Raw genomic sequence first — 86,324 nt, forward strand, 5'->3', positions numbered from 1 at the left:
GTCGCCCCCTCCTACTCGATTTTATGAATACGCGAAATATGATAAAGGAAAATAAAAAAATGAAAATGCTTTCAAAAAGAAATTTTCTGAATAAAGGGTTGCATCGTGCCGTAATTCGTATTATAGTAACAACAATCGTTACGTAATTCGACTGTAATTTTTAATTTACAACCGCTATAAGGTTAAAAAATGGATAAGTAAGACGAATAAAGGAGTGGTTATATGGAGGAGAAATTCCGGCGTTCCCTGTACCCGGAGCTTGACGATACAGATTATGGGATCATCCGCGCTCTGCAAGAAAATGCTCGCCTGCCTTTTACCCAAATCGCCAAAGATCTCGGGGTGACCGAAAAAACGATTCGCATGCGCGTGCAGCAGCTGCAAGACGAAGGAACGTTGAGTCTGGTTGGCATCGTCAATCCAGTCAAGGCAGGCCTGCATGTTCAGGCGATCATTCAAGTAGCGGTCGAAGCGGAAAAGCTCGACGAAGTCGTCGCCGCGCTGAACGAGATGGTGGAAATTCGCCTGATCGTATTGACCTCCGGTGACTATCAGCTGTTCACGCAGGTCTTGGTAAGAAGCTACGAAGAATTGTCGGAATTTTTGATGAAAAAGCTGTACAAAGTCCCGGGAATTTTGCGGACAAACGTCATCAATGAGCTGAAAATTTTGAAATCCAAGTACAACTTCGTCCGCTAAAACAAAGCGGGAACCTTGGAAGGGGGAATGCCATCGGACGAATGAGCCGCTGGGATTGTCTTGAAAAAGTCGTCATGTTTATCACAGAAAAAAAGAGAGAAGGGGTCATCTTATGTTTTCGACCAAAATGAGCAAAGCGATGCTCGGTGCCGTGCTGGGGACGGTTTTATTGGTAACAGGCTGTGGAGGAGGAAGCGGAGCAGGAACGGCTGATAGCGGAAAAACAGCAACAGCACCTGCTGCTGGCAAAAAAGTAATCAATATCGGGCTGAAGGCAGATCCGCCATCGATGGACCCGAGCATCTCCACATCGCTTTATGATCGCCAAGTATACGCGAGTCTTTACGACAAGCTGTTCGATATCGATGCGCAAGGCAAGATTGTGCCGATGCTGGCTGAATCGTACGAAGTCACGCCGGATGGCAAGACTTATACACTCAAGCTCAAGCAAGGCGTGAAGTTCCACGACGGTACGGATTTTGATGCGGATGCCGTCAAATTCAACTTCGATCGCAACATCAGCGGAGAAAAATCCCGCCGCAAAGGGGAGCTGAAATTCGTTGAATCCGTGTCGGTTGTCGATAAAAGCACGGTGAAAATTCAATTGAAAGAGCCGTTTGCTCCGTTCCTCTCCGTGTTGACTGACCGTTCTGGCATCATCGTCTCGCCGAAAGCAGTCAAGGAGCATGGCGAACAATATCTCAACCATCCAGTCGGAACCGGGCCGTTCACTTTTGTTGAACAGGTAAAAGGCGACCACGTGACGCTGAAGAAAAACGAGAACTACTGGAACGGCGCGGTAAAAGTCGACGAAGTGAACTACAAAGTGTTCACGAACGGCACAGCCAAGGTGCAAAACTTGCGCTCCGGCACGCTGGACATCATCGATGATACGCCTGTGAAAGAAATCCCTGTCGTGAAAGGCGATACGAATCTGCAACTGATCGCCGAGTCGGGAATGGGCTTCCAAGGAATTTACTTGAACAACTCCCGCCCGCCGTTTGACAACAAGTTTTTGCGTCAGGCTGTAGACCGCGCCATTGAGCGGGAAGCGGTCGTGAAGGTACTGTACAACGGCTATGCGGCGCCTGCGCGTACAGCGTTTACCAAAGGAAATCTCGCTTACAACGAACAGTTGAACACACCAACAGCGCCAAATGCGGATGAAATCAAGGACTTGCTGGCAAAAGGCGGCAAGCCAGGCGGATTTGACTTCAAACTGTATATCGCGACTTCTCCGGAAAACGAGCAGCTGGGAGCTGTGCTGCAAAGCATGCTGAAGCAGTACAACATCAACATGACACTGGAGAAGCTGGAGTACGGACAGCTGATTGAAACAGGCGACAAAGGCGAATTTGACGCTTTGCAACTGGGCTGGTCCGGTCGTCAGGACCCTGACCAAAACTTGCATGACTTCGTCGTAACCGGCACTTCCAACAACAACGGCCGCATTTCCATTCCGAAGCTGGACGAGCTGGTTGTAGCGGCACGCGGGGAAATGGACGAAGCGAAGCGCAAAGCCTTGTACGATGAAGCAGCGAAACTGTTGCAGGATGAAGCGGGGTACGTGTACTTGTACCACCAATACGTATTGATTGGCATGAACAAAAAAGTAACGGGCTTCAACTATGTACCGGATGGCTTGATCCGTACCGCGACTTTGGACAAGCAATAAGGCAAGCGAAACACTATAAAGGCAAGAGCAAGGAGGAATTGTCATGATGTTCGTGGTCAGGCGTCTGCTGCTGACAATCCCGATTCTCCTGCTGGTGTCCATTATGACTTTTTCTTTGATCCACATGATCCCGGGCGATCCTGCCCGGGTCATTTTAGGACAGGAAGCGACACCGGAAGCCTATCAGGCACTGCGAACAGAGCTGGGTTTGGACCAGCCGATCGTAGTGCAATATTTTTCCTGGCTGGGAAAAGTGTTGCAGGGCGATTTGGGAATCTCGATTACGGACCGGGTGCCGGTCTCTGAACTAATAATGCAAAGGCTACCCGCAACAGTGGAGCTGACGATCGGAACGTTTCTCGTCGCCATCCTGATTGCGTTTCCGGCCGGGATTCTGGCGGCTGTGCGCCGCGGTACGTGGGTTGATTACACGAGCACCTTTACAGCGCTGGGCGGAATGAGCATCCCGAGCTTTTGGCTGGCAATGATGATGATTATCTTTTTTGCGGTCAACAACCAGTGGCTGCCTGCCTCCGGCTATGTTCCGTTTCTGGAAAATCCGACGCAAAATTTGCTGGCGATGATTCTCCCCTGTTTGGCGACAGGGCTGAGGGAGTCTGCGGTCCTGATGCGGATGCTGCGCTCTTCCTTGCTCGATGTGGTCAGCATGGACTTCATTCGGACGGCAAAAGCAAAAGGCTTGAATGAAGCACGGACGATTTTGGGCCATGCGCTGCGCAACGCCATGGTGCCAGTGGTCACGACTTCCGGATTGATGATCGCGGGTCTTTTGGGCGGATTGGTCATTACCGAGTCGATCTTTTCCATTCCCGGCTTCGGCCGTCTGATCGTCGAATCCGTGTTCAAGCGGGACTATGTGACGGTACAGGGAGCGATTCTCGTCTCTGCGGTGCTGGTAGTCATGGTCAACCTGGCTGTCGATATGTTGTACGCGGTGATCGATCCGCGCATCAAAGCTGGGAAAGGAGCGGGTGAGTGATGAAAACCGCACGCAAATTCCTCCGAAATGGTCTTGGCGTCATCGGAGCAGTCATTATTCTTGTGCTCATTCTGGTAGCCATCTTCGCACCACAGATCGCTCCGTTTGACCCGAATGCACAAGATTACAACAAAGTGATGATGCAGCCGGACGGTGAGCATTTGTTTGGGACAGACGACCTCGGTCGGGATATTTTCTCCCGCGTCGTCTACGGTGCGCGAATTTCCATCCAGGCTGCGCTGATATCTGTTGGAATTGCCATGCTGATTGGCGTGCCGATCGGTTTGCTGTCAGGATATTACCGAGGCTTTTGGGATGAGTGGGTAGTCATGCGGAGCGTCGATGCGATGCAGGCTTTTCCGTTTTTGATTTTGGCGCTCGCGATCTCGGCGGTGCTTGGTTCCGGTTTTGGCAACGCCATGCTTGCGATCGGCATCGGCTTTGCGCCTGCCTTCATCCGGATTACCCGAGGTCAGGTTCTGTCTTTGCGCAACATGGAATATATTCAAGCGGCGCGTTCGGTCGGGGTAAAAGATGCGCGCATCATTTTCCGCCATATCCTGCCCAATGCGCTCAACCCGATTGTGATTCAGGCGACGCTCGCCATGGCATCAGGCATTATCGCCGAGGCTTCGCTTTCCTATCTGGGATTGGGTGTGCAGCCGCCGACGCCGTCGTGGGGCAGCATGCTGAACCAGGCGCAAACGTTGATGTCTGTCGCACCGTACGCGACGTTTTATCCGGGCATCGCGATCTTTTTAGTCGTGCTGGGCTTCAACTTGCTGGGAGATGGATTGCAGCAGGTGCTGGACCCGCGCTCACGTAAATAATCAAAAGCCCTACGCAGGGAAAAGGAGTGGAGCAGATGACGACCATCTTGGAAGTCGAACAACTGAGAACCCGGTTTCGCACGGACAGCGGTGTCGTCAGTGTAGTTGACGGCGTCGACTTCTCCATCCGTGCTGGTGAAACACTCGGTGTCGTAGGCGAATCAGGCTGTGGCAAGAGCGTAACCAGCCTGTCGATCATGCGGCTTTTGCCACCCAACGGAAATACGAGCGGAACGATTCGCTTTCACGGAAAAGACGTGCTGGGGCTGTCGGAAAAAGAAATGCAGGCTGTGCGCGGCAACGAGATTGCGATGATTTTTCAGGAGCCGATGACTTCGCTCAATCCGCTGCATACGGTAGGCAGACAAATTGAGGAAGCCGTCATGCTGCATCGACAAGTGACAAAAGCGCAGGCAAAAGAGCGGGCAATCGCCATGCTCAAGGCAGTCGGCATGCCTCGCGCAGAAGAGATATACGGAGAATTTCCGCATCAGCTCTCGGGCGGAATGCGGCAGCGGGTCATGATCGCGATGGCGATGTCCTGCGATCCGAAGCTGATCATTGCCGACGAACCGACGACGGCGCTAGATGTGACGATTCAGGCGCAAATTCTCGACTTGATGCGTGACCTGAAAGAAAAAACGGGAACCTCGATCATGCTGATCACGCACGATCTGGGCGTAGTAGCCGAGATGTGCGACCGTGTCATCGTCATGTACGCTGGGCAGGTCGTCGAGGAAACAGATGTGGATACTTTGTTTGAAAGCCCGAAGCATCCGTATACGATTGGCCTGATGAACTCCATACCGGAGCTGGACGAGGAACGCGAATATTTGGAAACCATCCCAGGGGCAGTTCCTTTGCCGCATCAGATGCCGACTGGCTGCCGTTTTGCGCCGCGCTGCTCCAGGGCAATGCCGATCTGCAACGAAAAGCCGCCGGAACTGTTGCAACTGAACGGGACAAAATGCCGTTGCTGGCTGTATGCAGAGGAGGGAGAGCAACAATGACGACACCTCTATTGGAAGTAAAAGGACTTCAGCAGCATTTTCCGATCAAGGGCGGCTTTTTGAAACGAACGGTCGGACACGTCAAGGCAGTGGATGGCATCGACTTGACTGTCTACCCCGGAGAGACGCTCGGGATTGTAGGCGAGTCGGGCTGCGGAAAATCGACGACGGGTCGAACGATCTTGCGCCTTTTGGAGCCGACGGCAGGGGAAGTCTGGTTTGACGGGAAAGATTTAGCGAAGCTGCCCAAAGAAGAAATGCGCCTGATGCGCAAAGATTTGCAAATGATCTTCCAGGACCCGTACGCTTCGCTGAACCCGCGCATGACGATCAAGCAGATTTTGCTGGAATCGCTCATGGTGCACAACATCGGGACGAAGCCGGAACGGGAAAAGATCATTGAAGACATCATTCAAATCGTCGGCTTGCGAAAAGAGCATCTGAACCGTCACCCGCACGACTTTTCCGGGGGGCAACGGCAACGGATCGGGATTGCCCGCGCGCTCGTGGTCAAGCCAAAGCTGATTATCGCGGATGAGCCTGTTTCTGCCCTGGATGTATCGATTCAGTCGCAGGTGCTGAACTTGCTGAAGGATTTAAAAAAGGAATTTAATTTGACGTTGATGTTCATCTCGCATGACTTGTCGGTAGTCAAACATTTGTGCGACCGGATTGCGGTGATGTATTTGGGGCGTGTGGTGGAAATCGCCGACAAGCGGACGCTGTTCGAGAATCCGAGCCACCCGTACACACGGGCGCTGCTCTCGGCTGTTCCGGTGGCGAAGCCGCGGCAAAAGCGCGAACGGATTTTGTTGACGGGGGATTTGCCAAGCCCGGCGAATCCGCCAAGCGGCTGCACGTTTCACCCGCGCTGCCCGTATGCAACAGACATTTGCCGCTCGCAAACGCCCAGTCTGTCAGACATCGGCGGGGGCCAACTGGTATCCTGTCATCTGGTGCAATCGGGAGAGGTGCTCCGCTAAGGCAAGGGATGGAGGTACGAACATGGTTTACTGGCATTTGTTTCTCGCCTTTTTCCGCATCGGGATATTTGGTTTCGGGGGAGGACCGACGATGGTTCCCCTGTTTTATACCGAGTGCGTGAAAAAGTATAAATGGGTATCGGATGAAGATTTCTCGGACAATTTGGCGCTCGCCAACGCGCTGCCCGGGCCGATTGCCACCAAGCTGGCGGCTTTCATCGGCTATCGGGTAAAAGGCTGGATGGGCGCACTGGTGGCAAATATCGCCGTGGTCATGCCGATCGTGCTCGTCATGATTGGACTTTTGCAGGTGATCTATCAATGGAAGGACGCGCCTGGCGTCTACGGCATGATTCAGGCGATCGGCCCGGTGATTGCCGTCATGACAGGCGTGCTGACGTGGGAGTTTCTCGCAAAAGGCTGGAAGGGAGCAGCGAGCAAAACAGGCGTGAGCATCTCGCTCGGTCTGTCGCTTGTAGCGCTGCTTTTCCTTGACTGGCATCCGGGCATTGTCGTGGGCATTGCGCTGCTTGTCTCGTTCGCATACTCGACCTGGTCTGTCCGCAAGCGCAAGAAGCAGGACGGCAAGGAGGGAGCGGCATGATTTATCTGCAACTGTTTTGGGCTTTTTTTATCTCTAACATATTGGGGTACGGCGGAGGGCCGCCGAGCATCCCGCTCATTCAAAACGAGGTCGTCGATCATTACCACTGGATGTCCATAAAGGAGTTCGGGGAAGTGCTGGCGGTAGGCAATGCGCTGCCAAGTCCAATCGCGACCAAGCTGGCAGGCTACATCGGCTATCAGGTGGCAGGTGTGCCGGGAGCGACTGTCGCTCTGCTCGCTACGGTTGCGCCTACTGCCATCGCGATGATTTTGCTGCTTCAATTCATTAACTTGTTCCGCAACGCACCGCAGGTGAAAGCGATGACGCAATCGGTTCGCCCTGTCGTGACTGTTTTGCTGGGAACGATGACGTATCAGTTTTTGCTGGGGGCAGTCGAAGGGATCGGCTGGATACAGACGGGCATTTTGACCGTTGCGTCTTATCTGCTGCTGGAAACGTGGAAGGTGCATCCTGCTTTTGTCATGGTAGCAGCGATGGTGTATGGGTACATCTTTATCGGCTAACGAGCAAGCAACGATAACTACATCAAGGAGGCATAAACCATGGTTAACTACGATGCAATGGAATACCCGTACGCTTCAAAACGTGTGACCACCTTTGCGAGAAACGGTATGGTCGCAACCTCGCAACCGCTGGCGGCACAGGCAGGTCTTGATATTTTGAAAAAGGGCGGCAATGCGGTAGATGCGGCGATTGCGACGGCGGCATGCCTGACTGTCGTGGAGCCGACGTCCAACGGGATCGGCGGCGATGCGTTCGCGCTGGTCTGGATCAAGGATGAGCTGCACGGTCTGAATGCGAGCGGGCCAGCTCCGCAAGCGATTTCGATCGATGCGCTGAAGGCAAAAGGTCTGGAAGAAATGCCGACATACGGCTGGACGCCAGTGACTGTGCCAGGTGCTCCGGCAGCCTGGGCAGCCCTGTCCAAGCGCTTCGGCAAGCTGCCGTTGACGGAAGTGTTGCAGCCTGCCATCGATTACGCGGAGAATGGCTACCCGCTTTCGCCAACGCTCGCTCATTACTGGAACGCAGCGTACAAAAAGTTTTCGCAGTTGTGCAAAGGCGAAGAATTTGCGCACTGGTTCTCCACTTTTGCGCCAGAGGGCAAGGTGCCAAAAGCGGGCGACATCTGGAAATCGCCAGGGCATGCCGCTACTTTGCGCGAGATCGCGGAGACAAACGGGGAGAGCTTCTATCGCGGCGCGCTTGCCGACAAAATCGACGCCTTTTCCCGCGAGTGCGGCGGCTATTTGCGCAAAGAAGACCTGGCGGCATTCGAGCCGGAATGGGTACAGCCAGTAGGCGTCAATTACCGCGGTTACGACGTGTGGGAAATCCCGCCGAACGGTCAGGGAATGATCGGGCTGATGGCGCTGAACATTTTGAAAGGCTATGATTTTGCCGCAAAAGACACAACAGAGACGTATCACAAGCAGATCGAAGCGATGAAGCTGGCGTTTGCGGATGGGTTGAAATACATCACAGAGGAAAGCAAAATGAAGGTCGCAGTCAAAGACTTGCTGTCCGAGGAGTACGCAGAGGAGCGCCGCGCGCTGATCGGCGACGAGGCGTTGACGCCAGAGCCGGGGCAGCCGAAGTCGAGCGGAACGGTTTATTTGGCAACAGCCGATGGCGAAGGCAACATGGTGTCGTTCATCCAGAGCAACTACATGGGCTTCGGCTCGGGAGTCGTCGTGCCAGGAACCGGGATCGCCATGCAAAATCGCGGGCACAACTTTTCGCTCGATCCAGGCCACGACAATTGCCTGGAGCCGGGCAAGCGGACGTTCCACACGATTATTCCGGGCTTTTTGACCAAAGACGGAAAAGCAGTCGGTCCGTTCGGTGTAATGGGTGGCTTCATGCAGCCTCAAGGTCATGTGCAGGTAGTCATGAACACGATCGATTTCCACCTCAATCCGCAAGCGGCGCTGGATGCCCCGCGCTGGCAGTGGATGGAGGGCAAAACGGTGGAGCTGGAGCGGCACTTCCCGGAGCACCTGGCGCAAGCATTGGAGCGCAAAGGGCACACGATCAAGTGGGCGCAGCTCGGCAACTACTTTGGCCGCGGCCAAATTATTTGGCGGGATGAACACGGCGTGCTGAGCGGCGGGACGGACATGCGCGCAGACAGCAGCATTGCCGCGTGGTAGGGGAGTACAAAAATTGGCGAATGAATAATGCCGGAGCTTAGCTTCGGCATTTTGTTTTTTACTGGGGTGGATAGGTTCCGCAAGTTTTTTTCATGCTTCAAAGGTTTTAGCTTTCTCTGTGCTTATCAGTTTTACCGCTGTAACCACTCTGCTTTACTTTTTCATCTATTCGATAGTAGTATTTCGTTTCTCTTTCATCCGAAAAAATGACCTGGGCGCTGTAATCTCCGAATTTTCTGGAGTACGTGACATCAATGCTCGCAATGTCAGCAATGTTGTAGTTTTTCTCACTCAATAAATATTCTCGTACATTGCTTTGTATATCTGATTTCGTTTGTGGATAGCCGCCTATGATCCATTCAAAGTTGTAAGAAACAGCAACTGTCAAGAATATGAGCATGCAGATGACAAGCGTTTTTCTCACAGCGATCCCTCCTAATTTTTCCATACCCGCAGCGCTGATATTACCATAAAATTACAACCTTTTGAAGCAGTGCTTCTCTGGCTGAGCTTTTTAAGCTTTTTTTACGTAGATCTAAAGCTCCCTCGAGCAAATCCTAGCTGCTTCTCGCAAGGCATAGGAGATAGCTTCGATAGAATAAACACTTGCCCTTGCTTACCGTCAGCTAATATTGCCCTAACTGCCATTGCACATTTAAGGAAGATTAACGTGATCCAATATGAGAGAATGAATGGCTACATTCAGACAATTAAAAACAGAATTAGAGGGATATGCAAAATGGATTAACGAAATAAGAAGTTCCTCGCCATTTGGGCCTAATTGGAATCACTTACATCCGCTAACCACTGGATAGGCTTCATCCCTGAAGGAATTATCTTTGTCTCTACGAATGCCTCAAGGGTTAGCTGACTCTATTGTCTTCGAAAAAGACATCTATTAGGGGATGAAGCCTATTCATAAACTGGTTGATTGAGTTTACAGAAAAATCTCGACAGACTTAGGTCTTTAGTTGAGATCAATCAATTTTTTCGACAAGATCAACATCAGGTCCATTACCCAAATCATAAGGTTTCGCGACCTCAAGTGTGATATCTGGTAATCCAGCTACTGGAATGGTAACAACATCGGTCTCGAGTTCAACATCTGCACCGAAATAGTAGGCATCCCAAACAATTTTTGAGCAATATGTTGTGTCGTCATAGTCAAGGAGATCTGAAAATCCATACTCAACGTCACTATAATTTTTCACATACCACTCGGCCCACTTTGCTGCCCCTTTCCCTTTGGAGGATAAATCATGCCTGTATACCTTTACCCAACTTGAACCGCTAGTGTGGTCGTCGATAAAGTCATCAATGTCATTTTTCTCTGGATTGTAGCCATCGCCTCTTATCTCAACCAGGTTTTGTGTGTCGATAACGATAGCTGCATGACCAGTGAGACCCCAACTAGAAGTATCGTTTGTAACAAGAATATCACCGGGTTTAATTTTAGTGTTTGTTCCGGGATAGTATACACCAGGGTCTTCGGCTTTCGGTTCTGCTGCATGCCCTACAAGAGGAGTACCAAACACTAGAGTTGCAGTTAAAAGAGATAATGCTACTTTTTTCATTTCAATCGCTCTCCCTAAATTTATGAGTGTTTTTAATTTTTATTTGCACATTATAGCTACGATCACCAAAGGTAATCAAAGGAGGATTTTAATACAATCCTCAAGAGTAACCTTCAATTACAGTCTGACTTTAAACTTTTGTAAATTCATGAAAAATGAAGTCAATGGCATGAATAGGAGGTTGCTTCATGACAAACAGAAAATAATATTGCCACGATTGGAGCATTCCTATTGGACAAGGCATCGCTTAGAGCCTCCATCAATGGGACACTGACAGATCCAAAAATACTGGATAGTTGTTACCATGGTCTGATGTCCCTGCCGTTGACTTGTTACAATTGTTCAACCCCCAGATAGCTAACAAGCTGGTAGTAGCTATTTGACGCTAATATAATTGTTTTTATTTTTGAAGTTCACTCCTTTTTTGAAAAAAATAATACTAAACGGTTAGTATTTGTTATACAATATAGCATGGGTACAAAAATAAGTAAACAAAATTTTCCAATTAAAGGGATGATATGTAAAATGAACAAACACACGCAGAAAAGCAATGAATCTTATCAAAAGATCATGAATGCAGCTGTTAAAGTTTTTGCTCAACATGGTTATGACAAAGCTTCAATCGACTTATTGGCAAAGGAGGCTGGATATACAAAAGGAACCTTTTACTTACACTTTAAAAGTAAAGAGGACTTCTTTTTAGAGTTTATGGATCACAAGTTGTCCATTTACAAACAGCATTTTCTCCCTTTGCTAAATTCCAATGAGCCGTTTGAAAGCGTAGTCAGTCAAGGTGTACACATCTTTTATCAATTAAGTAATCAAGATAATTGGATTCAAATCTTTTTTGAGTTTTGTTCCATTGCTGTCAGAAATGAAAGCGTCAGAGAGAGGATGTCTGCATATTACCAAGAATGGTTCCAGCTAATATGCCTGGTTTTAGAAAAGGGAAAACAAACGAAGCAACTCCCGGAAAACCTGGATTCGAAAATAGCTGCCAGCGCAATAGTTGCCGTGCTTGACGGCTACAATCTTCAAAATAGTTTTGTTGCCGATTGCAGATCAGTTGAACAAGTAGAAAGATTGATTAAACAAATTCTGGGGCTTTTCTGATAGGAGGGAGGGAACCCATGGAGACGTTGCCTTCTTGGGTCTGGGGTTTCTATTATGTATTCATTTTGATAGCGCTAGTCAGTAGTATTGTGTATCTCATTCGGAAACAGCGCAAGCTTCTTTCCATACTGACCATATTGTCCTCCATAATTGGACCGATTGTATTCTTTTTACAGTCCTTGCTGCGTGCTTCCGGGACGGAAATAGATAACTTGTGGCATAGCCTTGGTCAAGGGGAGATATGGGCTTTGTTTGTCCTCCTGGCGTTTATGGAAATGCTAGTGTGGTATGTAACGCTTATTAAAGATTTTTTTGGGAGAAGGGGGAAAAGGAACAGTCTCAAAACGTAAGAGGAGCAGTATTCCCTTTTATAAAAAGTCTTTTCCTGCAAAATGAAAGAGGCAAAAAAGGCACTTGGCAGCATCGCAAATTCGGCTATCGTTAGTTTGTGACAACTTACCGATAGCCGAATTTGAAAAGATGCTGAAAGTACCTTAACAATCACTAGCTTTAAATCGCTTATTCGGACTCAGAATGGTCAGCGTTTGCTGCGCCTCTAGGCTCGACCAACATGACATGGGCTTCCTTTTCGGCGAACGGCTTTTGCGCGGCTCCCCCCGGGACAATAAACATCTCGCCCTTGGAAATTTTCACCTGACCATCGCGAAAAGCAATGAACATCTCTCCTTCGAGCACGATAAATACTTTATCGACACCATGATGCTCATGCCATTCAAAATCTCCGTCAATTTTAATCAGCTTGAATTGAACGTCATGTATTTCCCCCACGACTTTCGGAGACCAAAGCTCGTTGATTGCAGATAGCTGCTCATTCAGATTAATAACCTCGTAATTCATAGGAATCCCTCCTTTTTTTGCCTGCACGGTACCTTACCCTTACCGTTCAAAGAGCGGGATAGCATCTATTGTCACTCGCATGTTGCACAAGAGTGATTTCGCTCGGATTTTTCGCGTTTTTTAGACCTTGCTATTTACGCAAGGCATCTGTGATATTTTGCAAAGCGTATTGGATAGCTAATGGGCCGCCAGTAATAGCGGAAGTATCCATTAAATGCACATTGCCTTTCTTCACGGCATTCAGATTGTTCCATACCTTGCTTTGTTGCAAGTCATTCATCAATGCTTCCTTTTTGGTAATGTCGCCGATCAGGAAAATATGGTCTGCTTGAACAGTTGAAATTCCTTCAAACGCAGTAAACTCATTGTTCGTACCTGTAAATTTATGATCTGGTGTAAGCCCCAGTCCCTTTTCTTTATCGAACGCGAGTTTATAGACTGGATTTCCTTCCCCTAGTACATTGAACGTTTTTCCATCCCAAGACAAAATGAGAGCCACTGACTCGCCTGCCATCGGCTTTAAGGCTTCGCGCCCGGTTGTAATGTCGTTCATCATCTTGTCGATGACTTTTTCCGCTTCGTCGTCTTTGCCGATAATCTTGGCTACTGTACGAATCCCGTATTGCCAATCATTGTAGATGTCCTTGGTGTTCAACGTAATGACTGGCGCCACTTTTTCCAGGGAATCATACATTTTTTCATGTTGTTCTGTTGCCAAAATAATATCAGGCCCAATGGAAAGAATTTTCTCGATACTAGGGGATACTTTATCTCCCAGCTCTTCGGCTGAATCCAGCTTTCCTTTTAAATAAGCTAAAGAAGCGAGAAACTCTTTTTCCGTAGAACCAGCAGGTGGCTCGCCTAATGCCACTAATATTTCCGGATAAAAGTACCATAGTGCGGCCAATTTCTCCGGTTTTTTCTCGATCACAATTTCTTTGCCTAACGAATCTTTAAATGTTCTTGGCCAAGCAGGTGTATCTGTCTTAGCTGTGGATGTAGATGTACTTTCCGGAGCGGAGCTTTTATTTTCGGCAGGTGCTTGATTGCAGCCTGCTAGTATGCCTGCTAGTAATAGAGTGGAAATTAACAGGCTTTTTATTTTTGGCATGGGCGATTCCTCCGACATGATGTTTTCTTTGGCTTGCCATTAGTATAGTAAAGCCATTTTTCGGAGAGAATGGATGCCTGTTGAAATCAGCATGGATTATTGATGAACTGCTCGCGATATTCAGTGGGGGAAATGCCTAATTGTTTTTTGAACACTCGACTAAAATAAAAAGGATCGGCAATGCCAACCGTTTGTGCAATTTGCTGTACGGGCAATTCACTTGTTACTAGCATTTCTTGCGCCATGTTGATGCGGTACTTCAATAAATATTCTGCCGGTCCCATGCCTGCATATCTTCTGAATACGTAAGAAAGCCGATTGCGATTGACGTTATGTTGTTCTGCAAGCGATGCTATCGTAAGGCTTTGATAGTAGTGTTCATGAATATATTGAGCTACCCGTTCGAATAATGCGTGTGGTTCATAGCTGTTTTGCCGATTCGCAACACATAGCAACGCTTCATTCAGTACATCTCGAAACAGCATCTCGGTCTGAAACATGGAAATGCCGCCACGCTGATTGTACACATGCCAAAGACGCATGATTAATTCGATCAGACGGGGGGATTGTCCCGTTGCTAATTCAAAATGCTGATGCGAAAAGCTGGACGCTTCCAGTTCTGCGTCACATATCCGATATTGGACGAGAATATATTCCCAGTTGGTTTTGCCAAACATTTTTTGCGCCAGACTCATTTTTGCACCGCCATGCACCACTTTTCCTGGCGAAAGAATATAAGGCGTACCATTAAACTGGAATTGCACCTTCCCTGTAAGGGGAAACACGAATCCAGGATAAGAATCTGTATAGTCAGCGTGAGGCACACCGGGATCTCTGGCATATCGATATACTCCTTCCACTTGAAAAGGAATGTGCGCAAAATGCTTTGCTAACTGATCAACGTCGATTTTCACATTGTATGCCTCATTTCCATCGTAGTTTGCCGGCTCTCGTCTATTTCCACATTATTGATAATGAATATCAGTGTCAATCTATTTGCACAACAAAAGTGCCGCTCCCGGCTCATGTTCAAACAGCCGGGTGGCGGCATCGGGTCAGTTTTTCGTAAGATAGGGGGCGAAAGAAGCGAGAAACTCTTCCTAGTCAGGCATGGAGGACAGAAGGGAGTGGACGATGGACGAGATTTGTGGATCTCTGTCAGAAAAAGAGTCAGTCCGTGTCCCGGGGGTCAAATAGAACAGCAACACATTTTTGGCTTCAAAGATTTGCGGCATGACAAGGTTCAATGCTTGGATTTGTTCATGAAAGTCTTCCAGACCTTTTTTGGCGTCTTCTTCGGATGCAAAGACGTATAGAAAGAGAGAGTTTCGATTCAGCGTGTACTTGTCCGGCGACACACCATTCAACACAAAATAGTCGCCATCTACCGTTTTGGTCAGCGGCATGTGCGCAGCTTCGAAGGTTTGGGTAACGGCTTCCGTGGTGAGCAAGCTATCTTTTTTTTCAGCACAAGCTGCAAGGATTAGTAAGACGATTAGTAATAGAAGTTTTTTTCTTAACATTAAAACACCTCCGATTTTTAGTCAGTCTTTAACCATGAAAAATAAGAAAATGTATCAAATATGTTAACAGAAAATTTTTTTAAAATAATTACATTTATTGTTATTTTTGTATTATAATTCAAGTTGATTAAAAGATCAAAAAGAGGTGTTAGATAATGAAAAGAAATCTTGCAAGTTTAGGCTTTCTAACATTGGTATTATTGGTGAGTCCGGTCCAGAATGCGCTAGCTGATTACTGGAAGGGAGGAAAAACATGGGATGGCGTGACCATTTATGAGTTCGACTCTTCAGTATATGATTACAATTATGATTATGAGGACGTATATAATAGTGCGATAAGTAATTGGGAAGGCATTTCATCGGCAGTTAGTTTCACTGAAGGAGAGCACAGATATGCTGATAAATATTATGTTGGAAATAGTAATGTTCAAGGTCTGTTAGGAAGAATGGATCCATATAGCGCTGTAGGACTGACGAGCCTTGATAAAAATTGGAACTATACTAAGGTTCACATATTTCATAATAATATGGACTCAGAAGGCATGACTAAGGCACAAAGAATCTCTAATACAACACACGAAATTGGACATAGTCTCAAGCTAGCTCATCCTACTCGAAATGAAACTTCTGTAATGAATCAAGGTATTCAAAAAATCGGTCCAACTTCCTATGACAAGTCCGAATTACGTAGCAAGTGGGGAAAGTAATTGTAAGTGTATAAAAAGGAGATGAATAAGATGAGTGTTAGGAATGATATTGCAAATTTTATTAAATACCCAAAAGAGACTATGTGGTTAGTTGTCCTAGTGATCATAGTGCTTACTGGTTTTGGTTCATTTTCAAAAGGAAAAGAAACAGTGGAAACCATTTCATTGGAGGCACACTACATTACATATAACAGTGCTGAAGAGCTAGATAAAGCCGATCTAATTCTCATAGGTACTCCAATTGCTGACTTTTCAGAACGTGAGCATCAAACTAGTTACTACTTTGACGGTAGCTTAGAGGATTTTTATACTAATACAGAGATACAAGTAGAAAAAATAATTAAGTCACCAAATGATTTTGAGTTGGATAATTCTGATACTTTCTCAGTAATTGAGCCTGTAGGTCTTGTAGAGATGGATGGAGCAAAGAAAGTTACTATTGATGGATATAGGGAAATGAAGAAGGGAGAAAAATATATCATGTTTTTGAATAAAAACGCATATGGAAAGTATAGTATAATAAATAATGATCTTGGGAAATTTAATTTGGATGAAAATTCAATTGAAATAAATAAATTCGCAAAAAAATCAACTGAATTAACATTAGAAGACGAAGTGAAAATTAAATATAGAGATTTTATTGAATGAAGAGAAGGTGAAAGATTTGAGGGAGACAGGGACAAGCTACCAAACAGTGGCTTGTCCCTATTTTTTCATCATAAACAGATTGTTTTGTCCTTCTTTCCATGTTCAGATTTTGTTCAGATCGCAGGAGTAGAATGGAAGATATTGAATAATAGGGGTTTCCCTATTTAGCTTGAGGGAAATAACCTGTTTTTTTGAATGGCTGATACTACAGGCGCACCATAGGCCGAGACTGGAGAAGTCATGTCAATGAGCAGCATCATGATAGTGGATGATACCGCTTTTACGAGAGCCATGCTTCGCAACATACTGGAGTCCCTGGGGCTGGAAGTGACGGTGGAGGCTGATTCGGGCGAGGATGCCGTCCATAAATACGGGCTGTACAGGCCAGAGCTTGTCTTTATGGACATTTCCATGCCCGGTATGAATGGGATTCGCGCCTCTCACAAAATCATGGATATGGACAAAGATGCGAAGATCATTATATGCTCAGCTGTCGTGCGGCGCGATACCGTCATCAAGGCGATTCAGGCTGGTGCGCGCGATTTTATCGCCAAACCGCTTCAGCTTGACCGTGTGGAATGGGCTGTTCGCAATGCATTGGGCTAAAGATTTCATGTATGAAGACGAGCTTGACGACACCATTTTTCGTTTGGATGAGACGAATAATCATGGTGTTTTTGATTTGGAAAAGAGGGTGGGCTGAAATGAAAGGGACCAGGGCGACAGGAAGGCATGCGGGCAGCAAAGTATTTCGTCATGAGCTGAAGTATTATCTTCACTGGAGCGACTACGAGACGATCAGAACAAAGCTGCGGCTGATTGCGTATCTAGACCCGCACTCGATTGACGAAACAGGCTATCAGATTCGCAGCCTGTATTTTGACGATATTCAGGACATGGCTCTGGAAGATAAAAAGAACGCCGCATCCAGCGGCAGAAAGTATCGAATCCGCATCTACAACAACAGTGACGCTGCAATCAAAATGGAGCGAAAGAGCAAGATTGGCGGGTACATTTGCAAGGAAGCGGTTGCGATTGCGCGGGACGAATATGCGAGCATCATGACGGGACAAACCGATTTTCTCAAGGAGACGGAGAGCAGCTTGCTCCGCGATTTTTATGTGGAGAGTCGGCATCCCCTTTTTGCCCCAAGGATTGTTACCGACTACATCCGGGAAGCGTATGGGATGGAAACAGGCAATGTGCGAGTGACCTTCGACAAGCAGCTGATGACCACTGTTGATTTCGATGATCTGTTCAACGACCAGCTCGCGATGGTGAGCGTCATTCCACAGCCGATGCTGATTATGGAAGTCAAGTTCGATCATTTCCTTCCTTTTAACATCCAATATTTGCTGCAAAATTTGAGCAACCAGCGGACGCTGATCTCCAAATACGCTGTATGCAGAGAAAAAACTAAAAATTTAAACAATTCACAGTACGAGCGTGGAATGCAGTCTTTTTCGCAGATGTCAAAGCCCTTCCTGACAAATGGGCCGGGAAGGGCTTTCGAGTAGCGCTTTGTGCGTGGCCTTACGCATACGGCTTTGCTTTCCACGCTTGAAACCAGTTCGAAATATCCTCATTCACAGCGGAATCAAGCTCTTGCTCCCAGCGCGTAGCGAGCAATTCATACTGCTCTTCGACCGATGCGGGATCATTCATGGCGTCGTAGAGCTGCATCAGGGAGAAATAGCAGTCCTCGTCCAAAGGATGCAAAAGCTGAATGCGCTCGTTTACTTGAATCGCTTCAGCAAGCATGCCTTTTTCCTGATAGAAGTGGTTCATTTTTTTCGCGAGCTGGAGCCATAATCGGCGCAGACGCTCCCGCTCGTACTCGGCCCACAAATAGTCGTACTCGCCAAAGTAATCGCCGCTGTACCTGGCAAGCGTCTGCTCGTAATCGGCGATGTTGTCGCGAGAAGGCGGAGCCAGCTGCGCCAGGCGCTTCTCCCATTCATCTACGTCAATCAACGAGGACTCCACTGTCAGCTTGTAGCCCGTTTCGAGGTTGCCTTTGTTGATCGTAACCGTTTTGATGCCGGATCGCTTCAACGTTTGGCGGATCAAATAGATCGCTGTGTAGAGCTGAGGCATTCCTTTGGATAAATCGTAATCGGGCCATAAAAGCTCCAAAAGCGTATCTTTGTCCACCGTTTTGTTGCGGTGATGAAACAAGTAGGCAAACAGTTCGCGTACTTTGTTTGTTCGCCATTTGATCTCCTGCGGCTCCTGCCCGGACATGTGGAACTGGAGATGGTTGAAGCATTGGATGGAGACAAGCGGCGTGGCTTGCTGTTCGGTTGTTTGCGCGATGTTGATTTTTTCCCGCAGACGCTCGACGGTTTTCTCCAGCCGTTTCAGTTGGACAGGCTTCATGATGTAGTCCAGCGCGCACAGTTCGAAAGCGTCTACTGCATATTTGTCGTAGCCAGTCACAAAGACGATTTCCGGGGGAGGATCGGCATTCTGGAGCTGCTCCCCGATTTCCAGACCGTTGATTTGCGGCATGTTGATATCGAGAAAGACGACATCCGGGCGAAGCTTATGCGTCATTTCAATCGCCTGGATCGGGTTGGTAAACGTCCCGATCACCTGTATGCCACCTATTTTTTGCTCAAGCATGATCTGTAGATGTTGCAAAGGCAGTTGTTCGTCATCGACCAAAATTGCTTTCATCGACTTCTCCTTCCTTACGTTGTCTTGAATGCATAAAACTCCCTCTATTGTAGACATCACAAGCCTCTGAAAAGTTGCTTTAATCAGCCGAAAAGGAATTGTAAAGCTTATGGTGAGATTTCAGCCACGCATCACTCCGGTACATATCGGCTGCTGATTCAACTGGATGAACATGCGCGTTTTCCTTCCGGCCGGGCTTCATCGCGGCATGACGGTTTCCTTTCGCGTGCCTAAATCGCATAGGGAAAAGCAGGGCAAGAGTGGTTTGGCAGAAGCGGATCTGCTGAACCACTCTTTTTGTCATACAAGTATTTTGGTCCGTGCGCGATTCGGCAAAATACGCCGGGCAGCGAGGGAGCAGGATCAAGGTAAAAGGACCTGTTTCGAGCGGAAATGGCAAAATTTTTTTCTAAAATAACCCAAAAAATTTTCCCGAATGCGCAACAATATTCCCTAAATGACCGTCGGTGATGGTGAAATTTTCCTCCAAGAGAAAGGGGGAGGAGGGCGCGTGCCGACCTTGTATGTCATCGTTCCCATTCTTTTCGTAATGGCAGTGGCTGTGTATACAGACCTACGCTACCGACTGATTTACGATTGGTTGACGCTGCCTGGGATCGCCTATTTTCTCATCGCGCATGCGGTTCTTCGGCCGGAAGACTGGCTGGCGCACCTCCTGGGGGTCGTCGTGCTTGGCGGACTGTCGCTCGGGATGGCCGTCATCAGCAATGGGCAGTTGGGGGGTGGCGACATCAAGCTGCTTGCCGTGGTAGGGGCAGCGTTGGGCTGGCAGGCGGGATTGTTCGCGATGGTTCTTGCCTATCTGCTTGCCGGAGTCATCATGCTTCCCGTATGGCTTGCCTCAAGACTGTCGCGAAAGGTGACTTTGGATCGGGAAATCCCGCTGGCTCCATTCATCGCGGGGGGAACCGGGCTGTTGCTGGTAATGGTTATCTATTACTAGGCGGTGATTCTCGGGGAATAATCCGATAGTAACAGTGTGTATTTTTACTTATTATGGAAAATATGGGCTGTGCAGCATGATTTGACATTATTCTAGCTACAGAAAAAGAGAGGGAACCTTTTCATGTTGGAATCGAAACGACGGGCAATTATTTTTCTGGCGTTATCCTTTTTGCTTGCGGCTCTGGCCGGGTTTCTGTTTTTGAAGAAAATCAAGGACATGAACGCGCAGCTCGGGGAGATGGTGGAGATTTACGAGGCGAATGTCGATATTCCCTCTCGTGCCTTGATCCAACCCGATCAATTGACGACAAGACAAATTCCGAAAAAGTACGCGGATGGTTCGTACGTTGTCGACAAGATGAGTCTGAAAAATCAGGTAACGGTCGTCCCTTTGTCGAAAGGCGACATCATTACGAAAAATATTTTGAAGCCGGCGAATATGGTCCGCGATCAAAACAATCGGCTGATTACCGTGTACGCGTCGGGAAACATCATGTTCGACCAGGAGCTGGAGGCGCTGGACCGTGTGGATATTATCATCTCGACTACGAAGGCCGGTCAGCCTGTAACCGAAGTGTTCATGAAGGACGTTCCTGTCGCCATGGTGGCGAAGTCGGACAACAAATTCAAGGGCGTGGCGCTGGAGCTGCCGTTTGAGGATGTGCCCAAATTCATCCATCAGCAGCACTACGCCGAGCTGATGCGCATTTTGAAAGCCAATGTAGGCAAAGGAGAGCTGGGGATTCCCGACCCGTTTACAACCACGGAGCCGAACAAGACGGAGACGGCGCCAAAGCCAAAGCCTGCGGAAACAAAGCCGCAAACGCCGCCAGCCACAACACCAGCGACTCCGCCAGTGACGGCACCAGCGGCTCAGCCAGCCGGGCAAACTCAGCCAGCACCGACCAATCAGCAGCAGCCAGCGAAACCGCCAACTTCGGTACAGCCGCCAACCAATCCAGCACCCAAAATCGGAGGGTAAGTCATGAGCAAAGAAGTGAAAATTCTTGTAGTCGCAGATTACGATTCGGTCAAAGAAATGCTCACGGAATTTTTGGCCGGGTATGAGCAAACACGCTATACGACCTCCAGCGAAGTGAAAAAAGAAATCGACCGGATCGGACCCGATGTCGTGTTGCTCGTCCAGCCCGAGGAGGGGGCCGGAGTCGAGCTGGTTCAGTACATACAGAGCGAGTTGCCAGAGGGAATCGTCATTTTTTTGACGGAAAGGCAAGATTTTGCCCTGCTGCGGGACGTCGTCCGCGCCGGAGCAGTCGAGTACATCGTCATGCCAGACGAGTTGAACCTGTTGACCGATCGCCTCGAAAAAATATCCGAGCTGTCCCAAATCCAGCAGCGCAAAAAAGGCGCGGATGCTTCCGGCAAAGCGTTTGTGCGCGGGCGGGGCAAGGTGTATTCCTTTTACAGCGGCAAGGGAGGAAGCGGCTGTACGCAGCTTGCCACAGGCTTTGCCCAGTCGCTGAAGCTGGAATCGACGGCCAGCGTGCTATTGATCGATCTCAACCTGCAGTACGGGGGTGTGGAGACGTTCCTGTCGTTTGACAGCAACCGCACGCTGGGGGACCTGATTCCGGTCATGAACGAGATGAACGAATTTCACATCCGCAACGTGGCGCAGCGCGAGGCTCACTCCAAGCTGGAAGTGCTGGTCAGCCCGCGTGACGCCGAGATTGCGGAAAATATGTCCGAGGCGTTTGTCACGCGCCTGATCCGGGCGAGCCGCCGCAGCTATGATTTCGTCATCATCGACCTGCCGAGCCATATGAACGAGCTGGTCTATGCCGCTTTGTCGGAAGCCGACATGATTTACTACGTGATGAACCTGGATACGCCTTCTGTGCAAATTTATCGGCTCGTCGAAGACTTGTTCAGACGGCTGCGCATCGATACCGAGGGCAGGCTGGAAGTCGTCGTCAACCAGGTGGGCCGGGATAACGAGCTGGCTGTGTCCGACCTGAAAGGGCTGTTCAACGCCCCGATTACCGCGGAAATCAGGCGGGATCACGCGGGGGTGCAGGCGGCTGTCAATCAGGGAAGGCCGTTGCAAAAAGAAGCGAATGAGAAAAAACTGACTCCTGCGGCAAAAGACATCCGAAAATGGGTCCAAAGCAAACTGTCTTGAGGGGGGAGCTAGATGGCTTTATTCAAGCGCAAGCAAGAGCAGAAGACAGCAGAAGATGAGTCGTCACGGACGACACTGGCAGCGACACTTGCGGCTCCCGCCTTCAATCCTTACATTGACGAGCTGGCAGAGCATTACAAGACACGCCTTTTGCGGGAAACCAACCTGGAGCGGCTGACCAGCCTCGGCTCGCAGGAAATGCGGGTGGCGATTGAGCGTCTCGTGTCGCAGTACATGTCGGAAGAAAAAGTCGTGATCCCGCGCAGCGAAAAGGAATTGCTGCTGACTCGCCTGATCAACGAATCGGTGGGGCTGGGGCCGTTGGAGCCGCTGCTTGCGGACCCGGAGATTACGGAAATCTCGATCAACGGACACAACCTCGTCTACATCGAAAAACGCGGGCGGCTGGAGTTGACCGACTTGAAGTTTCGCGACGAGGAACATTTGCGGCACATCGTCGACCGGATCGTGGCTCCGCTCGGCAGGCGGATTGATGAAAGCTCGCCGATGGTCGACGCCCGCCTGAAAGACGGGAGCCGGGTGAATGCGGTCATCCCGCCGATCAGCTTGAACGGAACGCTGGTGTCGATCCGCAAATTCCGCAAAGAGCCGTATTTAATGGACGATTTGCAACAATTCGGCTCATTTGACGAAGCGATGTCGTGCTACATCCAGGCAGTCGTGGAAGCGAAGATGAACGTGCTGATCTCGGGCGGTACCGGGAGCGGGAAAACGACGCTGCTCAACGCGGCCGCGCGAGCAATCCCCCACTATGAACGGATCATTACGATTGAGGACTCGGCGGAGCTGAAGCTGACCCATCCGAACTGCGTCGGACTGGAGGCGCGCCCGCCGAACATGGAGGGAAAAGGCGAGATTACAATCCGCCAGCTCGTGCGCAACTCACTGCGGATGCGGCCCGACCGGATTATCGTCGGGGAAGTGCGCGGCGCAGAGGCATTCGACATGCTGCAAGCGATGAACACGGGTCACGAAGGCTCGCTGACCACGGTGCACGCCAACTCGCCACTGGACGCCTTCAACCGTCTGGAAGGAATGGTCGTCATGGCGGGGATGGATTTGCCCTCTGCCATCGTCCGCGAGTACATCGTCAGTGCGCTCGACATCATCGTACAGGTCATGCGGCTGTCGGACGGGACGCGCAAGATCGTCTCGATCTCCGAGGTGGCGAAGTCGGAGGACAAACGGGTAGAGGTGCAGGAAATTTTCCGCTTTCACCGGACTGGAATCGGCAGCAAAGGCGAAGTGCTCGGATATTTTACCCCGACCGGAATCATCCCGCGCAGCCTGGAGCGGTTCAAAGTATTCGGGATTGAGCTGGACGAGTCGATGTTTACGGCGAAAGGAGGGGGCAGACGTGAGCCTAGCTATTCTGTTTAGCCTGGCGGTGCTGTTCGGAATTTGGGGCATGTACGAATACCTCGGATACCGCACGAAGAAAAACGAGTGGAAAAAGAAAGCGGAAGACTGGTACGAGGTAAAGACACAGCGCAAAAGCTTCATCGTCGTCTGGGGCGACCGCTTTGACCAGAAGCCATACGCCCAGGAGATCGGCAAAAAGCTGAAAAAGGCCAACATTCCGCTGACCCCTTCCGAATTTTTCGCGGGCATGTTCGTCGGGACGATGGGGCTTGGGTTTTTCCTGCACAGCGTAGTGGCGATTCCGGCTCCCTACAACTTCATGGCGGGCGGAGGCGCGATGTATGTCATCCAGAAAGCCGTCTTTTTTGCCCGGCGCCACAAATATTTGGAGAGATTGAACGATCAGCTCTCGGAGGTGTGCCGCCTGCTTGCCAACTCGTTGCGCGCAGGGCTGACGCTGACCCAGGGGATCGCGATTGTGGCAAAAGAACTGAACGCTCCGGCGGGAGAAGAGTTCAAGCGGATGTCGCGGGAGCTGGCGCTTGGCGTCAGTTTTGACCGGGCGCTGATGGAGATGGAAAAGCGGATTCCGACGCGCGATTTCCGCATTTTCGCGGCGACCTTGCTCATCCAGCGCAGGGCAGGGGGCAACCTGAGCGAAGTGCTGCAGGAGATGGCCGAGACGATGGAGGAGCGCCGCCTCGTCTCGCAGGAAATCAAGACGATGACCGCCGAGCAGCGCTACGTCTCGTATCTCGTGCCGATCATGCCCGTCGCCCTGGTGCTGATGATGAACATGATTAACAAAGGCTTTATCGATCCGCTGTTTACGCCGATGGGGCTGGTGCTGCTCGGGCTGTTCCTGATCGGAACGTTGCTGTCCTACATCCTGGTGAAAAAAGTGACCAACATAAAGGTGTGAAACGATGGATGCACTAATCATCACCTGTCTGTTTCTGTTTTTATTGTTCTTTTCCATATTTTTAAAGGAATGGTATTTGTTTTCTGTGCAAAAGCGCACGCTGATCGAGCATATGTACGAGGTGACGGGGCAGCGGACGTACGATGTGCGCAAGCCGGAAACGGCCTCGGAACGACTGGTCAAGCGGCTGTTGCGCTACGGGGATGACTATGCGGTCCTCGGGCAGCGCTTCAACTTTTTCAGCGAGTCGCACGAGGTGGAGGACTGGCTGCTCAAGGCGGGTCGCCCGCTCGATTTGACTGTAGCCCGCTTTCAAGGCGTCAAAATCGTGCTCGCCCTGCTCGGCATCATCATCGGGGCGTTGTTGTTCGTCCTCGGCTTTCCGTTCGCCCAGTTCGGGCTGATCCTGTGGCCGCTGGCTGGCTATTTTTTGCCGATCCTCTGGTTGAAGAAAAAGGCGAGCGAGCGCCAGCAGCAAATCCGCTACGATCTGCCCGAATTTCTCGATACGGTCAGCGTGACGTTGCAGGCCGGAGTCAGTCTCGATCACGCCCTGCGCGAAGTCATCCGCTTTTTCAGCGGGCCGATTCAGGAAGAGTTCTCGCGCTTCAACCAGGAGATCGACCTCGGTGTGCCGCGGGAAAAAGCGTACGAGCAACTGCTGCGGCGCAACGACAACCCGGAATTTCAACTGTTGATCAAGGCATTGATCCAAGGAATGCGCCTGGGTGTGCCGATCTCGGTGACGTTCAAGGTGCAGGCGGACAACATGCGGCGAATGCGCAAAGAGCTGGTCAAGGAAAAAGCGGCGAAGGCCTCGCCGAAGGTCACGCTGATTACCACGCTCGTCGTCGCCCCGACCGCCATGCTGATGATCGGCGGCCTGATGGTACTGAACATTTTGGAAAATGCCAAGACGTTTACGGGCATTTTCCAATAAATGCTGGATCGGATGCCTGTAAGGGAGGTGATGCAGGCAGAGGTGTCCGGGAGTCATTTTTTACCTATTAAATACATTCCCGTTTGGAGGAAAAAACGATGGTGACAACATTGATGCAAAAACTGTTTGTAAAAGCAAGCTTTTCCCTGCGCAACGAAAAGGGAGCGCAATCGATTGAATGGATCGCACTGGCTGCAGTCGTCCTGGCGGTGCTTGGCGCTGTAGCGACCTTTTTCAGCAAAGATGAAAACGTGGGCAACGCCGTTTCCGGCACGCTGTCCGATGTCATTGAGCACATTGGCGACAAGATTACAGGTGACTAATGCCAAGCGTCAATTCCGGTGCCTACGGTTAGTGGTGGAAGCTGATTTTCACCACTAACTTTCCCTGTTTTTTGCCTGGGAACAACAAGCAGCTCTGAAATGACGGAGGTACATACAGATGAAAGCTATCAAGGTACTGATTGCAGCCCTCGGGCTGATGGTCATCTTGCATGCTTGCTCCAGCGACGAACCGTCGAGCACGCGGGAACCGACAACGCCACCGGAAGCGGTGTCCAACGAGCAGGTGGAACAGCCAGTCAATCAGGAGCAGAAGTCGTCGAAGGAGGAGCAAATCGCTTCCCTGAAAGCATTGCTTCCTGAGGGAGCCACAAAAATTCCGGAGACGGCCGCCGAGATTGCCAGCTTTCCTATCGGGCGCTATGCGGGAAGCAACTATTCCGAGCATGAACAAGAGCTGCAGACGTTTTTGCAGGAGCTGCCCACCATCGAAAACCCCGATCAGGAGGTTGTCGGCATGTACTATATGGCGCTGCTCGGGCTATTCGCCGAAGACTACCCCGATCCGGAACGGCTGATCGAAGATATCAAAATGGCTTCGTTCGGAAGTCCTGAAATCGACGATCCCCGCTTTCAGTTCAAGGAGCAGTACAACGTCGAAATTATTCTCGACGCGAGCGGCAGCATGGCAGGCCGGATGGACGGCAAAACCAAAATGGATGCAGCCAAGGAAGCGATCAAAGCGTTTGCCGAGACGTTGCCCAAAGAGGCGAATGTGGCCCTCCGCGTGTACGGGAACGAAGGGAGCGGCAAAGACTCCGACAAGGCGCTTTCTTGCAGCAGCAGCGAGCTGGTGTACCAGTTGCAAAAATACGACGCCGGAAAGCTCGCCGCAAGCTTGAATCAATTCCAACCGACGGGCTGGACTCCGATCGCTCATTCCTTGCAGGAGGCAGAGAAAGATTTGAGTCAGCTTGCCGGGGACAAGAATACCAACCTGATTTTTCTCGTCAGCGACGGAATCGAGACATGCGGCGGAGATCCGGTGGCAGCAGCGAAGCAGTTGGCGGATTCCAACATCACGCCTGTCTTGAATGTCATCGGCTTTGACGTGGACGGAGAGGGACAAAAGCAGCTAAAGGCAGTCGCAGAAGCAGCGCGCGGCCGCTATGTATCGATCCGCGACAAAAAAGGGTTGCAGGACGAATTTTCCAAAGCAAAAGAAATTGCGGACGAGTGGTACAAATGGAGGCGCAAGGAATCCAGTGAAGCGTACTCCCGAAAAGTCAATCTGCTCGTAAACAATACGCACTACAAGCTGGAGTGGAAGTTTTTGGCCGACGATGAGAAGCGAAACGTCGACTGGATGATTCGGCAGATCAAACGGGATAAACGGTTCCCGCAGCAGCTCGCCGAAGGGTTGGCCCGATTGCAGGATGAACATAAGCGAAACGTGGATAAACGGGCGGACGAACTGGAAGACATGCTCGATTCTCTGGCCAAAAAATCATACAAGGAAACCATTGAAGCCATTTCTGAGCAGTACGGCATCAATGCAGGCGGAAACTAGCGCCGCCAATCAGTGGTTTGCCAGGGATTAAGGAAATCGGGGTGAATGCTGTGAAGTGTCTAGCAAGACGGACGAATTGGGCTGCCATCGTTGCCCTGTTCATACTGGTGATCAATTTTTTCCCCTTTGCAGCTTTTGTGCATGCAGAGTCTGTGGCGCCTGGCGACGTGCGTCCAGGCGCAGTCCAGCCGGGAGAGATCAGGCCGGGAAATATTTCGCCAAATGACATACAGCCTGGTAGTTTTCAATGGGAAACAGGAGAGATTTCGCCCGGTGAGATACAGCCGGGGAGTCTGGATGTAGGAAACACCCGTCCTGGCAATGTGACCCCAGGCGTGATCCAGCCAGGAAGCGTCAGTCCCGGCGATACCCAACTGGGGAACGTCAATCCGGGGGATACCCGTCCCGGTAGCCTGACCCCAGGCAGTACCCAGCCAGGGAGCGTCACACCGGGCAGCCTTTCCGGCAAGGGCGATTCCAAAGCCTACGACTATGTAAACTGGTCGATCAACAGTGCGTTCGGCGGCAGTCTCAGCATGGTGGCCGACATGACGGAAGGGAATGTAGACCCGGCTACCTTTGCCAGCATGCGCAGCCTGTTTTTGGTCGAGCTGGGCGTCAAGGCGATCGACATTCATCTGAAGGACACTTCCTTCGACTGGGTGAGCGGCTTGCCTGTCGACGGCTTCGACGCTGCTTCCGCCTGGATGAATTTCAAGTTCATCAAAGACACGGCAAGCGGCCTGCAAGTGACAGGACTGGTCAAAGGCTTGAACGTCGCGACAGCAGGAATCAGTCTGGTGTTTGACAGCATCGACACCTTCACGAACTTTCAGGATGCCTTTGATTCAGGCAACAGCCAGTCTGAGCGCATCGACTATGCGATCGACGGAACAGGCAGCTTCGGCAGCACGCTCATGGATGCCGGGGTCATCGCCGCCATGATTCCCGGAGGGCAGACGGCCGCTGTCGTGCTTGTCTCAGTCGGCGGCGTTCTGTGGGTAGGCAGCAAGCTGGCGAAATGGGGACGCAAGCTGTTCAAACGGTTCGCCTAGCGTCTGATACTGGTCGTGACTGGCCGCCAAAACGTTAGATGGGAATGAGTCAGAGTGAAGCATCCGATCAAAGAAAGCTTCCTGTTTTATACACGCAATATCGAGTCCATGCTGCTCTTGTCAGCGGTCGTCGTTCTGCCTTTTTTGCTCATTCACAATTTTACCGTCAACTATATCCACTTTATCGCTGCCTTGACGGGCGGGCAGGTGGTTTCCGCCTTTTTCAACCTGTTTTTGCTGCTCGTGTTTTTGACAGTCGTGCAGCTTCCGTTTGCCCAGTATGTGCAAAGCGAGCTTGCGGGAGAGGAACGGCCGATTCGCCAGGCATTGCGCACGTTTTTGGACCAAGGCTTTGCCGTGTTTGTCTTCGGGATCGTCTACGTCCTGGCCGTGTCTTTTGGCATGATGCTGTTTTTTGTGCCGGGGATTGTCATCCTCGTGCTGTTTTACTTGACTCCTTATTTGACGGTCATGAAAAAACAGCCGGTGCAGCAGAGCTGGAAAAAGGCGTTTGCGCTGGGGAAAAAGCATTTTTTCTCTATTCTCGGCGTGATTTTGCTGATTAGCGCCATCGAGTGGGGCATCAGTGTGATCGGGCTGTTTACCGTCACGTACATTACGACCAGCTTTGGCGCGGTTTTCTTTACGCAGATTTTGCTGAATGTCATTTTCTTTCCGCTGATGGCGGTGATGCTGACGATGTATACGCACAGATGGATGAGTGAGCCAGCGACTGCGGAGAGCGTGGATACCGGGAGGAGGGACACGGCTTGACGACAAAAGAAGCGAAAAGGCAGCGGTTTTGGAATGGGATCGCGATTGTTTTGTACGGCGTGCTCCTGCCGCTCTGCTGCCTGCTCATGGTAGTGGGGGAGACGATTCCGTATCCGCTGCTGCTTGTCTGGTTTGCGCTGCCCTATATCGAACAGTCTGGCATGGAGTACGCACGCCGCAAAGAAGTGAAGCGGTAGAGACGACGCCAAGCGAATAATCATGGAGGGGGAAACGACATGTCCAAGCAGGAGAAAAACTGGCAGCGTTTCTGGAAGTTCATGCTGCTTTATTTTTACGCCCTGATTGTGCCTGCGGCGATCATCGGCGCCATTTACCGGGGAGACTTTCCGATCCAGCTGGTCATTTTGGCGATCGGGCTGCCGTTTATGAAAAAAAATCATCTGGCTTTTCTCCGGAAGAAACATGCGTCTGTTTAACCGTACGCCCAGGCAGTGGGTGATGCCGGGCGCAAGACAGGGCCGCGCGAACGCGAGGAACGCAGGAAAGCTGTCGCGTCTGCTGTCCGGGGAAAAAGGCTCGGTCACGATTGAGTTTCTCGGGATTTTGCCGCTGCTTTTTCTCATCATGCTCGTTTGCTGGCAGTTTTTGATCGGCGTGTACGGGGTGATCGCCGCGCAATCGGCTGCCAATGAGGCGGCAAAAGTATTCGCCATCACCGGGAGCGAGGCCAGTGCACTGAACGCCGCTGAAAAAGTGTTAGCCGGAGCGGGTGGCGGCATCGGCTTCGACAGGGGAGAGTCGTACATCGAGACGACAAGTGACGGGTACTTCAAAGTCATGGTCGGCGCGAACCTGGAAATCGCCTTTTTGCCGGATATTTTGACACAGAACATGGATGAGGCGGACAAAAGGATTTCGTTCCAGCGCGAGATCACGAGCAGGGTGGTTCACTAGATGAGAGACTGGCTGGCGTGTTTGCGGAATGAACGAGGCAATGTCACAATCTTTACGCTTACGATCTTTATGCTCATCATGCTCATCTTGTTCATGGCGCTGTTTAACCTCTCGACAGTCTTCGTCGTCAAGGAGCAAGCGTCAGACAGTGCGCAGCAAGCGGCGCTGGCGGCGGTCAAGCCGATCTACGACGAGATGGAAAAGGCACTCGTTCGCTACGATCGATCTCCCATGCGCCTGAAGGACGAGACATACATCAAGCCGTTCGTGGATCAGGCGGAAGCCGCTATCCGCGCGAGCCATCCGGATTGGGCCAGGAGCGAGGTGCGGTACGAAGCGATTGACCAGGTGCTGGGAAGCTGGCTGCCAGCAAACGTGGAGCTGCTGCTGTATGTGCAGGCGGGTCTTGCAGAAGCAGCCCCGAAGCTGCGGGATGTCGTCGTCACGGTCCTCGACGCCAATCACGCCACAGTGCCCGGTTCGCAAATTGTCGTCACCGCGGATGAGCGCATTCAGGTACAGACTTCTGTCCGCTTCCGCTCCACTACGTTTGACTTTTCCTTCATGCCTGACCCGAAGCACGAGGAGGAAGTGTACCAGACGGGATCGAGCAGACAGATTGGCTTTCTCCATGCGGCAGGAAGCTTTTTTCTCAGTTCTATCACGCTGTAAAGGAAAGCACGGTTCATCTCGTCATATCCGATGATGCAGAACATACACACGACAAGGAGGCTATGACCGAATGCACAGTAAGTACAGGCGAATGCTCGGCCTGGTGAACAGCTTGATGACGGCACTGCTGCTGTGCGGCTGCACCCTTGGCGCATCTGGAGCAGGGCCGCGAGTGGGCGAGGTGAAATGGCCGCAAAACACGCAGGAGTTGATTGCGGAGCAGCCCGGACAGTTGGCGGGCACGCATTTTTACCTCGCCCAGCATCCGCATCGGCCGGCTATTGCTGCCATTCTCGACAAAATGCCTACTGTGGTGGATGGGATGAACGAAGCGTATTTGCAACTGTACTGGAATCAGCTGCTCGCTTTGTTCTCCGAAGACTACCTCAGTCCGCAGATGGTTGTGGATCGCTGGAAAATGGCTTCGTTTGGAGATCCCGGCATCGAGGATGCGCGGTTTCAGTTTCGGGAAAATTTTAACGTCGAAATCATTTTGGACGCGAGCGGCAGCATGGCCGGGAAAATGGGAGACAAAACCAAGATGCAACTGGCCAAGGAAGCGATCAAGGAATTTGCCGAATCACTCCCGGAGGAAGCAAACATTTCGCTGCGCGTCTATGGACATAAAGGGAGCAATGCCGATGGAGACAAACAGCTCTCCTGCTCCAGCAGCGATCTTGTCTATCCGCTGCAATCGTACGAGCCGAAGCGGCTGGACCAGGCGCTTGCACTGTTTGAGCCGACTGGCTGGACGTCGATCGCCCATTCTCTCACGCTTGCCCAGCAAGATTTGGCCGCGTTTTCGGCGGATAAAAACACGAACGTCATCTACCTCGTCAGCGACGGCATCGAGACTTGCGGCGGCGATCCGGTGGCTGTAGCCAAAGAGCTGTCCCAGTCGCAAATCATGCCGCTCGTAAACGTGATCGGCTTTGACGTGAACGCCGAAGGGCAGAAGCAATTGAAGGCGATTGCCCAGGCATCGGAAGGCTTGTATGCCAACGTGACGAACCGCGAGCAATTCAAAAGAGAGCTGGAGCGGGCAAAAGAAATCGCTCAAAAGTGGGAGCAGTGGAAGCGGGACGCCCTGACGGAAGTAGGCGAGGTGCTGATCGACCGCCGCAAGTGGATCGACGCCTACAACCGGGACTGGTACGAGAAAAGCTGGCGGGAGAGCTTGAATATCGGAAGCGCGATCGAGTATTTGGCGGCAAGCGGCAAGATCGGCAACCAGGCCAAAGCGCATTTTACGAAGCAGAGACAGGACAGGGAAGCGTTAGCCTCGCAGGCGAAAGAAGAGCTTACCGATTATTTGGTCAACCTTACCAACAAGACTTATCAGGAAATGAAAGAAGAAATCGAGGAAAAATACAGTGGAAGCTAGTGGAAAGTCCCGTTGCTTGCGACAATGTTGAACTGTTACCCGTCAGATGGACACTTTGGAAAAGGTTACCGTCTAACGGGTTTTTGTATTTTAGTCATCTTTAATTTGAGAAAGGAGCAGGGAGTCTATCATGCCCGCCCCTCCATGTAAAGCCGAGGACGGAACATCCACCTGTTCAAAACCCATTTACACAAAATAAATTACAGTCCCTCGCCTACGCCCACGAACTAAATAAAATGGGATTCGTCACGAAGTCCCATTTTATTTTGCAAAAGGTCCCAATACCGGCGTGTATCCCAATAGTCTTTAGTTCGTGTTATCAGTTGCCTTTTTTGGAATTGCATTTTCCTCTGTAGCTTTGACGTATACATCCTCGCTTTTTTCAAATGCAATATGAATACTCGGATCAACGTCCTTGATCGCAAATAGCTTGGTTCCTTTCTCTAGGTAATTAGATACAATAGTTGCTTGCGATGTTTGTTCGTCCCCTTCAAAATCGTATTTCTCTTCTACAGTTCCAATTTGTTCTCCGATGTTTTCTTTCTCTACAAGTTCGACTTTGTTTTCATCGTTTTCAATTACATAAAAATGGTTATCGACTTTCACATAAGGGTACGGCCAGCTTGCGATTTCATTTGTTGTTTTTTGTGTATCTGTTGATGGGGAGTTGTGAGCACATGATGAAAGCAGTAAAGCGGAAAGGATCAACTTGACTGTGAGCGGAACTCTTCTCATTCTGAGCCCTCCTTACCTGTAAATGAGTAGAGTGCGGGTGATTTTATGATATCATCCACACTTTTCCTGGTGAATATTTCTATTTAGGTTCCTTGGCTAAATCAGCAATCGTGTCTAATCCCATGTCGATGACTTTTTGATTGATTTCCCCATCCACAAACGAGAAAATGGAGAAGTCGCTTAATTCAGCGTCAGGAGTTTTCATCAGTTTGCTGTCACTTCTGGCTAACTCATATAATCCCTGCGGACCTCCAGTAACCTGATATTTCCCATTGCGTTCCGTGTTATCGTTGATTTTGCTTAAAAACAAGAGATACGTCTTTGAATTCTCTAGCAATGGCAGGTCATCAAATACCTCTACTTTGCCATCCATTCGGACTCCGCCGTATTGCGACAAAACTACTTCTTCAAGAGGAGGGCCCTTCAACACGCGCTGCAACTCAATAGTACCGTCGGTAAATGTATGTTCATAGCCGTCAAATGGTTGGTACGATTTAATCTCTTCTTTCAATGTTCCTACCACAACCAAGTCCGATTCGTCTAATAATGATTTCACGGATGGTTGCTCTTTCCCCCAACTCGCATGTACTGAGACGACATTGCTTTCTTTAGGCGTCGAAAGAGTGTACCCTAATACCCCGGATAGCACTACAGAAGTAAGTAAAACTACTTTTATTGTGTTCGTCATGTCAATCCTGCTCCTCTCAATCAGTATAATGGATTTCTAATATTTTCTTTTCTTTACTTGATATGATGTTTGTGTCTCTATCGTCATATGGATACATTAAATATTTTTTTGACCCCGACTGGTGCTTTAGTCCAACAGCGTGTCCAAACTCGTGTGCGATAACACCAAGCAGTTGAAAATCACTATAATCTTCAATCTTGGCTTCGTTTATTTGAATTTCGATGCCTTTGTAGTAACCTTTGGAGTCCCAATTGCCATCAGCTCCGTTAGCAATCGCGGTCCATGTAACAGAGCTAAAATTTACATTTTCCACCTCAATATGACGTCCAGTAGTGCTCCTAGATTTCTCAAACGTCAAGGTAGTCTGATTATTATTCCAGTTGTCCAATGCTGCATCGTTGACAAAACTTTTCAAAACGCTATTACCAGATACGTTGTTCACGTATGGTATACTATCAGGGTTTTTCCAGCGCCCCTCCCACACGTTTGCATGGGCTAGGCTCATTCCAATTGTAAATGACAACATCGCCGGGACAGCCAACGCGGCTCTTTTGGCTACACTTCGTACATTCATCGGATAGATCACTCCTTTTATTTCAAACTCCCTATATTTTACAATAAATACAAATTTATGCATATAATTACCTTTTTTTATTTTATCTCAAGCGAAGTGTCACTAAGGGTTACCAACGCGATCGACTGGGATAAGCTAGCGACAGATCTGGAAGTGCGATGCCGGTTATGGTGCACAAGCGCGCGTCCACGCTGGAACGGTGCCCGACTGCTCAGTTATTGCGCATGAGTTGAAACGTAGCAGTAAACGAAACTAAACAACCAGTCACCGATTTAATATCAGCAACTGGCTGCCTAATTAGTTAAGGTGTTTTGATCCCTGTCCTACAAACGGGGGTCAGTCCCGGGTCTTGACCATGTTACCAGTGGACATTAAAAAAGATGCCCCCTGATAAATTCAAGAGTCATCTCATAGCTGCTGACATTTTCCACAGGCTTATTTCAAATCCTGTCTATTTTTTGGGCAACAGTTCATGTGTCTGGCAACGGGACTTTTTTGAACGAAAAAGCTGTCTGAGGCGCTTCTCCCGGATCAATCGCGCCGTGCGTTGCTCCCGGGGCACGCTGTTTCGCTGCATGCAGGCGGTCGGTCGACCACATCAGTCATAGGTGAAGGTGACGACCTGCTTCAAGGCAGTATCGACCCCGATGGCGATTGCGTTGTGGCCGTCTGAATAGTAAAAGTAGCGCTTGAGATCGTTGTCTGTGGCCTCGGAAGTCCGAACGAGCTGAAAGTCAGCCGTGGCCAGCAAGTTTTGCGAGCGCACGAAGTCGGCTGCGGCTTTTTCCAGATCGGCTTCAGCGATCGTTTTCGTCGCTTTCTCGCCGTCTTTGCCAATCACGTCAATCGAGAGCGAGAGAAGCTGCTTTGTCTTTGGCTCGATGATCGCGTGGTAGCCGGATATATCTCCGCTTTTCGGCTCGCCGCGAAGCAGGGCGTGAACGGGCACTCCTTTGTAGATCGGTTCGCCAGTGGCGGCATCGATCAGTTTGGCAGGGTCTTCAAGTGTAATTTCCCGATCGGCGGTATCTACCGTCAGATGATAATACTGACGAACAGCGCCCGCAGCGATTTGCGCCGCTTCTTCTTTTCCCAGCCCCTGCACCTGTTCAGGTGTATTGGGCTTGGAACAGCCTATGATAAACAACGCCAGGATGGTCGTCGCGAGTAAAAAGGTTGCCAGTTTTTTCATGGGTCAAGCCTCCGTGCCTGTTGCGTAATCTTTTCTTATCCTAACAGGAAACGGGGCCAGGAGATATCGATTTTCCTTTCCACTACCTTACGATGTTGTAAGTTTGCAAAGAAATAGGGCGGACAGACAGGACATGAGGGTTGAAAAGACGAAAAATTCAGTGTACGGGTGTTTTGGTGAGCGAGAGCAATTTTGTTGAATCGAGGAGGAGAAGCGCTATGAGCACGAGTACCATTACTGCCCTGGAGTTGAATGAGGCCATTCAAACGTATGTGCGGACGGAAACGTTCCCTGTGGGCATTTCGATCATTCGCGAGGAAGCGGCATTGCCGACAAAGGCAAAGCGACCGCAGCAAGACTTGGGGTACCCGATCACGATTTGCCAGGCGGTCGGCTTTTCGCGACGTTATGGCTGGAGCATTGCCATGAACGGCGCAGATCTGTCCTGTCCGATCGCGCAGGTGGCGTTCGGCTACGAGGAACAACCTGCGTTTTACACCGAGGGCCATCTCGCTTGCGGGATGTACACAGACTCGCTGGAAACGGGAGCGAAAAGCGAGGCGGATGTCCCGAAATTTTCGGCGGAGGAAAGCGGCTACTACGTGTCGTACCCACTGGAGCGGGCGCAGGTCGAGCCGGACGTGGTTGTCATTTACGGAAACGCGGCACAGGTGATGCGGCTGGTGGCGGGAATGCTCTACAAGCGCGGCGGCTCGATTCCGTCCACTTTTTCCAGCCGGGCGGACTGTGCCGATATTGCGATCAAGCCGATCCAGACCGGACAACCGCAAGTGATCGTCCCCTGTTACGGGGATCGGCTGTTTGCCCAGACGCAGGACCACGAGATGGCGTTCAGCTTTCATTTCCGCGATGCAGCCGAGCTGGTGGAAGGGCTGGCAGCCACGCAGAAAGGCGGGATACGCTACCCGATCCCGTCCTTCCTGCGCTATCAGGCAGAGTTTCCGCCGACCTACCAAAAGCTCGCTGGTCTGTTCGGAGAAAAAAGTTAGCCTTTTAGCCTGTTCAATTGGTGCAGATGGTGGCGATAGTGCATCTCTACAAGCGCAAACCACTCCTGCGCATTCAAAGGTCCGAAGCGAGGGTGTGCGACTTTGTGGTGTGTCGGAATATCCTGCAAGGTCGGCTCCAATTCTTGCATCAGGCGCAGGACAGTGCGCAAGCCGTCGTGCAGCTGCTCTTTGTTCTCTGGCTGCTTGGGTGTATATTGGGGCGAAGCAGGAACGTGGATGCGGATAGGCGGTAAGGAGCCATGGGCAAAGATTGCTTGCCCGTCCTCAGACATTTGGGCGTCCGGCTGGATGACTTCGGGCGCGCCTTTTCTACACGCTTCGATGTTGGCGAGTTGCATATAGAGGGCCGATTGGATCAGATGCTGGTACATCTGGCCGATGGACCATTCCTCTTCGCTTGGCTTTTGCAGCAGACGGTCCATGTCAAATGCTTCGAGTTCCTGGATGTACAGATCGGTTACTTGTTGCATGCTGTGCATGATTTCGGTTGGATTCATCTTGTGGTCAGCTCCTCTTTCATTCTTTGTCACAAGCATACAAAAACGCTACTGACAACTGTATGTCAGTAGCGTTTTAGCAATTTTTCCGCTTCCTCGCGAATTTTTTCGCGGAGGGATGGCGGTTCGAGAACGAGCGCATTTGCCCCCAGCCCCAGAACCCAGTCCGAGATTTCCTCCAGTTGCCGGACGCGCAGCGTGACCAGCACTCCGTCCGGATGATCGGCCATCTCTTCTATATAAAAGGACTTTGCTTCCAGCACCTGATCGGCTATCGCTGGCTGGACGAGCAGGCGGACTTCGAGTGTGCGGTTGTCGGGAGGTTTGTAATCGTCAAAGGAAAAATGCTCCGGGAGGTCAAAGCTGTCTTCGAGCATGGTCAGCCCGCTCATGCGGGACAGGCGGAACCTGCGGATGTCCTGGCGCAAATCGCAAAAGGCGAGCAAAGTCCACACGCCCCGCGCCAGCACAAGCCCGTAGGGAGCCGCATCGCGCACGCTCTCGCGGTTGCCGTCTGTCTCGGGGATCGTTTTGCGATAGCGGAAGCGGACTTTGCGGCGATGCAGGATGGCTTCGTGGAGCAGCTCGGCATATTGCTTTTCCCGCTCGCGCTGGTTGGCTTCTCCAATATCGAGCAGGCGAAAGGTCGAGCGAATCCCCTCTACTTCCCGGATAAATTCCTGCGACAGAAGCGCTTCGACTTTGCGTTGGACACCGCGGGCGCTGTGGCCGTAATTTTTGCCAAACGCCTGCTCGACCAGGTCTGCGCCGATCAGCAGCGCGACGGCTTCCTCCACCGTAAAGCGAACGGGCGGCAGAAAAAAGCCTTCCATCAGCGAGTAGCCTTGCCCGGGCGAGCCGACGACAGGGACCCCTGCTTCGCTCAACGCCTGCATATCCCGGTAGATGGTCCGCACGCTCGTCTCGAATGTCGCGGCCAAATCTTCCGCGCGCAAGGTGCGCTTGCGCTGAAGCTCCAGCACAATGGCCAGCAGGCGGTCTGATTTGTTCATGCATAGACCCCATTTCCAAAAACGTTTCTCATCCCCATTGTAGTTTTTGCGTCAAGCGAACAAAAGCCAGAGATGAACTTTCTGCCGGACGGTCGTCACGCCGCGCCATGTCGTGTCACGCCGCCAACGCTATCGCTGCAAGTATTGCCATGCCATAAGACTAATCTATAACGTTGTTACTGGCACACATATTTCGCAATAAGGATTGGTCGTGATATCGCCCGTATATTTTTCCAAAATGGGCTTGCTGTCCAGCGTATAGCCTTTGCTGTGGAGAGCAGGAAAAATTTCAGCATACGCCCGCTGGATGTCCTCTGCTGTATGCTTGACTTCGAAAACGAGGTAATCCCCGCCCGCAAGCTCGCCTTCGCAAATGGAATCGGCATCGTCCAACTGATAATTCGCGGAGAGCACAATGCAAGCATCAAATCGGCAGCTTTCAGGAGCGGTTGTCTGTGGGTTATCTTGTGGAGCGGCAAACAGGATAGCCGATTCCAGAAGCTGTTTCTCCTTCGCCCATTTTTTTAGCTCCTCCATTACTTCCACATTGGCAGGACCGTATGGACCGACTCGCCGCATATACGCAATGCGATAGGGGGGAATAGTTTCGACTTTGCATTTCATGGATGGTACTTCCTTTCTTCGTGGATTTGGTTGCGTATTGACTGTAGCATGTTCTAAAAAACATTTGCATTAATTTTTAGAATTTTTTGTAAATTTTAAAATGATGATTTTCACGGAACATCAGCATGAAAAAATGGATAGGGTTCAGATGTTCTCTGAAGCCTATCCATTGTTAGTGCTAGACGTGCTATACGGTATGCCCTACACCAGATTTTCCGGGTTCAAGCCTTCCAGCTCTGGCAGCACGAAGCGGCCGTCTTTTCTGATCAGCACGTCGTCAAACCAGATTTCGCCTCCGCCGTATTCCGGACGCTGGATTTGCACCAAATCCCAGTGAACAGAGGAGCGGTTTCCGTTGTCCGCTACTGTGTAGGCGTTGCCAGGCGTGAAGTGGAAGCTTCCGGCGATTTTTTCGTCGAACAGGATGTCCAGCATCGGATGCAGGATGTGCGGGTTGAAGCCAATGGCAAATTCCCCGATATAGCGAGCGCCTTCGTCGGTGTCGAGAATGTCATTCAGCGCTTTTGTATTGGAGCTGGTCGCTTCGACGATTTTTCCTTCTTTAAAAGTGAATTGCACATCGGTGAAGGAAATGCCGTGGTAGTTGGAAGCGGCGTTGTAGAAAATGGTGCCTTCTACAGAATCGCGAACAGGCGCTGTGTACACTTCGCCGTCCGGGATGTTGCGCTTGCCGTCGCATTTGACAGCGTTGATGCCTTTGATGGAGAAGCGCAGGTCGGTTTTTGGCCCGACGATGCGGACGCGGTCGGTGCGCTCCATCAGTTCTTTCAGCGGTGTCATCGCTCTGGACATTTTCGCGTAGTCCAGGTTGCAGACGGAGAAGTAGAAGTCCTCGAAGCCTTCCAGACTCATATTGGACAGTTGCGCCATCGATTTGTTCGGGTAGCGCAAAACGACCCAGCGTTTGTTTGGCACGCGTTCGTTTGTGTGCACTGGCTGATACAGGACACGGGAGTAGATGCCCATCTTGTCTTCCGGAACATCGGCAAATTCGTTGATGTTGTCGTAAGCGCGGATCGCGATGTACGCGTCCATGTCTTTCATGCGCTCGTATTCGTATTTGGCCATCAATGCCATATGCTCTTCGCTCGTTCCTTGGTAGAGCGCGCGCAGCACTTCCTGGTCTTTCAACGTTACCAATGGCAGAGCGCCGACAGCGAACGATTCGCGAACGAGCGCACGTACAAGCTCAGGTTGCAGCCCTGTGTTTTCGATCAGGACTTTTTCCCCTTTTTGCAAATTGAGAGAGTAGCGGACGAGGCGGCTAGCCAGTTCATTGATGCGTGGATCTGCCATATGTACGACCTCCATATAGTAAAAAAATTTTTATTAATCTCATTATCGCACAGGAAAGCGCGTGCCTGCCAGTATGTTCGTGCAGCATTTACAGGCAAGCCTGGTAGATCGCGACGACATCTTCCGCATGCAGTTTTCTGGCGCTCGGCAGATGTCCGGCACCGCGTCCGCCAATCGTAATCGCTTCTTCGGCCATTTTTGGCAGCGCGTCCTGCGTTACACCAAAGTCAGAAAGCCGCTCGGTGATGCCCATGCTTTCATACCAGCGGGCAACAGCCACGATGGTTGCGCGCGCTGCGGCTTGCTCGTCTTCCTCGGTAACTCCGAAGCAGTGTCGGCCCATGCGCGCCAGTCTCTCTGGACGCTCCGGCAAAATGACCTGCTCGAAATAAGGAAGCGAAAGAATCGCCAGTCCACGCCCGTGTGCCATGTCGTAAATGCCGCTCAACGGGTGTTCGATTCCGTGCAGAGGCATTCCGGCGCCGCGCCCTGCATTGGCAAAAGGACTGATGCCAAGCGTGCTTGCCCAGAGCAAAGTGGAACGTGCCTCTTCGTGATCCGGTTGGCGAATGGCGGTAACGGAGTGCTCCGCAACGAGCCGAATGAGCGTTTCCGTGATTCCGTCCTGCACATTCGTTTTGTCTGCGCTGATCAAGTATGTTTCAAACAGATGCGAGAAAATATCTGCGCAAGATTCCGCCGTGACGCGTGCGGGAACGGTAAATGTGATCGATGGATCGAGAATCGCGATTTTCGGATAGAGGGCCGGGCCGTTTATGGAAGATTTCTCGTGCGTGTCCCAGTGGGTCAGGACGCTGATATTGTTTGCTTCCGATCCGGTTGCAGCCACAGTGGGCACGGTGAGAAGCGGGAGCGCTTCCTGCACGGGCACCAGCCATTTGCCTGAGCCGCTCGGGTTGCCGCGCATGTAGTCGTAGATGGGCCGCCCGGAAACGGCTGCGGCGGCAATGGCTTTGGCTGCATCCATAACGGAGCCTCCGCCCAAGGCCAGCACGAAGTCGCATTGCTCTTCGCGGGCAAGCGCTGCTCCGGCATCGACGGTCGCTGTGCGCGGGTTCGGTTCAATTTTGTCAAAAAGAGTATAGGCTACTTGCGCTTCTTGCAGGAGCGTAATGGCGCGGCTAAGCAGACCTGTGCGCTTGGCTGCGTTGCCACCTGTGACGAGAAGCGCTTTGTTACCGAGAGTTTTCGCTGCCTGGCCCAAACGCGCAAGTTCGCCCATGCCGAAGTAGATATGGGTAGGAAAAGATACTTCAAAGGGAAACATCTGATATTCCTTCTTTCACGTGTAGGTTGTACCAAAGACAGTGTAACAGAATTGAATGAAAGAGTGGAAATACAGTAGGGATTATTTTACACTTGTTAAAAAATGGGGATTTGTTGTGAAGAGTTATATCACTTAAAAAAGTGTCTACATTGAACGGTACAATCTATAGGAGGAACAGATGAGACGCCAGTTTTCATATTTCTTTAGGCCCAGCAACGAGGATATTCAAAAAATGTGGGAAGATTGTATTTTTGTATTTGATACGAATGTATTACTAGATTTGTATAGGTATACAGACGGTACGCGCGAATCACTTTTTAGCGTATTCGATTATTATTCAGACCGGATTTGGCTCCCGCATCAGGTCGGGCTGGAATTCCATAAGAATCGTATTTCAGTAATTATTGAACAGCGGGAAGCTTATAAAAAAATTAGTAGTGAACTAAAGGAACTATCTCACAAAGTAATGGCTGATCTGGAAGGGAAGTTGCAAAAATATAAGCAACACCCTGCTATTGAAATGGATAAATTACTTCATAAAATTAATGGGGCATGGGAAGCCAGTGTACAAGCGTTAGCCAAACAGGAATCAGAACATCCTGATCTAAGAAATGATGACACGGTTTTCAAGAAATTAGAGGAATTGTTTGAAGGGAAAATTGGCCCGCCACTTACGAAGGAAGAATTGGATAAAATTTTAAAAGAAGCTGAACGTAGGTATAGTATTTCTTTTCCACCTGGATATAAGGATGCAAAGGAGAAGAAAGGACAGATCACAAAGTTTGAAGACTTGATAATTGAGGATCAATTTGGCGATTTCATAATATGGAAACAAATTATCCAAATGGCAAAAACGGAGAAACGCCCTGTGATTTTTGTAACGGGTGATACAAAGGAAGATTGGTTTGAGACAATCCGTGGAAAAACCCAGGGGCCGAGATTTGAACTGCTCTATGAATTCCGTAAAGAAACCAACAACCAATTTTATATGTATCGTACAGATAAATTCATCGATTATGCGCAAGCTGCATTGAGCCAATCCATTCAAGACGAAATGGTTCAGGGAATATCCGAGTTTAGAAAAGTAACAGAGAAGAAACCTAAACCGCTTCTGAACGATTCGATAGGTGCAATACTGGAGGAAATTAGGAATACCGAAAGAAGTAGATATGAAAATAACAAGGCTAGTATCGAGAACGTGGAGTGGCACCCAGGTGATATTGCTAGACATCCGAAATGGGGAGAAGGATTTGTATTAAGGGTTTTACACGATGAAGACCACACTGAATTACGGATCGGATTTCCCGAGCCTGTTGGTGTACAGACATTATTGGCACGGTATGCTCCGCTAGTAAAAGTTGATCGAGGAGATAATTCGTAAGGCGAAAATGCAAAAAGCTGGCGAAAACTCGCCAGCTTTTTTACTTCTAGCCCGGGCGCCAGAATATTTCAAGCCACACGAAATCTCTCGCTGATTTCATGCAGCCGCGTGGACAAAGCGAGCAGCTCGGAGGCCAGATGGCGCGACTTGGCTACGGATGAAAGCTGTTCCTTGGAGGCGTCAAGCATCTCTTCTGTGCTGCTTTTCGTTTCCTGCGAGATCGCGAGGAAAGTAACCAGCGTGTGGTCGACATCCTGCATGCCTTGGGTAATGTCGGACAGCCCTTCTGTGGCTGCGCGCAGCTCCCCGGTCGTCCGGTCGACGGCCTGGCGCAGATGGAGGAAGGCGGCTTCCGCTTCTTCCAGCTTTTGCACGCTCTCCTGGAGCTGGGTGGAAGCTTGGGAAGTTTCGCGTGAGATGGAAAGCGTCTCAGTCTGAACCGAAGCCATCAGGCGGTTGATTTCAAGCGCTGCCTTTTCCGATTCGTGTGCGAGCTTGGCGACTTCGCTCGCTACCACGGCAAAGCCGCGTCCGTACTCGCCGGCCCGTGCCGCCTCAATGCTGGCATTCAGGGCGAGCAGCTTGGTTTGCTTCGCCAAGTTTTCGATCAACGAAACCGCGTGCCCGATCGACTCCGACTGCTCTTGCATGTTTGCCATACGGGTGTCCAGTTGCTTGTACGTTTGGAAAAAGCGCTGGAAGATGACCGTCAACTCGTCGATTCTGCTTTGGCCGCTGTGCGTGACCGATTCCATCTGGCCGCCTGCTTCGATCACACTCGCGATTCGTGCAAACAGCATGTCGATGAAAGCGCGCATCCGTTGAAAAGAAGCACTTGCCTGTTCGGTCGAAGCGGCTGTTTGCTCTACGCCTTTATTCACCGTGTCCAGGCGGATGGAAAGCATCGATGAGCGCTCCCCTGCCTCGTCAGCGGTCTGCCTGATCTCGATGCCGCCGCGATTCAACTCCTGAATCATCGACTGGAACTCGGAGATGATGAGGTGCATCTGCTCGACCATATAATCGAAGTGATGCGAGATCGCCCGGATTTCCGGCCCTTCCTTTTCCAGAGCGGAGCGCTGTGTCAGATCGCCGGCGCTGACCTTTTGGATGGCCTGGATCAATGTTTGGAACGGATTCGTAATACCTCGCACAATAAACAAGCATAGTAAAACAGAGAGGACGAGACTTCCTGCAATGGCAAAAAGGATCAGTCTGGTCGTTTCGTGCAGATGGACTAAATATTGCTCTTGCGGCACGTCGATGACGTAGACGAAATTTTCTTCAGGTGAATGAGTAAAGGCCAAAGTATGTATCGTCCCGTCAATCGGGATGTGGATGACGCCGTAGCGTTCGGCTTCCAACTGATGCGCGTACTCAGGCGGAACGGGGATCGCTCCCTGCTTCGTCACGTTGGGAATCGGCTGAAACGCGCCGCTGCGCACGACGTATTGCTGAACATCCATGCCTTCCTGGGCCAAAGAATTTTTTTGCTGCAACAGCTCGAACTCCAGCCTTTTCAGATAAGTTTCCTCGTCGGTGACAAAGGCGAACTTCAACAGGGAAATTTTTTCCGTCGTCTTGTCCGTCTCCGAATCGAGTCTGGCTTCCATTTGGGCGATCATGATTTTTTTGGCCTGCGTGTAAAAAGTCCCGCCGATCGCTGCGAAAGAGAGGAGCAAAAGGCAGAACAGCGGCACGGTCAGCTTCGTATGGAGCCGTGCGCGTCTGTGCCAGTGCGTAAATGGGGCTAGTAGTTTGCCAAAGATAAGGTGCGTCTTCATCCGATGTCCCCCTGATTATATGGATAGTCGTGGAGTCCTGTGACTAAGGACTATTGTAAAGAGCGGATGTAAAGCCAGTATGGATAACGTGTAAACGAATGTTAACGAAAACTTAACAACGATTATGCAACAATTTCCGAACGTTTGTCGAATCGTATTCACGCATTTTTCGTTGATAAATGCGTATGATTGTGTTTTAATGTAGTTGAATCGTTCGTGAATTTATCGTAACTCAACCTTTTTATCTGGGAAGGTGGCTCCTACAGTGGAAAAACAGGAACAACTCTACGAAGGTAAGGCGAAGCGTATTTATCGGACATCTGTGCCTGATCAATACTGGGTAGAGTACAAAGACGACGCTACAGCATTCAACGGAGAGAAGCGGGCGCAAATCACCGGAAAAGGTGAGCTGAACAACCGTATTACCGCTATCTTTTTCACCATGCTAAAGGAAAAAGGCATCGACAACCATTTTGTCCGGCTGCTGTCTGCAACAGAGCAAGTAGTCCGCAAAGTGGAGATCATCCCTTTGGAGGTCGTTGTCCGCAATATCGCGGCAGGTTCACTTGCCAAACGTCTTGGCATGGAAGAGGGAACTGTTCTCCCGCAGCCAGTTGTTGAGTTTTACTACAAGGATGACGCACTGGGCGATCCGTTGGTAAACGCCTCCCATATCAAAGTGTTGGGAATTGCGAGCGAAAGTGACCAGGCGACGCTTGAGCGCATGGGACTTGCTGTCAATGAGGTTCTCGTACCTTATCTGGCCGAGCGCAATATCACGCTGGTCGATTTCAAACTCGAATTTGGAAAAACGCCGGACGGGGAGATTCTCCTCGCCGATGAAATATCCCCGGACACATGCCGTTTCTGGGACTCTGCCACAAAAGAGAAGCTGGACAAAGACCGCTTCCGTCGCGATTTGGGCAATGTAGAAGAAGCGTATCAAGAAATGCTGAAGAGACTGGGAGGAGACGTACATGTTTAAAGCTGTTGTTTATGTAACCCTGCGCGAGAGCGTTCTGGACCCGCAAGGCCATGCAGTAAAAGGGGCTTTGCACACTCTAGGTTTTGACGAAGTAAACAATGCGCGTATCGGAAAGTACATGGAGCTGGAACTGAACACGGCAGATCGTGCGCAGGCAGAAGAGCGTGTACGTGAAATGTGCGAAAAGCTCCTGGCTAACACGGTGGTTGAAGACTATCGCTTTGAGATCGTGGAGGGCTAAGGATATGCGAGTAGCCGTTATCGTTTTTCCAGGCTCGAATGCTGATGTAGATTTGTACAACGCAGTTGAAGATGTCATGGGAGTGCCTGTTGACTACGTATGGCATTCCGAAACAGATTTGTCCGGTTATGACGCAATCCTTTTGCCGGGCGGATTCTCTTATGGAGACTATTTGCGCTGTGGCGCGGTCGCTCGCTTTTCGCCCGTGATGGAGCAAGTGGTGAAGGCAGCAGAAGCAGGCAAGCTGGTAATGGGAATCTGTAACGGCTTCCAAATCCTCACAGAGGTAGGGTTGTTGCCAGGCGCTCTCTTGCGCAACCGTTCCCTCAAATTCGCCTGCAAGCTGTCCGGGCTTCGCGTCGACAACAACGAAACTCCGTTTACCCTCGACTATGCGGCTGGGGAAGAAATCCAAATCCCGATCGCGCATGGCGAAGGAAACTACTACTGTGATGAAGAAACGCTCGCGAAGCTTAAAGCGAACAAACAGATCGTTTTCCGCTACAATGGCGAGAACCCGAATGGTTCTCTTGATGATATCGCAGGCATTTGCAACGAGCGCGGCAACGTACTCGGCATGATGCCTCACCCGGAGCGCGCTGTCCACAAGTGGATGACATCCGATGACGGCCGCCGCATGTTTACCTCGATCCTGAAGACGTGGAGGGAACAAAACAGTGTCACAACTCACGCATAAAGAACCGACCGCCCAGCAAATTGCCGATCAGAAGCTCTACCGTGAGATCGGGCTGACTGACGAAGAATACCAACGTGTAGTAACGATTATGGGACGCCAGCCAAACTGGACAGAAACCGGATTGTACAGCGTTATGTGGTCTGAGCACTGCTCCTACAAAAACTCCAAGCCTGTCCTGCGCAAGTTCCCGACAAAAGGCCCTCGCGTTCTGCAAGGACCAGGTGAAGGGGCCGGGATCGTGGACATCGGCGACAACCAGGCTGTTGTATTCAAAATCGAGAGTCACAACCACCCTTCTGCTATCGAGCCGTATCAGGGAGCAGCTACAGGCGTGGGCGGGATCATCCGCGATGTATTCTCCATGGGTGCACGCCCGATCGCATTGCTCAACTCGCTGCGCTTTGGCGAGCTGACCACGCCACGCGTCAAATATTTGTTTGAACATGTGGTTGCGGGAATTGCCGGCTACGGTAACTGCATCGGGATTCCTACCGTTGGCGGAGAAGTGAACTTCGATCCTACGTATGAAGGCAATCCGCTCGTCAATGCTATGTGCGTGGGTCTGATCGACCACGAGAAAATTCAAAAAGGCGTAGCCTCCGGTATCGGCAACCCGGTCATTTACGTCGGGGCGAGCACAGGACGCGACGGTATTCACGGCGCGACTTTTGCCTCCGAAGAGCTGACCGAGGAATCGGAGAAAAAGCGTCCGGCTGTACAAGTGGGCGACCCGTTCATGGAAAAATTGCTGCTGGAAGCGTGCCTGGAACTGATCGACACAGGAATCGTCGTAGGGATTCAGGACATGGGCGCGGCTGGTTTGACCAGCTCCAGCTCGGAGATGGCATCCAAAGCGGGCAACGGAATCGAGATGAACCTGGATCTCGTGCCGCAGCGCGAAGCAGGCATGTCTGCTTACGAAATGATGCTGTCCGAATCGCAAGAGCGCATGCTTGTCGTTGTGGAAAAAGGCAAGGAAGCGGAAGCGATCGCGATTTTTGACAAATGGGGCTTGGCCTCCGCTGTCGTGGGCAAAGTAACGGATGACAGCAAGCTGCGCCTGTTGCACAAAGGGGAAGTCGTAGCAGAAGTGCCAGCAAACAGCCTGGCAGATGACGCTCCGGTTTACCACCGTCCTTCCGCAGTGCCTGCTTACTATGAAGCAAACGGAAAAGTAGATGTACTGGCTGCCATCGAGGAGCCAAAAGATCTGAACGAGACGCTGAAAAGTCTCTTGGCGCAGCCGACTGTTGCCAACAAGGCATGGGTGTACGAGCAATACGACCATATCGTACGCGCGAATACAGCAGTGAAGCCTGGTTCTGACGCAGCAGTCGTCATGGTGCGCGGCACGCGCAAGGCTCTTGCCATGACAACCGATTGCAACGGACGCTATGTGTATCTCGATCCAAAAGTGGGAGGCGCCATCGCGGTAGCGGAATCCGCGCGCAACGTCGTGTGCTCCGGTGCCGAGCCGCTTGCGATCACCGACTGCCTCAACTTCGGCAGCCCGGAAAAGCCGGAAGTATTCTGGCAGTTCGAGAAAGCGTGCGAAGGCATGAGCGAAGCGTGCGTGGCCCTCGACTCGCCTGTTATCGGCGGTAACGTATCTTTTTACAATGAACGCAGCGGCGACGCGATCTACCCGACTCCAACTGTCGGCATGGTCGGTCTGATCACCGATGTTGACCATATTACAACGCAAGACTTTAAAAACGAGGGCGACGTCATCATCCTGCTCGGCGACACGTTCGCGGAGCTGGGCGGCAGCGAGTATCAAAAGCTCGTGACAGGCGCAATCTCCGGTCGTCCGCCGCAACTGGACCTGACCAAGGAAGCCGCTGTGCAAAAGCTCGTGCTCACAGCGATTCGCCAAGGCTTGGTCAATTCCGCGCACGACTTGTCCGAAGGCGGTCTGGGTGTAGCGCTGGCAGAATCTTGCTTCGGCAAAAACATCGGCGCACAAGTCGAACTTACATCCGACTTGCGCACAGACGTGCTGTTGTTCAGCGAATCCCAATCCCGCATCTTGCTCAGCGCAAGCAAAGAGCAGGCGGAAGCGATTGTGGCATTGGCAGGTGAGCACGGCGTACCAGCTGCAAAAATCGGTACGATTGGCGGCGAGCGTCTGGTAGTAACAGTGAACGGTACGGAAGCAATCAACGCTTCCACTCAAGAGGTGAAAGCAGCCTGGAAGGATGCGATTCCATGTTTGATCGGGTAATCTGGGACAAACTGAATGAAGAATGCGGCGTCTTTGGCATTTACAACCACAAGGAAGCATCCCAATTGACCTATCTGGGTCTGCATGCCCTTCAGCATCGCGGTCAGGAGAGCGCAGGTATCTGCGCCTCCGACGGCGAGAAGTGGTATAAGCACCGGGGAATGGGACTCGTCTCCGAAGCATTCGGCAAAGGCGACCTGGAAAAATTCCGCGGCCATATCGCCATCGGTCATACCCGTTATACGACCGCTGGCTCCAGCAAAATCGAAAATGCCCAGCCGCTGTTTTTCCGCTACGCGCAAGGCAGCATGGCTGTTGCTCATAACGGCAACCTCGTCAATGCCGCTGTCCTGAGAAAAGAGCTGGAAGCGAAAGGCTCCATTTTCCAAACGACAAGCGACACCGAGGTTATTGCCCACCTGATCGCACGCTCCGAGAGCCGCGATTTGCCAGGAGCAGTAAAAGATGCTCTCCAGCACATCAAGGGCGCGTATGCGCTGTTGGTCATGAACGAGAAGCAGTTGGTCATCGCTCTTGATCCGAATGGACTCCGTCCGCTGTCTCTCGGCCGACTGGGGGATGCGATCACTGTGGCTTCCGAGACCTGTGCGTTCGATATTATCGGGGCGCAGTACTGGCGCGATGTTCAGCCGGGAGAAATGATCGTGGTCGATCAGGATGGCATCATCGAAACCAAGCATACCGAGACGACGCAGCGCTCGATTTGCACGTTTGAATACATTTATTTCGCCCGTCCTGACAGCGACATCGACGGGATCAACGTCCACATGGCGAGAAAGCGCCTCGGCAAGCAGCTTGCCCTGGAATCGGCTATCGACGCTGATGTGGTTACAGGGGTGCCGGATTCGAGTATTTCGGCGGCGATCGGTTTTGCGGAAGCGACAGGTATTCCGTACGAGATCGGTCTGATCAAAAACCGCTACGTCGGCCGTACCTTTATCCAGCCGAGCCAGGAGCTGCGCGAGCGGGCTGTTTATCTCAAGCTGTCTGCCGTTCGCAAAGTCGTGGAAGGCAAACGGGTCGTCATGATCGACGATTCGATCGTGCGCGGTACGACAAGCAACCGGATTGTCCGCATGCTGCGCGAAGCTGGCGCCAAGGAAGTTCATGTCCGCATCAGCTCTCCGCCTGTCATGAACTCTTGTTTCTACGGAATCGATACCTCTACGCGCGACGAGCTGATTGCGTCGACCAAGTCGGTAGAGGAAATTCGTCAAATCATTGAAGCCGATTCCTTGTCCTTCTTGTCCGTCGAGGGCATGATCAATGCCATCGGCCGCCAGGATTCGGCTCCAAACAAAGGACACTGCCTCGCCTGCTTTACAGGGGAGTATCCGACCGAGATTGAATTTGAAGAGGCGCTACCAGCGACCAAGTGCTAATACAAGCAACCTCTTGCAAGGGGGAGAAACGATGAGTGAAGCATACAAACAAGCGGGCGTAGACATCGATGCGGGTAACGAAGCAGTCGAACGCATGAAAAAACACGTGAAGCGGACATTCCGTCCCGAAGTGCTGACCGATTTGGGCGGCTTCGGAGCACTGTTCCGTCTGGACACGAAAAAATACGAAAAGCCGATTCTCGTCTCTGGTACCGACGGGGTGGGCACCAAGCTGAAGCTGGCTTTTGCCATGGACAAACACGATACGATCGGGATCGACGCCGTTGCCATGTGCGTCAATGACGTCGTGGTGCAAGGCGCGGAGCCGCTCTTTTTCCTCGACTATTTGGCGGTAGACAAAGTCGTTCCGGAAAAAATCGAGGCGATTGTCAGCGGGATCGCCGAGGGCTGCTCCCAGTCCGGCTGCTCGCTCATTGGCGGCGAGACGGCAGAAATGCCAGGCATGTACGCCGAGGGCGAATACGACATCGCCGGATTTACCGTAGGGGTTGTCGACGAAAGCAAAATGATCACGGGTGCGAATGTAACAGCAGGTGACGTTTTGATCGGGCTTGCCTCCAGCGGCGTGCACAGCAACGGCTTCTCGCTCGTGCGCAAAGTGCTCTTGGCAGACAAGGGCATGTCCTTGCATGACCATGTAGACGCATTGGGCAAAAAGCTCGGCGAAGAGCTGCTGACCCCGACTCGCATTTACGTGAAGCAAGTGCTGGCTGTGCTCGAATCGTTTGAAGTAAAAGCTTTGGCCCACATCACAGGCGGCGGCTTCACGGAAAATATCCCGCGCGTGTTGCCGGAAAACACGCAAGCGGTCATTAACGTAGGCTCCTGGCCTGTTCTGCCGATTTTCACACTTGTACAGGAAGCGGGAAACATTTCGTATCCCGACATGTACAAAACGTTCAACATGGGCATCGGCATGATGCTGGTCGTGAAAGAAGCAGACGCAGCGAGCGTCATGGAAAAACTGCAAGAGCTTGGCGAGCAGCCGTACCTGATTGGCAACATTCAGGAGGGTGAGCGCAAAGTCGTATACAACGGGGTGGAATGGTGAGAAAGCTGGCCATTTTCGCCTCAGGAAGCGGCTCCAACTTCGAAGCGATCGTGCAGGCTGTCCAGGCAGGCCGACTTCCCGGTGTGGAAGTCGCTTTGCTCGTATGCGACAAGCCGCAGGCGAAGGTGCTGGAACGCGCGGAACGTCTGGGCATTGAAGCATTCGTGTTTCAGCCAAAAGATTACGCCAACAAGGCAGCTTTTGAAGCAGAAGTCGTGCAAGAGCTGCAAAAGCGGGAGATTTCGCTGGTCGTGCTGGCAGGCTATATGCGGCTGGTGGGCGAAACGCTTTTGGCTGCCTACGAAGGAAGCATCATCAATCTGCATCCGTCGCTGTTGCCAGCTTTCCCAGGCAAAGACGCGATCGGTCAGGCACTTGCTTACGGGGTAAAGATAACGGGGGTAACGGTACATCTGGTAGATGCCGGTCTCGATACGGGGCCGATCATCGCTCAGGTCCCGGTAGCAGTGCAGGAGCAAGATACGGCGGAAACGCTGGCAGCGCGCATCCACGCCGTGGAGCACGGACTGCTGGTGGAAGTCATCGGCATGCTGGCGGAAGGCCGGGTGCAGGTTGCAGGACGGCAAGTTCAGGTGAGATCATAACAGGCAACAAAAGACCGACACAGCTCAATCGTGTCGGTCTTTTTCGTGCTGGCAGCGTGAGCGCCAAAATCTTTCTCTCGCGCACGGTCCGAGATACGGTTTATTCAGCTGAGCTTGTGCAACCAGTCCCGGGAAAAATCCGCTTATCCGAACGGGCGGCGCTTTTGGCCAGCAGCTTTTCACATTCATCCGCCGGAACGGGCTTGCTGAAAAAATAGCCCTGCACCGTCAGGCAGCCAAGCGATCGCAAAAACGATAGCTGTTCCTTCGTTTCGACGCCTTCTGCTACGAGAGACAGCTTCAGGCTGTGAGCCATGGCTGCGATTGCGGTGACGATCGGCAAGTGAGAAGAAGAGTCCGACATGTTGCGCATAAACGACTGATCGATTTTCAACGAATTGATCGGCAAAAGCTGCAAGCAGCTAAGCGAGCTGTACCCGGTGCCGAAGTCATCAATTGATATCTGGATGCCCATGGCTTGCAGCTTTTGCAGGCGGGGAATGACAGCGTCAAGCCTGTGCATGGCGATACTTTCGGTTATTTCCAGCTCCAAGTAGCTTGGGTGTAGCCCCGTTTGTTGCAAAATGTCTTGGACCATCGTCACCAGATGCTTGTCCTGCAACTGGCGCATCGACAAATTGACGGCAAGCCGCACAGGAGGCAAAGCTTGCTGCTGCCACTTGACGAACTGCTGGCAAGCTGTCTGCAACACCCAGCGACCGATGGGAATGATCAGTCCCGTCTCTTCGGCGAGCGGAATGAAATCAAGCGGAGAGACGATGCCATACACCGGATGCTGCCAGCGGATCAACGCCTCCAGGCCGACAATATGCTCGTGCTTGCTGTCGTACTGGGGCTGATAGTACAACTGAAATTCCTCGTTCTCCAGCGCAGTGCGCAGTCCGGCTTCCAACGTCATTTTTTTGACGAAGGCGTCGTTCATCTCCGGTTGGAAAAACTGGATGTTGTTGCGGCCGTGTTCCTTCGCCTGATACATGGCTGCGTCCGCATTTTTGACCAAAGCTTCCGCGTCCGTGCCGTCCTGTGGAAAAAGGCTGATTCCGATGCTGATTGTGACCACAAAGCTTTGGTCACCAACCGTGATCGGCATGCTCAGCCTTTGCAAAACGGCTTCTGCGAACCTTTTTGCTTCCGTATGGGACATCCGGGGCAGGATGATCGTAAATTCGTCGCCACCCAAGCGGCAGACCGTATCGTTAGGACGTGCAGTCTCTTGCAGTCGCCGGGCGATTTGCGCAAGCAGGCCGTCTCCCGTGGAATGTCCGAGTGTGTCATTGATGTATTTGAACCGATCCAGGTCGAGAAACAGGACAGCGAGCTGGCTTTGCTCGCAGGCGGCCTGTTCGAGAGCGGCATCGAGCCTGCTTTGGAAAAGGGAGCGGTTCGGCAAGCCCGTCAACGTGTCGTGATAGGCGAGATAGTGAATCATCGCTTCGGTTTGCTTTCGTTTCGTAATATCCGTGGCGATGGCGAAATAGCCTACGACCGTATTCGTCACCACGATCGGGACGACGGTGACATTCAGTTCGATTTGCGTCCCGTCTTTATGAAAAGTGGAAATATCGTAATTGTCCGAGCTTCCTTGCTGGGCGTTCCGGGACATCAAAAGCACGCGGCGAATCCCTTCCTGATTCAGCAGCGCCCGGTAAGACTGATTGCGCACATCGTCCAGGGTGTATCCGGTCACGCACTCAAAAGCGGGATTGACGTTCAGGAATCTTCCGGACAAGTCGAGCCAGCAGACGATATTCGGATTATGCTCAAACAAGGACTTGTAGCGCTGCTCGCTCACTTCCAGACGTTGCTGCGCCCATTTTCGCTCCGTAATATCGTGAGTGACGATCAAGGCGCCGACAGGTTCTCCGGTGGGCGAGGACAGCAGCTTGCCGTTGGCGACCAGGATGGAAACAGCTTTTCCGAGAGGCTGTACCCAAATCTCCTGGTTGTAGACTTGTTCGTTGCGCAACACGCGGACAGACGGCAACTCCGCAAAAGCTACAGGAGTGCTGCCGTCAGGATGGTAAAAGGAATAAGAGCCGTACGTATGTTCATGCAAGTCTATAGGCTCGGACATGCCGAAGCGCTTGGCCGCTTCATTGAAAAAAAGGATGCGCCCATCCAACCCGTACACAGTCACTCCGGCCTCCATGTGCTCCAGAATGGGCTGTAGCAAAGTTTCATGCAAGGCTGAGGAAGGCATGGCACCCAAAGAATCGTCAACTGGTGGAAAAAGCAGCTGATGGCGAGTTGACTTCATGTAAGCCTCCGGGCTGATGCATGTAATAGTACCATTTATGTTAATGAAACTGAGAATCATTGTCAACAAACGATTCGTACGTCTGAAAGCAAACCAAATCCGCCCTGCCGACATATTGTAAAAAGAAGCAGCTGAAGAGGAGGAGCCGATTTGAGCGGAGATTTTGTTGCCGATTTGCTGGGCAAGCTAAGCAAGCGAACAGGGCGGGAATGGACGCTGAACGATATTATGAAGCTCGCACAAAAATTTCCCAAAGGCGGGGGCAATATCGACGAGCTGATGGAAGAACTGTCCGACATGGGACTTGATGTTCCCGAGGAGACGAAGGAACGCGTCAAGGACAGGATGAAAAACGGCAAGTCCATTTCCATGGAAGAACTGGGCAGCATGGTCCCGAAAGCGAAAGAGGTCAAGGCCAAAAGCAGCAAGCCCAAAAAGCCGTCGAGAGCGGCTGGGAAGAGCAAGCATCTGTCCCTTGCCGAGCGGGTGAAAAAGCTGTCCGGTGGAAACAAAAAGAAGCGGTAAGCCTGCTGCCGGAAAAAAGCGGGAATGTGCAGTCGCGAGTGCCGAACAGGCATGGGCGGCTGCGTTTGTTTTCGCTGAGGAAACTCTTGATAAAAACGTACAATTATGTTTTAATATGAAAGGAATGTTCGTGTTTTAGTATTGCAAAAAAGCTTTTAGCCATGTTTTCTTACTAATAGTCAGGAGGTTCTATCCGTGAGTGTGAAAAAAGCGTTGATCAGCGTTTCTGACAAGACAGGATTGATTCCGTTTGCCCGTCGTTTGGCAGCTGCCGGAGTAGAGATCATTTCCACCGGAGGTACGGCTTCTCTCTTGAAAGCAGAGGGTGTTCCCGTCATTGGCATTTCCGAAGTAACCGGATTTCCCGAGATTTTGGACGGGCGCGTCAAAACGCTGCATCCGAATATCCACAGCGGCCTCTTGGCTGTGCGTGACAACGAGGCACATCAAAAGCAACTGAAAGACCTGAACATCGAAACGATCGATCTGGTTGTGGTAAACTTGTATCCATTCAAGGAAACGATTGCCAAACCGGACGTGACATACGAAGATGCGATTGAGAATATTGATATTGGTGGGCCGACGATGCTGCGTTCTGCGGCGAAAAACCATGCGTTCGTGAGCGTCGTGGTCGATTCCGCCGATTATGAAAAGGTAGCCGAGGAAATCGAGGCAAACGGCGATACTACGCTGGAAACGCGCCGTCGTCTGGCTGCGAAAGTATTCCGTCACACAGCTGCCTACGATGCCCTGATCTCCCGTTATTTGAGCGAGCAAGTGGGCGAGCTGCTGCCAGAGAGCTACACGGTGACGTACGAAAAAGCGCAAGACTTGCGCTACGGCGAAAATCCGCACCAACGCGCTGCTTTTTACCGCGAACCGCTGTCCAGCCAGCTGAGCATCGGCTACGCAGAGCAACTGCAAGGCAAAGAGCTTTCCTACAACAACATCAACGATGCGGACGCGGCGCTGGCGATTGTGCGTGAATTTACCCAGCCGGCAGTTGTGGCGATCAAGCATTCCAACCCTTGTGGCGTGGGCATCGGCGCAGATATTCGCCAAGCGTACCAAAAGGCGTACGAGGCTGATCCTGTCTCCATTTTCGGCGGTATCGTAGCGGCGAACCAGGCGATTGACAAAGATACGGCCTTGGCGATGAAAGAAATTTTCCTGGAGATTATCATTGCTCCTGATTTTACGGAAGAAGCGAAAGCGGTTCTCGCCGAGAAAAAGAACTTGCGTCTCTTGCGCATCCCGGCATTGAATGAGTCTGCGAAAAAAGCGGACAATCTGTTCCGCGTGGCTCCGGTAGCGGGCGGCGCATTGATTCAGGACTTCGATTACAAACAGCTGGAAGAAAGTGAAATCCAGGTTGTAACCGACCGTCAACCGACAGCGGAAGAAATGGCCCAGCTGCAATTCGCCTGGAAGGTTGTCAAGCACGTGAAGTCCAACGCTATTTTGCTGGCAAAAGACAACATGACGATCGGCGTCGGCGCAGGTCAAATGAACCGTGTCGGCGCTGCGAAAATCGCCATCGAGCAAGCGGGCGAGCTGGCAAAAGGCTCCGTTTTGGCTTCCGATGCGTTTTTCCCGATGGGAGACACTGTAGAAGCAGCTGCTGCCGCAGGCATTACGGCGATCATTCAGCCAGGCGGCTCGATTCGCGATCAGGAGTCCATCGACGCTTGCAACCGCGCAGGAATCGCCATGGTGTTCACTGGCACGCGCCACTTCAAGCACTAATCTGTACAGATCCCTTCAGTAACAGGAGGATATCCATATGAAAGTATTGGTAGTAGGCGGCGGCGGCCGCGAGCACGCCATTATCTGGAAGCTTTTGCAAAGCTCCAAAGTACAGAAAGTATACTGCGCTCCCGGCAATGGGGGAACGGCTGAGATTGCGCAAAACGTCCCGATTGGCGTCAATGACTTTGCCGCTCTGGCCCAGTTTGCCAAAGACGAGGGAATCGATCTGACTGTGGTAGGCCCGGAAGATCCGCTTTTGGGCGGAATCGTCGATTTCTTCGAGGAACGCAACCTGCCTATTTTCGGGCCGAACAGTAAGGCGGCGATGATCGAAGGCAGCAAATCGTTTGCCAAAAGCTTGATGAAGCGCTACAACATCCCGACTTCCGCTTACGAGTCGTTCCTCGATTACGAGTCAGCGAGCGCCTACGTGCGTCAGCAAGGCGCGCCAATCGTGGTAAAAGCAGACGGTCTGGCCGCAGGCAAAGGCGTCGTAGTGGCCGAGACTATCGAGGAAGCGGAAGAAGCGCTGCGGCAAATCATGCAGGAAAGCGTCTTTGGAGAAGCGGGAGCGCGTGTCGTCATCGAGGAGTGCATGTTCGGGGAAGAGCTGTCTCTGCTCTCTTTTGTCGACGGCGAAACCGTGAAGCCAATGATCACCTCGCAGGACCACAAACGCATTTTCAACGACGATCGCGGCCCGAATACAGGCGGCATGGGCACTTACGCTCCTGTGCCGCAAATGTCGCCAGAGCTGGTCGAGACGATTGTGAAGACTATCGTCGAGCCGATGGCAGCAGGCATGGCGAAGGACGGAATCCCGTTCAAAGGCATCCTCTACACCGGACTGATGATTACCGAGCAAGGACCAAAAGTGGTTGAGTTCAACGCCCGTTTTGGCGATCCCGAGACGCAAGTGATCTTGCCGCTCTTGGAAACGGATTTGCTCGATATTTTTGTGGCGACCGTGAACGGAGAGCTGGATGCGGTGGATGTCACCTGGAAAGAGGGCAGCGCCGTATGCGTGGTGATGGCGGCTCCTGGCTATCCTGGGGAATACCCGAAAGGAAAGCGGATCGACGGACTTGCGCAAACGAAAGAGACAGTAACCGTTTTTCATGCCGGAACGAAGCAAACCGAGGAAGGCATCGTGACAAGCGGCGGCCGTGTGCTTGGCGTAGTAGGCACCGGAGCCAACCTCGAAAAAGCGCGTGAGGCAGCTTATGCAGCCGTGCAGTCGATTTCGTTTGAAGGGGCACAGTATCGCACCGACATTGCAGCGAAAGCGATGAAATATCAACAGAAGAACTAACAGGGGAAAGAAAAAGGCAGTCTCGTTCGTCGCTGAGGTACGAACGAAGGCTGCCTTTTTGTTGTAAAAAATGCCGCGACATTTTTTTAAAAGAGTTGCACGACTGCTCTCATCACCGCTTGGTTACAGCCCGATCTGTTCCCCAGCCAGAGGTGCATTCTTCGCTTTTGCTTTGGCTGCCATAACTTGCGACACGACATAGACGAAGAGGAACAACAGCATGCAGACGGCAGACCAGCGGTACATGACGGAGTAGCTGGAATGGGTAGCGAGCACGCCGAGCAGCATGGAGCCTGCCGCGATGCCGAGGTCGATCGAGTTGAAAAACAGTCCGTTTGCCATGCCGCGCTGTTCCGGCGTGACGACTCTGACCATCCACGCTTGAATAGACGGTTGAATCATGCCGTACCCCAAGCCGTAGAAAAAGGCCGAAGTCAAAAGCAGCGCTTCGCTCGTCGTGACGGACAAGATCAGCAGGCTGATGCCTACAAAAATCGCGCCAGGCGGCAGAACGGCGACGTGACCTTTGCGATCGTACAGCTTGCCGGAAAAAGGACGAATGAGTACCATGGCGAATGCGTTGGCGAGGAAAAACCAGCCGACGTTTGCGATGTGGGTTTCTTTTCCGTACAGCGCCAAAAAGCTCAAGATGCCTCCGTACGTAATCGACAAACAAAAATTCAGACTCACAGGCAAGAGCAGCTTTTTGTCGAAAAAGCGGCCAACCCCTTTGATCGGGGCACTGTTAACGGCTGATGCTGATGGAGATGTGGTTGTTGCAGCCGGGCGAAGGTTGTACGCGCGAATCATGTGCATCAAAGGGAAGATGGCAGCCACCAGCACGACAAGGGCGAAAAGCATATAGCCGAATCCGAATGATTGGAGAATGCCGAGTCCGATCACTGGACCGAGCGCCATTGCCAGGCTCGTGGACAGGCCGAAATAGCCCATTCCTTCCCCGAGCTTGCGGATGGGAATGACATTGGTCACGATGGTTGGAAACGTCGTGCTGCCCATGCCGAAGCCGATCCCGACGAAAACGCGCAACAGCAAAAACAGGGCGATGTTCCCAGCCCAGAAGTATCCCGCACTGAAGATGCCGACAGTGCACAGGGCCATAACGGCAATCACTTTGCTGTTTTTCGTTCGGAGCGCTTCGCCTGTGAACACGCGCGCGACGACGGCGGCCAAAGAAAACAGGCTGATGACGAGACTGACGACAAAATCGTTTGCCTGATACGTCTGTTTGACGTACGCAGGGAACGTAGGCGTCTGCATTTGGATCGTAAGAAATAACAACAAGTTGCACACAGTTAAAAGGACGAAATCCTTCGTCCACAGTTTCTCTCTACTCTCTCCCAACGGTTTCACTCCTATTCGGTTGTATGGCGGTCTATGTTCTCGTTGATTTCAAGCAGAATTTCCCGCAAAAAAGCCAGTTTCTCCGGTGGCAAGCCCGCAAAAATGTCCGCGACGGCTTTGGCCTCTGTCGGAATCGCCTTTTCAATCCACTCCCGGCCGTTTGCGGTGAGCGTTACGATATAGGCACGGCGATCCTGGTCGCTCAGCTTTTTTTCAATCCAGCCTTTTTTCACCAGGTTGTCGAGAATCCGCGTCATCGTGGGCTGGTCTTTTGCCGAGCGCAGGGCAAGCTCTTTCTGGTTGATCCCGTCCTCTTCCCGCAGGCGGTACAAGACGGCAAATTGCTCCGTCGTCAAATCAAATTCGCGCAAGAACAGCGAGACGTAGTGAATCATGCGGCGGTACGTGTTGCCGATCAAAAATCCAAGCGGTTCATTTTGCCAATGATCGATCATGACAAGGTCATTCCTTTGCACCAAAATACTTGCTTTGACAATTATATGCCTAGCAACTAATTTTGTAAATGGAAAAACCGCCTTTCCCTCAAGGCGGTCGCATCTGTGGAAAATCACTTTTGATTATTGGCGGTAGCGCCCTTTTCTTCGGGAGCTGTAAAAGGCGTAATAGCCGACAACGCCGATGACACCAAGAATCATGGCCATGACAAAGAAATTGTGTGACATCCATTCATAGAGTGGCGTTCCGACGATCATGGACAGCGTCTCCTCTTTTCTACGAGTAAGTAGGGTAACGTGTGCTGCTGTCGTCCTTTTCCTGGGAACGGTACGAGATGAACTCGCGGGCTGCTTGTTCCATCAATTGGTCTTCGGGAGTCAGCTCGCCTTTTGGCGCGTCGTCTTGTGCTTTGTTCTCCGCTTTTGGCGATTGCGTGCTGGCAGCTTGCGGCTTGTCCGTATGCGTCTGCGAGTTTGCCGAAGCGGACGCCTTTTCATGCTTCTGCTCTTGGGAAGAGTGGGAGGAAGCACCGCTGATTGCGCCTGTGACTTGATTCATGACGGTTTGTATCCCTTTTTGCTTCATTTGATCCATCATCCCGGACATGCCGTTCGCTTTGATCGTATTGATGCCAAGCGCTTTGTACATCGGGCAGAAACGGGTCGCGCCTTCCGCTACCTTCATCGCAGAAAAGGCCATCAGCAGCCAGGGGGCATTGTGCGGACGACGACTCATTTTTCCAATGCCATAGGCCAAGCCCAACAGACCGCCTGTCATGCGAATGATCGCATCTGTAGTACCAACGTTCTTTTGCATTTGCTTTCGCCTCCTGTTGCATCTTCTACGAGGTAGTCTGTGATAAATCCGTTCAGGCAACCCGTGGAAATTGTTAGGACGATGTGCTGGGCGAAGCAGGGGAAGCATTCGCAAGTGGCGAAGCAGTAAAGAATGAAATGAACGACTATTCAGTCGATTTGCATGATTGGACACCGAGAGGAGAGAAGTGGCATGCGAGTTCGCGCTTTATCGGAAGAAGCGTACCTGAATCTGATTCGTGTAAGCAAAAGGCAGGCTCCGGCAAGCTTGTGGATCAAGGGAGCCAGCGTACTGAACGTGTATACAAAGGAATGGCACGAGCATCACGTCGTTGTGGCGGGAGAGCGAATCGCTTATGTAGGAGAAAAGGAGCCGTTCGTTGATGAACATACCGAGATCATCGACGCGAGCGGAAAGTATTTGGTTCCCGGCTATATCGAGCCGCACGCGCATCCTTTTCAATGGTACAACCCGTTTACGCTGGCAGACTTCGCCCTGGAGCGGGGAACGACGACACTTGTGTCCGATACGCTGATGCTGATGAATTTGCCGTCGGAGCAAATTTCTGCGCTGATGGAATCGCTCGCCGCGCATCCGGTAAAGCAATATTTCTGGGGCAGGCTCGATCCGCAAACGGGCAAAGAACATCCGCAATTCACAAAAGACGGCCTGCGGCGCATGCTGGAGCATCCGCTGGTCGTGCAAGGGGGAGAACTGACGAACTGGGGCGGCGTGCTCCAAGAGGACGACACCCTGCTGTTTGGCTTGAAGCATACGCGCGATTTGGGCAAAAGAATGGAGGGGCATCATCCGGGAGCATCTTGGGAAACGCTGAACATCGCCAGCGCAGCAGGCATCACCGCTTGCCACGAAGGGATTACCGCCGAAGATTTGCTCGCGCGGCTGCGTTTGGGGATGTACGCGACACTCCGCCACTCCTCGATTCGGCCTGACTTGCCAGAGCTGGTAAAAGGCTGGCTTGCGCTCGGTCTGCCGTGGTCTTCGCGGATGATGCTTACATCAGATGGCTGTACGCCTCCGATGCACCGAAACGGCTTCATGGACTACACGCTTCGCGTAGCGATAGAAGCTGGCATGCCGCCCGAGGAGGCATATGTCATGGCGACGTTGAATCCGGCTGTCTACTACGGTCTGGACGCTGAACTGGGCGGAATTGCGCCTGGACGGATCGCGGACATGGTCCTTCTCGCCGCCAAAGACGATCCTGCGCCGCTCGCTGTCTTTTGCAACGGCGAACAGGCGGCAGAGAGCGGCAGGCTGCTTGTCCCGACAGTCGAGCCACGCTGGGCCGACTACTCGTTTGAAGCAGCCGATCCGTTGGCAGAGCGAGCACGAGCGGACTGGTTTTGCCTGCGGCCTGACGCGGAAGGAAAAGCTCCGGTACTGAACATGGTCAACGCAGTCATTACGCGGATGACGCTGGAAGCTTTGCCTGTAGACGAGCAAGGCTGCATTTCACTGGCGCATGACCCGCAGCTCGCTGTGATCGTCAGCATCGATCCGACAGGCAAAAAGCGCACGGCTGCCGTGCTGCGCGGTTACGGTGAGCATTTGCACGGGCTGGCAAGCTCGTATACGGCTTCTGGCGACTGGCTTGTCATTGGCCGCGATCCGCAGGCGATGGCGGCTGCGCTTGAACGAGTCAGGGAAATCGGCGGGGGAGTCGTTTTGATCGAGGATGGGCAGATTGCCTGCGAATGCCCGCTGCCGCTTGGCGGGAAATTTTCTCCGGCCCCGATGAGCGAAGTGATTTCCATGGCCGAGAATTTGACGGCCAGACTGCGCGCCAAAGGGCATGTTCATCTTGATCCGATCTACTCGCTGCTGTTTTTTACGGCTACCCACCTGCCCTACGCAAGGCTCACCGCGGAAGGGATCGCAGATGTAAAAACAGGACAAATCGTCGTTCCGGCACTCCCTCTCTAAAGAGGGAGTTTTTGTTTTCCTTTCATCCGCAAATGTAATGGATAACATTAAAGCTTTATTGTGTGAAAGTAAAGATATAACTGTTTGATTTCAATTGATCGCAATGAAATGCTGAGTATGTAAGCATCTGGTATATGCTTGGAAAATATATTTTTCCTCTTGTAAATTTTCAGATTTATTTTACAATAAATAATAGCCAAGCCACATCTATCTTCTGTTCCATCAGAAAACAAGCTTACATAGTCGCAACCTGGTAGCTAGGGTAGATCGACTGGCGAGGACAAAAATAAAAAATAATTAAAGGGGGATTCAATTCCGCATGAAAAAACTCTCTCACATCAGTATTTTATCTGCGGTATTGGCGACGAGTGTGGCACTCACAGGTTGCGCAGGAACCAGCAACTCATCAGGGGGAAGCAACACGGGCGGAGGTGGTCAGCCAGCGCAAAATCAGCCAAGCACGTCTGGCAGCGGCGGTGGCGCAGCAACAGACGGTGGTGTCATCAAGATCGCAACACAAACCCCCCTCTCCGGGAACCAGTCCTCTCTCGGAGACGCGATCAAGACAGGTGCGGAATACGCACTGAATCAACGCAAGGAAGAATTTAAAAAGCTCGGCTTCGACATCCAGCTCTTCCCGCAGGATGACCAGGCGGACCCGAAAATCGGGGTATCCAATGCGGAAATGCTCATCTCCAATCCTGATGTGTACGGGGTAGTCGGACACCTGAACTCCGGTGTGGCGATTCCTTCATCCGTGAAGTACGAGGAAGGCAAACTGGTCATGGTCTCCCCTGCCAACACAGCCGTGAAGCTGACCGAGGAAGGGAAGAAAACCGTACACCGGATTTGTGCTCGCGATGACGCCCAGGGACCGAAAGCGGCCATGTATGCGAAAAATACGCTCGGCGTGAAAACAGCTTTTATTATTCATGATAAGACCGCATACGGCCAAGGCTTGAGCGACCAGGTGAAGTTGCAGTTCGAAAAGGACGGCGTGCAGCTTCTCGGGTATGAAGGCATCACGCAAGGCGAAAAAGATTACAGCGCCGTACTGAATCAGGTATCGGCAAAGAACCCTGACATCATCTTTTTCGGCGGGCTTTATCCGGAAGGCGGAATCCTGGTCAAACAAGCCCGGGAAAAAGGATACAAGGGATATTTTATGGGTGGCGACGGCTTGGACTCTTCTGATATGATTAAAATAGCCGGCGATGCTGTCGAAGGCGTTGTGTTCACGTCAGTAGCAGGTGACGTGACGCAAACCGAAGAGGGCAAGAAGTGGGCTGAAGAGTACAAGAAAACCACGAACAAACCTCTAGAAACCTACTCCGTCTACGGTTTCGATTCCATGAACGTCATCCTTAACGGCGTCATGGAAGCAATCAAAGCGAACGGTGGCAAAAAACCAACACGCGAGCAAGTCCTCGAAGCAGTTCACAAAACAAAAGATTTTCAGGGGCAATTCACAAAAGTTACCTTTGATGAAAAAGGTGACAACACAAACGCAGATGTATTCATTTACAAGTATGACAAGGACAAGTCAACTTTTGTAGGCAAGGCCGAGTAATCGCAGCCAACATCACCGTACACTCTTTCATGCCTCATACCGGTAAAGGGGCGGCACGTTGGTGTTCGCCCTTTTCTACGGAAACTCACGTCCAGCCATGTGAATGAATGCAGAAAATTTCTACAAGTTTATTGAGAAGTGAGGGATGGGAAGCATGATGCTCAACATTTTGCCTCAGGTGTTGGTTGACGGATTAACACTTGGATTCATGTATGCAGTCGTAGCCTTGGGCTACACAATGGTTTACGGGATTTTGGAATTTATCAACTTTGCTCATGGAGAAATCTTTATGGTGGGGGCGTTTGTCGGGACAGAGGTATTGCTGATCTCTGATTCCTTGGGGGCGCTGGAAGGCATGAATCCTTTTGTCGCACTATTCTTGACACTGATCATCGCCATGGTGTTAACGGGGGCGCTTGGAGTGGGGATCGAGAGAGTGGCGTATCGGCCGCTGCGTGGGGCACCGCGTCTCGTACCGCTGATTTCTGCTATCGGCGTATCGTTTTTGCTGCAAGACCTTGTTCGTTTTACCGAAGCGCTGGCTCGCAATGAATTTTATCTGAACAGTCCAACTCTTTTTACTGGTTCGATTTCTTTAGGCAGCATTGCCACGATTCCTACCAAAGGCTTGATTGTAATTGTGCTCGCGATCGTAATGATGATAAGTCTGACGCTGTTCATTAACAAGACAAAGTGGGGAATCGCCATGCGTGCCGTAGCGCAGGATCAGAGTACGGCTTCGCTGATGACCATAAATGTAGACAAAGTAATCATGCTGACGTTTTTGATCGGTTCCAGTCTCGGTGGAGCGACAGGCGTGCTGTTCGCCCAAAACTACGGGACGATCGACCCTTATATCGGATTCATTCTCGGATTGAAAGCATTTACGGCAGCCGTTCTCGGCGGAATCGGCAATTTGCGCGGCGCGATGGTTGGCGGAGTGCTGCTCGGACTGCTGGAGTCGCTGTCGGGAGCGTTCATGGGACCGTTGACCAACGGCGCATTCGGTGCCGAGTACAAAGACGTGTTTGCATTCAGTATTCTAATCCTCGTGCTTCTCTTCAAGCCTGAAGGGCTGTTTGGCGAAGCTGTGAAAGAGAAAGTGTAGGTGAAACCAATGGCAAATCTGACATGGAAAACGTTCAAAGGAATACCGCTCGCGCTCACGTTGGTTTGGATCGCAGGCTTCGCGGCTGCTTTGCATTTCATGGACAAATCAGTCATCGCGTTTCTCGGCATTCTCTCTTCGATTGTGCTCATCTATTACACGAACACGTCGAAAGCGATCAAAATGGTCATCGGGGCAGCTGTGCTGTTGATTGTCATTCCGCTGGTCGCAGGGGAAAACCGCTACTACATGGAAGTGGCCTCGCAGGTGGGCATTTACGTGGCGATGGCGCTCGGCTTGAACATCGTAGTAGGGTTCGCAGGATTGCTCGACTTGGGATACGTCGCCTTCTTTGCTGCCGGTGCGTACGCATACGCGATCTTCTCGACCTCGCAGGCAAACGAATTTATCGCAGGCAACCTGTTTCCGCTGTCGGGTGAATGGTTCTGGCCGTTCCTCATCGTCGGATTGATCGTCGCCGCCGTCTTCGGGGTATTGCTCGGGCTACCCGTACTCCGTGTAAAAGGCGACTATTTGGCCATCGTTACGCTCGGGTTTGGCGAGATTATTCGGATTATTTTTAATAACCTGGACAAACCGATCAACATTACGAACGGACCACAAGGGATTACCCCGATTCCGTCGCCGGAGCTGTTCGGCATCAAGATGGGGACACCGTTTTTCTTTTACTTTATCGTGTTGTTCGTGATCGCTTTCATCGTCCTGGCGAATATTCGTTTCGAGCATTCCCGTCTGGGCCGCGCCTGGATCGCTGTTCGCGAGGATGAACTGGCTGCGCAGTCCATGGGGATCTCGCTGTTGAATACGAAGCTGGCGGCTTTTGCGACAGGGGCTTCCTTCGCAGGGGTGGTAGGCGTCATTTTTGCAGCCAAGCAGACGTTCATCGATCCGACTTCGTTTACGCTGATGGAATCGATCGGGATTTTGGTGATGGTCATTCTCGGCGGCAGCGGAAGCATCCCTGGCGTCGTGCTCGGAGCTGCTTTCGTCACCATTTTGCAAGTGCAGCTCTTGAAAGAGTTCTCCAACTTCTTGCACAGCTTGCAGCAGTCGGGAATCATCAACCTGCCGAACCAGCTCGACCCGTCCAAGTTCCAACGCCTTATTTTCGGGATCATGCTGATTCTCGCAGCCTTGTATCGTCCGAATGGACTGATTCCGGCCAAGCGGAAAAAGAACGATCTCGATGCGATCAAAGCGAGCGATTACGGCAAAGAAAAGCTGGGGATTCTCGGCAAGCTGTCCCAATTGGCTTCTGGCAAGCAGTCATAGCGGACGAGGAGGGAAAAGGGCATGGCATTGTTGGAAGCGAAAAATTTGACCAAGCGTTTTGGCGGACTGGTGGCGAACCAGGACGTCTCGATTTCCATAGAAAAAGGCAGCATTACAGCAGTAATCGGGCCAAATGGGGCCGGAAAGACGACTTTCTTCAACATGATCACCGGATTTTACGAGCCGGATGAAGGCGAAATCCTGTTGAACGGCAAAAGCATCAAAGGGTTGCGTCCCGACCAGATTGCGAGCCGCGGCATCACAAGGACTTTTCAAAACATCCGTCTGTTCAAGGAAATGACGGCGCTGGAAAACGTGATGGTAGGCGTTCACAGCCGCTTGTCTGCCGGATTGCTCGGCATTTTGTTCAACACGAAGCGCGTGCGCGTCGAAGAGGAAAAGGCGCGTGTGGAAGCGTACCAGCTCCTGGAATATGTCGGGATCGCGCATATCGCCAACGAAGCGGCGGGCAGCTTGCCGTACGGTTTGCAACGGCGCCTGGAAATTGCCAGAGCGATGGCGACCAATCCGGAAATCATTTTGCTCGATGAACCTGCTGCGGGCATGAACCCGCGCGAGACGGTGGAAATGACCGACTTTATTCGCAAGCTGAAACGGGAGCTTGACCTGACGATTATCCTGATCGAGCACGACATGAAGCTGGTCATGGGACTGAGCGAGTACATTCACGTGCTGGACTACGGCCGCAAAATCGCCGAAGGAACGCCGGAACAAATCCGCAACAACCCGAATGTAATTGAAGCCTATCTCGGAAAAAGCGCGTCGGAAGTGTCGTAGAAGGAGGAAACACAATGGCATTGTTAGAGCTGAATAACGTTCATACCTATTACGGCGGTATCCACGCATTGAAGGGATTGAGCATTACCGTCAACGAGGGCGAGGTAGTCACTTTGATCGGCTCCAACGGGGCGGGAAAATCAACTACCTTGAAGACGATCTGCGGACAGACCCGCGCCAAGGAAGGCAAAGTGATTTTCAATGGCAAAGATATCACCCAGATGCGCACTCACGATATCGCCAGTGCGGGCATCGCTCACGTACCGGAAGGACGCCGTATTTTTCCCAAGCTGACAGTCCGCGAAAATTTGGAGATGGGCGCCTTCGGAGTAGCGGACAAAAGCGTGATTGAGGAAGGCATCGAGCGAGCTTTCGCCTATTTTCCCCGCCTGAAAGAGCGGATTGATCAAAAAGGGGGCACGATGTCCGGCGGCGAGCAGCAAATGCTGGCGATTGCACGCGGCTTGATGATGAAGCCGAAGATTTTGATGCTCGATGAGCCGTCAATGGGACTGGCGCCGATTCTCGTGGAGCAGATTTTTGACATCGTCACTGAGCTGAACAAAGAAGGCATGACGATTTTGTTGGTGGAGCAAAACGCGAACCAGGCCCTTTCGGTGGCACATCGCGGCTATGTGATTCAGACCGGAGAAATCATTTTGAAGGACGATGCGCAGACCTTGCTGGCAAATCCGCAGGTCAGGGAAGCTTATCTCGCATAGCCTCGCGTAGCAAGGAGCCGATGGAGAGACATCTCCGTCGGTTTTTCTTTTTCTTTGCGAACAAAAAGTAATTTTGCAAAATTTCGTATATGATTAGCATAGACCGATTGAACCCGTCTGAACATGTACAGATAGAAAAAAGCGGAACGGGTCAGTTGGCGGGAGAGGAGAAAGAGGAACATGCTGGATATCAGTCCCCATTTGGTTGAGGACGGAGAAGCTTTGTACTTGCAGCTTTATCGATATTTTCGCGAAGAAATTCAAAGAGGCGGACTGCCGTCCGGGACGAAGCTGCCGTCTGTACGCGCTTTGAGCGGATTTTTGCACGTCAGCAAAACGACGGTGGAAAGCGCGTACCATCAGCTTTTGGCAGAAGGATATATCGAGAGTCGGGAGCGCAGCGGGTTTTTTGTCGTGGATGTGGACTGGGATGGACCGATCTTGAAGATGCCCGGCAAGAAGCAATATCCAGATGTTGACGCCGTTCGCAAAGAAAAGGAGCGCGTACAAGGGATAACCGAGGTGCTTCCCGCTCCCGTCCGCTATGATTTCCACCAGGCAAAAGTAGACGCCGAGCATTTTCCGTATGAACGCTGGCGCAAATACACGAATCAGTGCATGCAAAAAGAGAACAAGAGCGTGCTCTACTACGGCGACAGGCAAGGAGAGCCGCTTTTGCGGGAAGAGTTGGCCCGCTATCTGGGGCGAGCGCGCGGCGTGCAGGCTACGCCTGAGCAAATCGTAATCGGTGCGGGAACGCAGATTATGATCAGTTTGCTCGGCTTCATGTTCGGTGCGCAGGGACAGGCTGTCGCTATGGAGGAGCCGGGCTATAACGGCGTTCGATCCGTTTTTTCCCATCTCGGCTTTGAGGTTCGGCCGATTCGGCTGGAGGACGACGGGATCGATGTGGAGGCGCTCAGCAAAAGCGGGGCCAGGTACGTCTATATTACCCCGTCTCACCAGGACCCGTCCGGAATCGTCATGCCGTACGCCAAGCGCTTGAAGCTGCTGCACTGGGCCAATCAGGCAAACGGGTACATCATCGAGGATGACTACGACGGAGAGTTTCGTTATCACGGCCGACCGATTCCTTCCCTCCAGGGGCTGGATACCAACGGGCGGGTGATCTATGTCGGGACTTTTTCCAAGGCGCTTTTGCCATCGATTCGGATTAGCTACATGGTGCTGCCTCACGAGCTGCTCAAGATTTATCACAAGGAGTTGATTGATTTTGACCAGTCTGCTTCGCGCATCCATCAGGAGACGCTGGCCTTGTTCATGAAGCATGGCGACTGGGAGCGGCACATTCGCAAAATGCGGACGATTTATCGCAAAAAGCACGATGCGATGCTTCAACTTTTGCAGGAGCAGCTTGGGGCGCACATTTTGCTCAAAGGCCAGGACGCCGGGCTGTCCGTGACGATTGAGGTAGCGAGTGAACGTACAGCCATAGAGCTTGCGCAAATCGCGGCTGCGGAAGGGATTCGCGTCTACCCGACTTCTCACAAGTGGATGGAGCCAGCGCAAAAAGGACTGCCTGCTTTCCAGTTCGGCTTCGGCGGTTTGAGCCTGGAAGAGATGGGCGAGGGCATTCGCCTGTTGAAAAAGGCGTGGGAGCCGTATTTGCAGAGACATTGAAGCAACAGTTGCATCAGACAGAGGGGAAGCGCAGAAGGGAGAGCACATCAAGGTGTCGCAGTCGTTGTTTGTAAAAGGAATGAAGCAAATCATTCCGGTGGCAGCCGCCGGAATTGTGGATGGAATGGTGTTTGGCATTTTGGCGAGGCAGGCAGGGCTGGGAGTGACGGAAGCGATGCTGTTTTCCTTGCTGGTCAATGCAGGCTCGTCGCAGTTTGCGGCTGTCGGTTTGATTTCCCAGGGGATTGTCGGTTGGCCGATCCTGGTTTCGACGCTGCTCTTGAACGCTCGTCATCTGTTGTACGGACTGGCTCTGGGGCCGAAGTTTCGCGAGACGGCGCCATGGAAGCTGTCGCTGATGGCCGGGACGCTCAACGACGAGACGTATGCGCTCAAGGCGACTTATTTGGCCGCAGGGGAAAAACCGAGCCTTGCTTACTTCGCCGGAGCGAGTGCGGCTGATTACGTGATCTGGAATGCCAGCACGCTGGCGGGAGCCATTTTCGGAACGGTATTTACCCAGACGGAAAGCTGGGGGCTGGATTTTGCTTTTATCGCGACGTTTCTCGGGTTTCTGGCCGTTAATCTGGTTTCATCGTATCATCTCAAAGTGGCTGGTTGTGCCGCGGTTGTCGCCTGTCTTGGCTTTTGGCTCGGAGGAGCGACGGTTGCCGTGATCACCGGGACAGTGACGGCCGTAGTGATGGGGGCGTTGAGCGGTGAACGATAAAATTTTGCTCTATATCGTTTTAATGGCGATCATTACGTATTTGACGCGATTTCCGATGCTGTTGATCAGTTCCAGGTGGCAGATTCCGGCCTGGCTCGGACGGGGTTTGGCGATGGTGCCAGTCGGCGTGTTCACATCCATGACGATTCCGCCCATCTTGTTTCACGCGCCAAAAGGGGCGTGGAGCCCGGAGTATTTGGTGGCGGGCACTGTGGCGCTGGCGGTAGGGCTTTGGAAAAAGCAGATCGTTTGGGCGTTGCTCGCTGGAGTGGTTATCGTGGCGCTGTGGCGGCAAGTGTTCGCGTTTTAGGACATTTCAGGCATGCCGGGCCGAGTGCTGGGCGCATGAGAAAAGACAAAGACCTTCTCCCCAACGGAAAGTGTGATCGTGTGGGGGAAAAGGTCTTTTTGTGTTTGTCATGTTGGTCAACCCAAGCGATAGCCCAAGTGGGCGGACATCTCGCGCACAGTCGCAAGCGTGTCTGCCAAAATCTCTCCCTGTCTCGGCAAGACGCGATCCGACGGGCCAATCACACTCACGGAGGCTGTCACATGGCCAGTTGAATCGAAAATCGGCGCAGCAATTCCCGTGACGCCCGCGTTGCGGCGATTGGAGCTGATCTCGTAGCCGCGTTCGCGGATCGTGCGCAGATTGTCCTTGATGTCCGCCACCGATGTGTAGGAATGAGTAGTGTACGTTTTCAACGGATGCTCCGCCAATATTTCGTCCTGGAAAGACTCCGGCTGAAAAGCGAGCAACACCCGGGCAGCCGATGTCGAGTACAGCGGAAAGCGGCGGAAGGACTCTACGGTAAAGCGGATCGGGTGAAGCGAGTCTTCCTTCGCTACGTATATGGCGTCTTTTGCATCCTGGACGCAGAGGACGGCAAGCTCGTTGACCCGGGAGACGAGTCCGGTCAAATACGGTTTGGAAAAATCGACGATATCGTGGTTGGTGAGCACCTTCGTGCCCAACTCCAGCAAAGTATAACCGAGCGTGTATTGCTTGGTTTTTTCATTTTGGCGAATGAAGCCTTCGGACTCCAGCGTGGATAGCAGCTTGTGTACGGCCCCTTTTGACAGTTGCAGTTTTTTGCTCAGTTCTGTCACGCCAAGCTCTTTGGGAGAATCAAGGAACATTTTCAAGAGTCGGCAGCCGTTTCGTACAGAAGACAATACTTGGTCCATGAAAAACGTCTCCTTTATGTGCATTAGCCCTATTTTACCACAGGTAGGGTTGCGAATTGCGATAATGGTTGTTTTTGTATGACTACCTTGAATAGTCAGTATCTTTATGATAGGATAACACTATCGTTCTCGAATAGCAAACACTGTTCTCTATTCGTGAACAATAAAGGTAAATCGGGGGTTGACGAACTTGAAGAAAAAGGCATTATCTGTTCTGTCCATTTTTGCTTTGACTGGTTCTTTGTTGGCTGGATGTGGCTCCTCCACGCCGCAAACAGCTACACCAGTTCCGACCACGGGCAATTCAGGAGGTACACAAGCACAAGTACAACTGGAAGACACGCTGGTGGTAGCGGGGAACGGAGCTACTGTAGAGAAGCTGATGAAAGACGAGATTTTCAAAAAGTTCAACGAGAAGTATCCGAATGTGAAGCTGACGTATGTATCCGGAGTTTCCACGGAGATTGTAGCGAAAGTCAAAGCACAGAAAAACGCTCCGCAAATTGACTTGACGATCATCGAAGGCGGGGAACAGGAAAAAGGACGCCAGGAAGGCTTGTGGGAAACGATCTCGGGCACTGAGATTCCGAATGTGAAAAACGTGCCGCAAGATTTGAAGGTGACAGATGACAGCGGCGTAGTCGTCAACTTCACGCCGATGGGGATTTCGTACAACAGCGAACTGGTCAAAGAGAAATCGCTGCCTGTGCCGAAATCGTGGAACGATCTGACCAAGCCGGAAGTGAAGGGCAACATTACGATGACAGATGTGGCGAGCAACTTCGGACGCTCCACGATGATCATGCTGGCCTACGCGAATGGCGGATCAGAGAAGAGCATCGAGCCGGGCTTCGAGAAATTGGCAACGCTTGCAGGATACATGCCTACTTTTGCCAAGAGCGCGGCGCAATTGCAGCAAAATCTGCAAAACAAGAGCGCAGCCTACACCACCTGGACGATGGCGCGCAGCCTGACGCAAAAAGAAGCGGGCGTGCCGCTGGAATTTGTTTTCCCTGAAGAGGGAGGAAATATCGTGCCAAACATCGCTACTTTGGTCAAAGGAGCGAAGCACCCGCAAGCAGCAAAAGCATTTGTCGACTTTTTGCTGACAGACGAGGTGCAAACAATGTACGCGACCAAGCTGTACTACAATCCTGCCACGAGCGTGAAGCTGCCGGACGATGTAGCGAAGACACTGGAATTTGACCGTTCAAAAGTCGTGAACTTTGACTACGACATCATCAGCAAGGAAACATCCGCTTGGCTGGATCGCTTTAACAAAGAAATCGCACCTAAAACAGGAAAGTAGGTATGGAAGTGACAAAGGTGATTGACGTCGAACTGCGCGGCATCATGAAAAAATTTCAAAACAATGTCGTGGTTCAGGATTTCAACCTTCAGGTGGAGCAAGGCGAATTTATCTCGTTTTTGGGTCCATCCGGTTGCGGCAAAACGACGACCTTGAACATGATCGCCGGATTTTTGGACCCTGATGGCGGAGACTTGCTGATCAAAGGTCAGCGGATGAACGGAGTGCCGCCGTACAAACGCGAGCTGGGGATGGTTTTCCAGACGTACTCGCTGTTCCCGCATATGACCGTAGCGGAAAACATCGCCTACGGCTTGAAGCTGCGCAAGATAGGCAAGCAAGAGATGCAAGATCGCGTGAAACGCGTGCTTGAGCTGGTCAAGCTGCCGAATGTGGCTGACCGCTATCCAAAGCAGCTGTCTGGCGGTCAGCGCCAGCGCATTGCGATTGCCCGCGCTCTGGTGATTGAGCCTTCGCTTTTGCTGCTGGACGAGCCGTTGAGCAACCTCGATGCGAAGCTGCGCGAGGAACTGCGCGACGAGTTGAAGCGTCTGCATCAGGAGATTGGCGTAACTACCATTTTCGTTACGCACGATCAGGAAGAGGCGCTGGCACTCTCCGACCGTATTGTTGTCCTGAATCACGGCTTTGTGGAGCAGATCGGGACTCCGCTCGAAATCTACAACCAGCCGGCTTCCGAGTTCGTGCATACGTTCATCGGCAAAACAAACCGGATGGAAGGCGAGGTCATCGCGATCGACGGCGACACGCTGACCTTGCGTACGACAGGCGGTTTGCTTGTGCAGGCGACAGGGCAGCAGCGTGCGTTTGCCCTCCAGCAAAAAGTGGTCATTTTCGTCCGGCCAGAGAAGATCAAGCTGTCCGACGCAGCGGATACGGCACAGCCGAATCGGGTAAAAGGCCATCTCCAGCTCGCTTCTTTCCTCGGCTCCTACACGGAGTGCGAGGTGGCGACCGGAGCGCATACACTGTCAGTCAAGGTTCAGATGAGCGACAAATCGGCTGAACAAGAAGCAGGCAAAACGGTTTACTGTCAGTGGAATGCGGAAGACGTGCTGGTCATGCCCGTGGAGAGGGGATGACGGATGAACAAGCGTCTTTCGATCACACTGCTGACGGCACCTGCGATGATTGTTTTGCTCGGGGTGTTTATTTTGCCGATGCTGCTCATGCTTATGCTCAGCTTCCAGGATGAAAACCAGGCTTTCACGCTGCAAAACTACACCTTGTTTGTTCAAGATTCGTTTTATGTGGAAATTCTTTGGCGGACGATTCGCGTCAGTCTGTGGACCGTGCTCGCCACCTTGTTGCTGGGCTTTCCGGTGGCGATGTACATGGCGCAGGCGACAGGAAAAATGCGCGGAATCGTGACGATGCTCATTTTGGCTCCGCATCTCATCAGCGTGGTCATCCGCAACTTCGGTTGGGTAGTCGTGCTGGGAGAGAAGGGCTGGATTAACGAAATGCTGATGAAGCTCGGCTTGATCGAGCAGCCGTTGCGGCTTTTGTACAACGAGCTTGGCGTCGTCATCGGTCTGACCGATTCGTTTATTGCCTACATGGTGCTGGCGATTGCGACCAGCCTGTACGCCATCGATCCGTCCTTGTCCAAGGCAGCTTCGATTTTGGGAGCTTCGCGCATTCGCACGTTCTTTACAGTGACTTTGCCGCTCTGCTTGCCGGGGATCATCGCGGGAACGACTCTGGTTTTCAGCTTGTCGATGAGCGCGTTTGTCACTCCGGCGCTGATGGGCGGAACTTCGGTAAAAGTCATGCCGGTCATTGCGTACGAGCAGATCATGGCGACCTTGAACTGGCCGCTTGGAGCTGCGCTTGCGTTCCTGCTTTTGGGCAGCACGATTTTGCTGGTGACACTGTATACGAAGTTGATCGAAACGAAGCGGTATAAAGAGGTGTTTGCGTCATGAAAAAGATAAATACGTTCGGACTCATCACGTTCTTCGTGCTGCTGCTGGTCAATCTGCCGTTTCTGGTCATCATTCCAAGCTCGTTTACGGCGGCTGGATACTTGGCGTTTCCGCCGGAAGGCTTCTCTTTTCAATGGTACACGATGATTCTGGAGCGGCCGGAGTTTGTCGAATCGCTCTGGACGAGTCTCAAACTGGCGACGGTTACCGCTGTTCTGGCGACCGTGCTCGGCACCTTGGCAGCATTCGCGCTGTCGAAGTACAAATTCCGCGGGAGCGGCGTCATCAACGCGCTGATGCTCTCCCCGCTTACCGTGCCTTCGCTGATCATCGGGATTTCCGCCTTGCTGTTTTTTACACGGATCGGTATTGCAGGAACGTTTACAGGGCTGCTCCTGGCGCACATCCTGATTTCCATCCCGTATGTTGTGCGTCTGGTGCTCACAGGACTTAGCACATTTGACTATACGCTGGAAAAGGCAGGGTACATGCTGGGTGCACACCCGCTGCGCGTTTTTTGGGACATCACGCTGCCTTTGCTGCGCCCAGCCATTGTGTCGGGAATGATTTTCTCGTTCCTGACGTCGTTTGACAATGTGACGGTTTCCTTGTTCTTGGTAGCGCCAGATACGACCACGCTTCCGCTTGCGATCTTCACCTACATGCAGGAAACGCTCGATCCGCTGGTGGCTTCAATCTCCGCGGTCGTCATCCTGCTGAGTCTGGTCTTTATCGTATTGCTGGAAAAAGTATACGGACTAGAGCGCCTGTTCGGACTCAATTCACAATCTCATTAAGGAAGAGGCACTATGTCAATCCAGACTTATTTGCAACACAATTTGAATCACTTTTTGCAACTGCTTGAGGAAGCGGTCAACATGGACTCGCCTTCCCGCGACAAGCAGCTGGGCGACCGGATGGCGGGCTGGTTCGCGCTGCAATTTCAAAGGCTGACAGGCGGCAGGGCGGAACTGATTCCGAATGCGACTTACGGGGATCAGGTGCGCTGCACGTTGGGCGACGGGGAAAAGCAAATTCTCATTATCGGTCACTACGATACCGTGTGGCTGGAAGGAGAAGCAGCGCGCAGGCCGTTTTCCATGCAAGATGGCAAAGCGTACGGGCCGGGTGTCTACGATATGAAAGCAGGCGTGTTGCAGGCGATGTTTGCGCTGCGTGCGCTCGTGAAGCTGGATCGCTTGCCAAAAGACAAAAAAATCGTGCTGCTGCTCAACAGCGACGAAGAAATCGGCAGTCCGACTTCCCGCTGGCTCGTGGAGGAGGAAGCTTCCCGCTCGGTTGCGAGCTTTGTGCTGGAGCCGCCGACAGAGCCTGGCGGAGCGCTGAAAACATGGCGCAAGGGAAGTGCGCACTACACGTTGGCTATCCACGGAAAATCGGCTCACGCTGGCGTCGACCACCAAAAAGGCGTATCGGCGATTGAAGAGCTGGCCCGTCAGGTGCAATTTCTGCACTCGCTGACCGACTATGAAAAAGGCACAACGGTCAATGTAGGGATCGTCAAAGGCGGAATCGGCGCAAATGTCGTCGCAGATTACGCCGAGGCAGAGGTAGATATCCGGGTGGTGTCCATGGACGAGGCGCAACGGATTGAAAAAGTCATGCAGGAACGAGAGCCAATGCTTGCGGGTACGAGCATCCACGTGTCAGGCGGCATTCGCCGTCCGCCGATGGAGCGTACCGAGGAAACGGGAGCGTTGTTTTCGCTGGCCCAATCCATCAGTATCAATGAACTAGGGATGCATCTAGAGGAATCAGGCACCGGCGGCGTCAGCGACGGCAATTTTGCGGCGGCTTGCGGAGTTCCCACGTTGGATGGACTTGGTACAAAAGGTGGATTGGCTCATTCGCCGAAGGAATGGATCGAACTGGGTGAAATATCGACTCGCGCTACACTGCTGGCGCGACTGATCGAAGAAGTATAGATAAAAAAGAAAAAGAGGCACCTGACAGCTGCATTCCTTTTGCAGCCGTACAGGTGCCTTTGTTATGCCTGATTGGTTGGTTAGTGGACGTTTGCCAAATGGCGGCGTCCTGCCGAGAGAGCGACAATGCTGATCAGTACGACGATGGCTCCGACGTAGAACGGCACCTGAGACGAGTACCACTCGGCGAGCTTTCCGGCAAGCCAAGGGGCGATGGCGCCGCCTACAAAGCGGACGAAGCTGTACGCGGACGAAGCAACCGCGCGTTCCACCGGAGCTACGTCCATGACAACCGTAGTCAAAACGGTATTGATGATCCCCAAAATCGCCCCAGCGACTGCGATCGCGACGACCAGCCCGGTCTGCGAGGAGACGGCGAAGCCCATGTAAGCCAAATCAAGGGCGAGCAACAACAGCATGGTGTACAAGGTCGGGACAGAGCCAAAACGATCGGTCAGCTTGGGAGCGACGATCACGGACGTAATGGCGAGCAAAACTCCCCAGAAAAAGAAGACCAATCCCAAGCTGTGCTCATCCATATGCAGCACAAACGGCGAATAGGCGAGCAGGGTAAAAAATCCGAAGTTGTAGAGCAAGGCAGTTACTGCCATGGTGAACAGTCCAGGGTAGCGCAGGGCGCGAAACGGATCGAGCAGCGAAGTGCGTTTTTTCGGCTTCGGTATTTCGTTCAGGAGGACGAAGACAGCGAGAAAAGCGATCGCCATCAACACCGAAACGCCAAAAAACGGACCGCGCCAGCTAATGCCTCCCAGCAAGCCGCCGAGAAGCGGGCCTACCGACATCCCGAGTCCGATGGCTGCCTCATACAAAACAATCGCAGAAGCTGTGCCCCCGCTGGCCACGCTGACGATGACGGCAAGCGCGGTCGAAATAAAGAATGCGTTTCCCAGTCCCCAGCCAGCGCGGAACCAGACGATCCCGTCGATTGAATTTGCCATGCCGCCCAAAAAAGCAAAGATGATAATAGCGAGCAAACCAAACAGCATGGTGCGTTTCGGACCGATGCGGCTGGACAGCCATCCGGTGACGAGCATGGTCACCCCGGTCATCAACATGTAACTCGTAAACAACAAAGACACCTGACTTGGCGTTGCTTGCAGCTTGGCAGCGATCGCAGGCAAAATCGGGTCTACCAGGCCGATCCCCATGAAGGCTACGACACAGGCGAATGCCACGGCGTAGGCCGATTTGGGCTGTTTCAAGATCGTGCGTAAAGAATGTGCGTCAGCAGACATAAATGTGTTACCTCCCTGTTGCTTTTGCTTCCAGCTCATTGCGTTTTGTGACGATCCGCGCAAGCTTCTCATCGTAAGATTCCAGCAGCTCTTGCATTCTGGTCAGTTTCCCGTGCAAAATGTCCCGTTGGTTGCCGAGCGTTTCTTCCAAAGTTCTCAGCGTCTCGATTCGCCTGTGCAGCTCCTCGCCTTCCAGCTCGCGGCCCATGTAGTGCTGGTGGTAAAACTCGCGCTGCTCCTCGTATTTGCGTCCCAGCTCCATCATTTCTTTAATCTCGGACAACGAGGCGCCGAGCAAGTCGCGGATGTCTTTTACGTGGACAATTTGTTCGACGTCCGCTTCCGTGTACATGCGATAGCCGCTCTCCGTCCTGCCGGAAGGAGACACCAGGCCAAGCTCCTCGTAATAGCGCAAGGCTCGCTTGGTCAAATTCGTTTTTTTCGCAACCTCTTCAATTCGGTACATCAGTCCATCCCTTTCCGAAACAAGATGATTTTCACGAGTCGTTTCGTCACAACTATAACCTTAACGTAAACGTTATGGTTTTGCAATGTGCAAGTGTGCTCTTATTGTTTGGCGATAGAGGGAAAAACATGAAATCGAGCGGCAAATGCGCGATAATGAAAGAGTCTTGCACAAGCCATTTCAATTATGGAAAGCGAGGTCGACCACCATGAAATATTACCGTTTGGGAAAAAGCGGGCTGAACGTTTCAGCCCTGGGACTGGGAACCAATTCATTTGGAGGGCGTGCTGATGAACGAACATCCGTAGAAATCATTCATACCGCCATCGAGAACGGGATTACGTTCATCGATACGGCGAATATTTACACGCAAACCGAATCGGAGCGCATTATCGGACTGGCGCTGGAAGGGAAGCGGCACGAGGTTGTTTTGGCGACCAAGGCTGGTCTGGTAAAAGGCGAAGGGCCGAATCAGCGCGGCTCGTCGCGTTATCATCTGATGCGGGAGCTGGAAGACAGCTTGAAGCGGCTGCGCACCGATTACGTCGACTTGTACCAGATTCACACGTTTGATCCCGAGACGCCGTTGGAAGAGACGCTGCGGGCGCTCGACGACATGGTTCGCTCCGGAAAAGTGCGCTACATCGGGGCATCGAACTACGCGGCGTGGGAGCTGATGAAAGCGATCGGGATCAGCGAGAAAGCAGGCTTGAACCGCTACGTATCGACGCAAGTCAGCTACTCGCTCGCGGATCGTACGCCGGAGCGGGAGCTGGTGCCGATGTGTCTGGATCAAGGAGTCGGCATCATCCCGTACTTCCCGCTTGCCGGGGGCATTTTGACCGGAAAATATACAAGCGTGGACAAGGCGCCTGCCGGTTCACGCGCTGACAAAGAGCCGCGCTTCGTCCAAAAGCTCAGTGAACAAAACCTGGAGTTCGGGCAGCAGGTAGGCAAGGCTGCGGCTGAGCTGGGCGTATCATCCAGCGTCCTGTCGCTTGCCTGGCTGATGCACAAGCCTGCTGTCTCGACGGTCATTGTGGGCGCGACTCGCGTGGAACAGCTCACGGACAACTTGCAAAGCGCAACGCTTGCGCTGGACGAGGCAACGATGCAAAAGCTCGACCAGCTAAGCGAGCCGTACCGTCATGGGGAGCCGTTTGCGGTGTATCGGTTGGGGTGAAAAATAAGAAAACGACGCGAACTGATCTTCGCGTCGTTTTTCTGCTTTGACTGCAATGCTGTTACTCAGCCGCCATTGTGCTTTCTTTCAAAATGACGTCATGCGCTCCGCCTTCGACCAGGCTGGTAGCGGAAATGAGCGTGATGCGCGCTTTTTGTTGCAGCTCAGGGATGGAGAGGGAGCCGCAGTTGCACATGGTCGACTTGATTTTGCTCAGGGTGCGGTCCATGTTTTCACGCAGGCTTCCCGCGTAAGGAACGTACGAATCTACGCCTTCCTCGAACACGAGCGCGCTTTTGCCGCCCGTGTCATAACGCTGCCAGTTGCGTGCGCGGTTGGAGCCTTCTCCCCAATACTCTTTTACGAAGTTGTTGCCGATTTTCACTTTTTTGGTCGGGCTTTCGTCGAAGCGGGCGAAGTAACGGCCCAGCATGACAAAGTCTGCGCCCATTGCCAGAGCAAGTGTCATATGGTAGTCGTGCACGATGCCGCCGTCCGAGCAGATCGGTACGTAAATGCCTGTTTCCTTGAAGTATTCATCGCGGGCTGCCGCTACTTCGATTACAGCAGAAGCCTGGCCGCGCCCGATTCCTTTTTGCTCGCGCGTGATGCAGATGGAGCCGCCGCCAATCCCTACTTTGACGAAGTCTGCGCCTGCTTCGACGAGGTAGCGGAAGCCTTCCTTGTCGACAACGTTTCCGGCGCCGATTGGCACGTTGAAGTTTTCTTTTACAAATTGCACAGTATCGCGCTGCCATTCGCTGAAGCCGTCCGAAGAGTCGATGACGAGAATGTCAACGCCCGCTTCTACCAGCGCAGGAACGCGCTCCTGATAGTCTTTGGTGTTGATACCCGCGCCTACGATATAGCTTTTGTTGGCATCGAGCAGCGACAGCGGGTTGTTTTTGCGGGAATCGTAGTCTTTGCGGAATACGAGGAAGTCCAGGTTTTGGTTTTCATCCACGATTGGGAGGCAGTTGAGCTTGTGCTCCCAGATCAGGTCGTTTGCTTCCGACAGCGTGATTCCGGATTTGCCGTAGATCAGGGAGGAGAACGGCGTCATGATATCGCGCACAAGCTTGTCCTGCGAGTCGCGGCTGACACGGTAGTCGCGTCCGGTGACGATTCCGAGCAGCTTGCCTTTGGCGGAGCCATCTTCGGTAACCGCAACGGTGGAGTGGCCTGTCTGTTCTTTCAGCGCCAAAATATCTTTTAATGTATGTTCTGGCGTCAGATTAGAGCGGCTGACAACGAAGCCTGCCTTGTGGTTTTTCGCTTTGCGAACCATGGTCGCTTGGCTTTCGATCGATTGGGAGCCAAAAATAAAGGAAATACCGCCACATCTAGCCAATGCGACCGCCATATGATGGTCGGAAACTGCTTGCATGACTGCGGATGAGAACGGTATGTTGAGTGTAATAGCTGGCTTTTCACCTTTTTTAAACTTGGTAATCGGAGTGGATAAGTCCACATTGTTTGGTGTGCATTCTTTCGTGGTGAGATTCGGAAGCAGCAAAAACTCGTTAAACGTCCGAGATGGTTCTGTGTAATAAAAAGCCACAATTCTCTCCTCCTGTATGATCTTTATAAGAGAAATTTTTATCATGGTAACCGCCAGGCGTTAGAACGTCAATAGGGAATCGAAAGAAGGGGTGTTTTCGCAGTGATTTTGCCGCTGAAATATGAACAAATAAGTTCGCTTACGCCAATTACATTGGAACAATCGTATATTTTTTATGGAAATGTGCATCTTCGCCCGGAGCGCAGCGTGTTTGCAGCGGACGTGGAGGATGGTGAGGTGCGGGCAGTTGGCGCTTACTTGCAGGGGATGCCCTTCCATGCTTTTTCCTTGCAGCTTTTGGCCGCAGAGGGGGAGTACGATGCGACTGACATGCTGAACTATTTTCGCCAGCAGCCGTCTGTCGATATGCCGGAAGGACAGACGGGCGTGTTTGGCTTGCCGCAAGCGGCTTTTGAGCGGGTGAAAATTCCCGGCATCCGGGCGCAAAGGACGTTGCAGCTAATGAAGCTGGTCGCGCCTGACAGGCTGCTTGCGCCGGGAAGTTCCCGTTTGCTTGCTCCTTCAGAGGGGCAGCTTGCTGTCGCGCTGGCCGGGCAGGTTGGCATGATCAGCTTTCGTGCCGAGGAAGTGGAAGAAATGCCGCATATCGCGCTTTTTTCCGAACAGGACGAGCCAATGGCTTTGGCTGGCTTTCACGTCTACGACGATGCTTTTGTGGAGATCGGGAACATCGGCACCAGCGAAAAGCATCGGAAAAAAGGCTTGGGGACACAGATCGCCTCAGACATTAGCCGAATGGGGCTGGAAAAGTCGCCAAACGTCTACTTGATGGTGTTTGCGGATAATCCCGCTGCGATTCGCGTCTATGAAAAGCTGGGCTATGAGACGGTGTCCCGCTACGCCTTTATTGAATTTGAATTTGCCTGGTAAACGAAGTGAAAAGGAGCGGCTCGACCGCGATCGTGAGGATCGGGCAAGCCGCTCTTGTTGACGTGGAAGTAGTCAGCCTTTGAACGAAACGGGAACAGTCATGGTGAAGCAAGGACCGCCTGCATCATTGCGAGCGATAATCGTCCCTTTGTGCGCTTCAAAAACGGCGCGGGCGATAGCCAGTCCGAGGCCGTGCTTGCCGGATTTGCCTTTGCGGAAGCGCTGGAACAGATGAGGGAGCAGCGATTCTTCGATGGGTGGACCATCATTGGAAATGCTGATCACTACGTTTTGCCCTAGCTGGCGTCCGGTAATGGTCAGACGGTTTTTCGCGTAGCGGAGCTGGTTTTCCATGATGTTGACGAACGCCGTGCTCAATTGCTCGCCGTCGCCTTCCACAATCAAATCAGACGGTACATTGACTTCCCATTCGACTTGCGGATTCAGGACGGCAAGCCGTTGCCGCAGCAGGTGCATCATTTCCGACAGATCGACTTGTCCCACCTGCATCATTTGCGCCACAGATTCAATCTTGGTCAAATAGAGCAGCTGTCCGACGACCTTTTCCAGCCGCTTGCTCTCTTCCATGATGATCGCCAGCCCTTTTTCCGCTTGCGGCCCCTGAAAGACCCCTTCAATCAAGCCCTGGGTGTAGCCCTGGATCGCCATGATCGGCGTTTTCAGCTCATGGGAGATGTTTTGCACAAAATGACGCTGCGATTCGTCGTATTCCTTCAATTGATTTTTCATCGTGTCAAAAGAGCGGGCCAACTGGCCGATCTCGTCTCCGCGGTCCATCACGAGCGGAATGTCAAACTGGCGGCGGGCAATCTTGTTGCACAGCTCGTCCAGGCTGCGCAGCGGTTTGCTCAAGTAGCCGCTGAACCAGACGGCGAGCAGCCAGCTAACGAGCAGAAGCAGGCTGAACACGAGCAAAAACTGGCGGGTGAGAATCGCATTGATCTGATTCAGCTCCTGTTCCTTGGAGAACAGCACCATGTAGTAAGGAAAGCCGTGGTAGTCCATGCGCTTGCTGACGAACAGGTAGTTTTCGTCGCCGCGACTCAACGTGCCGTGCTGCAACTGGTCGTTCGGATGCGCGGCTGCCTTGATAAACAACTCGCGCGCTTCCTCATACGGAATCCGCCCACTGCTGCTGCGGCTGCCCAGCTCCCGCCCGTTTTCTGCGTAGACGATCATGTCAAACGAGTATTCGTAGCGGGAGAGGAGCAGTTGCAAAAAGTAAGGGGCTGCAGCCGGAACAGGCAGCAGTTCGTTGTCTTCATTGAAGGAAATATGCTTGGACAGCGTGTTGAACTCGTCCTCCAGCAAGGCGTACGTATTGGAAACGAGGTATTGCTTGACCGCCAAAGGATAGCCGATCCCGAGACCGACGCCCAGCACGCTTGTCAGCAGCATGAACAAAATGAGAATCTGCCGGGAGAGCGGCAAGTTTTTCAGGCGAAATTTGCTCATATGCGCGTCATCCGGTAACCGAAGCCATAGACGGTTTCCAGCGGGAATTTCGCCATCTTTTTGCGTATGCGCTTCACGAGATCATCTACAGCGCGGTCGGAGCCGATGTAGTCCTCGCCCCAGATGGAGGTCAGGATTTGCTCGCGGTTCAGAGCCAGCCCCTGATTGTGCAAAAGGTAGATGATCAGCTCAAATTCTTTGGTCGTCAGATCGATCAATTCGTCTCCTTCTTTTACTTGCCGGCCTTTTTCTGAGATCATATAAGGGCCAACCGTTACCCAATCCTGGAAAGTTTGCGCGGAAGCTGCGGCAGCACCAGGCTTTTCATACGTACGCTGCAAAAGCTTTTTCGCGCGGATGACCAGCTCGCGGGGCAAAAACGGCTTGGCGAGATAATCGTCGCTGCCCAGCTCCAGTCCAATGATTTTATCGACATCCTGGTCGCGGGCGGAAATGAAAATGATCGGTACATTCGATTTTTCCCGAATGAGTCGCAGCAGCTCGTAGCCGTCGATATCTGGCATCATGATGTCCAAAATCCATAGATGCGGCTGTGTTTCTTCATCTAGCAACGGCAGCACTTCGGCACCGCTGGAAAACGCCTTGACCTGCAATCCGGCGCTTTGCAAGTACGATTGCAGCAAATCCAGGAGGTTGGTTTCATCGTCCACCAGATAGACAAGGTAGGGGGTATTCATGGTTTCGCCCTCGCTTTGCATCTGTTTTCCATTATTGTAGCATAGCCAAAAACGCGATGTGTGGCATGTCCGTATGAGAATCGTGGAAAACGTGTGGAAGCAGGAATCCCCTCCGCTCTCACGAAAAAGAAGTAGGGAAAAAAAGGCATCAACAGATGGAAAGGAGCGATTTTGTGAAACGACATACGAAGACGTCACTCATGCTACTATCCCTGCTGCTATTCGTTACGGCGTGCAGCCCGCAGCCGGTTGACACACAGCCGACACCGGCTCCAGAACAGCCGACCGCTCCTATCGTGCAAAATCCACCGGAGACGAATCAACCGATCCAGTACCCGTATAAAGCGCCGTTGACGGGACTTGGCAGCCAGGAACGACTGGACAGCAAGCGCCCGGTCATGGTCATGGTGAACAACGCGCCGCCAGCCCGGCCACAGACGGGACTGAACAAGGCGGACATTATTTACGAAGTGCTGGCAGAAGGCGAGATGACGCGTTTTCTGACGGTATACCAGAGTCAAAAGCCGGAGGTCGTCGGGCCAGTGCGCAGCATTCGCCCTTATTTCATTCAATTGGGCATCGGCTTCGACGCTGTGCTTGTCCATGCTGGCGGCAGTCAGGAGGCGCTGGAGACATTGGCGCGGTCCGACTACAGCCATCTGGATGAAATCCCGAACGGGCGCTATTTCTGGCGGGAGAGCTTCCGCAAAATGCCGCATAACCTTTACACCAAGCCAGAGCTGATCGAGCAGGCTATGGCAGACAAAAAAATGCGGACAACCGCAGAAGTGCCGCATTTCACTTTCTTGGCGGATGACGCCGAGATCAAGGAAGGCGAGCCTGCGACGCAAATTGATCTGACTTTTCACGCGCTGAACAAGGCTGCTTTTACATACGATGCCGAGCAGAAGAAGTACATGCGGTTCACAGCTGGCAAACCGCACGTCGATTTGAGCGACAACAAGCAGCTTTCCACGACCAATTTGCTGGTCATTTCGACCAAGCATCGTGTATTGGACAGCGAAGGTCGCCGACAGGTCGATGTGATCGGCCCTGGAGACGGTTATTTGTTCCAGCAGGGCAAGGCGCGCAAAATCAAGTGGAAGCGCAGCAACGGCGTGATTCGCGCCTACGAGGATGCGGCTTTGACGGAAGAAGCGCCGCTTTTGCCAGGAAATACATGGGTGGAAATTCTTCCGAATACCCCGGGTCTGTCGCAATCCTTGAAGTTCCACTAGGGATTGGGGCTTGCGGATGAAGGCGGTTTCTTCTAAGATTAATTGTAGGGCTTTAGTGCTTAAAAATTGTACAGTGAGAAACCGTTCGGAAGACGGATACCATAACGGGGTGACGAAAATGCAACTGGAAAAACTGAAGGGGAAAGGGATCGAGCAGCTGTTTGAAGCGGTTCTGTCTCTGGAAACCATGGAAGAATGCTATCAATTTTTTGACGATCTGTGCACCGTAAACGAAATGCAGTCGCTCGCGCAGCGCCTGGAAGTGGCGCGCATGCTCAGAAAAGGCTTTACCTACAATCAGATTGAAGCTGAGACAGGGGCCAGCACAGCAACTATTTCCCGTGTGAAGCGTTGCCTGAACTACGGCAACGACGGATACGAGATGGCGCTGGAGCGCATCGGAAAATAACTAGGAGGCAGGCAACGTTGATTGACTATCGCAGTTGGCGCCATACGTTTAAACTGGACCCGGATAAAACAATCGATGACGATTCGCTAGAGTTGATCTGCGAGTCAGGCACGGATGCGATTATCGTTGGAGGCACGTATGGGGTGACTTTTGACAATACGCTTGAGCTGATGTCCCGCATTCGCCGCTACGCAGTACCGGCCGTGCTGGAAATTTCGTCGCTCGACGCGGTTGTTCCCGGATTCGATTCCTATCTGATCCCGCTCGTGCTGAATGCAGGCGATCCAAACTGGATGTTCGCCCCGCACGTTTCGGGACTCAAAACGTACGGAGCCTACATTCATTGGGATGAGATTATTACGGAAGGCTACCTGATCGCCAATCCGCAAGCCGGCGTCGCCGAGCTGACTTCTGCCCTGCCGATCACAGACGCAGCAGAAGCCAAAGCGTATGCGCAAGTCGCGACCAAAATCTGCCGCTTGCCCATCGTCTATCTGGAGTACAGCGGTACATACGGCGATCCTTCCATCGTCAAAGCTTGCAAGGCAGGGGCCGACGAAGCGCACGTCTTCTACGGCGGCGGCATCCGCACCCCGCAGCAAGCCGCTGAAATGGCGGCAATCGCCGATACAGTCGTCGTTGGCAACGTAATTTACGATGACTTGCAGGCTGCTTTGGCTACGGTTGGGGCTGTAAAAGCGTAAATAGAGCGACCACCCCAACTGTTTAGATGGGGTGAATTGTAAATGAATGAAGGAAACCACTACTTGGTAAAAAGCGGGGATCTCCCTGACTTAGCCTGGTAGTGGTTTTTTATTTTTGTACGCAAAACAAAGGAGGTGCTTTTTACTATTATTTCATGTTTTTGTTTTTCAATAGACGGATTGTCAAGCCAAGTGC

Annotated in this window: 88 protein-coding genes; 60 read left to right on the forward strand and 28 right to left on the reverse strand. The window is 51.9% G+C overall.

The window, feature by feature from the left end; all coding sequences use genetic code 11:
* Positions 1 to 222: 222 nt before the first annotated feature.
* The 9 genes from DEP07_RS26565 (at position 223) to ggt (ending at position 8,978) form a co-directional block, all read left to right on the forward strand.
* Positions 223 to 699: an Lrp/AsnC family transcriptional regulator gene (locus DEP07_RS26565; RefSeq protein WP_063229596.1), complete on the forward strand. Its 477-nt coding sequence runs from the start codon at positions 223 to 225 to the stop codon at positions 697 to 699.
* Positions 700 to 811: 112 nt separating this feature from the next.
* Entirely contained in the window at positions 812 to 2,374 is a 1,563-nt protein-coding gene (locus DEP07_RS26570) for an ABC transporter substrate-binding protein (protein WP_122965606.1), read from the forward strand.
* 43 nt (positions 2,375 to 2,417) lie between these two features.
* On the forward strand, positions 2,418 to 3,374 hold the full coding sequence (locus tag DEP07_RS26575; RefSeq protein WP_063229594.1) for an ABC transporter permease: 957 nt from the start codon (positions 2,418 to 2,420) through the stop codon (positions 3,372 to 3,374).
* Positions 3,374 to 4,204 carry an ABC transporter permease gene (locus DEP07_RS26580; RefSeq protein WP_063229593.1) on the forward strand — a complete coding sequence of 277 codons (831 nt, stop codon included), beginning with the start codon at positions 3,374 to 3,376 and terminating at the stop codon, positions 4,202 to 4,204. Before DEP07_RS26575 ends, DEP07_RS26580 begins: the two co-directional genes overlap by 1 nt.
* A gap of 35 nt (positions 4,205 to 4,239) precedes the next feature.
* Entirely contained in the window at positions 4,240 to 5,214 is a 975-nt protein-coding gene (locus DEP07_RS26585) for an ABC transporter ATP-binding protein (RefSeq protein WP_122965604.1), read from the forward strand.
* Complete coding sequence (locus tag DEP07_RS26590; RefSeq protein WP_173597815.1) at positions 5,211 to 6,197, forward strand: ABC transporter ATP-binding protein; 987 nt, start codon at positions 5,211 to 5,213, stop codon at positions 6,195 to 6,197. The genes DEP07_RS26585 and DEP07_RS26590 overlap by 4 nt, the downstream gene beginning before the upstream one ends.
* A gap of 22 nt (positions 6,198 to 6,219) precedes the next feature.
* Complete coding sequence (locus DEP07_RS26595; RefSeq protein WP_122965602.1) at positions 6,220 to 6,801, forward strand: chromate transporter; 582 nt, start codon at positions 6,220 to 6,222, stop codon at positions 6,799 to 6,801.
* Positions 6,798 to 7,328: a chromate transporter gene (locus tag DEP07_RS26600; protein WP_122965601.1), complete on the forward strand. Its 531-nt coding sequence runs from the start codon at positions 6,798 to 6,800 to the stop codon at positions 7,326 to 7,328. The genes DEP07_RS26595 and DEP07_RS26600 overlap by 4 nt, the downstream gene beginning before the upstream one ends.
* Before the next feature lie 39 nt (positions 7,329 to 7,367).
* A complete protein-coding gene (gene ggt, locus DEP07_RS26605; RefSeq protein ID WP_287103242.1) occupies positions 7,368 to 8,978 on the forward strand; it encodes a gamma-glutamyltransferase in 1,611 nt (536 codons plus the stop codon).
* Positions 8,979 to 9,084: 106 nt separating this feature from the next.
* On the opposite strand, the gene DEP07_RS26610 is transcribed toward ggt, so the two are convergent.
* Together DEP07_RS26610 and DEP07_RS26615 are read right to left on the reverse strand one after the other, a co-directional pair.
* Positions 9,085 to 9,402 (reverse strand): DUF3139 domain-containing protein, encoded by a 318-nt coding sequence (locus tag DEP07_RS26610; RefSeq protein WP_229049806.1) that lies wholly within the window; start codon positions 9,400 to 9,402, stop codon positions 9,085 to 9,087.
* Between the two features lie 553 nt (positions 9,403 to 9,955).
* On the reverse strand, positions 9,956 to 10,552 hold the full coding sequence (locus DEP07_RS26615; RefSeq protein ID WP_173599437.1) for a YiiX/YebB-like N1pC/P60 family cysteine hydrolase: 597 nt from the start codon (positions 10,550 to 10,552) through the stop codon (positions 9,956 to 9,958).
* 525 nt (positions 10,553 to 11,077) lie between these two features.
* Here DEP07_RS26615 and DEP07_RS26620 point away from each other — a divergent pair.
* Positions 11,078 to 11,665, forward strand: coding sequence for a TetR/AcrR family transcriptional regulator (locus tag DEP07_RS26620; RefSeq protein ID WP_173599438.1), 588 nt, complete (start codon positions 11,078 to 11,080; stop codon positions 11,663 to 11,665).
* Positions 11,666 to 12,184: 519 nt separating this feature from the next.
* Here DEP07_RS26620 and DEP07_RS26625 read toward each other — a convergent pair.
* From DEP07_RS26625 to DEP07_RS26640, 4 genes are all read right to left on the reverse strand, one after another.
* The gene (locus tag DEP07_RS26625; RefSeq protein ID WP_287103243.1) at positions 12,185 to 12,523 is read right to left on the reverse strand and encodes a cupin domain-containing protein; all 339 of its coding nucleotides are present in this window, start codon (positions 12,521 to 12,523) and stop codon (positions 12,185 to 12,187) included.
* 130 nt (positions 12,524 to 12,653) lie between these two features.
* Complete coding sequence (locus DEP07_RS26630; protein ID WP_122965596.1) at positions 12,654 to 13,634, reverse strand: ABC transporter substrate-binding protein; 981 nt, start codon at positions 13,632 to 13,634, stop codon at positions 12,654 to 12,656.
* 86 nt (positions 13,635 to 13,720) lie between these two features.
* Entirely contained in the window at positions 13,721 to 14,548 is an 828-nt protein-coding gene (locus tag DEP07_RS26635) for a helix-turn-helix domain-containing protein (protein WP_173599440.1), read from the reverse strand.
* 186 nt (positions 14,549 to 14,734) lie between these two features.
* Entirely contained in the window at positions 14,735 to 15,157 is a 423-nt protein-coding gene (locus tag DEP07_RS26640) for a hypothetical protein (protein ID WP_242772842.1), read from the reverse strand.
* A gap of 155 nt (positions 15,158 to 15,312) precedes the next feature.
* On the opposite strand from DEP07_RS26640, the gene DEP07_RS26645 reads away from it, so the two are divergent.
* From DEP07_RS26645 to DEP07_RS26660, 4 genes are all read left to right on the forward strand, one after another.
* Complete coding sequence (locus DEP07_RS26645; protein WP_242772839.1) at positions 15,313 to 15,864, forward strand: DUF688 domain-containing protein; 552 nt, start codon at positions 15,313 to 15,315, stop codon at positions 15,862 to 15,864.
* 30 nt (positions 15,865 to 15,894) lie between these two features.
* Positions 15,895 to 16,512, forward strand: a complete 618-nt coding sequence (locus DEP07_RS26650) for a hypothetical protein (protein WP_287103244.1) — start codon at positions 15,895 to 15,897, stop codon at positions 16,510 to 16,512.
* Positions 16,513 to 16,758: 246 nt separating this feature from the next.
* Positions 16,759 to 17,118: a response regulator gene (locus DEP07_RS26655; protein ID WP_122965594.1), complete on the forward strand. Its 360-nt coding sequence runs from the start codon at positions 16,759 to 16,761 to the stop codon at positions 17,116 to 17,118.
* Between the two features lie 98 nt (positions 17,119 to 17,216).
* Entirely contained in the window at positions 17,217 to 18,029 is an 813-nt protein-coding gene (locus DEP07_RS26660) for a polyphosphate polymerase domain-containing protein (RefSeq protein ID WP_242772831.1), read from the forward strand.
* Between the two features lie 16 nt (positions 18,030 to 18,045).
* Here DEP07_RS26660 and DEP07_RS26665 read toward each other — a convergent pair whose 3' ends face one another.
* Positions 18,046 to 19,191: a response regulator gene (locus tag DEP07_RS26665; RefSeq protein WP_287103245.1), complete on the reverse strand. Its 1,146-nt coding sequence runs from the start codon at positions 19,189 to 19,191 to the stop codon at positions 18,046 to 18,048.
* Between the two features lie 511 nt (positions 19,192 to 19,702).
* On the opposite strand from DEP07_RS26665, the gene DEP07_RS26670 reads away from it, so the two are divergent.
* The 15 genes from DEP07_RS26670 to DEP07_RS26740 all read left to right on the forward strand — a co-directional run bounded on the left by DEP07_RS26670 (position 19,703) and on the right by DEP07_RS26740 (position 32,196).
* The gene (locus DEP07_RS26670; protein WP_233454110.1) at positions 19,703 to 20,155 is read left to right on the forward strand and encodes a prepilin peptidase; all 453 of its coding nucleotides are present in this window, start codon (positions 19,703 to 19,705) and stop codon (positions 20,153 to 20,155) included.
* A gap of 123 nt (positions 20,156 to 20,278) precedes the next feature.
* On the forward strand, positions 20,279 to 21,139 hold the full coding sequence (locus tag DEP07_RS26675) for a flp pilus assembly protein CpaB (RefSeq protein ID WP_287103246.1): 861 nt from the start codon (positions 20,279 to 20,281) through the stop codon (positions 21,137 to 21,139).
* A 3-nt stretch (positions 21,140 to 21,142) separates the two neighbouring features.
* Entirely contained in the window at positions 21,143 to 22,300 is a 1,158-nt protein-coding gene (locus DEP07_RS26680; protein ID WP_173597822.1) for an AAA family ATPase, read from the forward strand.
* A 12-nt stretch (positions 22,301 to 22,312) separates the two neighbouring features.
* Positions 22,313 to 23,701: a CpaF family protein gene (locus DEP07_RS26685; RefSeq protein ID WP_122965590.1), complete on the forward strand. Its 1,389-nt coding sequence runs from the start codon at positions 22,313 to 22,315 to the stop codon at positions 23,699 to 23,701.
* Complete coding sequence (locus DEP07_RS26690; RefSeq protein ID WP_173597823.1) at positions 23,679 to 24,605, forward strand: type II secretion system F family protein; 927 nt, start codon at positions 23,679 to 23,681, stop codon at positions 24,603 to 24,605. Before DEP07_RS26685 ends, DEP07_RS26690 begins: the two co-directional genes overlap by 23 nt.
* 4 nt (positions 24,606 to 24,609) lie before the next feature.
* Positions 24,610 to 25,545 (forward strand): type II secretion system F family protein, encoded by a 936-nt coding sequence (locus tag DEP07_RS26695; RefSeq protein ID WP_122965588.1) that lies wholly within the window; start codon positions 24,610 to 24,612, stop codon positions 25,543 to 25,545.
* 98 nt (positions 25,546 to 25,643) lie between these two features.
* Positions 25,644 to 25,868 (forward strand): hypothetical protein, encoded by a 225-nt coding sequence (locus DEP07_RS26700; RefSeq protein ID WP_122965587.1) that lies wholly within the window; start codon positions 25,644 to 25,646, stop codon positions 25,866 to 25,868.
* Between the two features lie 118 nt (positions 25,869 to 25,986).
* Positions 25,987 to 27,396: a VWA domain-containing protein gene (locus DEP07_RS26705; protein ID WP_287103247.1), complete on the forward strand. Its 1,410-nt coding sequence runs from the start codon at positions 25,987 to 25,989 to the stop codon at positions 27,394 to 27,396.
* Positions 27,397 to 27,446: 50 nt separating this feature from the next.
* Entirely contained in the window at positions 27,447 to 28,451 is a 1,005-nt protein-coding gene (locus DEP07_RS26710) for a hypothetical protein (RefSeq protein ID WP_287103248.1), read from the forward strand.
* Between the two features lie 54 nt (positions 28,452 to 28,505).
* Entirely contained in the window at positions 28,506 to 29,225 is a 720-nt protein-coding gene (locus DEP07_RS26715; RefSeq protein ID WP_122965584.1) for a hypothetical protein, read from the forward strand.
* The gene (locus tag DEP07_RS26720) at positions 29,222 to 29,422 is read left to right on the forward strand and encodes a hypothetical protein (RefSeq protein ID WP_242772824.1); all 201 of its coding nucleotides are present in this window, start codon (positions 29,222 to 29,224) and stop codon (positions 29,420 to 29,422) included. The genes DEP07_RS26715 and DEP07_RS26720 overlap by 4 nt, the downstream gene beginning before the upstream one ends.
* 39 nt (positions 29,423 to 29,461) lie before the next feature.
* Complete coding sequence (locus DEP07_RS26725) at positions 29,462 to 29,662, forward strand: hypothetical protein (protein ID WP_173599444.1); 201 nt, start codon at positions 29,462 to 29,464, stop codon at positions 29,660 to 29,662.
* Positions 29,649 to 30,140: a TadE/TadG family type IV pilus assembly protein gene (locus DEP07_RS26730; protein WP_233454107.1), complete on the forward strand. Its 492-nt coding sequence runs from the start codon at positions 29,649 to 29,651 to the stop codon at positions 30,138 to 30,140. Before DEP07_RS26725 ends, DEP07_RS26730 begins: the two co-directional genes overlap by 14 nt.
* Complete coding sequence (locus DEP07_RS26735) at positions 30,141 to 30,812, forward strand: Tad domain-containing protein (RefSeq protein WP_173599445.1); 672 nt, start codon at positions 30,141 to 30,143, stop codon at positions 30,810 to 30,812.
* A 70-nt stretch (positions 30,813 to 30,882) separates the two neighbouring features.
* On the forward strand, positions 30,883 to 32,196 hold the full coding sequence (locus tag DEP07_RS26740) for a VWA domain-containing protein (protein WP_280648989.1): 1,314 nt from the start codon (positions 30,883 to 30,885) through the stop codon (positions 32,194 to 32,196).
* A 306-nt stretch (positions 32,197 to 32,502) separates the two neighbouring features.
* Here DEP07_RS26740 and DEP07_RS26745 read toward each other — a convergent pair whose 3' ends face one another.
* From DEP07_RS26745 to DEP07_RS26760, 4 genes are all read right to left on the reverse strand, one after another.
* A complete protein-coding gene (locus DEP07_RS26745; RefSeq protein ID WP_173599446.1) occupies positions 32,503 to 32,931 on the reverse strand; it encodes a hypothetical protein in 429 nt (142 codons plus the stop codon).
* Positions 32,932 to 33,010: 79 nt separating this feature from the next.
* On the reverse strand, positions 33,011 to 33,619 hold the full coding sequence (locus DEP07_RS26750) for a hypothetical protein (RefSeq protein WP_173599447.1): 609 nt from the start codon (positions 33,617 to 33,619) through the stop codon (positions 33,011 to 33,013).
* Between the two features lie 16 nt (positions 33,620 to 33,635).
* Positions 33,636 to 34,193: a M57 family metalloprotease gene (locus DEP07_RS26755; protein WP_173599448.1), complete on the reverse strand. Its 558-nt coding sequence runs from the start codon at positions 34,191 to 34,193 to the stop codon at positions 33,636 to 33,638.
* Positions 34,194 to 34,791: 598 nt separating this feature from the next.
* Positions 34,792 to 35,385 carry a hypothetical protein gene (locus tag DEP07_RS26760; RefSeq protein ID WP_122965579.1) on the reverse strand — a complete coding sequence of 198 codons (594 nt, stop codon included), beginning with the start codon at positions 35,383 to 35,385 and terminating at the stop codon, positions 34,792 to 34,794.
* 218 nt (positions 35,386 to 35,603) lie between these two features.
* Here DEP07_RS26760 and DEP07_RS26765 point away from each other — a divergent pair, with 218 nt between their 5' ends.
* Positions 35,604 to 36,395, forward strand: coding sequence for a DUF169 domain-containing protein (locus tag DEP07_RS26765; protein ID WP_217365751.1), 792 nt, complete (start codon positions 35,604 to 35,606; stop codon positions 36,393 to 36,395).
* Here DEP07_RS26765 and DEP07_RS26770 read toward each other — a convergent pair.
* From DEP07_RS26770 to DEP07_RS26790, 5 genes are all read right to left on the reverse strand, one after another.
* The gene (locus DEP07_RS26770; RefSeq protein ID WP_217022636.1) at positions 36,392 to 36,913 is read right to left on the reverse strand and encodes a DinB family protein; all 522 of its coding nucleotides are present in this window, start codon (positions 36,911 to 36,913) and stop codon (positions 36,392 to 36,394) included. The two genes, DEP07_RS26765 and DEP07_RS26770, sit on opposite strands and share 4 nt — an antisense overlap.
* A gap of 65 nt (positions 36,914 to 36,978) precedes the next feature.
* Positions 36,979 to 37,926, reverse strand: a complete 948-nt coding sequence (locus tag DEP07_RS26775) for a helix-turn-helix transcriptional regulator (protein ID WP_122965576.1) — start codon at positions 37,924 to 37,926, stop codon at positions 36,979 to 36,981.
* Between the two features lie 165 nt (positions 37,927 to 38,091).
* Complete coding sequence (locus DEP07_RS26780; RefSeq protein ID WP_287103249.1) at positions 38,092 to 38,550, reverse strand: AraC family transcriptional regulator; 459 nt, start codon at positions 38,548 to 38,550, stop codon at positions 38,092 to 38,094.
* Between the two features lie 201 nt (positions 38,551 to 38,751).
* Complete coding sequence (locus DEP07_RS26785) at positions 38,752 to 39,867, reverse strand: aminopeptidase (protein WP_122965574.1); 1,116 nt, start codon at positions 39,865 to 39,867, stop codon at positions 38,752 to 38,754.
* A gap of 88 nt (positions 39,868 to 39,955) precedes the next feature.
* On the reverse strand, positions 39,956 to 41,155 hold the full coding sequence (locus tag DEP07_RS26790; RefSeq protein ID WP_287103250.1) for an iron-containing alcohol dehydrogenase: 1,200 nt from the start codon (positions 41,153 to 41,155) through the stop codon (positions 39,956 to 39,958).
* Between the two features lie 178 nt (positions 41,156 to 41,333).
* Between DEP07_RS26790 and DEP07_RS26795 the strand changes: the two genes are divergently transcribed.
* Complete coding sequence (locus DEP07_RS26795; protein WP_287103251.1) at positions 41,334 to 42,536, forward strand: PIN domain-containing protein; 1,203 nt, start codon at positions 41,334 to 41,336, stop codon at positions 42,534 to 42,536.
* A gap of 68 nt (positions 42,537 to 42,604) precedes the next feature.
* Here the strand turns inward: DEP07_RS26795 and DEP07_RS26800 are convergent, their stop codons facing one another.
* The gene (locus DEP07_RS26800) at positions 42,605 to 44,320 is read right to left on the reverse strand and encodes a methyl-accepting chemotaxis protein (RefSeq protein ID WP_287103252.1); all 1,716 of its coding nucleotides are present in this window, start codon (positions 44,318 to 44,320) and stop codon (positions 42,605 to 42,607) included.
* Between the two features lie 265 nt (positions 44,321 to 44,585).
* Between DEP07_RS26800 and purC the strand changes: the two genes are divergently transcribed.
* The 7 genes from purC to purN are packed head-to-tail and all read left to right on the forward strand — an operon-like array spanning position 44,586 to position 51,547.
* A complete protein-coding gene (gene purC, locus DEP07_RS26805; RefSeq protein WP_287103253.1) occupies positions 44,586 to 45,305 on the forward strand; it encodes a phosphoribosylaminoimidazolesuccinocarboxamide synthase in 720 nt (239 codons plus the stop codon).
* Positions 45,298 to 45,546, forward strand: a complete 249-nt coding sequence (gene purS, locus DEP07_RS26810) for a phosphoribosylformylglycinamidine synthase subunit PurS (RefSeq protein ID WP_122965570.1) — start codon at positions 45,298 to 45,300, stop codon at positions 45,544 to 45,546. Before purC ends, purS begins: the two co-directional genes overlap by 8 nt.
* 4 nt (positions 45,547 to 45,550) lie before the next feature.
* On the forward strand, positions 45,551 to 46,243 hold the full coding sequence (gene purQ, locus DEP07_RS26815) for a phosphoribosylformylglycinamidine synthase subunit PurQ (RefSeq protein WP_122965569.1): 693 nt from the start codon (positions 45,551 to 45,553) through the stop codon (positions 46,241 to 46,243).
* The gene (gene purL / locus DEP07_RS26820; RefSeq protein WP_122965568.1) at positions 46,224 to 48,467 is read left to right on the forward strand and encodes a phosphoribosylformylglycinamidine synthase subunit PurL; all 2,244 of its coding nucleotides are present in this window, start codon (positions 46,224 to 46,226) and stop codon (positions 48,465 to 48,467) included. The genes purQ and purL overlap by 20 nt, the downstream gene beginning before the upstream one ends.
* Positions 48,452 to 49,870 (forward strand): amidophosphoribosyltransferase, encoded by a 1,419-nt coding sequence (gene purF, locus DEP07_RS26825; protein ID WP_122965567.1) that lies wholly within the window; start codon positions 48,452 to 48,454, stop codon positions 49,868 to 49,870. The genes purL and purF overlap by 16 nt, the downstream gene beginning before the upstream one ends.
* A gap of 31 nt (positions 49,871 to 49,901) precedes the next feature.
* Complete coding sequence (gene purM / locus DEP07_RS26830) at positions 49,902 to 50,942, forward strand: phosphoribosylformylglycinamidine cyclo-ligase (protein ID WP_287103254.1); 1,041 nt, start codon at positions 49,902 to 49,904, stop codon at positions 50,940 to 50,942.
* Positions 50,936 to 51,547, forward strand: coding sequence for a phosphoribosylglycinamide formyltransferase (gene purN, locus DEP07_RS26835; protein ID WP_122965565.1), 612 nt, complete (start codon positions 50,936 to 50,938; stop codon positions 51,545 to 51,547). Before purM ends, purN begins: the two co-directional genes overlap by 7 nt.
* Positions 51,548 to 51,647: 100 nt before the next feature.
* Here the strand turns inward: purN and DEP07_RS26840 are convergent, their stop codons facing one another.
* Positions 51,648 to 53,825 (reverse strand): EAL domain-containing protein, encoded by a 2,178-nt coding sequence (locus DEP07_RS26840; RefSeq protein ID WP_173597837.1) that lies wholly within the window; start codon positions 53,823 to 53,825, stop codon positions 51,648 to 51,650.
* A 150-nt stretch (positions 53,826 to 53,975) separates the two neighbouring features.
* Here DEP07_RS26840 and DEP07_RS26845 point away from each other — a divergent pair, with 150 nt between their 5' ends.
* The 3 genes from DEP07_RS26845 (at position 53,976) to purD (ending at position 57,411) form a co-directional block, all read left to right on the forward strand.
* Complete coding sequence (locus DEP07_RS26845; protein WP_063229564.1) at positions 53,976 to 54,350, forward strand: hypothetical protein; 375 nt, start codon at positions 53,976 to 53,978, stop codon at positions 54,348 to 54,350.
* A 195-nt stretch (positions 54,351 to 54,545) separates the two neighbouring features.
* Positions 54,546 to 56,096, forward strand: coding sequence for a bifunctional phosphoribosylaminoimidazolecarboxamide formyltransferase/IMP cyclohydrolase (gene purH / locus DEP07_RS26850; RefSeq protein ID WP_122965563.1), 1,551 nt, complete (start codon positions 54,546 to 54,548; stop codon positions 56,094 to 56,096).
* Between the two features lie 37 nt (positions 56,097 to 56,133).
* On the forward strand, positions 56,134 to 57,411 hold the full coding sequence (gene purD / locus DEP07_RS26855; RefSeq protein WP_217022612.1) for a phosphoribosylamine--glycine ligase: 1,278 nt from the start codon (positions 56,134 to 56,136) through the stop codon (positions 57,409 to 57,411).
* A gap of 123 nt (positions 57,412 to 57,534) precedes the next feature.
* On the opposite strand, the gene DEP07_RS26860 is transcribed toward purD, so the two are convergent.
* From DEP07_RS26860 to DEP07_RS26875, 4 genes are all read right to left on the reverse strand, one after another.
* Positions 57,535 to 58,773 carry an MFS transporter gene (locus DEP07_RS26860; protein WP_173599455.1) on the reverse strand — a complete coding sequence of 413 codons (1,239 nt, stop codon included), beginning with the start codon at positions 58,771 to 58,773 and terminating at the stop codon, positions 57,535 to 57,537.
* Between the two features lie 11 nt (positions 58,774 to 58,784).
* Positions 58,785 to 59,228, reverse strand: a complete 444-nt coding sequence (locus DEP07_RS26865) for a MarR family winged helix-turn-helix transcriptional regulator (protein WP_122965560.1) — start codon at positions 59,226 to 59,228, stop codon at positions 58,785 to 58,787.
* 123 nt (positions 59,229 to 59,351) lie between these two features.
* Positions 59,352 to 59,486, reverse strand: coding sequence for an EYxxD motif small membrane protein (locus tag DEP07_RS26870; protein WP_255679199.1), 135 nt, complete (start codon positions 59,484 to 59,486; stop codon positions 59,352 to 59,354).
* A gap of 19 nt (positions 59,487 to 59,505) precedes the next feature.
* Complete coding sequence (locus tag DEP07_RS26875; protein ID WP_287103255.1) at positions 59,506 to 60,045, reverse strand: YgaP family membrane protein; 540 nt, start codon at positions 60,043 to 60,045, stop codon at positions 59,506 to 59,508.
* Between the two features lie 192 nt (positions 60,046 to 60,237).
* On the opposite strand from DEP07_RS26875, the gene DEP07_RS26880 reads away from it, so the two are divergent.
* From DEP07_RS26880 to DEP07_RS26920, 9 genes are all read left to right on the forward strand, one after another.
* Positions 60,238 to 61,992, forward strand: a complete 1,755-nt coding sequence (locus DEP07_RS26880; protein ID WP_287103256.1) for an adenine deaminase C-terminal domain-containing protein — start codon at positions 60,238 to 60,240, stop codon at positions 61,990 to 61,992.
* A 319-nt stretch (positions 61,993 to 62,311) separates the two neighbouring features.
* Positions 62,312 to 63,562 carry a branched-chain amino acid ABC transporter substrate-binding protein gene (locus tag DEP07_RS26885; protein WP_122965557.1) on the forward strand — a complete coding sequence of 417 codons (1,251 nt, stop codon included), beginning with the start codon at positions 62,312 to 62,314 and terminating at the stop codon, positions 63,560 to 63,562.
* Positions 63,563 to 63,707: 145 nt separating this feature from the next.
* Positions 63,708 to 64,670: a branched-chain amino acid ABC transporter permease gene (locus DEP07_RS26890; RefSeq protein ID WP_167470349.1), complete on the forward strand. Its 963-nt coding sequence runs from the start codon at positions 63,708 to 63,710 to the stop codon at positions 64,668 to 64,670.
* Between the two features lie 9 nt (positions 64,671 to 64,679).
* On the forward strand, positions 64,680 to 65,963 hold the full coding sequence (locus tag DEP07_RS26895) for a branched-chain amino acid ABC transporter permease (protein ID WP_063229622.1): 1,284 nt from the start codon (positions 64,680 to 64,682) through the stop codon (positions 65,961 to 65,963).
* A gap of 21 nt (positions 65,964 to 65,984) precedes the next feature.
* The gene (locus DEP07_RS26900) at positions 65,985 to 66,761 is read left to right on the forward strand and encodes an ABC transporter ATP-binding protein (protein WP_122965555.1); all 777 of its coding nucleotides are present in this window, start codon (positions 65,985 to 65,987) and stop codon (positions 66,759 to 66,761) included.
* Positions 66,762 to 66,775: 14 nt separating this feature from the next.
* Positions 66,776 to 67,483 (forward strand): ABC transporter ATP-binding protein, encoded by a 708-nt coding sequence (locus DEP07_RS26905; RefSeq protein WP_063229556.1) that lies wholly within the window; start codon positions 66,776 to 66,778, stop codon positions 67,481 to 67,483.
* A 180-nt stretch (positions 67,484 to 67,663) separates the two neighbouring features.
* On the forward strand, positions 67,664 to 69,124 hold the full coding sequence (pdxR, locus tag DEP07_RS26910; protein WP_217022594.1) for a MocR-like pyridoxine biosynthesis transcription factor PdxR: 1,461 nt from the start codon (positions 67,664 to 67,666) through the stop codon (positions 69,122 to 69,124).
* Positions 69,125 to 69,176: 52 nt separating this feature from the next.
* Positions 69,177 to 69,854 (forward strand): AzlC family ABC transporter permease, encoded by a 678-nt coding sequence (locus tag DEP07_RS26915; RefSeq protein WP_280648992.1) that lies wholly within the window; start codon positions 69,177 to 69,179, stop codon positions 69,852 to 69,854.
* Entirely contained in the window at positions 69,844 to 70,164 is a 321-nt protein-coding gene (locus tag DEP07_RS26920) for an AzlD domain-containing protein (protein WP_229049812.1), read from the forward strand. The genes DEP07_RS26915 and DEP07_RS26920 overlap by 11 nt, the downstream gene beginning before the upstream one ends.
* Before the next feature lie 116 nt (positions 70,165 to 70,280).
* On the opposite strand, the gene DEP07_RS26925 is transcribed toward DEP07_RS26920, so the two are convergent.
* Positions 70,281 to 71,042: an IclR family transcriptional regulator gene (locus DEP07_RS26925; RefSeq protein ID WP_173597842.1), complete on the reverse strand. Its 762-nt coding sequence runs from the start codon at positions 71,040 to 71,042 to the stop codon at positions 70,281 to 70,283.
* A gap of 190 nt (positions 71,043 to 71,232) precedes the next feature.
* Between DEP07_RS26925 and DEP07_RS26930 the strand changes: the two genes are divergently transcribed.
* From DEP07_RS26930 to DEP07_RS26950, 5 genes are read left to right on the forward strand one after another with little or no spacing between them, the layout of a single operon-like run.
* Complete coding sequence (locus DEP07_RS26930) at positions 71,233 to 72,351, forward strand: ABC transporter substrate-binding protein (RefSeq protein ID WP_173597843.1); 1,119 nt, start codon at positions 71,233 to 71,235, stop codon at positions 72,349 to 72,351.
* Between the two features lie 8 nt (positions 72,352 to 72,359).
* Positions 72,360 to 73,454, forward strand: coding sequence for an ABC transporter ATP-binding protein (locus DEP07_RS26935; RefSeq protein ID WP_122965623.1), 1,095 nt, complete (start codon positions 72,360 to 72,362; stop codon positions 73,452 to 73,454).
* A gap of 3 nt (positions 73,455 to 73,457) precedes the next feature.
* Positions 73,458 to 74,300, forward strand: coding sequence for an ABC transporter permease (locus DEP07_RS26940; protein WP_122965552.1), 843 nt, complete (start codon positions 73,458 to 73,460; stop codon positions 74,298 to 74,300).
* Positions 74,297 to 75,097 carry an ABC transporter permease gene (locus tag DEP07_RS26945; protein WP_242772809.1) on the forward strand — a complete coding sequence of 267 codons (801 nt, stop codon included), beginning with the start codon at positions 74,297 to 74,299 and terminating at the stop codon, positions 75,095 to 75,097. The genes DEP07_RS26940 and DEP07_RS26945 overlap by 4 nt, the downstream gene beginning before the upstream one ends.
* Before the next feature lie 12 nt (positions 75,098 to 75,109).
* Complete coding sequence (locus DEP07_RS26950) at positions 75,110 to 76,246, forward strand: M20 family metallopeptidase (RefSeq protein WP_173599461.1); 1,137 nt, start codon at positions 75,110 to 75,112, stop codon at positions 76,244 to 76,246.
* Positions 76,247 to 76,326: 80 nt separating this feature from the next.
* Here DEP07_RS26950 and DEP07_RS26955 read toward each other — a convergent pair whose 3' ends face one another.
* The gene (locus tag DEP07_RS26955; protein WP_173597845.1) at positions 76,327 to 77,502 is read right to left on the reverse strand and encodes an MFS transporter; all 1,176 of its coding nucleotides are present in this window, start codon (positions 77,500 to 77,502) and stop codon (positions 76,327 to 76,329) included.
* A 7-nt stretch (positions 77,503 to 77,509) separates the two neighbouring features.
* Entirely contained in the window at positions 77,510 to 77,968 is a 459-nt protein-coding gene (locus DEP07_RS26960) for a MerR family transcriptional regulator (protein ID WP_173597846.1), read from the reverse strand.
* A gap of 208 nt (positions 77,969 to 78,176) precedes the next feature.
* On the opposite strand from DEP07_RS26960, the gene DEP07_RS26965 reads away from it, so the two are divergent.
* On the forward strand, positions 78,177 to 79,151 hold the full coding sequence (locus tag DEP07_RS26965) for an aldo/keto reductase (protein WP_173597847.1): 975 nt from the start codon (positions 78,177 to 78,179) through the stop codon (positions 79,149 to 79,151).
* 61 nt (positions 79,152 to 79,212) lie between these two features.
* Here the strand turns inward: DEP07_RS26965 and DEP07_RS26970 are convergent, their stop codons facing one another.
* Entirely contained in the window at positions 79,213 to 80,712 is a 1,500-nt protein-coding gene (locus tag DEP07_RS26970; protein ID WP_063229548.1) for an IMP dehydrogenase, read from the reverse strand.
* 102 nt (positions 80,713 to 80,814) lie between these two features.
* On the opposite strand from DEP07_RS26970, the gene DEP07_RS26975 reads away from it, so the two are divergent.
* Entirely contained in the window at positions 80,815 to 81,603 is a 789-nt protein-coding gene (locus DEP07_RS26975) for a GNAT family N-acetyltransferase (protein WP_173597848.1), read from the forward strand.
* A gap of 72 nt (positions 81,604 to 81,675) precedes the next feature.
* Here DEP07_RS26975 and DEP07_RS26980 read toward each other — a convergent pair whose 3' ends face one another.
* Together DEP07_RS26980 and DEP07_RS26985 are read right to left on the reverse strand one after the other, a co-directional pair.
* Positions 81,676 to 83,079: a sensor histidine kinase gene (locus tag DEP07_RS26980; protein ID WP_122965545.1), complete on the reverse strand. Its 1,404-nt coding sequence runs from the start codon at positions 83,077 to 83,079 to the stop codon at positions 81,676 to 81,678.
* Positions 83,076 to 83,777: a response regulator transcription factor gene (locus DEP07_RS26985; protein WP_122965622.1), complete on the reverse strand. Its 702-nt coding sequence runs from the start codon at positions 83,775 to 83,777 to the stop codon at positions 83,076 to 83,078. Before DEP07_RS26985 ends, DEP07_RS26980 begins: the two co-directional genes overlap by 4 nt.
* A 173-nt stretch (positions 83,778 to 83,950) precedes the next feature.
* Between DEP07_RS26985 and DEP07_RS26990 the strand changes: the two genes are divergently transcribed.
* The 3 genes from DEP07_RS26990 to DEP07_RS27000 all read left to right on the forward strand — a co-directional run bounded on the left by DEP07_RS26990 (position 83,951) and on the right by DEP07_RS27000 (position 86,128).
* Positions 83,951 to 85,015, forward strand: coding sequence for a DUF3048 domain-containing protein (locus tag DEP07_RS26990; protein WP_122965544.1), 1,065 nt, complete (start codon positions 83,951 to 83,953; stop codon positions 85,013 to 85,015).
* A 118-nt stretch (positions 85,016 to 85,133) separates the two neighbouring features.
* Positions 85,134 to 85,424, forward strand: a complete 291-nt coding sequence (locus DEP07_RS26995; protein WP_063229546.1) for a YerC/YecD family TrpR-related protein — start codon at positions 85,134 to 85,136, stop codon at positions 85,422 to 85,424.
* 17 nt (positions 85,425 to 85,441) lie between these two features.
* Positions 85,442 to 86,128, forward strand: coding sequence for a heptaprenylglyceryl phosphate synthase (locus tag DEP07_RS27000; RefSeq protein WP_287103257.1), 687 nt, complete (start codon positions 85,442 to 85,444; stop codon positions 86,126 to 86,128).
* Positions 86,129 to 86,324: the final 196 nt, after the last annotated feature.

Source organism: Brevibacillus sp. (genome assembly GCF_003521185.1).
GTDB lineage: Bacteria > Bacillota > Bacilli > Brevibacillales > Brevibacillaceae > Brevibacillus > Brevibacillus parabrevis.

Excerpts from the sequence above, each read along its gene's own strand:
- DEP07_RS26680 (WP_173597822.1), top strand. The coding sequence starts at position 21,143 with ATGAGCAAAGAAGTGAAAATTCTTGTAGTCGCAGATTACGATTCGGTC.
- DEP07_RS26900 (WP_122965555.1), top strand. The coding sequence starts at position 65,985 with ATGGCATTGTTGGAAGCGAAAAATTTGACCAAGCGTTTTGGCGGACTG.
- DEP07_RS26960 (WP_173597846.1), bottom strand. The coding sequence starts at position 77,968 with ATGTACCGAATTGAAGAGGTTGCGAAAAAAACGAATTTGACCAAGCGA.
- DEP07_RS26905 (WP_063229556.1), top strand. The coding sequence starts at position 66,776 with ATGGCATTGTTAGAGCTGAATAACGTTCATACCTATTACGGCGGTATC.
- DEP07_RS26675 (WP_287103246.1), top strand. The coding sequence starts at position 20,279 with ATGTTGGAATCGAAACGACGGGCAATTATTTTTCTGGCGTTATCCTTT.
- DEP07_RS26795 (WP_287103251.1), top strand. The coding sequence starts at position 41,334 with ATGAGACGCCAGTTTTCATATTTCTTTAGGCCCAGCAACGAGGATATT.
- DEP07_RS26630 (WP_122965596.1), bottom strand. The coding sequence starts at position 13,634 with ATGCCAAAAATAAAAAGCCTGTTAATTTCCACTCTATTACTAGCAGGC.
- DEP07_RS26570 (WP_122965606.1), top strand. The coding sequence starts at position 812 with ATGTTTTCGACCAAAATGAGCAAAGCGATGCTCGGTGCCGTGCTGGGG.
- DEP07_RS26870 (WP_255679199.1), bottom strand. The coding sequence starts at position 59,486 with ATGATCGTCGGAACGCCACTCTATGAATGGATGTCACACAATTTCTTT.
- DEP07_RS26685 (WP_122965590.1), top strand. The coding sequence starts at position 22,313 with ATGGCTTTATTCAAGCGCAAGCAAGAGCAGAAGACAGCAGAAGATGAG.
- DEP07_RS26885 (WP_122965557.1), top strand. The coding sequence starts at position 62,312 with ATGAAAAAACTCTCTCACATCAGTATTTTATCTGCGGTATTGGCGACG.
- DEP07_RS26875 (WP_287103255.1), bottom strand. The coding sequence starts at position 60,045 with ATGCAAAAGAACGTTGGTACTACAGATGCGATCATTCGCATGACAGGC.
- DEP07_RS26745 (WP_173599446.1), bottom strand. The coding sequence starts at position 32,931 with ATGAGAAGAGTTCCGCTCACAGTCAAGTTGATCCTTTCCGCTTTACTG.
- DEP07_RS26725 (WP_173599444.1), top strand. The coding sequence starts at position 29,462 with ATGTCCAAGCAGGAGAAAAACTGGCAGCGTTTCTGGAAGTTCATGCTG.
- DEP07_RS26955 (WP_173597845.1), bottom strand. The coding sequence starts at position 77,502 with ATGTCTGCTGACGCACATTCTTTACGCACGATCTTGAAACAGCCCAAA.
- DEP07_RS26620 (WP_173599438.1), top strand. The coding sequence starts at position 11,078 with ATGAACAAACACACGCAGAAAAGCAATGAATCTTATCAAAAGATCATG.
- DEP07_RS26595 (WP_122965602.1), top strand. The coding sequence starts at position 6,220 with ATGGTTTACTGGCATTTGTTTCTCGCCTTTTTCCGCATCGGGATATTT.
- DEP07_RS26780 (WP_287103249.1), bottom strand. The coding sequence starts at position 38,550 with ATGAAATGCAAAGTCGAAACTATTCCCCCCTATCGCATTGCGTATATG.
- ggt (WP_287103242.1), top strand. The coding sequence starts at position 7,368 with ATGGTTAACTACGATGCAATGGAATACCCGTACGCTTCAAAACGTGTG.
- DEP07_RS26750 (WP_173599447.1), bottom strand. The coding sequence starts at position 33,619 with ATGACGAACACAATAAAAGTAGTTTTACTTACTTCTGTAGTGCTATCC.
- DEP07_RS26650 (WP_287103244.1), top strand. The coding sequence starts at position 15,895 with ATGAGTGTTAGGAATGATATTGCAAATTTTATTAAATACCCAAAAGAG.
- DEP07_RS26740 (WP_280648989.1), top strand. The coding sequence starts at position 30,883 with ATGCACAGTAAGTACAGGCGAATGCTCGGCCTGGTGAACAGCTTGATG.
- DEP07_RS26730 (WP_233454107.1), top strand. The coding sequence starts at position 29,649 with ATGCGTCTGTTTAACCGTACGCCCAGGCAGTGGGTGATGCCGGGCGCA.
- pdxR (WP_217022594.1), top strand. The coding sequence starts at position 67,664 with ATGCTGGATATCAGTCCCCATTTGGTTGAGGACGGAGAAGCTTTGTAC.
- DEP07_RS26755 (WP_173599448.1), bottom strand. The coding sequence starts at position 34,193 with ATGAATGTACGAAGTGTAGCCAAAAGAGCCGCGTTGGCTGTCCCGGCG.
- DEP07_RS26655 (WP_122965594.1), top strand. The coding sequence starts at position 16,759 with ATGAGCAGCATCATGATAGTGGATGATACCGCTTTTACGAGAGCCATG.
- purQ (WP_122965569.1), top strand. The coding sequence starts at position 45,551 with ATGCGAGTAGCCGTTATCGTTTTTCCAGGCTCGAATGCTGATGTAGAT.
- purS (WP_122965570.1), top strand. The coding sequence starts at position 45,298 with ATGTTTAAAGCTGTTGTTTATGTAACCCTGCGCGAGAGCGTTCTGGAC.
- DEP07_RS26705 (WP_287103247.1), top strand. The coding sequence starts at position 25,987 with ATGAAAGCTATCAAGGTACTGATTGCAGCCCTCGGGCTGATGGTCATC.
- DEP07_RS26790 (WP_287103250.1), bottom strand. The coding sequence starts at position 41,155 with ATGTTTCCCTTTGAAGTATCTTTTCCTACCCATATCTACTTCGGCATG.
- DEP07_RS26945 (WP_242772809.1), top strand. The coding sequence starts at position 74,297 with ATGAAAAAGATAAATACGTTCGGACTCATCACGTTCTTCGTGCTGCTG.
- DEP07_RS26565 (WP_063229596.1), top strand. The coding sequence starts at position 223 with ATGGAGGAGAAATTCCGGCGTTCCCTGTACCCGGAGCTTGACGATACA.
- DEP07_RS26890 (WP_167470349.1), top strand. The coding sequence starts at position 63,708 with ATGGGAAGCATGATGCTCAACATTTTGCCTCAGGTGTTGGTTGACGGA.
- DEP07_RS26965 (WP_173597847.1), top strand. The coding sequence starts at position 78,177 with ATGAAATATTACCGTTTGGGAAAAAGCGGGCTGAACGTTTCAGCCCTG.
- DEP07_RS26700 (WP_122965587.1), top strand. The coding sequence starts at position 25,644 with ATGGTGACAACATTGATGCAAAAACTGTTTGTAAAAGCAAGCTTTTCC.
- DEP07_RS26695 (WP_122965588.1), top strand. The coding sequence starts at position 24,610 with ATGGATGCACTAATCATCACCTGTCTGTTTCTGTTTTTATTGTTCTTT.
- DEP07_RS26980 (WP_122965545.1), bottom strand. The coding sequence starts at position 83,079 with ATGAGCAAATTTCGCCTGAAAAACTTGCCGCTCTCCCGGCAGATTCTC.
- DEP07_RS26590 (WP_173597815.1), top strand. The coding sequence starts at position 5,211 with ATGACGACACCTCTATTGGAAGTAAAAGGACTTCAGCAGCATTTTCCG.
- purM (WP_287103254.1), top strand. The coding sequence starts at position 49,902 with ATGAGTGAAGCATACAAACAAGCGGGCGTAGACATCGATGCGGGTAAC.
- DEP07_RS26640 (WP_242772842.1), bottom strand. The coding sequence starts at position 15,157 with ATGTTAAGAAAAAAACTTCTATTACTAATCGTCTTACTAATCCTTGCA.
- purD (WP_217022612.1), top strand. The coding sequence starts at position 56,134 with ATGAAAGTATTGGTAGTAGGCGGCGGCGGCCGCGAGCACGCCATTATC.
- DEP07_RS26840 (WP_173597837.1), bottom strand. The coding sequence starts at position 53,825 with ATGAAGTCAACTCGCCATCAGCTGCTTTTTCCACCAGTTGACGATTCT.
- purF (WP_122965567.1), top strand. The coding sequence starts at position 48,452 with ATGTTTGATCGGGTAATCTGGGACAAACTGAATGAAGAATGCGGCGTC.
- DEP07_RS26575 (WP_063229594.1), top strand. The coding sequence starts at position 2,418 with ATGATGTTCGTGGTCAGGCGTCTGCTGCTGACAATCCCGATTCTCCTG.
- DEP07_RS26625 (WP_287103243.1), bottom strand. The coding sequence starts at position 12,523 with ATGAATTACGAGGTTATTAATCTGAATGAGCAGCTATCTGCAATCAAC.
- DEP07_RS26665 (WP_287103245.1), bottom strand. The coding sequence starts at position 19,191 with ATGAAAGCAATTTTGGTCGATGACGAACAACTGCCTTTGCAACATCTA.
- DEP07_RS26865 (WP_122965560.1), bottom strand. The coding sequence starts at position 59,228 with ATGATCGATCATTGGCAAAATGAACCGCTTGGATTTTTGATCGGCAAC.
- DEP07_RS26940 (WP_122965552.1), top strand. The coding sequence starts at position 73,458 with ATGAACAAGCGTCTTTCGATCACACTGCTGACGGCACCTGCGATGATT.
- DEP07_RS26800 (WP_287103252.1), bottom strand. The coding sequence starts at position 44,320 with ATGAAGACGCACCTTATCTTTGGCAAACTACTAGCCCCATTTACGCAC.
- DEP07_RS26770 (WP_217022636.1), bottom strand. The coding sequence starts at position 36,913 with ATGAATCCAACCGAAATCATGCACAGCATGCAACAAGTAACCGATCTG.
- DEP07_RS26645 (WP_242772839.1), top strand. The coding sequence starts at position 15,313 with ATGAAAAGAAATCTTGCAAGTTTAGGCTTTCTAACATTGGTATTATTG.
- DEP07_RS26765 (WP_217365751.1), top strand. The coding sequence starts at position 35,604 with ATGAGCACGAGTACCATTACTGCCCTGGAGTTGAATGAGGCCATTCAA.
- DEP07_RS26985 (WP_122965622.1), bottom strand. The coding sequence starts at position 83,777 with ATGAATACCCCCTACCTTGTCTATCTGGTGGACGATGAAACCAACCTC.
- DEP07_RS26880 (WP_287103256.1), top strand. The coding sequence starts at position 60,238 with ATGCGAGTTCGCGCTTTATCGGAAGAAGCGTACCTGAATCTGATTCGT.
- DEP07_RS26615 (WP_173599437.1), bottom strand. The coding sequence starts at position 10,552 with ATGAAAAAAGTAGCATTATCTCTTTTAACTGCAACTCTAGTGTTTGGT.
- DEP07_RS26775 (WP_122965576.1), bottom strand. The coding sequence starts at position 37,926 with ATGAACAAATCAGACCGCCTGCTGGCCATTGTGCTGGAGCTTCAGCGC.
- DEP07_RS26785 (WP_122965574.1), bottom strand. The coding sequence starts at position 39,867 with ATGGCAGATCCACGCATCAATGAACTGGCTAGCCGCCTCGTCCGCTAC.
- DEP07_RS26925 (WP_173597842.1), bottom strand. The coding sequence starts at position 71,042 with ATGGACCAAGTATTGTCTTCTGTACGAAACGGCTGCCGACTCTTGAAA.
- DEP07_RS26580 (WP_063229593.1), top strand. The coding sequence starts at position 3,374 with ATGAAAACCGCACGCAAATTCCTCCGAAATGGTCTTGGCGTCATCGGA.
- DEP07_RS26660 (WP_242772831.1), top strand. The coding sequence starts at position 17,217 with ATGAAAGGGACCAGGGCGACAGGAAGGCATGCGGGCAGCAAAGTATTT.
- DEP07_RS26760 (WP_122965579.1), bottom strand. The coding sequence starts at position 35,385 with ATGAAAAAACTGGCAACCTTTTTACTCGCGACGACCATCCTGGCGTTG.
- purN (WP_122965565.1), top strand. The coding sequence starts at position 50,936 with ATGGTGAGAAAGCTGGCCATTTTCGCCTCAGGAAGCGGCTCCAACTTC.
- DEP07_RS26600 (WP_122965601.1), top strand. The coding sequence starts at position 6,798 with ATGATTTATCTGCAACTGTTTTGGGCTTTTTTTATCTCTAACATATTG.
- DEP07_RS26735 (WP_173599445.1), top strand. The coding sequence starts at position 30,141 with ATGAGAGACTGGCTGGCGTGTTTGCGGAATGAACGAGGCAATGTCACA.
- DEP07_RS26895 (WP_063229622.1), top strand. The coding sequence starts at position 64,680 with ATGGCAAATCTGACATGGAAAACGTTCAAAGGAATACCGCTCGCGCTC.
- DEP07_RS26950 (WP_173599461.1), top strand. The coding sequence starts at position 75,110 with ATGTCAATCCAGACTTATTTGCAACACAATTTGAATCACTTTTTGCAA.
- DEP07_RS26995 (WP_063229546.1), top strand. The coding sequence starts at position 85,134 with ATGCAACTGGAAAAACTGAAGGGGAAAGGGATCGAGCAGCTGTTTGAA.
- DEP07_RS26585 (WP_122965604.1), top strand. The coding sequence starts at position 4,240 with ATGACGACCATCTTGGAAGTCGAACAACTGAGAACCCGGTTTCGCACG.